Below are 115,343 nucleotides of genomic sequence, written 5' to 3' on the forward strand. Positions count from 1 at the left end.
GCTTACCTCATCCTGAAAATATAATTGAGGTACTTCATCACCTTCCCTTTTACCGGTATTTTTAATCTTGAAACTTACTTTGATTTTTTTCTCCTTCGGATAAGCGTTTACAATATTGAGATCGCTGTATTGAAAGCTGGTATAACTTAGTCCGTAACCAAAGGGATACAGGAAACCGCTTACATTGGCATCTTCTTTACTCTCTGCATCGGCCGAAGGTTTTATAGGGAAAGAAAGCGGAATTTGCCCTACCATTTTAGGAAAAGGCACACTTAATTTTCCGCCCGGATTATATTTACCGAACAATACATCGGCGATGGCTTTCCCGGTATATTCGCCTAAATACCAGGTTTCTACAATTGCCGGAATGGTTTTATGATCGAAGCTAAAAGTTACCGGACGTCCGCCTACCAACAATATTATCATTGGTTTCTTTAGCGCAGCAATTCGTTTTAACAAAAGTTCTTGCCGGCCAGGCAGTTTAAGGGTCAATCGCGATTTAGTTTCGCCGATGGTATTTTCGTTATCACCCAATACCAGAAATACGGTTTCCGATTTTTTAGCGGCTTCAACAGCATTTTCTATTGCGGCATTTTCTTTTTCACTGAGGTCGAAATCCTGTACATCGCTTTCAGGAAAGTGCGGATCGATGTGATCGCAGCCTTTGGCATAATTAATTTTGGTTCCGTTTGGTAAAGCGGCTTTCAGACCATCAAATACAGTGATTACGCTTGCATGTGTTGGTCCATATCTGGAAAGCAAGCTATGGTGTTCTTTTGCATTCGGACCGATGATGGCCATCGAACCTGTTTTTGTGCTGTCGAGCGGTAAGATATTATTGTGGTTTTCTAGCAATACAATACCTTCCCTTGCAGCCTGCAGGGCAAGTGCTTTAGCTTTTATATTATGCACAGTTTTATCGGCAGCACCGGGGTCTTTAACATAAGGCTGATCGAAAAGACCAATCTCAAATTTAACCCTTAATACTTCCGCTACGCGTTGGTTTACTACGGACATGGTTATACTTCCGTTTTTTATCCCCCTTCTCAATCCCCTCAGGTAATCGGCAGGGTTTTTAAATTCAGTACGCACATTCAAACCTGCATTAAGCGCCATACGGGCGGCATCGGCTGTATCTTTAGCGACATGGTGCTTGGCAAAAAGATCTTCGAGTGCATGGCTATCGCTGGTTACATAACCCTTAAAACCAAACTGCTTACGAAGAATATCCGTTAAAAAGTAATGACTTGCAATAACCGGCTGTCCATCGTAATCGTTGTACGAAGCCATTACCCCTTTTGCATGGGCCTCCTGAAAAGCTACCCTAAACGGTTCCAGGTAAAGGTTCCACATTTCCCTTGGTGCCACATGCGGATCGGTACGTACCCCGCCATCGCGTCCGCCAACAGGAATACTATAAACCGCAAAATGTTTAACGGTAGAAATGATGCCATTTTCCTGTATACCCAAAATATTTTCTTTGCCTAACTGACTAACCAGAAAAGGATCGCAACCATAAGTTTCTTCCATTCGTCCCCATCTTGGATCGGAGGAAACATCGAGGATTGGCGAATAAACGTTGGTATAACCCAAAGCTTTAGCTTCGCTTGAAGTAACCCGGCCAATTTCTCTTACTAACTGTTTGTTAAAGCTACTTCCCTGCGCCAGTTGTGCCGGAAAATAAGTGGCTTTCATGTGGTTCAATCCACGGATCCCTTCTGTGGTAAAATCAACAGGGATACCCAATCTTGTTTCTTCAATAAACCAGCGTTGTATTTTATTGATGGCTTCTGCATGGGCAGAATAAGGAAAAGCCAGAACGGTATCTTTCCGCAATCCGGTAAGCTGTTCGTCGATGTTGGCAATACCATCTTTCCATACACTGTCTTTCCATGAGGCGGCTGGTAACCGGTCTTTTAAAAAGGCACCATAACCATAAAGGGTGGTGAGCTGGCAGGTTTTTTCTTCAATGGTCATTCGCTTAAGGAGATCGGCTACCCTAACCTTTACCGGCTGTTTCTTATCCTCGTAAATATCCAGTTTGCCGTTCTTGTTAAAATCTATCCAGGGCTGATTAACAGAAACAGGTTTCTCTTTAAAAGCAAAAACAATAACCATTAACAAAAGACTAAGAACAAGCCATGTCGTTTTTCTAAAGTGCATAAAAAGGGTTCAATATTTAGTTTATTCAGGTTAAATAATTATTTTAAAATCTGTTGATTATAGCATTTAATTATAATGATACTTAAACCATTAAAGACTTGATCCTGCTCCAATCAAAGCTGCTTCTTCACCAAGTACCGATCTTTTTACAGGAAAGCTATAGCCCATCATCTGTGCCAGGTATTTTCGCGTATCATCCAGAAAATATGCTTCGGCCTGTACAATGTTGCCACCAATTACTGCCGCTAATGGCATTTTCTTACGTACAAACTTATAGATAAACTTAGCAAGGTTCATGCTGAATTCAGTAAATATTGACCGGAAATAAGGCGAATTGTGGTGGTTGTCTACCAGGTCTTTTACATCTTTAATTTTCACTTCGGCAAGCTCTTCGAAACGGTTTACAAACCAGCGGGTAGAAATATAATCTTCAGCAATGCCTTTCATGAAGGGCATTTTCCATAAATCGGCATCGTAAGCCTCGCCATTTTTAATGTAAGCGGTACCTAAACCTGTACCAAGCGTAAGTCCGATGGCCTTATCCATACCTTTTAAACTTCCACTAAATATTTCACCCTGAAGAAAGCATACGGCATCGTTACGGAAACTAATGGCATCCGAAGAAAAATCCAACCTTTGCGCAAGTTTTTCTTTGATATTCACATTATACAAAGCACCGTATTTGCCCTGGTCTTTGATCATACAGATACCATTTTTATAATCCATAGGGCCGGGCATAGCGATAGAAATCCATGCCGGACGCCCGGCATGTTTGTTCATCGTATTTTCTATAATCGTTGCCCAGGCATCTATAATTTCTTCAACTGGGGCATTGGTGTTTAAACTTGCCCTGCACCTGGTTTTGGTGATTTCATTTTTTTTATCGAGATCGATTAATGCGGCGGTAATATGCGAACCACCGATATCGGCTCCTAAAACAATTTTTTCCATGCGATAATTTTAGCTTTATAGTACCAACCAGCAGCATTTGTTAAATCGTTTTACCTTTTGGAAGAAAAACCGGTTTTGTACAAAAAGAGAAATTTGGTTAGTGTATGGCTCAAACTTATCGGTAAAGCATTAATAAAACTTTAAAAAAAGATTAACCGGAGGAAATATTTAGAAAATAAGCGCTATTTCTTTGTTTTTTTGAAGAGATTATTCAAAAATGTTTTGTTTGATATGTTAGCGAGTTTTTTTACCATATAAGAATATAAGTGCATTTAAGACACAATTTTATATTGATTTTCGCTAAGCCCATAGTTTAGCAATTGAATATCGGGCTTATATGTATCTTAAATGCCTTATATGGTTAATAATTGATTTGCGTTTAATGCAACTAAATTTTATCTTAATTAGCCTGCAAATAATTTTTCAACATCATCAAGGTTGGCATCTGTCCATGTAAAATAAAGCAATGCTGTATTGGGGTTTAGTTCGTTGGTTGGCAATAAATTGAGTAAGTTATCGTGCAAATAAGCCACCTGATCATTTACATATTCATTTTCGTAATTAAAGTCAGTTTTATAGAAGCTCTTCGCCCATTCGTCGTGTCCTTGTCCTTTATGGATCAGCTCTGAAACCAAACTTTCAATTTTTTCGCTTTTTACGGTCAGTTTTTTCGCCTTATAAAAACATGGTTTCCGGCTTTCATCATGGTTATAAAACTCAATATCTTTTGATTGAATGGTTTTAGATGATGGATGCCCAAAGATATCAACCAATCCGAAATTTTCGGTTTCAGTTACAATTTCAAGCTCTGCGGAACCTGATCCCGAAACAGCCAGTGTCCAGTTTTCAGCAATTGCACTTTCGGTAACCACATAAACATCCCTAAAAGAATAATAAGTTTGCGTGAGTTTCACAATTAACTCCTGTTGAATATCATTCCAGTTGAGTACGCGTATTGATGCCGGATTATTACCATTAAAAATAAAATTTCCCTTTTCGGCAAAGGCAAGAATCTGTTTGCTGAATTCAAATTCGCCGTTTACAGACTCATTCCCGGTTCCCCTACCTGAGTAAGGTTTTGAAACACCTTCGCTAAAGCTCCAGCCCGAAGGGTTAAGTTTATTATTGTAGTCTAGTTGTATTTCTTCCGGTTTCACCAATTGATTACGGAAAATATTGCCGAGTACAACTACCTGACCATTAATGAGCTGAAAGAAATCGCCGGGATAAATGGCCTGAGCTGACGGTAATGTTGGAATAAAACCATTGGTACGCAGGTAAAAGTTTCTGTAAAAATTTTTATAAATATTTTCCATATCTAAATCCCGCTAGCCTCCAATGATTACGTTAAAGGCACCTAATACTATCGATCCGCCATGTGCCGTTTTATCGCCCAATCTGGCTGCCGGCATACCGCCTATCATTACCGTTGATGAGCCGGAAACAATACTATCCGGTGGTCCTACACAAACCAGCATATCGCCTAGCCTTGCGGCCGGTAAACCGGCGATGAGTACAGTAGGTTCGCCCGGTCCTACAATTGGCCCACCCACATGTGGTATGGGCACTGGGCCTGGTGTTATCATCGGGCATTCGTGAAAATCGGTTAATCTTGCTGCTGGTGGCATATTTTTCTACTTAAAATTAATTGATCATTACCATTGCACCCTTAAGGGTCAACTCCATTCCGCCTTCCACTGCTGCCATTTGTGCGCCTTTTGCAGAAAACTGCATATTGGCCTGTTGTTTAATATTGATACCGCTCATGGCCAAATCGCCTCCGCTGGCATTTACTTTAACGCCCTGTACACCCGATACGCTCACGTTCTCACCAGCTTCTAAATTGATATTTTTAGCACTTTTAATGGTAATTCCATCAGGCGACATCGTGATGCTGTTACTATTTTCATCCTGAAGGCTGATTTTCTTCTCCATATCACTCAAAACCACCTTATTGTTACCGGGAGTGGCAATGGTAAGTACTTTATTTTCATCATCAAATTCGATACTGATTTTTGATTTTGAAACGATGGCCTTTAGCGCATTTTTCTCGTTTGGAACCAGCCTTTCGGAAGGTTGTATTTTCGGACTGCTGTACATACTGCCCAATATTACCGGACTGCGCGGATCTTCGTTTAAGAAACCGAGTACCACTTCGTCCCCAACTTCGGGCAGAAAAAATGCACCTGCCCCACTGGTTGAATAAAAATTAGCCAGCCTGGCCCATATTCCGGCACCATTTTGATTAAACATTGGTACCTCTACTAAAATCCGGTATTGCGAATCCGGATCGCCATAAATCTTTTTAACTGTTCCGTTAAATAATCCACGTGCCCCGGGCAGCATGCCTGATGCTGAAGGCGCCATTACATCGGGTTCTTCAGTAATCCATTCAGCAGAAAGCCCGATCGAAACTTCGGTAAACCAGTTACCATCACTGAGATCATGCACTACACCAGAAACAAGGTGATCGCCATTAAACCGATCTCCCAGGCCGGTAAAGGTGATAAATTTACCAGGATCAACCATACTATTGCCCTGAAATTTAGCTTCACCCTGTATTTTCGCATAATTGCTTTTTAGTAACTGTGCATTAGCCCAATTGTTAAGTTCAGCATTTTCCAGCGGAGCAGTTGTTTGCAGTCCGTATGCTGGAATACCAACTGCCCTGGCCAATGTACCGGAAGGTATATTTCCAGGACCTGAATAACTATTTGGCACCACGACGTCTGATAGCGCCTGCTGCTTATAATCCCAGGTACTGGTTTTAATGCTATCCAATTGGGTTAAAGCATTCATATCAGCCCTGAAGGATAATAAATTATCGCCATAACAGATATTCAGTACCGGATCTGGATTAGCTCCGGGCGCTTTTACCGTTACCGTACCATTTAAGGCAGTTACAATGAGGCCATTCATATCTGCCAGCGAAAGTATAAAATCCCAGTCGCTGACGTAAAACTGTACCTGCTCTGGCCAAATGTAATTTGTTGCACTTACATCGGCTTTAAGGGAGCCATAATTACCAATGATGGAAGAAATAACTTCACTATCTGTTTTTTGCGAAAAGCTAAGGCTTTTCCTCCCGGCTGTCATTTTAATCGCTTCATCCCTGCATTCCACTTCGAGGGTGGAACCTACAATTCCGTCAATCCGGAGCGATTGCTGTGTAATAATGCCCTGAAAGATTATATTATTGTTGCCATCGTAACCAGCTTCGATACTGATCTGATTGCCGGGTACAAAAACCGATGAGGAGCTAACATCAAATGTTCCTGTGCTGGCATCGCCATCAAATATGACGATTTTGGCTGTTGATATACGATTTACCTTTTTCTCTACATGGATAGAAAATATATTTAAATTATCTGGAATAACATTTCCTGAAACTTTAATGGTATAAGTGGCTAAACCTTCACTTGTGCTATTGGTTGATGATGACATGATTGATTGAAAGGTTAATTTGTGGTTTAAATAGCTAAAATTATTAGTTTACCGTACATTTTTACTGCTTTTAATATTCTCAGCAATCATTTTTTCACATTTATCTTGCAGTTGCTCTTTCAACTGATCAAGGTGTTTTTTTCCTATTTCGGGATGGGGTTTTTCGCTACCGGTGTTAATCTCTGTTTTAATGGAGATTTCCCTGATTTCTATTGGCATAATGGTGAGTTAAATGGGTTAGAAATTTTATTAATATGGCCATGTCACATAAAGTGGCTTATCCATCCATGGGTATTTTATAACGGAAAATGAAAATGGAGATTTGTTGATCAATAGATCATAAGGCCGCTTTTCAACAACTAATTCCCATTTATCTTCCTTTTCGGTAAGCATACCATCCCTTACCAGCCAGTTACCCCTAAAACCATCCACCAAACTGTTGCCAATGGCCGGCCAGGCATTAATGGCCGCATGCAACAGGCTATCCATCAAATTTTGGTGTTCCGAAGAAATTTCGATGCCTGTTTTTAAAGATTGTGATAAGGAAATACCGCATAAAACTTTATTAAGAGATAAAAACGATTCTTCGGTGTGATTTTGACCCGTTACCAGATATTGAAGGTAATGCACGGCTGCCAATTGATTTTCGCTGTTCAAAAAACGGCGGTCTTCTGTCAGTCCCAAACGTTCGAAAAGTATCAGAACGTAATTGTTTAACAATACTATTCCAGCATTTCTCACCGCTATAGCATCTTTTAATAGATCTTGTTTTATATTATCCTCCATTTGTGATGGTTATTTGTTCGTATGCAATCTCCATGGTTTCTACGGCCACTTCGTTTCCGTCTGATTTAAGGTCGGTACCAGTGATTTTGGTTGGCCAGGCATTATTAAGCTGCCATTGCATGGTAACATTACCTGCTTCATCCAGCAATTTGATCAATATTGTCCTTCTTTTAATCAGGTTCATTTTAATTTCTTCATGCAGGTTCTGCAAAGTATTATCGTTAGTAAAAATCCCCCGTTTCATAGTTATGTTACCGTATTTTACAATTCCGGGCATTTTTTGTATAGAAAAAAGCAGATTGTTGCTTTTGCGGTATTCCACTACCTGGTTTTCGACCTCCATGCCAGATACTTCCTGAAATGCTATACCTTTTAATGTTGTACCAAAATCAACCTCGAACCTGAATTTTGGTAAGGGCCATGTCGCGCCTTGTGTGCTTCCATTATCTGCCATAATATTATCTCTTTAAATTATAATAAATCACCTGTTAATTGGAAACCGCCATTTGCTGCTGAAAGGTGATTACAATAAATTCGGCCGGATGGACAACCGCAACTTTTATGGTTACATTCATATATCCGTTCAGAATATCATCCGCAGTCATGGTTGTTCCCAAACCACAATCAACCGAGTAAGCATCCGCAGCAGAAGCGCCCTGTAAACCGCCCTCTTTCCAGATGGAATTTAAAAAACTGCTGATCATGGCCTTAACAGCTTCCCAGGTATTTTTTTCGTTCGGTTGGAACACATAAGCCCGGGCAGCCAATTTACACGACTGTTCAATCATAATCATGGTTCTCCTTATTGAAATATACCTCCAGTCCTGACTGTTGCCATCCAAAGTTCTGGCACCCCATATCAATATGCCCATGCCATTAAAAAAACGGATCGCATTGATGGATTTACCCGAAAGCGCATCTACATTCAAACCGGCTTGCTGAGTTTCTGATAACCAGATCGGCAAAGAAACAGCACCAATAATAGGAGTATTTGCAGGCGATTGCCATGGCCCGATCTGATTATCGGTAGTGGTGATTACACCGGCCATGCCGCCACTCGGAGGAAGAATATTGGCTATAGCGAGCACCTGATTAATAATGCTGCTATATAATTTGCTGGCAATGAGCAAAGCATTATGGTACTGCGTTACGGTTAGCGGTGCCCCTGCCGGATTTAGAATTTGATTAAGAATTGTTGCGGCGGCCTGATCAGGATTTGATGGCGGGCTTAATAATGGCATCAACTGTTTAACATCCCCGCCGAAAAGATTGGTGTAGTTAATATCAGTGTTCTGCATTATGGTAGTGCCGATAAACGGATAATAAGCGGCTCCGTAGTTTAAACAATTTGCACCGGTATTTTCCCTGAATGTAGCTATATCTTTAGTATAGCCTATCGGATCGGGATTCCGGCCACCAATGACATCAAAAATACTGATGGCTGTTTGCATATTTCCACACTGTTGTAACATTTGCTGCATCAGTGTTCCATTTTCAGCAACGGATAATAAGGTAGCTTCCGGACAGATGTACATGGTAGGCTCCTGCTCGTTTAGCAGTAAGGGCAGTCCGCCTTCCAGATCAGCAAGTTTTACATTTGGGTTAATCAGTTGCTCTCCTAACGCAATTGGTTTACCTGATGTAGTACCATACGACCCTACTGATACAATATAAGCTTCGCCACCACCATTTTCGTAAAACAGTTTAATGCTGTTATAGAGGTAATAAATGGTATTTGGATCAGGCAGAATAGCGTAATATATGCCATCAATAAGCATGTAATCGCCTTCTGTTGGCTGGCCTTTTTGTTTCATAAGATAATATTCCGGGCTGTATTGCACAGCCTGACCTGCGGGCGCTGCCGGGTCGGGAAAACAGTAAAAAGCCTGAAAATCGGCAAAAGAATAAATTTTCTGTGCCACATTGGTAAAAGATTTCCCCTCGTAGTCCGCTCTTGGTGTGTAGCCAATAAACGCCGGAATGGCGGTAGAAACTGGTACTACACTATTGGGAAAGGCATTCAGCTCATTGATGTAAACCCCTGGAGTTTTAATGTTAGATTGAGGCATATATTTTTCTGTTGTTTGGTTTATCAATAAGTAAAACGCAGGTTAAAACCCGGGATGCAAAATGTATCCTGAAATTAACATACGCTATTTTAACATCTTACAGGCATATTTCAGAGCGCCGGATTCTCTCCTCCTCATAGCTGCTGGTTGTACCAAATATCAACAAAAGAATTAGAAATAAAACATTAACCGGGAACGTATTTTCACCCTATTATCAATCATGAAATAGAATTTTTGATGATTCTGATTTTTGCCCGACCCTCCTTCCGAACTGGTTAATATCCGGTAATTTGTGGTTAAAATAAGATTGTTTATAAATACTAAACAATGTTTAATTTTATTTTGTTGTATTTATTATATTACACCGCTATCTACCTGCCGCTTCGAACAGAATTAAATTCTTCATTCACAAACAACACCTTAAAATACTCATAATAAACACTTTAAATCATTTATCAAAACATTAAACAATTAAGAAAAATAAAACAGTCAACCTAATCAATCGTCCTAATCCTAAAAAAATGAATTACATGATTTCAAAAACAATGCTACCGCTTTTATTAGCGGTAGTATTACTTGGTAGTTGTAAAAAAGCACAAAACCTTCAGGAAGAGCAGCTTAAAAAACCAGATGCTCAGGCAATTGCCTCAAACCCGCAATTATTATCCACTATTGGTACCAATGTGCAGGAATTTAACCAGTTAAAAGATGCCGCGCAGGAATCGTCGAGGTTGAAATATACTTTCCACTGGACGGATTTTGATCCCACAGGATTTTACGTACCGGCCAATACCCAGCTTAATATTACGGTTGAACAGGTAACCGGCTCTGCCCTACCCAAACTGCTTATTGGTACTTATTACCGGTACAAAGGGACCCAGAATGAACTACCAGCCATTATCCAGCTAACCGCCGGGGTAAATACCATTACCTCCGACCAATATGGAGGGATGATATGGATCCGTTTTACTACAACCGGAACGCCTGATAGTAAAGTAAAAATTACTTTTAACAGCGGACACCTGCGGGTTCCTGTTTTCATCAAAAACCAAACCACGCAAACCGATTGGTCTAACCAATTAAGTACTTACACCTCTCCTGATGTACTCCTGATCGGAGATCATATTTATCAGGTATACTCCAGAACAAGGGCTATCGGTTACCAGCCGCAGGATAACAATTACGTCATTTCAAAAGCGGATGAAATATGGGCACAGGAAAATATTCTTTCGGGCCTTGACGGCTCTGTTCCGCTCAATGCAAATAATATACACAGCAGATTATTAATGACAGAAACCTCCTATGTTGGGGGATATTATGCCGCGGCCTATTATTATGCTACCTCATACACACCTGATGCCTGCGGAGATGTATTTACGCCAAAGATTACAACAACAGCCGGCTGGACCGCCTGGCACGAACTGGGCCACATGCACCAGCAATCGCCCTGGACCTGGAGTACACTTGGAGAAGTTACGGTTAATATATATTCGCTCCACGCCGAACGCATGCTTGGTGTTACCCCGTCGCGTTTAAAAAGGGATAACCGCTGGCCGGTCGTATTTTCTTATCTGTCGAACACTTCTTCAACCAAAGACTATAATTCTACCCCTGATCAAACCGGCGATGCCCCATGGATCAGGCTGTATCTTTTTCATCAGCTTTGGCTGGCTTTTGGCGATAACTTTTACATCCAGCTGCATAAAAAAACACGCGAACTGACGCAAAATCCTTCAGGCGACGAAAATAAAATGCGTTATTTTATGCTTACATCCTGTACCATATCGGGTAAAAACCTGACTAATTTCTTTAGAAAATGGGGTTTTAAGGTTAATGAAAGTATTTATACGGAAATTGCCAACCTTAACCTGCCCCAGCCTACGGTGGAACCCAGTACTTTAAATGAAGAAGGAACCCCATCTATAGAAAATGGTGCCTATTATAAAATTGTATCTGCTGTAAACAACACCAGTGTACTGGATGTAAACAGCAATAGCCCGGCGAACAGCACCATTGTTTCATTATGGTCGCAGAATAATCCGAGCACCAACAACCAGCTCTGGTTATTCAGACGGTTAAGCGGGGGCTTTTATACACTGAAATCAAAAGCGGATACCACAAAAGTAATGGATGTTTCGGGTGGTGGTTCGGCAAATGGCACACAAATTATCGTTTATCAAAATTCGGGATCCAATAACCAGAAATGGAGCGTAAACGATGTTGGAGGTGGTTATTATACACTTTCTCCGTTATCTGCGCCAAATTCGAATGTAGATGTAAATAGTGGTTCAACATCAAACGGCACTAAAATCCAGATCTGGGGAGCCGGAAGCGGAAATAATCAAAAATTTAAACTGGTAAAGCAATAAAACACCCTAAAATTTAGATCACATTACCAAAAGTCATTGCAATGCGATGGCTTTTGGTATTTTTAAGTATTTTTTTTAAGAAATTTTGGTTAGGGCGAAATAGCAACCGGTATAGAAAGGATTGCAGATTCCCTATCATCCTTTTTCATTTCTAAACCTGTGTTGTGCGCCGGTCCTTTGAAAAAAGCATAGTTTTTCTTTCCGTTTTGACCGATAAAAATGCGCTCTACAGTTATTACCCTATCCGGAATCTTTGCCCCAAACCAATCCGGATCGGCCTTTCCTTTCCATGTTACCAGATAAAGTACCGAACCTGCAGCATAATCTGCTCCATCTTTCAGGCGTTTGGCGGCAGTGCTGTTACCATACAGGGTAGCCATTGTTTGTGCTTCAGGTTGCAGGCTAACGGCCAAAGGTGTCAACTCCAAAGGATTTTCGGGTAATTTGGATATGCTAATTTTTGAAGCTTCTTTATTAATGCGATCAGAAACCGGTGGTTTGCAGCTCACGATTAATAATATAATGAAGGAAAATATTCCTACGGTGAATGATATTTTCATTTTATTTTCGATTTAAATCATTAATGGCAAGTGGTGTGGTAAATACATAATCATTATTTCGTTCGGGCCTGTGGCAGCTAATGCATTCGGTATCAAATTTTACCGTTTTACCATAAGGAAGCAGGTTTTCGCCCTTCCAGCGGGCCCAGCCCCAGCCCTTTGTATGGGCATATTGTTTGGCATTTTTGATCATAAACTCTACCTGTACAAACTGGCCTGCGTAAACACTGCCATCTTTGGCTTTCTGTTGTTTCCAGGCAGTTTTAGCGAAGATGGTTCCATCAGGCCATGGATTTATTTTGCCGGTGCGGATGGCTTCTACCGCTACCGGATTGCCAAAAATGATGCGGATGGTGCCATTATCGAAACGCTCGGTGGTACTTATTGCTTTCCAGTTACGGTAATCTGGCAGGTAAGCGATCCCGTTTGGTGATTTTTTAACTCCCTGAACAGCTTGTTTTTCTGTTGCTTTTTCTGCGTTTTCTACATCAGCGGGTTTGCTTACCGCATTGTTTAACAGATATGTTTTTAACAAATCAATATCTTCAGGATTCAATTTTGCTGCAGGATGTAACGCAGTGTAACTGCTTAAAGGCATTTCTTTGGAGAGGATGCCGTTTAAGGCAAAATATAACATGGCATTACGCTGTGGAGTAGCAAGCGAATCCCAATGCGAAAAATCGAGGGATTTTCTGCCGTCACGGATATGTGATGCCACCAGGAAATTAACCGGCGTTAGGCGATCGAACCAACGCCATTGGGTTTGGTCAGAGTGACAGTCGAAACACGATGTTTCCAATATCTTTGCTATTTTTTGGGGTACACCAGTTAATGCTTTAGCCTGGGGTGTTTTTGCTAAACTTATCTCTTCCGGCCTGATCAGTTGTGCCAGCAAAACCAGGGCAAGGATACAGAGCACGATTTTAAATTTGAGTTTCATGGATTTTCTTTTTGATCAACCAAAATTAGTCATACAGCCTCCTTTAACCTATTATAGTTCTGCGAAAGGGATAAATTTAAGCTTAAAGGCGAATTAAGCGCTTTGAATAATCCGATCTTTTTAAGACCTTGAGCCCGCAACTCCGGTTAAATTCAGTCTGGAGATTTTTTACCACCTCACATGTTAAAAGGGCGATTACATATTCTACTTTTTGTTGCCGTAAGCATCACCGTAATGCTGATCAGTTACTTTTCTTTTCGTTACCTCTATAATAGCGCTGCTGAAAAACTATGGGCCAGCAAAATGGAATCGGGTGCCAGAGAAAGCAGGGAAATTGGCCGCTTACTCGAGCAACAACTGCAGAGTGGCCTTCCGCAGGAAAAGGTAATCCACAACCTGCAGCAAAGCATAGAAAATACCGATACACAGGGCGAGTTTATCTGTATGTATGATAAAAACGGTATAGAACGCTGTCACCCCAACCCGGCTCTGATCGGGCAGAAAATAGCAGCAGGCAATTCGATGCTTCTATCTGGTAATGGATCAATTCCTTTTAACGAAGCCATTGCCCAACAAAAAAGTATTGGCGGTACGAGGAGTTTTCCTAAGGCAAAAAACAGGAGTTCAGAAATCGTGAATATTTAGCCGGTTAAGGGCAGCGATTGGGTGGTGGCGGCACATGCCAATATTGAAGTACTACAAACAGAACTCTCTGGCCTTTATACCCGGTTTGTGGTTTGTTTTTTGGCTACGGCCCTGATTATTATTGGTAGCTGTTTATTGCTGATCAGACAGATTTACGGCAAGTATGAAAAAGCGGTTTCGCTGGAAATCAGCACCTTGAACGAAAAAGTAAATACCCTGGGCAGTTTAAATGAACAACTGGCTAAGCTACAGCAGGAAAATGCGACTGTTAAGTTAAATCCAGACAAAGAAACTGTTCGGAAAAGAATTATCACCTATTTAAAAGATGAGTTGATCCATCTTGAGGTAACTGAAATTGCCTTTTTCTTTTTAGATGGCGCAACTGTAAATATCATAACGTATCACAACAAAAAATATTCGACCACATTAAGCCTGGATGAATTGATGAAACAGCTTGATGACGAACTTTTTTACCGTGCCAACAGGCAGTTTATCATCAGCCTGAACTGCATTAAAACCATTTATGTTTATGGCAAAAATCAGTTAAAGATTGTGGTTTCGCCTGAACCCGAAGAAGCCATATTGATTAGTAAAAACAAGGTATCGGAATTTAAAAAATGGCTCGACCGGTAATTTTTACTCAGAGAGAATCATTGTAAAGCAATTGCTAATACCTGCGCCTTTGAGGAAAGACATTACAACAGATTTTTTACAAAAACTGCGTTGTAGCGGGTAAAATAATTGTATTTCAGTTATAAATTTATATTTTAGGCCATTCAACAACCTAATTAACTTCACATCCCATGCCCATACTTCCGGAAAGCGGTTCAATGGTGAGCACCCCTGAAAATAAGGGTAAGGCTTTCGAACTGGCTTTTGAAAAATATTGGGCACAACTCTACCATCATGCCCTGCGCAAACTGAACGATCAGGACATGGCTGAAGACCTGATACAGGAATGTTTTGTAGTGCTTTGGAACAACGGCGACATGCTGGCAAAGGAAAGCGAATTACAGGCTTATCTTTATGGTGTGCTCCGTCATAAAATTCTCGATGTTTACCGGAAAGATGAAGTGCGTTTGCGTTATGCTGATCGTTTTGCTAAAAAACCTCAAAACTATGCCCTGGCTGCAGATGAGCAAATGATTGCAGGCGAACTTCAAAAAATCATCGATGAGGAACTTGCCCTGATGCCACCACGAATGGTCGAAATTTACCATCTTAAACGCGAACTTAAACTTTCGGTATCACAAATTGCTGAAAAACTGGGCATATCGGAGCAAACTGTCAAAAATCAGAGCCACCGTGCAGCCGAGCGTTTAAAACAACGCATCATGGCTTACGATTCTTCCCTGCTGATGCTCGGAATCTCTATGCTTTTAAGGATAAAATCATAATACTGCCTTATCAATCTTTAATTTCTTTCTATAATTTTCTAATTCAAGGCTAATTCCAGCCGCTTATCCGATATATTTTAAAGTTTTTTTCAGTTTTCTTAAAAAAAATTAAAACCGGATGGTACTTTTTAAAAGTATAAACGATATACCTTAAAACCTATAGAAAATTTAACGTGCAACAAGAACTCATTAAAAAATATCTCGAAGGAACAGCAACTGAAGAAGAACGTACCGAAGTAGAATTCTGGTACGCTTCGGTACAGCTGCCTTTTCAGCAAGGGCGGGATCAGGATGCGGTCCGCTCGCGCATATATGCCAAAACGCAGCAAATGATTGCTGATGAACCAAAAGTAAAGCAATTTTCGTGGCTCAACTGGCGACTACTGAGTACCGCTGCAGCAATACTCCTCGTTGCAGGTATTGTTTTCGTGGTATTTAATAACCAACAGTCTGCAGAACGTAACGCGCTGTTGGGAAATGCCCTGTTCAGAAATGATATTGCACCGGGTGGCGATCAGGCGGTGCTTACCCTTGCAGATGGACGAATAATATCGCTCGATACTGCTGCTGATGGCAAACTGGCTGGATTAACAGGTATAGAGATCAGTAAAAACAAGGGTGTAATTGTGTATTCGCCAGTAAGCGGGAATCTTTCATCAAACCGGTACAATACTTTAAGTACGCCTAAAGGTGCAAAATATGAACTGGTGCTGCCCGATGGATCACATGTATGGCTTAATGCGCTTTCGAGCATCCGTTATCCCGAAGTTTTTAATGCCAGCCAGCGTAATGTTGAAGTAAAGGGAGAAGCTTATTTCGAAGTGGCACACCTGGAAGCGAAAGATAAAAAATCGCGTATTCCGTTTGTTGTACAGGCCGGGAATGAACAGATTGAAGTATTGGGCACACATTTTAATGTGCATTATTATCAGGGCGACGCAATCCAGCTAACCACACTTCTTGAAGGTGCTGTAAAAGTTTCTTCAAAGGGAAAATCGGTGTTGTTATCGCCGGGTGAGGCTGCCGGTACTCAAAACGGAAAACAGGAAATCCAAAAATTCACCAATGTAAATACTGAACTCGCTGTGGCCTGGAAAGAAGGTGAGTTTCAGTTTGAAGATGCTTCAGTACCCGAAATCATGAACCAGATTGCCCGTTGGTACGATGTAGAAGTGATTTATCAGGGCGAAATCCCTCAGGAACACTTTAGTGGCAAGGTTTCAAGAACAGAAAACCTCTCGGAGGTAATCGAAATCCTAAAACGCGGGGGAATCCGCTTTAAAATAAATGAACGTAAAATAATCGTCTATTAGAAAAGAATAATACAAACACGATCCGAAACTGGCCAGGCTGGTAAAGGATTGCCGATTGTTTGACAAAAAAACCGGAATGTGCGTCAACACATTCCGGATAATACAGTCAGGCGTCGTTTTCAAAAATCGACTAATTTCTTATAACCATCAACCCAACCAAACAAAAGTATGCAAATTTCTACTTTGTATCAACCATGGTATGCAGTCACCAGATGCTACCATAAACTATCGAAGATAATGAAGATATTCACACTGATCATGTTCGTTTGCTGTATACAGGTAAGCGCCACGGTATATAGTCAGAACATCAGTATCTCTGAAAAAAACATCAGTATTGAAAATCTCCTGGAGCGGATCGGAAGACAGACCAACCACACTTTCTTCTACAATTCGGGGCTTTTCAAAAATTACCCTTTGATTAAAGTAAGTTTAAAAGACGTTCCTTTAAAAGAGGCTTTAACCCGGATTTTATCGAGTGCCGACCTTGAATTTTCTATGGTAAACAATACCGTTGTGATCAGCAAGGCCGCTCCAAAACTCCTTGTGGAAACCACTGGAATGAAAGCCGCCATCCTGGTTACAGGTAAAATTACAACCAAAGATGGCGGTGCATTGCCCGGCGTAACCATTACCGCAAAAGGTACCGGCGGTAAACAGGTGTGGATTTCGGATATTAAAGGAGCTTACACCGCACTGCTGGCCAATGGAAATACCAGCCTGGTATTCAGTTACCTGGGCTACCTCAGTAAAGAAGTTAAAATTACAGAAAGCCGCAGGCTGGATATTACCCTTGAAGAAAACAACAGTCAGCTCGATCAGGTACAGGTTTTGGCTTATACCACCACCTCTAAAAGATTGAGCACGGGTAATTCCTATACCATTACCAGCGAAGAACTGGCAAAAAGCCCTGTTCCCAATGTACTGCAGATGATCCAGAACAAGGTTCCGGGTTTACAGATTATACAAAATACAGGGCAGGTTGGCGGATCGTTTAATGTAAAAATCCGGGGCATTAACGGCTTCAATAATGTAGATCCTTTATATATTGTTGATGGGGTGCCCTACCCTGCCGGAGGAACCAATTTTAATCCTAACGGAACATCGGGCGGATTGCCTACGTTAAGCAATAACCGTGGTACAGGTACGCTTGCACAACAGGGTGGAAATGCCTTAAATTACCTGAATCCGGAAGATATTGAAAGCATCGACGTATTAAAGGATGCAGATGCAACCGCCATATACGGATCGAGGGGAGCTTATGGCGTAATTTTGATCACCACTAAAAAAGGCAGTTACAATAAAAACGGCGATCCTTCTTTAAATGTTAACCTTGACCGCAGTTTAAGTGTGGTGGGCACTTTTCCCGAATTACTGGGAACAGCAGACTACCTGATGTTACGCCGTGAAGCACTTAAAAATGATGGTTTGGCTGTTGGGCCAGCAGATCTTGATCTTAACGGAACCTACCCACTGGATGCAGAAACCAACTGGTCTAAAGAACTTACCGATTACAAGGCCTGGAGTACCCGTGTAAACCTGCGTTACAGCGGTGGCAGCGAACTAAGCAGCTACTCAATGAGCGGCAGTTTTAATGATCAGGGTAATGTACTCCGATCTAAAGGATACAATCGTGATGGAGGTCTTAAAGTTGACCTTAGTACCAATACAAAAGATAGAAAATTCAATATAACGGTATCTACCCTGTTCAATTCTACAGTAAATACCATGTTGCCTTATGAGTTTTCGGGCGATGCGGCAACTTTGCGTGCACCAAACGGGCCCTCGTATTTTAATCCCGACGGGAGTTTAAACTGGATTTCAAATGCCAATCCATACGCTTACATCAATACCGATTACCGTGGCGTAACCAACAACCTTTTGGGTAATACCACTTTGCTTTACAAACCCGTAAAAGGCCTAACCATTAAAGCCCTTGTAGGTTATAACCTGCTTACGGGTAACGAGCTGCGCCAGGTTCCTACCACGGTATTTGCCCCGAATGATGTTGCTGCAACGGCTAAAGCCAATAGTGCAAGCAATGTTTACAACATCCGCACCTGGTCTTTCGAACCTTATGCCAGTTATACCAGGGCATTGGGAAAACGCGGTAACATTACCGCCATTGCAGGTGCTACCTATCAGGATAAAATGATTTATCAGAACCAGATTACCGGAACAGGTTTTGTGGCCGATGCCCGTTTAAATAACCCATCGGCAGGAACAACGGTAACCACCAACTTCAATAAATCGTTAACCCGTTATATGGGCTATTTTGGAAACCTGAACTATAACTGGGCGAATAAATACATCATTAACTTTAGTACGAGATATGATGGATCTACCAAATTTGCGCCGGAAAACCGTTCTGGCTGGTTTGGATCCGTTGGCGGAAGCTGGATCTTTAGCGAAGAAAAACTGATTAAAGAAAATCTTCCCTTCTTAAGTTTTGGTAAACTTCGTGCAAGTTATGGTACCACCGGAGGCGATGGCATACCAAATTATGCTTACCTGGCTACTTATTCAACCGGGACACCATATTTAAACAATACGGTTTTCACCACCAGCGCTTTAGCCAACAGCACCCTTCATTGGGAATCCAATAAAAAACAGGATTACGGAATTTCGCTCGGCTTTTTAAAAGACCGTATCCTGGTTGATGCCAGTTACTATAAAAATAAAGTTTCAGATCAGCTGATCGGTCAGCCTCTTTCCAATGTTACAGGATTTGCAACTGTTACGCTAAACTCGCCGGTTCTGATACAGAATACCGGACTTGAATTTAGCTTATCAAGTTCCAATATCCGTGGAAAAAACTTCAGCTGGTCTACCAGTGCGGTAATGACATTACCTAAAAGCAAAGTAATTTCGATGCCTGAACAGTATCTTACCCCAAGCTTTAACTATGCATTGGGTAAATCGGTCAGCAACATCAAGGTTTATAATTATGTGGGCGTTAATCCCCAAACAGGTGAATACAACTACCTTAATGCTGCAGGTGTGCAAGGTGCCTATTTAACTGGGTTAACCGTTAACGATAAAACCATTAATATAGATCTTGCACCCCGTTATTTCGGAAGTGTTTCCAACTCGTTCACGTACAAAACTATCTCTTTAGATTTTTCGGTAGCACTGGTCAACAAAATGGGTAGTAATTTTCAGGGACAATTGAGTTACCTGCCTGGCTATTTTGACCGTAATACTACTACATGGGCGCTAGATCGCTGGCAGAAACCTGGTGATGAAACAAACGTACCCAAAGCAACAACAAGTTTTATTAGCAGTGCCTTTGGCACATCTATATTCAGACAGAGTTCCGGTGCTTACGAACGTGTTACCTATGCCCGTTTGCAGAACCTGAGTTTATCTTATTCGTTACCTAAGGAATACCTGAAAAGGCTGCACGTAAACAACCTTCGCGTTACGCTGCAGGGACAAAACCTCTTAACGATTTCAAAATACCGCGATCTGGATCCCGAAAATCTCTCTCTGATTTCCCTTCCGCCTTTAAAAGTATTTAACCTTGGTTTAAACGTTACGCTTTAATTTTCAACGATATGAAAACTATTCAAATCTATATATTCACAGCCCTTGCACTTTTCGGTATACTTTTGAGTGGCTGTAAAAAGTTTTTGGAAATCCCGTTACCTACCGATCGCTTTGCTACAGAAGGTGCTTACCTGAACGATAATTCGACAGGCGCAGTACTTACCGGTATTTTTAGCACCGCGGCCGGAAGTATACTTTATAACGGAGCAAGTACACAATACGAAACGATCGGTTTCCGTACCGGTTTATATGCCGATGATTTAACACAGATACAGGCAGCCAGCGTAAATGCTATTGCGGCTACTACCTCGCAGTTTTACCTCAACGGACTTACTTCAACCAATTCAACACAATGGATTACACTTTATCGTCAGGTTTACAATTGCAACCTTACCATAGAGAATGTTGAATCGCATAAAGGCAATCTTGCCCGTTACAACCAGTGGATGGGTGAAGCATTGTTTATGCGTGCCTTTAGTTATTTTGATCTGGTAAACCTATACGGCGATGTTCCGCTGGCATTAAGTTCAGATTATTCTATAACCAATTTTCTTCCAAGGGCACCAAAGGCACAGGTATATGCACAAATGGCCGCCGACCTTGTAAAAGCCGAAAGTTTATTGGGAGAAACCTATCTTGACGGCCTCAGCGCAACTACCCCCAACCGCACACGCCCCAATAAATTCGCAGCTGCTGCATTACTTGCGCGTGTGTATTTATACATGGAAAATTATGCCGGAGCAGAAGCTGAAGCCACCAAAGTAATTGCCAATAGCGCGCTTTACCAGTTGCCCGCACTTACCAATGTGTTTTTAGCCAACAGCAACGAAACCATCTGGGCCATTGCGCCGGTTACAGGAAGCGTGGTACGCGATTATTACCTGTATACCACTGCTCCTGCTGTAAACGCAACACAGGTTGCATTGGCCAATATCAGTCCGGGTACCATGAGCGCTTCACTATTAAACAGTTTTGAGGCCAATGACCAAAGAATTGCAAATTGGACCGTTTTAAAAACCACCTCCACCGCACCGGTAAACGGTCAGTTTTATTATCCTGCTAAATATAAATCGGTGGTAAACGGAACCGAATTTTTGATCCAGCTCCGTCTTGCAGAACAATATCTCATCCGCGCAGAAGCACGTTTAAAACAAAATAATAATGTAACCGCAGCGGTACAGGATCTTAATTTGATACGCCAAAGGGCCAGACCAGCTACTCCTGCGGGTGCCCTTCCCGATTATCCAGCAACAATTTCGCCTGATGCCTGTATGGATGCCATTTTAAAGGAAAGACGCACAGAACTTTTCAGCGAATCAGGTCACCGTTTTTACGACCTGAAACGCACCGGTAGAATTGATGCAGTGATGACGGCTGCCGCAACCATAAAAGGCAGCACCTGGGCAAGCTGGAAACAAATCTGGCCGATCCCGTTAAACGATATCCAATTAAACCCGAATTTAACCCAGGCACCAAATTACCAGTAACACCTTTCAGGCTGCTGTATTCCGGTAGCCTGATTTAACAAACCTTCATGAAAAAGACCAATTGCCGACTTTATTTTAAAGTCTTTTCGACCCTTATTGCCCTATATTTCTCAATTTCTGCCTCAGCGCAGGTAAAAGACAGCACGGCAAACAGTGCAGGCGCCCGCATGCGTGCCTATAAAGCACTCATTACCAGCAAAGCAAAAACCTATAACAGTTTTGTACGCATGCATCAGGTAGATGATAAATATTACCTCGAAATCCCCGATTCACTTTTAGGCAGGGAAATCCTTACCGTAAACCGTTTGGGCCGGGCTGCGGCCGATTTCCGCTCCGCCGATAATCCTTTCGGTTATTCAGGCGACCTTATCGGCGAAAATCTATTTCACTTTGAAAAAAGTGCTGGCAACAAACTTTTTGTAAAAATGAAAAGTTACAAAGAAAGGGCAACCGACACCACTTTTAATGGTATGAAACGTTCGCTGGAGCGCAACAATTCTGAATCGCTTTTACAGTCTTTCACCATTAAAGCAACTAACGACAGTACCCATACTACAGTAATCGAACTTACCGAATATCTTAACCAGGATAATTTACTTTTTGGTTTTGCGCAGCAGGTTAAAATGATTAGCGGGCTTGGCATGATGCTGAACGACCGCTCCTATATCGAGTCGGTTAAAGGATACCCAGATAACCTGTTTATCCGTATGGTGAGAACCTATAACAAGCCGGTTTCTAAAGGAAGTGCTACCCTCGCTCCTTTTACCTTTGAGATCAACAGTTCGATGATTCTCCTGCCAAAACAGTTAATGGCTACCCGTACCGCTGATAAACGCGTTCCTTTTCAACAGGTTGATTATATTGATTTCGACCAGAATCCACTGGGTGTGGTTAACCTCGGTTACATTTACCGCTGGAGAATGGAACCTTCAAACCCTGCAGACTATAATGGAGGAAAATTAAGCAAACCCAAAACGCCGATCAGGATGTACCTTGATGCGCAGATCCCAAAAAAATGGCTTCCGTATATAGCAGAAGGACTGTTAAGCTGGAATAAGGCATTTGAAAAAGCAGGATATCAAGATGCCATAGAAGTGGTAATGCCTGATGCAGATTCAAGCCAGGTTTATCTTGAAAATGCCCATTTAAGTGGTGTGATTTTCAAACCGGGTACAGGCGAAAGCTGGGGAAATATCGTCCGCGATCCACGTACGGGAGAAATTCTTCAGGCGCAGCTTAATTTTTATCTGCAGGATTTAAATAAACTTTACAATCAATACCTTATACAGGCTGGTGCCCTGGATCCGCAATCACGCCGTCCCACGTTTACTACTGAGCTAATGGGGCGGCTGCTTGCAGCTTACATGAGCCAGCAAATGGCCAATGCACTTGGTTTAAAAGCCAATTCTGGTGCATCTGCAGCAGTCAGAATCTCCGATATCAGAAATAACAACTGGCTAAATAACCATGCATTTAATGGTTCCATTACCGATCAGGCACTGATCAATTATGTTGCACAACCACAGGATGCCATCGATCCGAAAAATTTATTGGCCCGGGTTTCAGAAAGTGACCTCTGGACCATCAACTGGGGTTACCGATTGCTACCGTCTCCCGAAGCAAAGGCATTAAACAAACAGATCATTGATAGAAGCAATAAAGGTCTGCAAATGTATTCGGGAGAAGCCGTTGCAGGTATCAACAGAACTACTCTTGATCCGAGGATCCAAAGTGGCGATTTAAGTAATGATGCCGTCCAGGCAGGGAAATCAGGCATTGCCAACCTTAAAAAAGTAGTACCCAACCTCCTTTCGTGGACCATCACCCCAGGACAGGGTTATCAACCTGCAGGCGATGTTTACAAACAACTGATAGCGCAATACAACCAGTACCTGCGGTATGCAGCCAACCAGATTGGTGGTGTATATATCGATATTAAAAATAGCGATCAAAAAGGCGAAGTTTTCACCTTTACATCCTTAGCTAAGCAGCAGGAGGCATTAAGATTTATCCAGCAGGAAGCTTTTAAAACACCACAATGGCTTAATTCACCTAAACTTTATGCACGTACAGAAACTGATTTCGATCTGGTAGGAAAAGTACAAAAAGAGCTTTTAGGCGATTTATTGGATGCCAAAACCTTATCAAAGCTGGTAACGGCCGAAAGCAGTGGCGAAAAAGGTTATAGTCCTTCGGCTTACCTCAGTGATTTATCAAACGGAATATTTTCCGAACTTGCCCAGCACAGCGCGTTTGATAACAACCGCCGCGAGTTGCAAAAAGTATATGTAAACAAATTGATTGTACTGGTACAGGCTATGGCCAAAAGCGATTCTGATCTATCATCCGTAATGCGTATGCATGCTACATTCCTGATGAAAAGAATCAAAACAGCAAGCGGATCTTACAAGGGCATTGGCGCATCGCATTTAACTGATTTATACGAACGACTTTACATTGGGTTACACAATCCTGCACAACCCGAAAGAAGCAATACTAACCCTTTTTCTACCGTACGATGAGAACCTATTTTTTATCCGCAGCCTTATCGCTCAGCATAATTGCCGTGTGCGCTTTCAATGGATTGGCACAACAACGCAAAAATTTTAAAAAGGCGACACCTACACCTGCCGTAGCACCTCCTGCCCTTCCAAAACCACCGGCAACGCCCGCAAACCAGCCTAAACCTTATAAGGAAGTAATCCCTGATGGCACCAAAACCAGCAAAGGTTTTATGCTTGTTCATCAGGTAGGCGACCGTTATCTTTTCGAAATTCCGGATAGTTTATTTGGGCGTTCTATTTTTACCGTTAACCGAATCACCAAATCTGCTCAGGACTGGCGAAATCCACTTGGCGGCCTCTGCAGCTATGGCAACGACTGGATTGGACAGGCCATGTTCAGTTTCGAAAAATCAGGTCAAGACAAAATAGCATTAAAGTTAATCAGTACGACAGATCGTGTTACGGATAACGACCCTGTGCTTACTAAAGCCATGGCAGGAAATAATTTTGAACCGATTTACGCCATTTTTCCGGTAAAAGCTTATAATAAGGAAGCAAAATCGGCCGTAATCGACCTTACCGACTACCTAAATAGTGATAACCCAATATTTGGTTATTTAAGCGGACTTAAAATGCTGGCCATGCCGGGTGTGTTTGCTCCCGATCGCTCATTTTTAAATTCGGTAAAGGCCTATCCTAAAAATATCGAGGTATTCAGCACCCGCACCTATACTTCCGGTAGTACTGTATTAACCGGCGAGTACAACAGTTCGATTATCCTGCTTTCTAAAACCCCAATGAAAAGCAGATCATTGGATGAACGTGTAGGTTTTTTCGGTGTAAGCCCGGCAGATTACAAAAGTTACGATGCAGACGGACATATCCGCAATCAGGCTAATATCTGGCGCTGGCGCCTGGAACCTAAACCTGAAGACCGTGCCCGTTATTTCAGGGGTGAGCTGGTTGAACCTGCAAAACCTATTGTTTTCTATATCGATCCGGCAACACCAAAAAAATGGGTACCCTACCTTATTAGAGGGGTAAACGACTGGCAGAAAGCATTCGAAAAAGCCGGCTTTAAAAACGCTATTATGGCCAAAGAAGTAGATCCCGCCGACTCTACCTTCGATATTAACGATTCGAGGCACAATGTAATGGTTTACAAGGCTTCGGCCATTGGCAATGCCATGGGGCATTCGCTCCAGGATCCGCGCAGTGGCGAAATTATCGAATCGCACATTCAATGGTACCACTCGGTAATGGAAGTACTCTACAAATGGTATTTTATACAGGCCGGCGCCATTGACACCACCGCACAGAAACCACAGTTTAGCGATGAGTTAATGGGGCAACTGATCCGTTTTGTTTCATCGCACGAGGTTGGTCACGCGGTAGGCTTACGCCACAATTGGGGATCTTCATCAACCACCACCATTGCACAGCTCCGCGACAAGGCCTGGGTAGAAGCACATGGACATACCCCTTCTATTATGGATTATGCCCGTTTTAATTATGTTGCCCAACCCGAAGATCACATCGCCCAAAGCGGAATTTTCCCAAGAATAGGCGATTACGATACCTGGGCGGTTGAATGGGGTTACCGGTTACTACCCGATACCCTAAACGCTGATGCAGAGAAAAAAGCGCTCGATAACTGGGTTACCAATAAAGTTGGTGCCAATAAACGCCTGCGCTTTGGCATTGGTGATGATCCTACGGCAAAATATCCGCAGAACCAGCGCGAAGACCTGAGCAACGACGCCGTAATGGCTGGAACTTACGGCATCAAAAATTTAAAACTAATTAAAAAGAACCTGATGAAATGGACACAGGTTCCAGGTGCTTCCTACGATCGTACTGCCGACATCTATAAAGCTTTGGTTGATCAGTACGATTGGTATATCAAACACGCCACAGCCTATATTGGCGGCATGGAATTTACACCCGGCAGCAATACCAATAATGCAGCGGTTTATGGTTTCGAGCCCCTTAACAAACAAAAACAGGCTGTTGCTTTTTTAAACCACGAACTTTTTACCACGCCAGAGTGGTTACGCGATGAAAAACTTTACCGTTTAAGCAGTGCCGATTTCAGCAGCATCCAGGCCATACAGAAAAGAACATTACAGCAATTGCTGGATGAAAAGCTTTTTAACAAACTTCGTGCAACCGAAAATGCTACTGGCAGTAAAGCCTATGACCTTCGCGCATTTTTGAACGACATCTACAATGGCATTTTTGCCGAAGTGATTAAAGGTGGCCCGATCAGTGCGAACAGAAGATTTTTACAGAAAATATATGTTAATGAGCTGGTTGGTTTAATTCCGGTACTAATCAAATCGGATGGAGATGCTGCATCACTTATAAAAACACAGGCTAAACAATTGCTGGTTACCTGCAAATCCGATTTAAAGAAACCATTGGGTAAAATGGAACGCGCACATCTCGATGATTTGGTGGTGCGTTTAGATGATGCATTATACAGGCCTATGAGGCTTGGCAAATAAAATAAATATGTTGAAGTAGTTAGTTTAATGAGTAAGCGGCATCCTGGATGGGGGCCGCTTTTCTTATGCCTTAAAAAATTATAATTTCTTTTTTTAGTAAAAACTTTTACATTTGCAATCATCTGATGATATGATGATAAAAAGCTATGAACTCATTGATCCAAAAAAAATCTCTTGCCGAAGAAGTAGCTACCAGACTGCAGCAACAGATTTCGGGTGGCGAATATAAGATAGGCGAAAAACTGCCTATCGAACCCGAACTGATGAAAGCATTTGGTGTGGGCCGGTCAACCGTGCGCGAAGCGATCAAAATCCTTTCCAATTCGGGATTACTAAGGGTGCAGCAGGGAGTTGGCACTTTTGTAAACAAGACCAGTAGTGATAACGAACCGATGGATCATCGTTTGAAAAGGGCTAAAATCCAGGATCTTGATGAAATCAGACAGATGCTCGAAATGAAAATTGCCGAAAAAGCTTCACTACAGCGCACTCAGGAAGATATTGGACAGATTAACATACACCTGGCAGAACGCGATCGAATGGGAAAAGCAGGAATGCTGAAAGAATGCATTGAAGCAGATATCAATTTCCACGTGGCCATAGCGCGGGCTTCTAAAAATGATATCCTGTTGGATCTGTATAAAACGGCTTCCTTACACTTAAAAAACTGGTTCGAAGAGATTAATAAAAACACCGATAGTTTTGTAGAAACACAGCAGCTCCACCAGCAATTATTAAATTACATTATAGCGAAAGATCCTAAAAAAGCCCTGAACACCGCTGCGAAAATTTTGAAATACGCTGCAAAATAAAAATTTGAGAAAATTCATCAGATGATCTGATTTTTATTAAGAATGTTTTAATGTTAAAAGGTTTCAATGTTGGAATGTTGTGGACAAGGTTCAGAATATAAAAAGTGTCATTTCCAATGAAGCGAAACGCCAGGTGGGGAAAGAAAAAAATGAAGGAATAGAAAGCTTTGCATTATGCGTTTGGCGCTTTGCGTCTACTAAACCGATTAAACAATGAGCCAGTTGCCAGTCTCGGGACAGATTTCTCGACTGCGTTGCACTTCGCTCGAAATGACGATTGTGAGAATGAAAGCACGAAATGAAAGAATAAAACGACTCGGCGTGATGCGTGAGGCGCCTTGCGTCGACTGACCGATTAAACAATTAACAATTTAACAACACAGCAATTAGACAAGTAGCCAATAACAAATGCACCAAATCTAAATTCATCAGATGATCTGATTATTATATATTATGAAAACTACACTACAACCCACTATCCCGCTGCAACCGGAAGCCGTTGCGCAAAAAACAGTTTATGCCATTCTGTTTACCATTAGTTTTAGCCATCTTCTTAACGACATGCTACAATCTGTTGTGCCCGCTATTTATCCCCTGTTTAAAGAACGTTTTAATTTTTCGTTTACGCAGATTGGATTAATTACCTTCACTTTTCAGTCAACCGCATCTTTATTACAGCCTTTTGTAGGCTTTTATACCGACAGGAAACCGAGACCATTTTCATTATCGATCGGAATGTGTTTTGCCCTGATGGGATTAATCATGCTTTCGGTAGCCTCGAGTTTTACTTTAATTCTTTGCGCAGTAAGTTTAATGGGCATCGGCTCTTCTATTTTCCACCCTGAATCATCGAGGGTGGCTTATCTCGCATCTGGTGGTAAAAAAGGTTTGGCACAATCGATATTCCAGTTGGGTGGAAACGCCGGCTCAGCCATCGGGCCACTTTTAGCTGCACTGATTGTTATTCCCTACGGACAGTTTTATATTATCTGGTTTAGTTTAGCGGCTATACTGGCGATTCTGGTTTTGATCCAGATCGGCAAATGGTACAAAGGCCATTTACACCTCAAAATGAAAAATCCTGTGGCCACTCAGGCAGAGAAAGGTCCGGGATTATCTAAGAAAAGGGTCATTATTTCTTTATCAATCCTCCTGGTACTCATATTTTCCAAATACTTTTACATGGCCAGTATGACGAGTTATTTCACTTTCTTCCTGATCAATAAATTCCATGTTTCAGTACAACAATCGCAACTTTATCTCTTTGGCTTTTTAGCTGCTGTTGCCGCCGGAACAGTTATTGGCGGTCCGTTGGGCGATCGCTTTGGAAGAAAATACATCATCTGGATATCCATTCTTGGTGTAGCACCTTTTACCCTTTTATTACCTTATGTAGGTTTAATGTGGACCGTTATTCTGGCAATAATAATTGGTGTAATTATTTCATCTGCCTTTTCTGCAATATTGGTTTATGCCACAGATCTGGTACCCGGAAAAGTAGGCATGATTGCCGGATTGTTCTTTGGTTTTGCCTTTGGTATGGGTGGGGTTGGTTCTGCCCTATTAGGTTGGCTGGCCGATAAAACAAGTATCGGATATGTGTTTCAAATTTGTGCATTTTTACCGCTTATTGGTATTATTACCGGTTTTCTGCCCAATATTGAACATAAAAAATAGTATTTATAACAAGAACACATTCTGATTTGGTTTGTGTTCTTGCTTTTTACCATTTGGTAAATCTCCCTTAATTGTACCTCCCTAATTTTGCATCTGTAAACACGAAATTTATGATAGCAATAACAGGAATTACCGGTCATGTTGGCCGCGTAACAGCAACATTATTATTAGAACAAAAGCAAGACATAAAAGCAATTGTACGCAACACGGCTAAAGGTACCGAATGGAAAGATAAAGGTGCTGACGTAGCCATAGCCGATTTATTCGATGCAGAATCGTTGACCAAAGCTTTTGAAGGTGCAGAAAGTATTTTTGTTATGACGCCCCCAGCCCTGGATCTTGAAAACCCGATTGAGCAACACCTGCAAATGCTGGAAGCCATTACAACTGCAATAAAGAAAAGTAATCCAAAAAAATTAGTTTACCTCTCTTCTATTGGAGCACATTTAGCGGAAGGAACTGGAGCAATCAGGAAGTTATATGATATGGAACAGGCACTCACACAACTTGATATTCCAACTGCCGGAATAAGGGCGGGTTGGTTTATGGAAAATTTTACCGGATCGCTCTCAGGTGCAATTGCTACAGGTAATTTACACAGTTTTTTAAATCCAACCGACTTAAAAGTACCCATGGTCGCTGTAGCTGATATTGGTAAAACGGCTGCTGCATTGTTACTTCAGGATTGGGAGGGGCACCGAATTATCGAGCTGGAAGGTCCGCAAGCCTACTCCGCTAATGATGTTGCGGCTGTAATTGGCAACTTAACGGGTGAAACTATTATAGCATCTCCTATTTTACGCGAAGATTACGAAAGCACTTATTCATCTTTTGGTTTTACACCCAATGCATCGAATTTGATGTCAAAAATGAATGATGGTTTTAATAACCAGTGGATTGTTTTTGAAAAGAAAAATACAGAACATGTTTGCGGCGAAACATCGCTGGAAGAAATGTTGGGGAAAGTTCTTCAGGTATAACAATGAAATAGGTTGTAACAAAAAACTGATCCTTTTATGTTTTGTCACATTGAGCTTATCGAAATATCTCTTAAAACAATGTTAACCAGGCTCTTCGATAAGTCCACAATAACAAATATAAATCACTGAAAATCATAAGTATATTTTTTTCAATAACCATATAAGGCATAGAAGGGACATATAAGCTACATGTTCTTATATGGTTAAATAAACGCTCAATTCGAAAAACGACTGTATGAACAGCTTAGATGTTCTCAGGTGACTTAAGAGGTAAATTATAAACAGTGTAATCTTTATTTTTTACCACCACCTTAGGCACCTAAGTTTTACAGGTGGAAAAAATTAAACTTAATTTAACCACCGTATAAGTACGTCATTCTGTTTTTATAGCCCCCCTTATGGTTTAGCCGGAATGACAATTCAATACTTTTATACATCTTTTTTATTATATTTATAAGGATAACTGGAAATCAATAGTCGCTGGTTCCCATATTATTATACAATCGCTTTGTGATTTTTATTAAAAAATGTGAAAAACTTTGTATATCTCATTTTTGGTTCTATTTTTGTACTTAACTTATAAGTTAACTTGATTGCAACACTCTCAAAAGTTCTACAATTTGACAAAGTAGCCTATTATACTTTCCATTTGGAAGGGAGGGCTAAAAATGAATTCAGGGACTTTATCGACAGGGCAAAAATTAGCGACAACAACCAATTAGCGGAATTAAGTAGATTTATACAGAACATTGGACAAAAATATGGTGCAGAAGAAGCGCATTTCAAAAAAGAAGATAATGCAGATAGACTCCCGCCGCCATATTATCACCATATTTCAACAAAGGGATTAAAGGATTATGGGTTAAGGTTATATTGTATCCGGTTAACTACAAAAATTGTGATCCTTTTAAATGGAGATCATAAAAAAGCACAAAAAGTACAAGACTGTCCAAATTGTAAAAAACATTTCATGATGGCTAAAAAAATTGCAAAAGTGATTGATACAGCCATCAGGGATAAAAATATTGAATTAGTAGGATTCGACATACTGCTCGAAGACGACTTTGAAATAGAACTATGAAAAAGCCAGCAGACCAAACAGCATTGTTTCAGGATTTTGAAGAAATTATAGGTTCGGCAAAAAAGGAGAGTATCCATTTTGTTGATAAAACCATGGACATTTCCCATTACATCTTAACGCTTTTAGAAAAGAAGGGACTGAAACAAAAAGATCTGGCCAGGCTCTTAAATAAAAAGGAGGCTGAAATAAGTAAATGGATGGGCGGACTTCACAATTTCACACTCCGTACGATATCGGCAATAGAAGTGGCACTTAATGAACAGATTGTGCTGATCCCCAACACCACCCATATCTATTCAAATGTTAACATGGTTAATAATAAATCAGTAGTTTTCTTTGGAAGTAAGCATGCCCCTTTGCCCAAAAATGAATGGACAACTATACGAAAGGTTACTGCTAAAAAAGATTCCACTGTACCAGCTTATGCATTAGTTTCTTAATATGGCAAATATTAACCCTGATAGGATCAAAATGATTAGCATAAGAACCTTAAAAGGAAACATTAATTCCGACGAGGCTGATGCTGATCTTGATCCAAAAAATTATGAGATCGAATGTACTCCCGAAATTGCCACCAATTTAAAGGAGTTGCTTGTAAGGATTATTTTCAAAATCGATATCCATATTCTTAACAAGGAAGGCAAAAAATCGGGAACCTCTGGTTCATATACCAATGAATTTATATTTGAAATAGAGGGAATAGAAGATTTTATAAAATCACGTAACAGTGGCGAAGTAGATATCCATCCGGAACTCGGTACTGCCTTATTAAGTTTGGCTTTCTCAACATCAAGAGGGATGATTTACACCCGTACCCAGGGAACAATACTGGATGGGATTATACTTCCGGTAATTGATGCCTCTGATCTGCAAAAGGCTTTTGCCTCACCGCAGGTTCAATAACTTTTTAGCAGTAAAAACAGTTACCTCATTACTTTTTGGTAATCAGGTATATTTTATCTCTTACGGGCGAATAAAAAGAATAACCATAAGCTGAATGGTAAAACGCCGGCCTGAAATTATCTGCCGAAGAGTTTCTTTCGCTAACGGTATAAAGCCTCAGCTTATAATTGTCGAACCGCTCTTTTTCTGTAGCCAGTTTATCTACACGAAAATCTAATTTTTTTCCTGCAACATGCGTGCGGAAAAAACCTTTTCCCCTCCAGTTGTAAACTTTGAACCCTCCCTGCCCGCCACCGATGATATGCGCATAGTTCATTTTTTCTTCAGGATAATAATAAAGCAGTTCTACATTATCCGGCAGGTAAGGATCACTCTCTCCGCTGCTGAATACTATTTTACGATAGCGCCCGGCGCTCAACTCGTCCGGAACATCATCATAGGCCGATACTTTTTGATATAAAACCCTCCACTTTTCATCTTTATACCAGAAAAACTTACGGATATAGGTTCCTTGCACCACATAAAATTTATAGAAATAATATCGGCTATCGCTGATTGCCTCTGAAATCAACTCATTCATTTCTTTTTCAGAAAGATGGAAATCAGCATTAACAGCATGGATTATTTTTTTGGTTATATCTCCATTTGATGGCCAGGTAGTATAATACTCGCCCTCCTCTTTGGTATACATGATAAAATCATCGATAAATTCGGCCCAGTAACCATCGTATTTAATATAAAGCGAATCTGCAACTATTCCTTTTTCGTTAAATTTATAATACTGGTAATCGGCTTTGGTATCCTCGTCTTTTTGTGCATCGCAATATACAATGAGCTGATGATTGACCGACGGAAAAATGCGGATGGGATTTGGGGAGGCTGCCCCCGAAACCTGGACTGTATAAAGTAAACTCACCTTAAAATCCGGAGAAGCATATTGCTCATCAATCGGCTGGATAGCTGCATATTCTTTGGGCAGAGGCTCTTTGTTCCTTTCGATAAAAAATTCCTTAAACGGCTTGAAGATGATAATCAATATCACTATAACAACCAACGGGATGATCCAGAGCAGCATTTTTTTCATTTATTTTTCTGTACCATAATTTAGCCGATAAAAGGCAATATTTCATTATATGGTTTTTGTGTTATGGACCCGTATAGTGCAACAAAAAACAGTATTATAACAATTAACAGAACCAAAGGTTTATACCTGAAAGCAATTCCCTTTTTTACAGTATAACGGTAATGGATGTAAGTTCCTAAAAGAAATAAACCTGTAAATAGCAATATAAAATATGTAACCTGCATAATCATTTATTTTTTTTCTGTTGCAACCCTAAAAGCAACGTAAGCGCCAATTAATATCACCAATATTCCTGTGCCAATCTGCGTAAGATATTCGGCAACCCAACCTACCAGTATAGCTACCAGATTGACTTTACCATTTGCATCGGGCATAAACAATTTGCCGGTGAAAATATAAACTGCAAAGGCTACGAAAACCGAAAACCACACCAAGGCATAAACATAATGGAGAGGATTTGTACTGAATTGGATTTTTTTATTCATAAGAGATGATTTAGAATTTAATGCGATAAATATACAATAAATCACATTGACGAGAAAAATATTTTTAAAGGCATTATTTATTCTGAAATTCCTTTCAGGTCCAATTTTCAAAAAAAAGCAGATTACAGGAGCCTGATTATGAAATTATTAAGCTTTTTTTAATACGCGAAGCTATTTTAGTTAATCTTAACAGGCATAATTTACCCCTGTTGAGACTAACCAGATATGATTAACCTACCCAACAATTACCGGGGCTTGCTTATGCCTGCGGCCATATTGTATACGTGCGTCATCTACGCTCGCCAACCTTTTTTACTGGGTTTTAAATCCATCGGAGCAACATTAACCTAAATCTTTATATTATGAAAAAAACAACTGTCTATTTGCTTACAGCATCGCTGTTATGGGTCGGATGTACGAAGGAAAACCTTCAGCAGGAATCTGCCCTTTCACCCGAAAAATTTGAAAATGCAAAAGCCATTGCCGCTTTTCAAACCATTGGTGTGGTAGGAAAAGTGTATACTGGTTACCAGGGCTGGTTTAGTGCGCCAGGCGATGGTTCACCGCTTAATGCCTGGATCCATTGGGGTGGCAATCCACCTGCGCCGGGTTCATTAACTTTTGAAGCTTACCCAGATATGAGTGAGTATGCCTCAACCAGTCTTTTCCAGTCGGGTTTTGCCAATCTGGGCAACGGAGCTCCGGCAAAACTTTTTTCTTCTTACAAGCCGGATGTGGTAAACAAACATTTCCAATGGATGCAACAGGCGGGCATTGACGGTGCTGCCGTGCAGCGTTTCCTGAACACCAACAGCACCATTATGACGCATCGCAATGCTATTGCTGTAAATGCCAAAAATGCTGCAGAAGCCTACGACAGAAGTTTTTACATCATGTACGACCTTAATTCGGCCGATCAACAGGTAAAAGACGACTGGCTGAATGTAATCAATACCCAACTTAACCTTACGGCCTCGCCAAATTATGCCCGCGAAGGGGGAAAACCGGTAGTTTGTATCTGGGGTTATGGTTTTACCTCGAGGGTACCCACTGCAGCACAGGCCTTGGATATCATTAACTGGTTTAAAGCACAGGGATGTTATGTAATTGGTGGTGTACCGCGAGATTGGCGCACATCAACCGGTGGCTCGAAACCCGGCTTTGAGAATGTTTACAAAGCTTATGATATGATTTCGCCATGGGCAGTAGGTAGTTCGGATCCCGATGGCTATAATACCAATTATACCCTTCCGGATAAAGCCTATTGTGCCACTAATGGCATGGATTACCAGCCAGTAATGTATGTAGGTTTTGCGTGGTCGAACTGGAATGGCGGTGCTGTAAACCAGATTCCAAGGAATAAAGGCCAGTTTTTCTGGAAATGGGCCTATAATTTTCGTAATGCATCAATTCCATCGGCTTATATCGCCATGTTTGATGAATTTGATGAGGCAACCAACATTGCCAAAACTGCCGATAGTTATCTGAATATCCCTACGAACCAGTATTTTTTAACCACAAGTGCAGACGGCACCTATCTTTCGAGCGATTTTTACCTACGGCTTTCCGGAAAGGCAATCCGTATGATCAAAGGTTTGGATCCTTTAACCAATATTGTTCCGATCCCCAACTCTGCCGGACCGCGCTGGCTGGCCACCAGTTTTCAGTCGGGATATGATGGAATGCCCACCTGGACCGATTCGCCTAACCAAACAGCTATAAATACCATCGGTTTTGGCGCAACCGGTAATCCGGTGTGCGGAGTGGTAACCAACGAAACCAATCACCTCGGAAATGCTGCTATCCGGGTGGCAGGCCGCGATAATGCTTCAACCGGATCGAATGTTTATTTCAAAGTTTTTGATGTTGATATACCGGTTACAGCCAGTACCAAATTAAAATTCTGGAAATTCCCGACCAATACAATTTCGAGATATGTAACAGTGGATCTGGTGATGACGGATGGCACTACACTCCGCGATTCGGGCGCTCAGGATCAGAATGGGGCGTCGATGCACCCCGGCACAGCAAAAGGTACCGTTAATACCTGGGGGCAAACTACCTGCACCATTGGAAACTGGTTAAGCGGCAAAACCATCGATAAGATTCTCATCGCTTACGATCATGCAGCAGATACAGGCGATTTTAAAGCTTATATTGATGATCTTATAATCGAAAATTAGATTTGTTTACCATTACTGTGCCTTTAGGTCCAGTAATGGTAATTTTTTTTAAGTGTTTTCGATTTGATAATGCACAGAAACTAAACCAGTTTCGTAAATTTTGCTTTCTAAAAGTTTTAGTTTAGTACGTTGCTCGCTGCCATTAAATAACTGTTTACCACTACCTAAAAGTATGGGATGTATGGAAAGCCAGAGTTCGTCAACAAGCCCGGCTTTCATCAGGCTATCGGATAGCGATGCACCACCGAACAGCCAGATATCTTTTCCCGGTTGATTTTTTATTTTACGAGCTTCAGCAGTACTGTCGCCCGAAATAAGTTCGGCACCTTCTTTAACGGATGTTAATGTTTTAGAAAATACATATTCTTTTAACGCTGGCATTCCCGGCACTGGTTCTCCATGGTGCTGCTGCATCATTTTGTAACTTTTACGACCGATGAAACTTGCATCAATACGCTTAAAAAATTCGTTTAATCCGTAATCCTGATCGGTAAAACACCAGTCGTACTCGCCCTTTGGCCCTTCAATGTAGCCATCCAGTGTAATGGCCAATCCCAAAATTAGTTTTCGCATAGTTTTAATTTTATAACACAAAAATGCGGCAACTCCATCGTGGTTAATTGTACAAAATGGACATCAATATAAAATATGCTCATTTTGCAGCACCTGCCCGGGCGTACAACCGGTATAAACCTTATAATCGCGGATAAAATGCGCCTGATCGTAATACCCGCTTTGATAAGCGATTTCGGTAAGTGAATATGCAGGATATTTTTTAAGGTAATTTAAAGAAAATACAAACCTCGAAACACGCAGGTACTCTTTGGGTGATAAACCAACATACTCCTGGAATTTACGCGAAAGATGCCGCTGACTAAAACCTGTATCATTTACAAGCTGATTTACCGAAACCGAAGCCCCCGATAGCTGTATTTGCTTTAAACAGCGGAGGATAGCTTGACTTTCTTTACCGTTAGCCAGCTGCTTTAACAGGTAATTTTGAACCAGATTTACCCGCATGTCGTTATGATGGGCTGCTGATAACTGTTCTTCAATATCTAAGACCATGTTCCCCCACAAATCGCTTAGTGCTACTGTAGCATCAGATAACGAATCCATCGGGATTTTAATAAACTGATAGGCCATTCCAGGTTGAAAGCATACTGCCATAACACCTGTGCCTTTTCGCATTTGCACATCCATTGGCCTGCTCATGCGTGAAGTTACAATACTCCTTTTATGTAATTTATTACCGATAACCGCTACGGGCGTGCTGGTATAATTAAAAAACAACTCTACGCAGGTGTCGGGCAGTACACGGATGTTACTGATGTCGGTATCTCCATCAGTTTCCATGGTACATATCAGTTTAATGTACGGTTGTAAGGGTTGAATAACTGGATACGATTGTATGCGCATACCTAAAGGTACACATTAATTAAAAACCTATGGCAAAGGTAAACAGCGCCTTATAAAACCATGTAATTTCCGGTAGAAGACCATCTTCCCAGCCAACATTTGCGGGTCGTATTAGCAAATTCACCACTATCAGTAAATGGCACTAAATTATCTTTGTTATCGAAAAAATCTTGAATCTTGGCTGTGGTTTCTTTTTGCCGGGTTCCTAAACGATATAGCTGTATCTGCTCTTTATCAGATAAAGTTAATAAAATTGATCAAGGTTGATTTAAAATCAGAAGTGGATAAAATCCCGGAACAAAATCAGCGCCATAAGCAACGCGCTTAATACAAGGATAAAAAATACCATTGTTTTCGGAAACCGATCTCCATCATCCGCCATACTGTTCTGTTCTAAAGCCTTCATAATTTATTAGGTATGTTGCTTTGACAATCATCAGGTGAAAAGGATTAATCGGGAATAAAATTAAAATAAGATTTACCTGCATTAAACAAAAAACATTTTCTGCAGCTGCTGGTTTGAAATACATATCCGGTCATCATATCACCAGCTGAAGCCTTTTATTCATGAAAAAGTTATTCTTTCTTATCAGTCTCTCTTTATTTTTTATACACAGCGTTAAAGCGCAATTCAATTTCGAGCAATTAATCAAAGCTGGTCCGGCCGATGTTGAAAAACTGGTTGATGCATATTCAAGGCCACTTCTTTACGGCTTCGGACTTGGCATGAACAGTGGATGGGCCAATTCTGCCCACACCATTAAGCCATTGCATTTCGATCTGAGGATAATGGCAACGGGATCGCTGATTCCTACCTCAAAACAAACATTTGATGTTACAGCCATAGGCCTGTCGAGCAATCTCCGTCCCTCCGATCCAAATAAAATATATTCACCAACTTTTACCGGCAACAGGTATACTAACGGTCCTTATATGGATCTTTTTGATGGAAATGGAAATAAGCTGATTTCCTTCGAACTCCCCAGTGCAGTTATCGAAAACATTGTTCCTACGCCACAGGTTCAGCTTACAGTAGGTTTTGCTGCAAATACCGAACTGATGATCAGGGCTGCACCGAGAATAAAACTCGGGGAACGTTTTGGATCCGTTTCACTGTTTGGCTTCGGCATCAAACATAATATTGTGAGAGATTTTGTAGCAAAAGAGGTAGAGAAAACACCCTTTGATTTTTCGCTATTGATAGGCTTTAACCGGTTAAATTACAACAGAGGACTAAATGTCAGGCCGCTGGGTGGCATGATTCCTGAAAATGCTGAACAGGCCACTGATTTTTCGGGCCAGAAGATATATGGCAAATTTGACAACTACCTTTTACAGGCCACCATTTCGAAAGAGATCCATTTTTTCAGTCCGTTTCTATCGCTGGGTTACAGCATTTCATCCGCTACATTGGGACTAAAAGGAAATTTCCCCATTCCTAACAGTATACGCAATGATCAGGTTGCTTATATTACCTATCAGGATCCTTTTGAACTCAAAAGAACCTATCTTAAAACCTTTCGCGGGGATGTAGGCTTTCAACTCAAGTTTCCCGTTGTCAGGGTTTATGGATCCTATGGATTCTCCGGAGGATATGGCATGCTGAGTGCAGGTATCGGGCTGGGCTTTTAAGGATGTGCGGTTTCAGGGCAAATTTCCCTTTAAATCAGCCTGTTTTTTTAATGCTTTATTCTTCTTGCCCCAGGCACTCAGTTGGCAAAAAATCGGAAGAAACTCCAAGGCCATTGGTGTTAGTTCATATTCGACTCTTGGCGGAATCTCGGCGTAAACCGTTCTTTTAACCAGTTCATCCTGCTCCAGCGCACGCAACTGTAGTGTAAGCATCCGCTCTGTGATATATGGAAATTCCTTTTTCAGCTCACCAAATCTTAATTTCCGGTTTCCCAGTTTATCCAATATCACAATTTTCCACCTCCCCCCGATTTTGTTGGCCGCGTAGGTAAGGTCGCATTCTGTTATAAATTTTTCGTTCAGGCTATAGGTCGAATTTTCTTTTCGTGCAGTCATTACTTACAAATTTGTCTGTACCACACAAGTGGCTGTAAATCCAATAAAAATACGTGCTATGGGTTATTATTGCAAGGTAATTTTAATAGAGAAAAAAATATGGATTTATATTTAAAAGGAAAAACCGCACTGGTAACCGGTGCATCCAAAGGTATTGGCAGGGCAATTGCCATAGCGCTGGCTGCAGAAGGCGTAAAAGTTTTCGCAACAGGTCGCAACCTCAATTCACTAAACAATCTTGCCAATGAGATCATCGCAAATGGCGGCCCTGCCCCTGTTTTTTTTGCACAGGATTTGCTGGCACCTGATGCGCCTTCCAACATTGCCACAGCGGCATTATCTGCAATGGGGCATGTCGATATTCTCATCAACAATGCAGGGCAAAGCCAGCCAGTAAGTCCTGCAGGATCAGAAGAACCCTGGAATAAATCAATGACTTTGGATTTTGAGCGCCCAAGGCAGCTTACTGAGGCCTTGATACCATATTTTATAGCCCGTAAACAGGGTGTTATACTTAATTTAACCAGTACTTACGAATTACGTTCGTTAAATGTTTCTGCTGTTGCAAAAGCAGCTTTGGCCGTATGGTCTAAGCAACTTTCGTCTGAGTTGGGCAAATACGGCATCAGGGTGAATTGTTTGCAACCCGGACTTATTGATACAGATAACATCCGTCCTTATTTCCCGGGCAATGAACGTCAGAAATTTGCAGAAAGTGAAATACCCCTACAGGATTTTGGTGAGGTACAGGATATGGCAGATATGGCCGTTTTTCTCGTTTCTCCCCGGGCAAAATATATTACCGGTACGGTTTCCATAGTGGATGGCGGAGGCAGACGTTCACCATTCTGACGGTAAGGTCTAAGCAGCCTCATTTTACCAGGCTTGCCTGGTATGCTCGGCTACCATGCTCTTCCATAGGATATAGCCCAGTCTGCTACAGCTTTCGGCCACCAGGAATTCTACATCGGAAGGTACATCGTTCATAATCCGGTAACGGATTTTGTATTTTTGGTTGTAACTAAGTTGTACGGTGAGGTAGTGCGCTGAAGATCTTCTGACTGAAAGGCCTGCAAAATGAAAGTCTTGTAATTCTTTTGCAGCCCGCTGTAACCTGTTGTTCATAATTTTGGCCAGCGCCTGCTCCTGCTTAAATTCCGTTTCTAAAATAGCGACTACCGTAACCTTCATATGCCGAAATTACCATCTTTTAAATCATTTACAAAGCCCGTTTTGGTAACTATCTGTAAACGAGAAACAATTTATTTTCTAACAAAAAAACGGCATAACAACACCAAAATTGCATATTTTTAACATTCATACCGTAAAGACAACAGCCTCAGATGGCTACCTGAAAACGCCTTCATACTTTCGCTGATTTTGTGTTTTTGTTGTGAAGAAATAAGTGATTAAAATTTCCATTCTCGTAAACGCATACAACCCTTAGCTATAACTTTTTTTTAAACAATTTCAATGTTTTTCGCTTTCGTCATAAAAAAGTAATATATTGTATTCGCTAAACTAAACCACACTATATGTTTGAAACGATCAACGTAAGTATCGGACTATTTTCGGTACTAACCAGCCTAGGTATCCTGATATTCCTTTGCAAACCAAGTCGCCGCGAAGAAGACTAAAAAAGAGCCGGATATCATTTATCCGGCTTTTTTATTGTCATTTCCATATCAAATCAATCCTTCTCATAAACAATTTTTACCGCGACCTCAATACAGCTATAATCCGCTTCAAACCAATTAAATAACATCAATCACAGCTGAAATTTCAATCGGATATTATTGATCCTTAACCTATTTATTTCAAAAAAACACAAACCATTGGCTTAGGGCAGGTGTTGTAATTACATACATTAAATCTATTTATCATGAATTACAATCAGATCACCTATAGCAATCTTCTAGAATTATCTCATAGCGATTATACCCTTACCTCAGGCGAAGCAAACATTAAAGGCTGGCCGGTAAAAACAGGCGAAAACCGGATTGGTAAAGTGGCTGACCTTCTTTTTGACCCTGAAGCAGATACTGTACGCTATGTTATAGTTTTGCTTGATGAAGGCACTACAACTGTAGAAGAAAAAAAAATATTGGTACCTATCGGCCTTATCGATCTTGATACCAATGAAAAAGCGGTTTTGGCACCTGATTTTCATCAGGATCAACTGGAAGCCATGCCAAGGTACATTATGGACGAGGTAACTCCTGAAATGGAAAACCAAATCCGCCAGGTTATTGGTAGCCCCGCAGCATTAGTTATGGAAGATGAAGCAGTTGAAATAGACAGGCAAAATTTTTATCGTCACCATCATTTCGACAAGAATATCTTTCCGCAAGGGCGTGAAAACAACTAATATAATGCGAAAACATCCGTTTTCTAAGAAAATTTGTCACATTGAGCTTGTCGAAATGCCATCAATAATGTTATTGCTGATCTTTCGACAAGCTACCATGTATGTCATTTAGTAATCCACTGATAGTAAACACCTTACTAACTACATTCATTTCCGACTGGCCAGGCCAAAGCACTATCTCCCTTTTCTCTTTAATTCCGGCCTAACAAATTTTTCGGGATAAACTGATCAAGCCAACCTAGTGGCTTTAAAAGAAAAATTTTCAGCCGGCGTTTTATTAATAAGCTGTTTATCTTTTTTATTTGCATTAATGAGCTCGGCAAGCCTCGGTTTTGGTTCTTTTTGACGCTAAAAAGAAGGAGCCCATCGGCAGCGGCGGACCTGTACCGACTTTTCATCTGTCGCCGCGGTAAGATTGCGCAGTAGGGCAAAAATGTTGTGAGTAATCCTTCGACTACTCCCAGGATGACACTCAATTTATAATGCATTCTTATCTTTAAACTCCGAGCATTTCTGCCTGATCATCCATGTTTTTTAAACTTTTGTCTATTTGGATTTCTAATTAATAAGTTTACTTTAGCATACTATCACATTAACCTACTCAACATGAAAAATTTCAGATTAACACTCTTAACTGCCTGTCTGATTTGCAGTTTAAACTTTGCAGCAAAGGCCATCATCGTTCAGGATACACTACACGTGGTGCGCGATGATCAGTTTTTAAACTATCCACTAGGAACATTTAATAGTTTCGAATCATTTAAAAATACCAACACCAAACTCATTCCATCTAAAAGCATTAGTGTCAGGCCATATAAAAACGGAAGAACTGAGCCTGCAACAATGTTTGCTTTGCAGAAAAGCTATGCTCGGTTTTACCTTAATAAAGAAACTAAAAAGCTTGAATTGATTGGTTCGATAATACTCGGCAACGAAATGCCTCTGCAAAACGGAATCGTAGTTGGTATGGAACGTACAACATTCTTTAAAAAGATGAATATTGTGGATGAAAATACATCGGCTAACACTGTAGAAATTACTTCTAAAACAGCAGGTATACGCCATTTTTATCAGTTCAAGGATAATAAACTCGCCAGTATCATGATTTTTTCCAACCTTTTTTATCAAAAAGATTAGATCTGTTGTTGTGTTTTAAATAAACACTTCATTTTTGTGGGGGAAATTGTGTTCAATCGCCATCAACCCACAAAAACAGAGAAAAATCTTCTAAAGGTAATTCATAGCCAAACAAATTTTCTTTCCTGTTGTTTGAAAAATTATAATCTGATTATACACTCACATGGTAGAAAAATACACTCCTGCAGGTCATGCCTCGGCATCCAGCGTCATCACTACATTAGTTATAGGTATCGTTGCCTCGCTCCTTTTACCCCTATTTTATATTATTCTTTCTCAGTTGATCCCCAACATCTGGTTTATTGCCATTTGTGCATTTTTATTAGGCATGGCATTGGGATTGATGATCAATCTGGGTATTAAAATTGGTAAGATCCGAAACTTTAGGATTGCAGTTGTGATCGCGATTGTATGCAGTTTACTGGCATTCTATGTACAATGGGTTTTCTTTGATGCGGTAATGTATAGCCGTCGTGGTTTTACATTTAATCAAAGCTCGACAGATCTTAAACAACTCATACTGGATATGGGCTTTCTGTTTGTTCATCCGGGCATCCTTTTTAAAGAAATTGTGGCACTGAACGAGGTTGGTACCTTCCGCATACAGGGAAGCAGTAATATATCCGGTATACTTTTATGGGTAATATGGCTGGGCGAATTCCTGGTGATTATTGGAGGTACGGTGTTCGTTGTTGGCAACGGCCAGGTTAAATTACCTTATTCGGAGCTGAACGATCAGTGGATGAAGCCACGCAAGCCAAGCTCAGTTATACCATTTGTTGAGGATAAAGAGCATTTAATAAACCAGCTAAATAACAGGAATTTTGATATTTTAAAAAACAATCCCGAGGTATTAAGAGAAGCCGAATATGGTGAGGTAGTGATTTATGAAGCCATGGGTGATCCTACAAAATATATCTCCGTGATGAATGTTACTGCACCATCAGGCAAGAACAAACAAGCCAGAAAAAAAAAAGTGCTGTCGCATTATCCGATTCAAAACAATCCCTCAATCTGATTTTTTTTAAAGCCTTTATGATGTCCCGACAGAGAATTGGATACTTATTTTGGCTTTTTATTAAATTTTAAAAGATTTTTAAAGTAATTTTTGTTTTCCGCCGTCTTATCTATTGTAATAGTCCTTCTAACCGGCACCAGCAGGAAGGTATAACAATATTGAATAAAAAATGCAGTTTTGATAACTGCATAATAACCTGAATAATGGCAAGAAAACAATTTAACAGTGGTAATGCACCCGGCATTGAATTATCAAAAGCGAAGATAAACAGAGAAACATTAAGCCATGTTGCACGATTGCTCACCTACTTAAAACCATACCGTAATCAATTTATCGCGGCTTTGTTTTTTCTTTTCTTGTCGAGTTTGGTTGGGCTTGCTTTCCCTACATTTATTGGTGCATTAATAGATACCGCACAGGGTAAACACACCAATGGTTTTCTCCCGGCAAGTATCCAGGGAATTTTGTTGCTGGCATTTATTGTGCTGGCATTGCAGGCAGTAGTATCGTATTTCAGGATACTGTGGTTTGTAAATGTAGCAGAACGTTCACTGGCCGACATCAGGCGCGATACCTATTTCAAGTTAATTACCCTTCCGATGAACTTCTTCTCCAACCGCAGGGTTGGCGAACTCAACAGCAGGATATCGGCAGATCTTTCGCAGGTTCAGGATACGCTTACCACCACTATCGCCGAAATGTTAAGGCAGGCCATTTTACTGGTAGGTGGTATTGTTTTTATGGCGGTGATTTCGAAAAAACTCATTTTTGCCTTGTTACTGGTATTGCCTGTAATGATAGTATTTGCCGTACTATTTGGTAAGTTTATCAAAAAAATCTCACGCCAGGCGCAGGATAAAATGGCCGAATCCAATACCATTGTAGAAGAAACCCTAATGGGCATCGGTAATGTAAAAGCTTTTGTAAACGAATGGTATGAGGCCAGCCGCTACCGCAATACCATCCGCGAGGTGGCCAATATCGCCATCAAAGGAGCAAAATACAGGGGTATGTTTGTTTCTTTTATTGTATTATGTGTATTTGGTGGCATTTTAGCAGTGGTAGGTTATGGCTGTGTGCTGGTAAGTCAGCATGAAATTACTTTTGGCGAACTGTTAAAATTCTCGCTTTATGCCATGTTTCTCGGGAGTTCGCTCGGCAGTTTCCCCGAACTGTTCGCCAACCTGCAAAAAGCAATTGGTGCCAGCGAAAGGGTACTCGAAATATTAGCTGAAAAGGGTGAAGCGGTATCTATAAACAGAAATGATAATCAGGTTGAACAGAAAATAGAAGGAAACCTGAGTTTTAACCATGTTAATTTCTCTTATCCTTCCCGTCCGGAGGTACAAGTGCTTCATGATATGTCTTTTGAAGCCAAAGCCGGACAAAAAGTAGCCATTGTAGGGCCAAGTGGCTCAGGAAAGTCGACAACTGCAGGATTGATTCTTCAATTTTATCATCCTCAAACCGGAGGCATATTTTTTGACGGTAAACCTGCAGCAGATTATTCACTTGCCGATATCAGGAACCAGGTGGCCATTGTGCCGCAGGATGTAATGTTATTTGGAGGAACCATACTCGAAAATATTGCTTATGGCAGGTTAAATGCAAGTAAGGCTGAAATTATAGAGGCGGCCAAACGGGCAAATGCACACGATTTTATCAGCTCTTTTCCAGAGGCTTACGATACAGTTGTGGGCGAGCGCGGTGTAAAGCTCTCCGGCGGACAACGTCAGCGGATTGCCATTGCCAGGGCATTGCTTAAAAATCCATCTATATTGATTTTGGACGAGGCTACTTCATCACTGGATTCCGAATCGGAACGTTTGGTGCAGGAAGCGCTCGAAGAACTGATGAAGGGCCGTACCTCAATCATCATTGCCCACCGCTTATCCACCATTCGCGAAGCTGATAAAATTATTGTAGTAGAGGGCGGAAAGATTATTGAATCAGGTACGCACCGCGAATTGATTGATAATGAAGCGGGTTTATACCGGTATTTGAGCGGGTTACAGTTTGAGGTTGGAGCGTAATAAGGTTTTAAAAAAATGCGTAACATGATAATATCAGGACAGGCCTTTTTAAGGCGTAATGCTAACTTGCTTTGAAAACTAACAGGTTTTACCGAAGAACCCCCGTCAATCCCAAGTGCGGGCAAATCAAAAAAACAGTAGCAAAACAGAATAATTGGCACTACCAAACCTAAAACGCAGTGGTTTTGTGCAGCTCTTGCAAAAATTTTAACTTCATGGATATTTACTGCACAAAACAAAGTGCCTCTGTTTTTTTGATGTGAGATGGGCTTGTGTGAAAGCACATTGCTGGATTGACGAAGCGCTTTGGGTACTTTGGCGCTCCAAAGTACCATGCCCCCGCGGCATAGGAGCGGAAAAAATCCTTATATTTTATCAATATTAATATAGTACAGTATTTTTTAATGCTACAGTTTTTTAAACCTGCCACTTTTTTAAAGGACTATGGCGCATTTCCTGCTTGCGGCCGCTGGTTTCGAACCTAAAATCGCTGCTGAAATCGCTGTTATAAATCCTGAAGGAGATCTGCCATTCATCTTTCAGCATATCCGGAACAAACTGAAAGAAAACACGTTCGAACAACTCAAAATTAATCTCTGGCATGCAAATCACCATGTATTCATGGTCGGAGTTTGCAATAACCTCATGAACAAGCTTTGGCCATCGGGAGATGATTTCAGAAGGCAACTTCAGAAAATGTTGTTTCTCGATCAGCTTTACGGCATCACTAAGGATTGTGTTAGAAATTACGCCCTCCAGAACAGTCCACTGCCCGTTCTCGTTTAAAATGCTGCACAAAAGTTCGTCGCCATCAAGTACCGACCACGGACCGGCAGACGAAAATTGGATCAGCTTAAATTGCTGGTCTTCTCCATTGTTGTTTGTAAAAAAATAATCAAGTTCAGTCATGATATCAATCCACTTATTGCCCGATAATTTTCCGAAAGGTTAAATTTAACCTCGCGCCCATTGTTTTTGAAGATTTAGCTATGCGGTGATCCCATTTTGCCTGTAAATCGCCTTTCATTAACAGTAATGAGCCATGCTCGAGCTTTATCGTATATTTTTCGCTGTGATCGGCTTTTTTCCTGATATCAAACGGACGAACCTGACCGAGCGAAAGCGATGCAATAACGGGATGCGAACCCATTACTGTTTCATTATCGCTATGCCAGGTAACAGAATCCTGTCCATCGCGGTAATAGTTTAATAGTACACTGTTAAAACTTATCCCGGCAACAGGTTCAATCAGTTTTTTTAAACGTAAAAGTTCATTAGTCCATGTTAAAGGAGTTGATTTTCCGAGCGCATTATAATCCAATCCTTCCGGATCGCCGTACCAGGCCGAAAGCCTCGGTGTGATCACTTCCTTATCGTACATTTTAACTATTTTCTGCGTCCATGGTGTATGTTCGATCATGCCCGAAAGCATATTGTAACCTTCGGGTGCTGAAATAAATCCCGGCAGGTATTCCAGCACTTCGCCGGGCAGGCCGGGTGTTTGACCTGCTTCGCTAAAAAAACTCAACTGCTCCATCCTCTGCAAAGATGCGAAACATTTTTAAAATACTAAAATTATTAGTATTATTTCGACAAAAGCGCCTGTTACCGATATCGTAAATGAAGATAACCTGGGGAAACTCTTCCCCAGGACTATCATGTTGTGCACTCCCCGGCCGTATGAGATCGGCCGGCGCTAACCAAACGTGGCACAATTTAAGTTTGTTGTTCTGCAACATCCAGCATATCCACTACTTTTAAATGATGATTGGAAAACAAGATCATCCGTGTTTATCCGTGTACATCTGTGGTTATAGAGAATTAACTACATGATATTGGTGGCAGGTTTTATTTTTCCAGCAAGGCAAATGTGCACCAGAGGTATGGAGATTGACCATGCGAATCGCCAACATTGCGTGGGCGGTCGTAATAGTATTGTTTATCATTTTTCTTATTTGTGCCTACACAAACTTCGGCTACATCGCCTTTATCATTGATATAAGGCACCAAGGCCAGCCATGCCTTACGGGCAACCGGTGCATATTCCTGCTTATCCAGCCAGCCTTGTTTTACCCCCGAAATGAGCGCATAGGTAAACATCGCCGATCCTGATGTTTCGGCCCAGCAATCAGGTTCATCAATCAACTGGTTCCATATACCGCCTGGTCTCTGATAATCTTTTAAACTCTTCATCATGGTTTGATAACCCTGCAAAATACGTGCACGGTCTTTATTATCTTTAGGCAAAAGGCGCAAAAGCTCTGTCATGCCCGCAGCCATCCAGCCATTGCCTCGGCCCCAGTAGAAAGGTACATCAGGCGCATGGTAAAAAAGACCGTTCGGGCGCTGTAATTTATCCAGGTACATCACCATTTCGCTGGCTGCCCTGTTGATATATTTCTGATCGCCGGTAGCTTTAAATGCCTGTGCCTGAACGATGGTAATCATATACATATCATCAATCCATAAACGGGTTTGCCACGAATAACCTTTGCTGTCCCATTCTTTTTGTTCGGCATTTGCACGCGCTGGCAGGGTCCACTGTGTATCGGCATAAGGCAGGCCCTGCTCCAGGTATTTTTTATCTTTGGTGGCCTGATAGAATGCTAAGGGCAGACTGCCGAACATATTCAGGTCAACATGGTTCATAATTGGCAATAACTGTTTCTCTTCCGAATTGAGCTTCTCGAACCGATCCTGCAGTAATGAAAAGAGCTTTTTATCTTTGGTTTGTTCTGCATATTTTAAGGCTCCGGTCCAGTTAAAGGTTTCGGGATAACTGATCCATTTTCCGGCATGCAGCATGTGTTTTCTGTCCAGAAAACGGTAAGCAAGCCTTTTACCCACCTCTTTAGGGCCAAATCCTTCAGGAAAGTCTTTTAACAGGTTGCCCTGGGCAAATAACAACTGGCAGGGAAGCAACAGCACCAGTAAGGTTAATAATTTTTTACGCATAGATTTATAATTTGGTTTAAAATAATCGGGATGATGGCTGATTATCGGATTAACCGGAATTAACTAGCCATTACCTATTCAAGCTCCTGACAGAAAAATTTTTCTTTCAGGAAAATATAATCCGAAACCACGTTTAGCATGGTTTGATAGTAAACGTTTTTACTTAATCCCTCACCACTAAAGCATACTGCATGGCCCTTACCCTGGCCTATTTCAGAAAAAATCAATTTAAAATCAGTTGAGTAAAGCCAGCTATGCCGTAACTGATCGCTTTGATCGATATGGCATTCGATGCTGCAAACACGTGGCAAAACACCGGTAAAACCCAGGCTGTAATCTACAGCCAGTTTTACCACCCCATAACCTAAAAGATCTACCAGTACTTCTACTGTTTTCACCTCTTTCTTGATGTTTTCTCCCATGGCATTATTGAACGGTTGTTAAAAGCGTTTTCGTTTGATCAGACTTAACAGATAAAATTAATACCCTGGATTTTGTGCCAGCCTTGCGCCATTATTCCGTTCTATTTCGGAAGCTGGTATTGGCCATAGGTTATAGGTTGGTAAAATATCGTTGTAATAAGGATTGCACTTTTTCACTCTATCGTAAACAAGCCCCAAGCGCATTAAGGTAATTCTTCTTTTTTCTTCCGAACCCAGCTCGCGCATACGCTCATCCAGGATATAATCGATATTTACGCTTGCCGGTAATACAGGCGAGGCATTGGCCCTGCTGCGTACCACATTGATATCTGCAGCTGCCTTATCGAGCTGACTTAAACCCAAATAAGCTTCGGCCCTTAACAGATAGGTTTCTGCCAGCCTAAACATATACTGATCAGCATAAGTACCGCCGGCACTGGCTTTAAGCAAAAGCTGCGATTTATCCTGGAACATCCCATCAGGGTGATCGCCCGGCGTGGTAACTTTTGATTGGAATGCATAAAAATCCCTGCGGGGCACGGTGATGCCGGCTGGAGGATTGATGGTTGATATGGTTTGGCCAAAACTCGGATGGGCAGGATTGGTAACCTTAAATTCGCGCACAAAGTTGAATGGTGCGTTCCTGAGGTCGTTATTAAAATCGCTCTGCCAGATCGCATCCGAAAAATATTTTGTGGGTATTGCCCAGCCGATGCCACGGCCACCGGTATAATCGCTTATCGGGTATAAAAAAGGCTGAACACTACTGCCAGCAAGTCTGAAAGTGAGAAACTGCGGAGCAAAATGCCTTTCCATCTGGTATGAGCCACCAATACCTGTGGATACTGTTCCGCCGCCGGGAACATCGGTTTCGAACTGAATTACCCACAAAGCTTCCCTGTTGGTCCCGTTTTTACGGTTCTGGTTGCCCCTTTGAAAAAGATCCCAGTACACATTTTTAGTGGCATCTGTTGATTTTACCCCAAACCTGATTGTCATTAAACCTACATTCGGGTTACTGATTACGCTTGTTGCAGCATCTGCAGCATTTTGAAACTGCCCTACGGCCAGGTAAACTTCTGATAAAAGATGATAAGCAGCCAGGTTATTTACTTCTCCATCCTGCACCAGGTTAATGGCCGGAAGATTAGTGGCTGCAAATTTAAGGTCGCTGATGGCCTGCTCAAGAACAGCTGTTTTTGTGGCCCTTACATAATCTGTTTTTGGATTAACAGCCTCTGTAATACTCAAGGGTACTCCACCATATAAATAAGCCAGTGTACGGTAGGCCATACCCCTGAAAAATTTTGCACGCGCTTCCATCAGTATTTTTTCGGTAGCATTTAGTTGAGAGCCGGGAATACGATCGATAATGGTGTTCGACTCTGCTACGATTTTGTATAGGGAAGTCCAGTGGATTAACGGAATTTCTGTACTTAAGGGAGAATATGCAGCAACCATATTGGTATGTCTGGTGGTAGCCGGCTGACCATCAAAAACCAGATCGCAGCCAAATACATAATCGAAAGGGCGTTGTTCGCCACTGTTGTAAAATTCGCTTCTTACACGGTTATACTGGTTATTTATGGCTGCTTCGTAATCCTTTGCGGTGGTATAAGCATTATCTGTAATTAAGAAATCGAGTGGTTTTTCGTTCAGGAAATCCCTTTTACACGAAACAAACGAAATGGCAATAGCCGCTATAATGAAGGTAACTTTTTTCATCGGTTTTTAATTTAAAATGTAACATTTAAGCCCACGGCATAACCTTTAAATACAGGCCGTCCGTCGTTTGTAAGGCCCTGGTTGGTCTCCGGATCCCAGCCTTCCCAATTGGTCCAGGTGGCCAGGTTACGTCCGCTTACAAAAAGGTTCAGGTTTTGCAGCTTCATCTTTTCGATCAGTTTTCCGCTGAATTTATAAGAGAGCGAAACATCCTGCAAACGCACAAAACTGCGGTTCTGGAAAAGTGGCGGATTTAACGTAGCTGATACAAATGACCGGGGGTATTTTCCGTTCGGATTATCGGGCGACCAAAAGTCTATACCGCTCAGGTAATTGTTCCTGATGGCATTATCATCCCTGATTACCCTTGGGGTATTGCCGGCGAGGTAAGATTTTGAACCGCCCTGTATCGCATTAAAGAAAACACTCAACGTAAAGTTTTTATACTGAAAGTTGTTTAACAGGCTCAAACGGTATGCAGGTGCAGACGATCCTAAAATGGCCCGGTCGCTGGCATTGATTACCCCGTCGCCATTCTGATCAACAATGCGGTAGGTGCCTGGCGAATAGCCCGTTGGTATCTTTTCGCCGATCTGGTAAATCCCGTTTACCTGATAATCATAAATTACCGCGGTTGGCTGCCCGATAAAAAGTCCGCTCTGCGGCAGGTCGTCTTCTATACCATCGCCGTTAAGATCGCCCAAAAGTTTAACTATTTTATTGGTGTTACGCGAAAAACTCAATGTAGAATTCCATTGAAAGCCACCACTATTGATATTTTTGGAGTTTAAAGAAATTTCGACACCCTTGTTGTTCAGCTGCCCTATATTGGTTAGGATGTTATTGAAACCTGTTATTACCGGAATATTGACCGAATAAAGCAGGTCGGTAGTTTTTGTATTATAATACTCCACTACGCCTGATAACCTGTTTTTTAGGATACTAAATTCGAGACCAAGGTTAGCACCGGTGGTACGTTCCCATCTTAAATCGGGATTAGGCAACGAATTAACCTGCTGCCCCAGCTGGGTTGAACCGCCGTCGCCAAAAACATACGATGCCCCTACGCCAACTGCGGCCAGTGATGAGTAACGCGAAGTCTGGTTACCGGCCACGCCATAACCCACCCTCAGCTTAAGGTTATCAACCCAGTTTACTTTAAAAAACGATTCTTTTGAAATATCCCAGCCTACCGACAGTGATGGAAAAACGCCATATTTATTGTTCTCTGCAAAGCCAGAAAAACCGTCTCTCCTGATGGTACCCGTAAAGAGGTATTTACTCTCGTAATTGTAGTTTAAACGGATCATCTGGTAATTTAATGCCTCTTTCCAGGCATTGGAAATGGCAAACCTGTTGGTGCCCTGCTGCAAATTATCGTAACCCAGTGTTAACCTCGAAAAACCTGTAGAATAAGCCCTGGTATAACTGCTCTCGCGCTCACTGGCACCGTAAAGCAATGTTGCGGTGAAACTGTGTTTGCCTATGGTTTTGTTATACGTTAAAAGGTTATCGAAGGTATAATCATAATAAGTTGTATTTTCTTTCGAAGCCTGTCCGGTAAGGTTGGCATCGTACATATTAGAAATGTTTTTCAGATCAAGGCGGTAATTGTTACCGAAACTGATTTTGTAGCTGAGGCCTTTAACCGGTAGCTGTACATTGGCATAAACATTAGCAAAGAAATAGTTGTGCCGGTCGTAATCATTTGCCTGATAGTTTAGAAAAGGGTTAACCAGATTAGTGGCAAAAGGATTGATTTTATAGTTCCCGTTATTGTCCCAGGGTAAAATCAATGGCGACATCAGGTTGATATCTGCAAAGTTAGGTTCTACACCATCCTCGTTGGTAAAGGTGCCGAATGATTGCAAGCCAATGGTTAGCCAGTTAGTTGCCTTAGATTCGATATTCGCCCTGATAGTTTTTCTTTTAAAAAGATCGTTTTTGATAAAACCCGAATTTTTGGTCAGGCTTCCTGATAAAAGATAGGTAACCTTTTCGCTTCCCCCCGAAACACTCAGCTGATTATCAATAATAGATCCGGTTCTTGTTGCTTCATCAAACCAGCTAAAATCGTTTGGCAAAAGGTTACCCTGTGCATCTTTCATGGAGGCATCTACCTTCGAAACCAGGTCGAATGCCGGGTTTGGCCGGGTAAAATCGGGTGCCAGAAAAGCCTGATCATAATATAGATATTTCACATGGTCCAGGTATTCATCCCTAGCCATTGGCTTTAAATCAATATTGGGTTTTTGCGTGGCAAACTGTGTTGAAAAGGATATTTTGGTTTGCCCAATTGAGCCCTTTTTACTGGTAATCAAAATCACCCCATTTGCGGCCTGTGCACCATATACCGCGGTTGCGCTCGCATCCTTTAATACATCGATAGAGGCAATATCATCAGGATTGATAGAAGTTAACGAACCAAGGTATTGTACGCCATCCAGAATAATCAGTGCATTCTGGTTACCCCCCAAAGTATTCTGGCCGCGTATACTGATGGAAGGTGTGGCACCTGCCCTGTTTACCTGGCCAACATTTAAACCGGGAACCGTTCCCTGCAAAAGGTTGGCTACATTGGTTGTGGGAGCGTTTCTGAAATCGTCTAAATTTGCCCGCACTACCGACCCCGTTACATCGGCTTTCTTTTGTGTACCATAACCCACCACCACAACTTCATCCAGGTCGGATTGGGAGGATTTTAAAACAATGTTGATGTTTTTAAGGCTGCCAACCGCTTTTTCCTGTACATCGTAACCGATATAAGAAAAGGAAAGAACGGCCTGTTCATTCGGGACGGCAATTTTATAAACCCCGTTTTCGTCGGTTACCGTAACCACCTGGCTATCTTTTAATTTAACAGAAACGCCTGGAATGGGCGATTTGGTTTTTTCATCGGTTACTTTACCGGTAATGATGATATCGGCATTGTTAGCAATGGTAAACCATAATCTGCTATCCGGTTCTGCCTTTGGCTTGCTGCTGTTTCCGGCATAGGCCATAAACGAAAAGGCCAGCAAAAAAACGATCGTAATTATTCTTTTTGGTAGAACTTTGTATTTCATATTTGGTTAGGTTATTAAATTAAATCGGCATAAAGCCTCAAAACGCTATTTCTAACGGGGTGATGCAGCGGGGATATCTGGTTACTTAATGTCAAAGTAAAAGAATGTGGCCTGTAAAATCTGTTCATTCTTTTGTCGTTTTATATCAAATTAGAAGTATCAGCGCCTTAACCGGTGTATCTAAGGGCCAAAATGTTCAACTTTTTGTCGATTTGTCTCAAAAACATATTAAAAACAAAAGGAACAAAGCACACAAACCACTGTAAATCAGAAACTAAACAATCAAAAACATCAAAAAGCATTTTTCAAGGATTAAATGGCGACAGCTAAACATTTCGATTTATATATATTTGATATAACTTAAAGTATGCGTGGCCAAATATTCTTCCTTTTAATCAGTTTTCTTGCTGTTTCACTATGCAGGGGGCAATCGCATTATTTTAAGCAGTACCAGGCTGACGATGGTTTAGCCCATAATTCGGTGAATATGGTTATACAGGACAAACAGGGTATGATCTGGATTGGTACACGTGGCGGGCTGAACCGTTTTGATGGCTATACTTTTAAAAGCTTCAAAAACCCGAAAAGCATGTTCGGGAATATCGGCAACAACATTATAGTAAGCCTTGCCGAAGACAAAAAAGGCATGTTATGGGTAGGAACCGGCCGTGGTATTGTTAAATACGATCCGCTTAAAGAGATTTTTACCCCGCTCGAACCTATTGCACAGAAATACATCAACTATATTCTGGTTGACAAAGCAAACGACCTGTTTTTTCTGGCCAACCGCGAGCTGCATAAATATACCCAGAAGGATAACAAGGTGGTAAACCTGAAAATAAATGCAGCCTGCATAGCACTCGATCACCAGGGCAATATTGTAATCGGAAATGACGACGGGCAACTGGTTACCTACAACCCCAAAAATGGCTCCAGTACCCGTGTGCGAATAATAGATCAGCATATTCCCCTTAACCGCCGCTCGATTAGTAAGGTATTTCCGGTTGGCAACAACAGCATACTGGTGGGGTGTTTTAAACAGGGCTTAAAGAGTTACGATACCGAAACCGGTGTTATTAGTTCTTTGATCCTTAAAAACAGCGACAATACGGATATGTACGTGCGCGACATTACCGCTGGTGAAAACGGCGAGTACTGGCTTGCTACCGAATCGGGCATTTACATCTACAACATCAATACCCGCCAGGTACAGGTGCTTAGGAAAAGAGCCGGCGATCCTTATTCAATGCCTGATAATGCTGTTTATACAGTTTGCAGAGATAAGGAAGGCGGCATGTGGGCAGGCACTTATTTCGGCGGCTTAGCTTACTTTTCTAAAAATAATTCAAGGTTCGAAAAATACTATCCGCTTTTGGGCATCAACTCCATCTCGGGCAATGCAGTAAGGGAAATCTGTCCGGACAACCAGGGGCATTTGTGGATCGGTACCGAAGATGCCGGGGTAAATAAATTCGATCCGAAAACCGGATTATTTACCAATTATACGGCCAATGGCAAAACGGGAAACCTATCTTATCCCAATATCCACGGTTTGCTCGCCCTGGGGAACCAGTTGTTTGTAGGCCCGTTTTTGCACGGACTGGAAATAATGGACATCAAAAAGGGTACGGTAAGAGACCGTTTCAAAACCATTGGGGAAGAAAATGAGGAAACAAGCGATTTTGTACTCTCTATCTACCTTTCTAAAGACAGTACGATATATGTGGGCACCGGATACAATATGGGATCGGGACTTTTTATTTTCAATCCAAAAAAGAGGACTTTTAAAAGGGTAAAGGAAATTCCGGTAAACTCTTATGTTTACGACATCCACGAAGATAAACTGGGCAATATCTGGACAGGCAGCGTATCGCGTGGGGCTTTTTATTATCATCCCAAAACAGGCGTGTATGGAAATATCACCTTTGGCAACAAACCCAGGAATAAAACCGTGCACGAATTTCCGGTATGCGGCATTATGGAAGACAGTAACAATGCGTTATGGTTTACTACCGAGGGCGGTGGCCTGATCAGGTTAAGCCCTGACAGGAAAGTGATCAAAAAATTTACCACCGAAAACGGCCTGCCTACCAATATCCTTTTCAGGGCATTGGAAGACAGTTCAAAACACTTGTGGATCAGTTCGCTTAAAGGCCTGATCTGTTTTGATATGCAAAGCGAAAAATTTACGGTTTACACCAAATCAAACGGACTGATTACGGATCAGTTTAATTTCAGTTCGGCCTATAAGGACCGCAGCGGGCGAATGTATTTCGGATCGGTAAGGGGGATGATTTCTTTTGACCCCAACGATTTTGATAAAAAGGATGTTGCGCCACCAACCTTTATTACCGGTTTCCAGATCAACAATGAAGAGGTTTTCCCCAACGGTAAAAATAGTCCGCTAAGCAGGTCTATTTCCTATACCGATACCATTATACTTTCGCACAACCAGAATAACTTCAGCATCGAGTTTGCCGCACTTAATTATTCCTCGCCTGAAGTAACCCGTTACGAATATGTGATGAAAGGTGTAGACCAGGCCGTAACTTATCTTAATAATAACCGAAAGGCCTATTTTACCGATTTATCACCCGGGAACTATACATTTTTGGTGAGGGCAAAAAGCAATGTAGATAGCTGGACGGGTAAAGAACGTCGCCTTTTTATTAAAATCCAACCGCCATTCTGGAAAAGCATTACCGCCTACATCTGTTACCTGTTACTGGTTGCCACCGGGCTTTTTCTGGCCATACGCTACTATCACCTTTATATAGAACGCAAAAACCTGAATAAACTCCGGCTGTTCGAACACGAAAAGGATAAAGAAATCTATCAGGCAAAAATTGAATTTTTTACCAATATTGCGCACGAGATCCAAACTCCGCTTACGTTGATTTTAGGCCCGGTAGAAATGATGATGGAGCAGGCCCAGGAACAGCCTTTCAGAAGCAGTTTGCTTATGGTAGAAAAGAATGCCAACCGCCTGGCCAAACTCACCAATCAGCTGCTCGATTTCCGTAAAACAGAAATGCACCAGTTCGGGCTCAATTTTGTAAATACCGATATCAGCAGGTTACTGAAAGAGCAGGTTGATACTTTTGAGCCAGAGGCCCGCAAAAGTAACATCGCGCTAAAGCTCGATTTGCCCAAAAGCCAGGTTATTGCATTTGCCGACCGTGAAGCTTTGATCAAAATTTTTAACAACCTGATCTCTAATGCTATCAAATACTGCAGCAGCGAAGTGCTAATTAACCTGCATCCGGTTGATAAAAAGGATAAACAGCTTAGCATTACTTTTAGCAATGATGGCAGGGGCATCCCGCAGCAATACCGTGAGCAGATATTTGAACCTTTTTTCAGGCTGTACGGCAAAGATAAACCGGGTACGGGCATAGGTCTTTCATTAGCAAAATCGTTAACAGAACTGCATAACGGAGAATTGAAATTATTGGAAAGTGATATTAACAGGGTGGTTTTTGAATTAATTTTACCTATACACCAGAAATTTGAATTTAAGCTGGGCAGCTGGAAAAAAATAAAATAAAGATGAGTGACAGTATTTTAATTATTGATGATAATGAAGATATCCTGGAGTTTCTTACCCAGGTGTTCGGCAATACCTATAAATTGCACCTGGCCCTTAACGGTGAGCTTGCACAGGAAATTTTAAACGTAGAGATTATCGATCTTATTATTTCGGATGTGATGATGCCGGGGATTGATGGTTTTGAGCTTTGCGAACTGATTAAATCAAATGTAGAGTACTGCCACATCCCGATTATCCTCCTCACTTCTAAAAACACCTATAAAGCACATATCGAAGGTTTGGAAGTTGGGGCAGATCTTTACATTAAAAAGCCATTTTCGCCACAGCTTTTACGCCTGCAGGTAGCCAACCTGCTCCAGAACCGCGTAAAAATAAAAACCCATTTTGCCAATGCTCCTTTCGAAGATGTACGCGTTATTGCAAACTCCAAAACGGAAGAAGCCTTTCTGAAACGGCTTGATGAATACATCCGTAAAAATATCCAGGATCCTTATCTGGATATCGATCAGCTTGCCGACCACATGCACATGAGCCGCCCAACGCTTTACCGTAAGATTAAAGCCATCTCGGCCCTATCGCCCAAAGAACTGATTGATGTAACCCGGCTAAAAAAAGCGACCAAACTGATTGCGCAAAACGAATTCACTTTTTTCGAAATCGCGAAAATGGTGGGTTACAGCTCACAAAGCCTGTTCAATAAAAATTTCCTCCGGTATTTTAAGGTTCCGCCGCAGGAATATATGAATTCATTAAGCAAGGACACAGAATAAGGAGTTTAGGTATATCAGATTTTAATGTCGCTATAATTTAAAGAGAAGGTCTGTGCAGACACAGACCTTGGTACTCAGGTGAGTTTAGGTGGCTAAGGTGGTCATTAAGAAAAATGCTGGTTGATGCAAAAGACCTATAAATACGTGGGCATTGGTATTTCACCATATAAGAAATATAAGAACATGTTAGCTTATATGCCCCTTAAATGTCTTATTTGGTAAAAAATAAAAGCAAATAGTAAAAAAAGTTCTGTGCGGACACAGACCTTCGCCTCAGCTAAATCCCCCCGATACGTCATCTCGAGCGAAGTGCAACGTAGCGGAGAGATCTATCTCGAGATAGATCTCTCCGCTCCACTGCGTTTCGGTCGAGATGACGGCCATTTTTATTAAAGTTTATCAATGGTAGCTTGTCAAATGACCTTACATAACACTATATAAAGCGTTTAGCAACCTGTTACGATTTTTCATCGGGACGCTCAACGTGACAAACCTTTGGAGAAGCTAATTTTATGATACAACCTCTTAATCATTTATCTAAATCTACACTAAATCAGTTGATATAAATAAATGCAAAAAATGCCCGGAATAATCCCGGGCACTTAATTGTTTGAGATTGTTAATATTTAAATACTTTACCCTCTACCATTACTTCTTTGCGGTTGGCATCAAAGGTGGCTTTCCCACCCGTACGCACGGCTGCGTTAGTCATGATGTTTGCAATAGAGTGCTGGTAACCTGCTTCAACAGGAGCATTAGGTTCTTTTCTACTGCGGATACACTCCAGCCAGTTGCGCATGTGGTTTGAGCTGAGCACATCGGCACCCGTATTGGCCGAAGCTGCAGCAGCAGAAGGTGCTGCAAGTTTGATATCAGGCAATAAATTTGCTTTCATTTTCATGGCTGCAGCCGCCCTTTCGGTAAGGCCTCCATGCGGCGATATGGTATTCGTAATCAGGTTCAGTTCTCCGCCGTTCGAATAATAAATTTCGGCCGGTCTTTCATCACCATTATGCATCCTGGAGGTAAATACAACCTGGAAGCCTTTTGTCAAATCATCCAGCGGACCATAATCAAACACAGCCGTTGTGGTATCCCAGTTCCGCCGGCCATCTTTCCATTGGTAAATACCACCATTAGCCGTCACACTGCGCGGGTGGGATAAACCGGTAAACCAGTGTACGGTATCTATCTGGTGACTCATCCATTGTCCGGGCATGCCCGATGAATACGGCCAGAACAAGCGGTATTCGAGGTATATCCTGGGATCAAATGCTTCGTAAGGGCGATTCAGCAGAAATCTTTTCCAGTCTGTATCCTGCTCTTTCAGTTTGGCCACCAGATCCGGACGACGCCAACGCCCCGGCTGGTTTACATTCCAGCTCAGCTCCACCATGGTAATATCGCCAAATTTACCGGCTTTGATAAAATCGGCTGCTGCCTGGTAATTCTGTCCGCTACGGCGCTGCGAACCGATCTGCAAAATCTGTTTCGATGACCTTACTGCTTTTAATGCGGCATTGGCATCATCCATAGTTTCGGCAAAAGGCTTTTCGCAATAAACATCTTTTTTATGGTTAACTGCTTCGATGGCATGTTGTGCATGGGCAAAATCAGGCGTGCTGATGATTACCGCATCAAGATCTTTTAATGCGTAAAGTTCATCGTTGTTTTTACAGGAGGTAATGCCATGACCGATTTTCTTACTGATATAATCGGCACCTAAATTTCGCCGGTAATTCCACAGATCGGAAAGTGCAACAATGTCGAAATTCAGTTCTTTGTTATGGTTTAAAAAGCAGGGAAACAGTGTATCCTTAAACCTGTCGGAAAAACCGACTACGCCTACCCTTACCCTATCGTTGGCACCAATGATACTGGCATAACTTTTTGCCGACATGCCCATGGTACCTACATAAGTTCCGGCAGCGGCAATAGCGGCCTTTTTTATAAAATCTCTTCTCGAATTTTCCATAACCTATTTAAGTACTTTTATTTTAATGTTTTTATACGAAACCTGGTTGCCATGATCCTGCAAAAGGATATGCCCCTTAGGTGCTTCGCCAAAGTTTTTCCATACTTTATATTTACTTCCGGCTACCAGTTTTTTGAAAGCATCCGATCCACGTTCGTATTCTACCACTTTTACACCGTTTAACCAATGCTCTACGTGGTTGTTGGGATAAACCCTTACTTCGCCGCTGTTCCATTCGCCTATCGGCCTGATTACCGATGCCGGTTTATTGGCCGGAATAAGATCATATAACGAACCAAGTTTACGGTTTCCGTTTTTGCCCAGTTTGGCATCAGGATGTTTTTCATCATCAAGCACCTGAAACTCGAGGCCAATGCCCGACATGTTGGTCTTTTCTTCTTCCGTTACAAAATATTTTACGCCACTGTTGGCACCTTCGCTAAGTTTAAAATCGAATTTCAATATAAATGCCGAGTATTGCTCTCTGGTAACAATATCGCCACCTGATCCCTGCTCCTGTCCGTTTGAAGCCTTAACGGTTAGGATACCATCCTTAGCTTCCCATCCTTTTGCAGGGAACTGTTCTTTAAATATTGCACGCCAGCCCGTACCATCCTTACCATTCCAGAGCAGTTTAAAACCTTCCTTTTTTTCTGCCTTGCTGAGTATATTCTGAGCAGAAGCAAAATTTATGGCGAAAAAGCCCAATAATAGCGTGTAAATTAACCTGTAGTTTTTCATTCAATTTAATTTTATAGTGATTGTTTATGTGTTTGAAGATTCGTTTGTATCTATTTGTTTAGCAAATGGCCAAAGCATTTAAAGCTGAGGGATTAATCAGGGTTTGATTAATACTGATCTGCCCGGCGCCACGGCATTTCCAATATGAGTGCATGTTTATAATTGGTTATCATGCCAAAGTAAGCCAATGGGCTTTGTAAAATATGTTCAATTTATTGTTGATTTGTCTCATTTTACCCAGACAAAAACCGGAAAAGAATTGCATCATCAGATAAAAAAAAGCTAAAAAAAACACAGCGGTGCGGCTGCAGCAAACAAACAAACTATTAAAAATCAATATTTTACAAGATTTCAAACAATTAAGCAGCAGGAAATCATCGTCGTGCAGCCCTTGCCAAAACCATCCTTCTGGGCACGTACTTCAGTTGCTGTGCCAGTTCCTGCATCTATATAATTGTTTATTTTCGGAGAAATAACCAAATATCTAAAACACCATTTACCTCTATACATACATGATCAGTTTCCGATTATCTCCAGGATATTTAGCATCACATCAGCCAGGTTTAAGCTTTTTACATCCATTAAGCACCTGGGTAATCTGTTTGTTATTCAGCCTTTGCCTCATTTCGTGTGGAATCAAAAAAACACAACCTGCAAATCATACCACCGAAATTACGGGCAGTGCGCTGGTAAACCCTGCCCTTCCGGGCGATAATCCAGATCCTTCCATTATCAGGGTGGGTAATGTATATTATGCCACATCTACCACAAACGAATGGGCACCCTATTTTACCATCTATAAATCAACCGATCTTAAAAACTGGAAACTGATTAACCATGTTTTCCCGGAGGGACTTAAGGACATGAAAAACCAATGGGGTGAGAATAATTTCTGGGCTTCGGAGCTGGTTTATGATGCAAAACAAAACCGTATTTATGCCTATTATACGGCGCATAACAGGGAAACTAAAGGAAACCCGGGTTTACAATGCGGCATTGCCTGGATTGATGCCAATAAAATTGAAAGCGGGAAATTTACCGACAATGGGCCGGTAATTATCGAAGACGAATGCGGGGCAATAGATGCCTTTGAATTACAGTTTAAGGGTAAAATTTATGCTTTCTGGAAAAACGACGGTAACGGCTGTGGTAAAGAAAGCTGGATATGGAAACAGGAAATAAACGAAAGCCGGACCAAACTACTCGGACAAAAAAGCAAGGTATTTACCAACGATCAGCCATGGGAAACCGGACTGGTTGAGGGTGCCTGTTTTTTTAGCCAGGGTGAATATATTTACAGTCTGTACTCTGTTGGTGGCTGCTGCGATGCTAAATGCAATTATAAAACGGGGATTGCACGCACCAAAGATCTTTCTACAGGTGTTTGGGAGAAATACAATAATAACCCGGTTATGGTAAGTACCGATAAATGGAACTGTCCGGGGCATGGCACGGTGGTAAAATCAGCCGACGACCGTTTGTTTATGTTATACCACGCTTTTAATAAGGATTACGACGTTTTTGTAGGCAGAGAGGGCGTGATAGAAGAACTGAAAACCGGTACCGACGGCTGGCCTATGCTGCACAATGCCACGGTACCAAACCGGCCTAAAGCCGAACTCGATTTTGCCGATAACTTTGAAAATGATAAAAAACTAAATCTTGTATGGCAATGGCCATCAAAATCGCAAAGGCCGGCCATGTCTTTTTCAAAAGGGCTTAAACTGGTCGCTTCTGATGATAACCACGCATTGGGTACTTTTTTAGGGCAATACATTAAAACGGTAAACTTCGATATCACCGCAAAAATAGATCCCGGCAATGTAAACACCGGAATATGTTTAGGCGGAGCGATTTTTAAAAGCAAATGGCCGGGAGAACTTGGTGGAATAGGCATCAGCGCATCGAAAGAAGGTTTCATAATTTTCGACAATTTTGAAGGCAGTTATACCGTATTAAAAGAAACCAGGGTAAGTTTAAATGCACCGGTAGAATTAAAAATGCAGATCAGCGATAATGGCAAACAGATTGATTTTCTTTATAAAAAAGATGGAGAAGATTGGTTTAACCTCTACCATACTTCTTTTTCGGCGGCCAAATATGTGCCCTGGGGCATGGGGTACAGGGCAGGCATTGTAGTAAAAGGCAGTCCATCGCAAACAGGCTCTTTCAGGAGTTTTGAGATTAAAAATAACTGATGTTGATGTACCATGCGTTGCGGTTTACCTTCAGGTCCAGAGCAGTCAAGTTTTTAAAACTTGACTGCTCTTATATAACCGAAAGATCCTTCGACTACGCTCAGGATGACAGCTCCCAATAGAAAACGTCATCTCGACCGAAGCATCGCGGAGTGGAGAGATCTATCTCGGGATAGATTTAGCCTCGCTGAGCACTGCGTGGTTCTCGGCTTCGTTACCCATGTAAAATTGGGACAAGTTACGTTCCGCTCGAATGAAAGTGTTTTTTGAGCGTACGTATTAACCTCTCTTTCACTCAAATCTGGTTTTATCCGATAATTTATTCCTCAGGAAGACAATTCCAATTCGATCCTGTTTCTCGCTCCAGAGAAGTCAAGTTTTTAAAACTTGACTTCTCTTATATAATCGAAAGAGCCTTCGACTACGCTCAGGATGACAACTCCCAACAAAAAACGTCATCTCGACCGAAGCATCGCGGAGTGGAGAGATCTATCTCGGGATAGATTTAACTTCGCTGAGCACTGCGTGGTTCCCGGCTTCTCTTCAGCCGATAGCTATCGCGTCCGCCCGAAATGCGCTCACCTAAACCGTTAACAATCAAATTCTTTTTTTCACCATATAAGACATTTAAGGGCATATAAGCTTACATGGTTCTTATATTACATTCATGGTTAATCAGAATACAAGCTTACAAAAACGGATGTATAATAGCTTAGGTGTTCTCAGGTGACTTAGGTGGTAGATTAAATTTAAGCTGTTTATTTTTTAACGACTACCTTAAACATCTTAACTCACCTAAGTTTAACAAACTGCCAAATATTATTGGAACAAAAGGTGTTCACGAAGTACTAATCCGAACTCCCGAAGTAAAAAAGCTACTGTTGAAACAGAAAAAAGTACTCGGAAAGTAGAAAAAGGTACTCCAGAAGTACTAAGCTGAAGTACAAAAAGCTACTCCCAGAGAACAATTAAATAGCTTCGGAAGTAGAAAAAGGTACTCCGGAAGTACTAAGCCGAACTACTGAAGTACTAAAAGCTACTGCCGGAATACAATTAAAGAGCTTTGGAAGTAGAAAAAGGTACTCCGGAAGTACTAAGCCGAACTGCTGAAGTACTAAAAGCTACTCCCGGAGAACAATTAAAGTGCTTCGGTAGTACAAAAAGGTACTCCGGAAGTACTAAGCCGAACTATTGAAGTACTAAAAGCTACTCCCGGAGAACAATTAAATAGCTTAGGTAGTACAAAAAGGTACTCCGGAAGTACTAAGCCGAACTGCCGAAGTGCATTTATCAAGGTCTGTTCAATACACAGTGTAATTGATTAAACCTATCCACAAAAAAAGGGCTGCACAGAAATTGCCGGCAGCCCTGAACCAAATGTTACAGGCAGATTTTTATTTTACCATTGGATCTGCTGATCCTCGTCGGGTATCAATGTATTCAGATCGCGCTGCATTGATAATGTACCTTCCACTTTGTATTTCAGCCGCTGCCCCGGTACGGTGGTATAATCCTCAAACTCGTAAGAAAGAAAAAGTGTGGTATACACATGTTTCAGGTAGGGCAGTTTTGCATCTTTGGCTTCATCCCTGGTGTAATAAGACTGCGCTGTACCCAGCTTAAATTTATTCTCGGGATTATCGCTCCATATTTCCAGTTTTTTCTTCTGGATATCGATATTATCATTCGTAAACCTGATAAATACCTTATATTTTTTGCGGTCGAGGTAGTCGATGTCCCTGATTCCGGCATAGAGGAATATGGTTTTATCATCTACCACAAAGGTACGGTGTGTATTAAGGGTTAAAGGTTCGGTATCTCCATCCAGAAAAATCTTGTACAGGGTGCCACCATATTCGCCCGAATAATCATTAAACGGCGTAATGCGTAACATTGTTCTCCGGTAATATTTATTCGGGTTGGCCTGGTAATCATAAGCAGGATCGCTTAAAATCTGCAGGGGCAATACCCATTTATCAGCCTGATCGAGGTCTCCAAGCTTAAAATCAATGGGCACCGTTACCGTGCTCACCCCTGCCGGCACATCAGCCGTTTGGGGCATGGTATAATAATTATCGGTGAGCTGTTTAAAATACAGTTCCTGGCGGTGGCCATATTGTTCCTGGTTTAAACGGGCCAGTGTATCAGGATCCAGACCAATGTGTATGGTGCGGTTTTTAGCATTAGGTGTTGAGCCGCTGATGATAATGGGCAGGTTAAAGCGTACCTTGCCCTGGGCATTATAACGGACATAACACCAGGTTACGCCCTGGGCAGTAGGGTTCGACTTAAACGATGCCATCTGTACGAACTGTTCGTCTTTCCATTCATCATTACATGAAACAAAGCATGCTGCTGTTGTTATCAGTAAAAGTAGTATATATAAGTTCCTTTTCATTGCTGCAGATTAAATTCGGTTATTCGGGATTTGTCCAGCCCGGGTTTTGTGTGAGGTATTTGTTCCTTCTCAGTTCATCATAATTAATTGGCCAAAACCACATTTTAAGGGTAAATATGGAAGGCAGCGAAGGTGTTTCAACCGGAATATGAAAGAGATCTGCCTGCGCTTTGGTGGCATAAGCATTATAACCGTAAACCGGGGCCGATTCCTCTCCCTGCGCATCCGTCCACCGGCGTAAATCGAAATAACGCTGCCCTTCGGCAAATAATTCGATCTGGCGCTCCCTTTTTAATTTGATGCGGAACTTGTTCGGATCAGAATAAACGTCGGCAGCATAATCAGGTAATCCCGCGCGGATGCGGATGGGCTGTATCCCGGTTTTCATTTCCGAAATATTCCTCGCAACCACGTGCGTTTTACTGCCATTCCATGACGGGATATTGTAAGATCCGTTTATCTCATTAAGAGCTTCGGCATAAATAAGTAGCACTTCGGCATAACGGATGGCCGGATCAACCTTTGGTTTCATCCTGGTCTGATCATAAGCGGTAATGGATACGTTGCTGATATCATCCGGATGTACATACTTTTTAATGCCCACACCGGTGCGCGGCCAATAGCTGGTGTTTTTATAACCGTTCGGGTCGCCCCTGTAATAAAATATCTGTACGTTGCTCTTTTCATCTCTTGTAGCTTCTGCATTGAGCAGGTTCCAGGTAGCGCCGTTGTAAGATACAGAGGCATAAAAGCGAGGCTCGCGACGGGCAAACTGTTTGTTTACCCCAACTCCTAATGGCCCCAGTTCGGGATATGCACTCAGTTCTTCCTGTTTTACATAACCGGTTGTACGGGGCTGGCTGTTGTAGCGGCCTTCGTAACCCTGCCTGCCGGCGTACATATTGTTCATACCGGGAATATCGTTGCCATCATTCATGTAATAAGCGTCAACCTGCTTTTGGGTCATGCCATGCGAGTTATAGCCCTTACCTTCTAAACGCGGCAATTGGTGTACTACCAGCACATTTATCCCCTCACCGCCCTGGTTCTGTCCGTGGGTAAAAATCAGTTCGGGATTCTGATAAGCCGGCACTGTTCCGTTAAATAAAGAGCGGTACGATTCAAAAGGGTCAATATCTGCCCAGCCTGCAGGCCAGTTACTGGTCGAAAAATTATTGTCGCGCGGAGGTGTAACTGTTGCCGGATAAGCAGCATCACCGGTTGCTTTTTTGTAGGCCACATATAAACGGTACTGCCCGAGGTCGATCACATCTTTTGCCGCAGCCGCAGCCCTTGCCCATTTAGATTCATCGTAAGTGCGCGAAAGCAGCGGTTTTCCATCTTTGGTAACCATTGCTGCAGCTACCTCAGCCGGGGCTTTCCCATTGGCCAGAGGACTTGCTGCGTATAAAAGTACCCTGGCCCTTAAGGCCAGTGCCGCCCCACGTGTTGGACGGGCGATCTGCTGTATGCCCTGCTGCAGCGGAAGTCCTTTGGCTGCTTCTGCAAGCTCTTCAGAAAGGTAAACGGCACATTCTTCGTAACTGTTACGGGGCTGTGCAATTTCATCATACTCTTTGGTATAATCGATTCCCTCGTTGGGGATAATGGGTACCGGCCCATAGGTACGTAACAATACCCAGTAAAAATAGGCCCTCAGAAAGCGTGCCTGTCCTTTTAGATCGGCAATTTCCTTTGCAGTAAACTTTTTGTTGATGTCGATATTGTTTAAAAAGATCGAAGCCTGCCGTATTCCCTTGTAGGCTGTGTTCCATATTTCCCTGCTTTCGCCGTTGAGACCATTTTCGGTATACTGACCATTTTTCCAGCGCCTGTAACCATCACTTTCATCACCGTAATACATATCGTCGGCAAAATTAAAAGGGACTGATTTTTTGCTGCTTACATCCTGCATATAATTGCTTCCCAAAAACGAATAAGCCTGCGCCAGCCACCGGTTTGCGTAATCGGGATTGGTAAATACCTGTTCAGTGGTCATCCGTTCATCAAAAAGGTAATCGGAATCGAGGTATTTTTTACATCCGCCAATGGCAATGGCAGCGGTGATAAAGCTTAAAACTGTAAATATTTTTTTCATGTTCTTCATAGCCTATAAATTAACTGATACACCTACGGATAGCGTTTTGCTGAGCGGATAAACCTTTCCGGTTGAGCTTCCCAGTTCAGGATCCCATAGTTTAAAATTGCTGAAGGTAAAGAGGTTGGTACCGATAAAAAAGAAGCGTACATTGTTTAAGTGCGCCCGGTTAACCAGGGTTTTAGGAAGCGAATAGCCGATATCCAAAGTTTTTAAGCGCAGGTACGAGCCATCCCTTAACCAAAAAGTAGAAGCCCGGTAATTATTAGGGTTCGGACCATAAGTTAAACGCGGATAGGCTGCATTCGGATCTTCATTTTCGCCCAGTTTCCAGCGGTTACTGTTGGCCATATCACTCAGGATATTACCCCAGTTTTCGCCAAGGCTGAACATATAAACCGATGATCCGTTAATAAAATAGGTTGATTTACCGATGCCCTGAAAGTGTACATTGATATCCAGACCTTTCCAGCTGGCCGAAAGTCCGAAGCCATAAGTTAGATTCGGCCTAGTGGTGGCACCAATGGCTACAATATCATTATCGTCGATAACACCATCGCCGTTAACATCCTTGTATTTTATATCGCCCGGCATTACCTCGCCAAACGATTGCCGCGGACTATTGCGGATATCATCATAATCTTTAAAAAGGCCTAAATCAATTAATCCCCTGGCCTGGTTTACCCTGTGGCCCTCCTGTAACTTGTAGGTATAAATGGTATTTTCTTCATCCCTTTCGATAATTTCGTTTTTGCTATAGGTAAAGTTGCCCCTGAGCGTAAAATCTACATTATATACCTTTTGTTTAAAGGTTAAATTGCCATCAAAACCGGCAGCCTTAACCTCGCCCACATTGGCAGATGGAGTGGTTTCTAAACCTACAAAACCGGGAAGGGAGTTACGGCTCATGTAAATCCCCGTACGGCGTTCGCGGAAATAATCTACCGCCCCGTTTAATTTATCCTGGAACAGGGAATAATCGAGTCCGAGATCCTGTTTGGTTGCAATTTCCCAGGTAACATTAGGCGAGGCAACGGTAGAATAACGCATTCCTGTCCAGGGGTTTGAAGAATCGTAATCGCCAAAATTGTATCCTCCGCCAGTTTGTTCAATCGTATACAGGTAAGGGAAACGGATATCGCCCAAATTATCGTTACCGGTTTTACCATACGAATAACGCACTTTAAACATGTTTACCCAGCCCAATTTTTTAATAATTTCTTCCTCTCCGATATTCCATGCACCCGAAATGGCCGGAAAAAACCCGAAGCGGTAATCTTTATGGAAATTCTCCGAACCGGTATAACCAAAGTTGAAATCTACATAATAACGCGATTTCCAGTTGTAATTCGCACGTCCGGCAAAGCCCTGGTTACGGCGGGCAATACCATTTTTAAGATCGGTTCCGATATTCTGCGTAAAAACTTTTGATTGCTGGGTGTATTTGATAACCGCACCGAAATTATGCATACCGATATTGTTGTTATAATGTGTTTCCCATTCGAAAAACTCCCTTTTTTCGCCATCCGATCCTGAGGTTTGGGTCATTTTCTGCTCTTCCCTGATCCTTTTGAATACCAGTTCGCCGGCGGTATCGCGGTAGCGGTTGGCGCTCCAGAGTTCGGGAAATTTATAACGTTTAATCCAGTTGTTGTTATAGGTATCGTAACCGAAGCGGCCAATAAAGCGAAGGCCTTTCGTAATAAAGTCGAGCTTTTGGTCGAGGTTTAAGGTGGTTTGGATATTGTTGCTCCAGTTTTCATTATAACCCGTCATGGTGCCCTGTACCCAGGGATTAAAACGGTCCTGATCATTATCCGGGTTGCCATCACGGTCATCGCTGGCCGGAATTTTCCCGTCCGAATATCTTAAAGGTGCCGTAATCGCATTATAACCCATCAGGGAGGTCCAGATGGCATCACTTCCCACCCCGGGATCGTTCTGTTTTCGCAGCGAACCCGAAACCCCGGCGGTAAGCAAAGTAGATTTGGTAATGTCCATATCCACACTTAAACGATAGGTATATTTGTTAAAATTTGCGTTGGTATTGTAGTTTTTCAGGGCATCATCAACCTTATACATTCCCTCCTGGTTCTGGTAACTGCCCGAAATATAGTAACGGGCCGTTTTGCCACCCCCACTAAGGTTGATCATGCTGCGCTGGCTTTTTGCGCCGTCGCGCAGAATCACATCCATCCAGTCTACATCGGGAAAAAGATCGGGATCTAAACCCAGGCGGAGTATTTCGAGTTCCGTACGCGAAAAAAGCGGTTCCTGGTTCCTTACAATTTTGGCTTCATTGGCCATCGAAGCATAGGTATAACCATCAACAAAATCAGGCAGTTTGGTAAGCTGATTATAAAAACCCTCTACTTTGGCGTTAATATTTACTTTACCCTCCTTGCCCCTTTTGGTTTTGATGAGGATTACACCATTGGCACCCCTGCTGCCATACATGGCTGTTGCAGAGGCATCTTTGAGTATCGAAAATGATTCAACATCTTCCACATTGATTTCGTTCATATCGCGTTCAAATCCATCAATCAATACCAGGGCAGAGTTGCTGGCACCAAAGGTGGATATACTCCGTACCCAGAATTCGGAAATGCTGCCAGGCCGGCCTGAGGTTTGCATGGCCTGGATACCGGGTACAACCCCGGCAAGGGCATCGGCCATGGAGGTAGATGGGTTCGATTTTAACTGATCGATATTCACCGTGGTAACTGCGCCAGTAATGGCTATCTTTTTTTCGCCACCGGTAGCGGTAACTACTACCTCGTTTAAAACGCTGGCATCTGATTCTTTCATAGTGATGTTAACCACCCGCTGCTCTTTTACCAGTACTTCCTGTTTTTCGTAACCTACATAAGTAAATACCAGGGTTTGGTAAGGGGGCATCTTTACGCTGAAATTTCCATCACCATCGGTAATGGCACCCAGGCCCGGCAGGTTGGCAACAGAAATGCTCACCCCCGGAATCGGCTGTTTGGTTATATCGGTAACCTTTCCTTTAACGGTAACCTCCTGGGCGTGCAGGCTAAAGGAAATCCCAAGCAGTATGATGCATATTAGTAAAATAAATCTCATAATTATCTGGTGTATATTTATTGGTTATTCTTCTTTTGCTATTTTTCGGATGAGCCAGTTACCGGTATCGCCGATGTAAAAACATTTTCTGGTTTCATCGTAGGTAATGGCCTGGGGGTTATTAAAACGGGCTTCGGTACGCAGATCGCCATCGGCATATCCGCTGGTACCGTTATTGCCACGTCCGGCAAAAGTGCTTACCCTGCCCTGGGGCGTTAATGTGCGGATGGCATGGTTCACCTTATCACAGAAATAGAAATCGTACTGGTCTCCGCCAGTAGCTTCATAATCCGGATTTTTAACAAATACACCCTGCACCGGACTGTTTAAACGGGCATTTGTACCAATACCATCAGCATAACCAGCCGTACCCGCAGCCCCACAGATGGTATAAGGGGTTTTAAAGGTTTTCTTCTCCCGGTCGTAATCCGTACGCATGATATAGTGTTTCTCAAATTCGAGCAGATAAGCATAATCGCCCGAAGGATGCATCACCATATATACGGCCACTGCACTGAAAGGATTGGAAAATACCAGTTTATCTTCTTTGGTGTTAAAATCGTACCTGCGGATATCCCCGGCCCGGTATCGTGAGTAATAAAGTTCTCCGTTCTGCGGGTGGATCATGGTACCGTTTACCCCCCTTGCGTACACCTCAATGGCTTTCTTCTGTAAAAAATTGGATTCGCGGGTAAATATATAGTTGCCGTTTTTGGTATCGCTGGAGTGGTTGTGTGATACGATCATATCCTGGTTGCCATCAATCCGCCAGTTCATGATGGATACACGGTCTAAATCGGTCCTGAAATAGCTTACATATTTTTTCTCAAAATCGATCAGCCTGCAGCTGTTTACATCGGCTGTAAAATAGAGGTGGTTGGGATCTTTTGGATCCATAGTAAGCCAGGTGATTCCTTTAAATGCGCCGCAATCGTTAAAAGGGCCTTCTTTTTCTTCAAAATTACTGGCTACCTGGTAATATTTACCCAAAAAGGTAGAAACGAGCAGTTTCCGGGTATACGAAAAAGCTTCTTTTGATACGGCAAGCGCGAGTTGCTGGCTGCCATCCAGTATCTTTACCTTAATATCGCCATCGTAGGCTTTCTCCGGAACAATGCAATAGATGGCATTACCCTGTACGCCTACAACTTTAGCTGGTTTGCCACCAATGGTTACACTGATTTTCGAAACATCGTTTCCGAAATTGGAACCATAGATAACCAGGTTGTTGCCCACCCCGCCTTCTTTGGGATAGAAATCTGTAATTAATACTTCTTTAGAGGGATCGTAAATGTTTTCCTCCTGAAGGTCTTCCCGTTTGCAATGCGTTAAGGAAAGTACAATCAGTCCGAGTACGATCCAATGGAACTTCCAGGGCCTGGTTCTAACACTGTTTTTTGTTTTCATAATACCTATCTGTTGTTTTTTCCGGCAAAGCCGGCTTATTCGGAATTTGGTTATTTCAATCCCAGCGGACATAGCGCTGCCATACGGTATTTTAATCATACCGTACAAGGCCTGGATAAATGAACGTTACGTTCTTTAACCCAGAACCATATCCCAAAGGGTATTTTTAAGTTTTTTTGATTTGAAAAGGCCTGATCGCTAAATACGGATGATTATGACCAGCCTTGTTCGGGTACAGATCAGTTGTGCCGGAAAAGATACAGCACTGATAAAGATTTATTGAGCATAAGGTAACTTAGTTTTAGTTTCGGTTATTTTGGTTGGTTTTTCAGGTAAATTACTGATGCTTATCCGTCTGGAATAAATCGTTTTACGCTCATAAAGAAAAAAAATTAAAACCGCAAAACACAGTATTGCCTGTTGGGGGAATTTGCAGTTAGGTTTACTATTTGGTTAATTGAAATCAAAGTAAAGCAATACCGCTATTACTATCTGTTCAATTTTTTGTCGATTTGTCTCAAATTTTAGCGCCTGATTATATGATGAACTGGTGGAGAAGCACTTATAAAAGGAATATTACCGATTGAGGGGGCCACTTCCCTGAACCAATTTTTTTCCCCTTCAGCCAGGTTTACAGCTGATAACTTTATTGGTTCCTGAAGATCGAATTTTCCTATCTCGGGGCAAACTGTATTACTTATTAGATGACAAATATCGTATTTCTTGATAAAGATCAAGAATAAAGCAACGCAATTGCCCTGCATGCAGGAGAGATAGGCACTTGCTTTGTATTATTTTTGTCGGTCTATCTCACAAACTATGCCCTCATCATCGTCTAGCCTTAATGGTACAGAATTGCTTATTGAATACTTTGAATCTTTCAACCAAATTCATCCCGACATGAAACAGGTTATGGAACGCGATTGTTCTGTTATCATTTTTAAAAAAAACAAACATATTTCAAGTCCGCTCGATCTTAAGCCCAGTCTGTATTTTATTCTAAAAGGTAGCGTAAGGGGATTTGTACGCGATGAAGGTGAGGAAATAACAACCTGGCTGGCAACAGAACGAAATATTGTTGGTTTAACGCTTTTCGACAAACAGTATAATATACAACGCCAGCAATTTATTCAGGCATTAGAAACCACCCATGCCATTGTGATTCCGCATACGCTCATCATGGAACTTTTTACTTTCCCTCAGATGCACAAACTTGCACGAAACCTGCTATGGTACCATTACCATGAAGCTGATGAGCGTAATTTCCTGATCCGGATCCCCACTGCAGAAAAGCGTATTCAACGACTGATCGAAACCCATCCCCACCTCTACCAGCGGATCCCGTCTAAACATCTTGCAGGCTTTTTAGGCATCAGGGAAGAAACCCTGAGCCGCTTAAAAGCAAAAATCAACAGGACGAGGAGTGCTTCTTACTCTCCTTATCCCGGTAATCACTGATTAAAGAGACGGAACGTTGTAAACTGTTCGCACCTCCGCTATTTCGTTAGGTAGATGAATATGATCATCCCTTACCCTGCACAACGAGGCCTCGTTATGCAAAAACGGATCAACAGTTTACCGGAACAAATCTTTACACAAACGTTTGTGTTTACTCAAAAAAAACATAAAAAAAACCTTCAACTTCCTACTAATCAAATAGTTTAAAAACACCTTCCAAACAACATAACGTTTTATAACAGATTTCTACTACATACAAATACAAGCTGCATCAAATTTGCAAGCTTTAAAAAAAATATCATTTTCCAGCTCCATAACAAGTCATAAACGGACAAACGTTTGCGCTAAGAATCTTAATTTTTTATCAATAGTTAGTGATTAACTTCAGTTTCAGGTTAGTGCGCTATCCCTTTATAATAACCGCACTAACATCTTTAGATCGGATCAGTGGCAATTATGGCAATGTATACCTCCGGGGCAACCCGCAGTTGAAATGGGGCTGGGTTAAGCAGAATATAACGCGTACAAAAAGCGCGGTGTAACAGTTTGCAAATAATTATTAACAACCAAATACTAACCAAAATCAAAAAAATGAAAAAAACAACTTCATTTGCCGCAGGCATACTATTATTGCTAAGCTTGTATTCGTGTAAAAAAACTGAAAACCCCGCAGAAACAGAAAGCGCTAAAATTAAAAGCGCCATTGCAACTACAGAAAGTTTGGGCGGTTCATCGTTAAATGTGGGTTTGGGTGGCAACGCCTATACTGCCGGTACGGGTGGCCTGATTAACGATACCGGCCTCCACAACTGGACTTCGGCAAGTACCATTACCAGCGTGTGGTTTCGTTTAGGCTTAACCGGCAGCTTAACCGTAGCATTAAAAGGTACTGTACCCTCTGGAAGCAGCAATATTAAAGTAACCATAAATGGCACCGTATTTAATAAAACCATTACGGGTACAAGCCCTACCACAACCACAATTGGTACGGTAAATATTACAGCTGCAGGTTATGTACGGGTTGACATACAGGGAGTAAGTAAAACAGGCAGTTATTTTGGTGATATTTCTGATCTGGTAATCAGCGGCCCTACCGTAGCTTCTAATGTACAATATGCCAATACTGTTGCCGATTATTACTGGTCGAGAAGAGGCCCGTCGTGTCATTTAAATTACACAGTACCATCAGGCACCGAATGGTTTTACAGCGAGCTGAATGTACCGAGCGGGCAGGATAAAACTGGTTCGTATTTTATGGCCGATGGATTTAGCGGCGGATATTTTGGTATGCAGGTAAATTCGGCAACCGAAAGAAGGGTTCTGTTTTCGGTGTGGGATCCGTCAACCGGAAGTACTACCTTGGTAAGAAAAGGGAGCGACATCACTTCTAATGGTTTTGGCGGTGAGGGTACCGGCGGACAATCCTATTTATTGTTTAACTGGGTAGCAGGTACCACTTACAAATTCTTGTTACGTGGCAAACCCGATGGTGCCGGCGGTTCGGATTATACAGCCTGGTTTTATGCACCTGAAAATGGCGTCTGGAAAATCATTGCACAATGGAAACGTCCAAATACAACGGCTTATTTAACTGGCATGTATTCATTTATTGAAAACTTTAACCCCGATCAGGGTTACCTGCAAAGAAGCTGCAATTATGGCAACCAATGGTACAAAACCAGTAGCGGTAGCTGGACAGAGGTTACCAATGCGAGTTTCAGTTACGATTCTACAGCATCTGCCGAGCAACGAATGGATTACCAGGGCGGCGTAACCGGCAATAGTTTCTACCTGAAAAACGGTGGTTTCTTTGCTACCTATACCACTTATGGCACAGCATTGAGCAGAACGGCTACCGGCACTGCCCCAAGCGTTAATTTAACCACACTACCGTAAAAAATAGTGAGGTGTTGGTCTTGCTCAATGCCATTGAGTTAAAGTTTTTAACCACAGATGCACACAGCTAAACACGGATTTTTATCTGTGTGCATCTCCCTGAACGGCCTCGTACGTTTTTTATCTGTTATTAAATTATCTGCCCATTGCTAATGACTTAACTTAAACACTTTACGTTTGTGTGGCCCGGGATCATATTCTGCTGTTCAAAAACAGATACCACCCGATACTCCGGTTGATTTTATATTTATATTTACCTTATGAATAAAAAGCCGGCGCATATTCCTGTTTACAGCCTGGGCAATGTGAAGCAATCCGACATCCATTTGCGCCCTTTACAGGATTATGTAACACCACGCCCAGCTTTTGAAACTTCACACAGCGACAGTTATTACATTTTTATTTTTCAGCAAACCGGTGAAAGCAAATTAATCGTAGATTTTGAAACAGTAACACTAAGCGGTTCCAGTGTTTACCTCATTGCTCCGGGCCAGGTGCATTATTTTATCTCGTCGAACCATACCAGCGGCTGGATTCTGGCGGCCGAGCCACAAAGCATCGATCAAACCTACATCGATGTATTGGAAAGGGAATATGGCCAGCAAAAACCAACCGCAATAGATGAACCAAGCGGTAACATGCTGGGGAGCTGCCTCAAATCCTTATCAGATTTACTTTCCGGATACCTTGATGCTTATCTGCAACATTCGATGTTATCCAACATGGTTTCGGTATGTGCCGGACTTTTCACCTCGTTTATGTCTTATACTGGCTACGATCAGCATCCCTCCCGTCAACTTTACCTTTACCAGCAGTTCCGGATCCTGCTCAGAAAACATTTTAAAAATCAGAAAAGTCCGGCAGCCTATGCTGAGCTACTCTGTGTTTCGCCCGGCTACCTCAGCGAGTGTGTGAAAGCGATATCCGGCAGGCCGGTGAGCTACTGGATACAGCAACAAACCGTACTCGAAGCAAAAAGATTACTCGCTTACAGTAAACTGGGCGTAAAGCAAATTGCGTATCAGCTGGGATACCCGGATGACACCTATTTTATCCGCGTGTTTAAAAAGTCTGCAGCAGTTTCGCCTTCGGCATTCCGTAAACATACCGCAAATTGTACAGCTTTTACCTGATCCTGGCCCTGTTTTAAATAATCCTTACGGCCTTACTTTGTATCCTAAATCATAAAAAAATGAACAGCTACAAAGAATTAATCAGAAAAGCCTTTAAGGCCGTGGTAGAAAGCCCAACTTACGATCAAACCCTTATAGAACAGTATTTCAGCCCTGAATACCGCCAGTATGTAGATGGGGAGGAACTTGATTTCGATGGTTTCTGCAATCACATGAAAGCACAAAAACTAGCAGTTAAACACGCGATAATTAATTTTCAAACCATTGTTGAAGAGGGTGAAATTGTATTTACCAACCATTCTGTCGAAGTACTCACCAATGAAGACCGCCATGCCCTTATCCATGTAATTGCTGAATTCCGCGTGAAGCATAACAGGATTATTTACTGTAACGAATTAACCCGTTTAGTAAGCGGCGATGAGCGGGAAAGGGATCTGGGATCGCGGTTATAACGGGGCATCAGAGGTAATTATTGGGCAAAAGATCTGTTTGGTCTTTTGCTCATCAGTCCGGATACACTACCAGGTGTTTTAGACCATGTAAGCCGCATAGCGTAACATGCCGAAAATTAAGATTAAATCTTTTTTAAAGAAAAAGCACAGTAAAGAGCAACATGACAAACATTGCGGTTAATGTATTCAAAAAATTAACCGTATCATTTCCCATCATTCCCTTGCGCTCAAACAAAGCACCCAGTATAGAATCGGTAAGATTACCCATTGTTCCTGCAATAATGATAAAGAAAAAACTGCTATTCAATCCCCAGCCCAGCGCATAAATACCGGCTATTACTCCGCTCCCTAAAATGCCGGCCAGGGTTCCTTCCAGACTGATTACCCCGTCCATTCCGCGGCTGTCGGGTTTAAACGAAATAATATTAAAAAACCGTTTCCCGTAAACCATTCCCAGCTCTGACGACAGGGTATCTGCTGTAGCCGAAGCAAAAGCTGCTGCCATGGCCGGCAACATTAAACCGTGCAGCTCCGGATAACAGATAATGACCACACCAGAAATAGCTGCAGCCCCGGCGTTGGCCAGTACCTGCAAGGCATTGCGGCCTTTTTTTTCTTCTTCCATTACAACAAAAGCCTGCTTTTTATGCCTCTGCCATGAGGTAGCAGAAGAACCCAGGATAAAAAATGTAGTCATCATCATTAAGCCTGTATAACCTGCAGCGATAAAAATTAGGAGTGCAATTATTGCACCTGTAAAAGCGGCCATAATCGTCAGCTTTTTTGCCAGGATGCCATAAGCCATACCCGAAATAATGATGATTGGCAAAAAAATGCCGCTATTGAACATATTACAAATATATCTGAATTATATTTTTTCAGAAATATAGATGAAACATTCAACTTTTAAGCAGCATTACAATCAATTATCGATGGGCATCTAAAAACAGCTTATTATAATTGATATAAATCAACTACATTTCTTGTGATAAATCAATGGTGGGCTTATTGAGAGGTGCCATATTTGTACAGTTAAAATAACGCACCTAATTTAAAATAAGAAATGAAAACCGCTAAAGAATTATTACTGGATTATTTGGAAAACATAGGAAACCCTGATTTCCAGATAGAACTTTTTGCTGATGATGCCGTTTTTGAGCTACCTTATCTTGCCAGTATTGGCATACCAGCTCGCTGGGAAGGTCGCGAAACCATATATCAATTTTTAACCAACCTACCAAAAACATTCCAGGGATTCAAATTCAAAAATATAAAGATCCATATTGATACGCCGGACCAGGCATTTGGCGAATATGAAGCTACTGCTGTTATTGCTTCGAACGGCAAAGAATATGCCCAGCACTATATGGGCCGTGTGGTAGCTGAGCAGGGCAAGATAAAACTGATACGCGAAGCTTTGAACATGTTGCCGGTTATCCGTGATATAAAAGGCATCACTGTTGATTAATCACAGGGTAGACTGATACATGGCTGCCTCTAAAAAAAGAAGTAGCCACTTTTTACAATACGGTTTCTGCATGTGGGTGTACATCAGATAAACGAATTGATCCTATTTGTTGTCATTAGGGTCGAACTCTACAATCCATTCAATGCCATACTTGTCCCTGAACATTCCGGCATAGGTTCCCCATGGACTGTCGCCAATAGGGCCTTCCACCTCTCCACCTGCTGATAAACCATTAAATATTCGTTCCGCTTCTTCACGGCTTTCGGTATTGACATATATTTTAGACCGGTTTTCATTTTCGCTTACCTTTCCCATAAAACCAGGAACATCGTTGGCTATTAACACGTTGTTTTTGCCTAACGGCAAGCCAATATACATGATTTTATCTGCTTCGTCTCCGGCTACCTGAAATTCAGGACCTGACAAATCTTTAAAACGTATAACTTTTGTAAATTCGCCGCCAAAAACCGACTTATAAAAATTAAATGCTTCTTCGGCATTTCCATTGAAATTGATCCAGGGATTAATTGCTTTCATGATTATATCTTTAATTTATTTTATGTTATTGGTTCGGAAATGAAGCATCGAAAAGGCCGTTCTGATTTTCAGTTTTTGATCAGAGGTTATCTTTTGCAATTACACTCCAGTCATCGCTGCCATGCCCTTTTGTTATCCAGTTATCCATCAATGCTGCCACGGCTGGTAAAACCGTTAAGTTTACACCGTTTTGCTGCGCAGCTGCTAACATCAAACCGGCATCTTTACGTGCCATATCCAGTTCCCATGATGGCTGGCTGAAATCACCCGCCCTAATTTTATCGAATCTCACCGGAACACCTGCCCCTGGGTTCCATGAGCCAAACAGCGAAGCAACTTCTGCAGAATCAATTTTCAGTGCTTTGGCTAGTCCAAGTGCATCCGAAAGCCCTGCAGTAAGTGAGATCAGGAATAAATTACCGATCAGTTTTATTCCCGCTGCCTTTCCTTCTTCAGTGCCAAAATTGATGAGTTTACCGGTCATTTTTGCAAGTTCCGGTCCAAGCTTATCTATCAATGCCTGATCGCCCGAAACCAACATGTTACCACTCCCATCCAGTGCATTTGCCGGCCCCATAAATACCGGGGCATGCAGATAATTAAAACCTTTACTTTTCCAGAAGCTAGTCCGCTCGATAGCCCCTTCAACCGAGGTGGTGGTGTGGTCAATAATGGCGGTACCCGGAGCAAAACCGTTGCTGGCGGCTTCAAGTACCTCATTTACTGTAGCATCGTCTTTAAGCGTGAGATGAATTACATTTGCTCCCTTTACGGCATCTACGATATTTTCGAATGCCTTTGCACCATCCCGTTCGAGTAACTGCGCTTTTGATGCGGTTCTGTTCCACACCTGTACTTCTTCGCCCCTGCGGAGCATAGCCTTAACAAAATTTGACCCTAAAAGGCCGGTTCCCAAAAATGCTTTCATAGAATGTTTTATCAATCTGATAAAGATAACGAACACCGGGCATTTCCAATAAGGAAAAAAAACATACTGATCGAGCAGAAGAAAACCCAAGGGTCAAAAAACATGATGTATGTTACATATTATCCATTAATATCATATTGAACTTATGCCCATCGGGGTCGGCAAAGGCGAAACCATAGTAATTGGCCTCATCTCTTCTTACAGACTTTAAAATTTTGCCACCAGCCTGTTCTACTTTAGCCGCAAATTCATTCACCTCATGTTCCGTTTCTGCAGAAAGTGTGAAAATAATTTCACTGCCGTTGCGTGCTCCGGGTTCCAGAAATTCGTCTATCTGAGATCCGGCCTCGAAAAAATGAATCACAAAGTTACCTTCACCGAAGAGGAAACTGGCCAGTTTAAGCTCTTTATTTATCCCAAATGGCGTAAAACCGAGATCTGTATAAAATTTACCGGCAATATCAGCGTCTTTTACACTAAAGTTGGCCCAGATTTTTTGTTTCGAATTCATAGCTAGGTGATTATTTAAAAATGTTTTCTCAAAACTATGATTTCAAACAGATAAGCTTAAGGTATAATAGGGACATTTAACAGGGTCGTTTGTGACAATTAAATCATCTTTATTTTACACCATATAAGATTTAAGGGCATATGAGCTTATATGGTTCTTCTATTACTTATAGGGTCAACAGGATATAGCCCTGAAAAAGGGATTTTTAGCAGCTTAGATGTTCTCAGGTGCCCCAGATGGTAGATTAAATTTGAGTTGCTTATTTTTTAGGACCACCTTAGACATCTTAGCCCACCTGAGTTTTACTCTGCACCAAGTTGCAAATCTGATCAACAGAACGTTATTCTATTTTTTTCAAAACTATGGTTCCAAACAGATCAGTTTTTAAATCATCTTTATTTTATACCATATAAGACATTTAAGTACATATGAGCTTATATGGTTCTTCTATTACTTATATGGTCAACAGAATATATCTCTGCAAAAGGGATTTTTAGCAGCTTAAACGTTCGCTTGTATTTTAGGTGGTGGATTAAATTTGACGTGCAATTTAATAGATCCGATTATTTTAGACAGTTTATCCAATGCTTTCTGATTATTCCGGATAATAAATTAATCATCGGACAACGAATTTTGGTATAATAAGCTCAAAAATTCCACAACATTTGATATCCGGCACAATAATCGACCAATTCAGTAGATTATATCATACTAAAAATTAAAGATTCGAAGAAATCTTGTACATTAGCAACGTTTCATGATGTTTGTAATGGTGTTTCATGAAACCTGGGCGAAAAATGGGTACAACAATCAATAAACTGGCAAATGAAACCGAACTTTTTGCAAATCTGGCCAAAGGCGATGAGCACGCTTTTGAAACCATTTACAGGCATTTTTCTAAGCGACTTTTCCCTTATGTGCTAAAATTGGTAAAGATACCCGAACTTGCCGAAGAACTGATCCAGGATATATTTGTAAACATCTGGATTAACCGGCAAACATTTTCCGAAGTCAGCCATCCCAGTTCCTACCTCTTTAGTATCGCCAACAGGCAATCGTTAAAATACCTGAAAAAGGTAGCTAACGATGCCAGAATTTTAAATAGTATTACGGGTTACCACGAAACATTAACTAACGAAACCGAAGAGCGTATTATCTTCAGGGAAAGTGTAGCAGCAGTTAAAACTGCCGTAGAACAATTACCGGCCCAGCGCCGGCTGATATGGGAACTGAGCAGGAACGAAGGGCTTAGCCATGACCAGATTGCCGAACAATTGCAGATTTCAAAGAATACGGTTAAAAACCAGATGGTGCACGCAACCAAATATATCCGCAATTTTCTGGATGGCAAAGCCGGATTATTGACCGGATTGATCATTATGCTGCTCTATTCGAAAAAAATATAAATTTATTTTTAGTCCGGATAGTCCTACCCGTTGCTTTATGGTACTTATCATTTATACAGCCGGATAACATCCTCCGGCATTTATATTAAATACAATGCCAACAAACCCATCCATCCACGAACTATTCGCAAAATATGTTAAAGGCGAAAGCTCCATTGAGGAAACAGGCAGTCTTTTTGCACACATTGCAGAAAAGGAAAACGATACAGAACTGAGCACCCTGCTGGATGCCGAACTTGAGGATACATCTTTTGCAGATGAATACGATCAGGCATGGGAAATTACACTTGATAAAATCAAATCGCAAATTTCGGAAACACCTGTTGTTTCCATCAGAAAAAACACTACCGCTTTATGGTTGCGCATGGCAGGTGCCGCTGCAATAATTATGGTTGTATTCGGGATATATTTCTTTACCCTGCGCCAAAACACCCCAAATTTTGAGCACCTTACTGCAAACGATATCCCACCGGGAAAAATGGGTGCAACACTTACGCTGGCTGATGGAAAAAAAATCAGCTTGGGCGGAGCAGCTAACGGTGAGCTGGTAAAAGCGCCGGGTTTATCAATTTCGAAAACGGCCGACGGGCAGATTGTTTACCGGATTGAACGCGGGCAGGGCAATTCTAACGATACCAATACACTCACTACAGCAATCGGACAAACCTATATGCTGTTGCTTCCAGATCAGACCAGGGTATGGTTAAATGCGGCATCGAGCTTAACCTATAATACAGCAGGCATAACCAATGGCAAACGCAGGGTTAAACTCACCGGTGAAGGTTACTTCGAAGTGGCCAAAGATAAAGCGCACCCCTTTATTGTAGAGAGCGGTAGCCAAACCGTAGAGGTATTGGGAACACATTTTAATGTAAATGCCTACCCGGATGAAGCGGCGTTCCGCACTACCCTACTCGAAGGTAGTGTAAAAATCGACGATAATGGCCAGTCAAAAATATTAAAACCCGGAAACCAGGCCTCCAATACTGCCGGCAATATCAATTTGGCGCCGGTGGATACAGAATTTGCCATTGCCTGGAAAAGCAACAATTTTGTTTTTGACCGGTTGGATATTAAAGAAATTATGAAAATGATTTCACGCTGGTACAACGTGGAAATTATTTATGAAGAGGAAATTCCTGCCGGTACCTTTTGGGGATCGGTTTCCAGATTCGATAACATTTCTAAAGTATTGATTCCGCTTGAAGCAACAGGCGACGTACATTTTAAAATTGAAGGGCGAAAAATTTACGTACGGCGCTGATCATTATAAAAACAATCACTAACTAAACCATCCCATAATGCAGAGAAAACTACAATAGAACCAAACCATCCACCAACAAGAACCAATATTAAAACCATACCCTGATTGGACTCAGGATATGGTATGTATGGCCTTGATCAAAATTATCAACTGAACCGCAGATGCCCGAAGTTTGGCGACACCGGCATGCTGCAATTAACCAGACAAACAAACTTAAACAATAATGCGCACTGTAGCAATATTGACGGCATTACACTGTGCCTTTAAGTTTTTGTCGTAAACCTGACAAAGTGTTAAATAAACCGAAAACTAACCAGGGTATATGGAAGTATGCCCACAAACTATGGCTGATTATGCGATTAACTACCGTGATATTAATAGCCGCGATCATGCAAGTTAGCGCTGCTGGCTTCGCACAGAAAATTAGCCTTAACCAGGCTAACGTCCCGCTGGAAGATATTATCAAAAACCTCCGAATACAAAGTGGTTACAACTTTGTTGTGCCCGCAGCCCTGCTCGACAAGGCCAGACCGGTGAGTATACGTGTTAAAGAAGTTGAGCTGAACAAGGTACTCGACGAAATTTTCGAAAAGCAACCGATCGAATACGAAATCCACAACAATACCGTAACCTTAAAATCGAAACCGAAGTTTTTTTTAACGGAAATACTCGATAAGGTTTTAGGTATCAACGTTACCGGCAAAGTGGTTGATTCGCTAACGGGCACGCCATTGGTGGGTGCAACTGTTACAGTGAAAGGACAAAAAGCATTCACCAGAACCCTCTCTGACGGAACTTTTTCGCTGGGCAATGTTGAAGAAAGTTCCATACTGGTCATCAGTTATGTGGGGTATAGTCGTCGTGAGGTTAAATCAGCAAAAGATCTGGGCACCATCCGCATGTCTATCGATATCAGCAACCTCCAGGATGTGGCTGTAACGGTAAATACGGGCTATCAGCGGATCAAGCCCGAGCAAAGTACCGGTGCGGTTTCGCAGATCGGCACCAAAGAATATGAATCGCGCGTAAGCAGCGATTTTCTTGACGGATTGGTAAACCGTTTACCGGGATTGATGATCAATAATACGGTGATGTTTAACAGTACCGATCCAAACGGGAATACTTCTTCAAGGCCATTATTCAATATCCGGGGTATTTCTACCATGTCTGCAAACCAGAGCCCGCTGATTGTTGTAGATGGTTATCCAACAGAATTAACCCTCGATATGATCGACCCGAATGAAATTAAGTCGGTTACCATACTCAAAGATGCCGCCTCTGCTACCGTATATGGCGTTAGGGCATCTAACGGTGTAATTATTATCGAACGGAAACAGGCCAATCCGGGAGCCGCCCAATTCAATTTCAGAAGCACTTTGGGTTTAAAACCAGCGGAAGATTACAGCCGATACCGCTGGGATCCGGATGCATCGGGCATTAATGCCAGGTATACACGCGAAAGGCAGATACTGAATATCACACCATCAACATGGTCTACCCTGTACAACCCCGGGGTGGGCAGTATACGCAGAACGCTTCCTTTTTATATCCAATCGCAGCTTGCCGCCGGTATCATTTCGCCTGCGCAGGCCGAAAGCTCTTTTGCCGATCTGGCCAGTTATGATAACCTTAATGATTATAACCGCCTGTTCCAGCGTACTGCAGCTACACAAACACATACGCTTAATGTTTCGGGCGGGGTACCGAATGCGCTGTATTATATTACGGCCAATTATACGGGCAACCGCGATAATGCCGTAATGAATGATAACAACAGGTTTTTACTTACGGGCCGCACCACGCTTAAGCTGGCGAAACGCCTGAGCCTGGAGCTTACTACCGAATATCAGGAACAGCGCTTTAATGATGCTCCGATACCGGGCGCTGCACAGTTTGCCGGTTACGAACATTATGAAGATGTAAACGGGAATCCCAATGCAATCTTTTCGATGAGTTATGTTCCCATTTACAATAACTTTCTGATGTCGCAGGGACTTCTGGATCAAAATTACTATCCATTGGTTGATCTTAACAAGATCAGCGATAAAACGCAAACGGTAAACAGTAAAACCATTGCCAATTTTACCTACAATATTGGCAAGGGTTTTAACCTTTTATTTGGCGGTGTATACGAAACTTCGCGTTCGGAGAACAGACATTTGGCTGCACAGGGATCATCAGAAGTGAATGCCTGGGTAAACAATTACACCGTTACAGCTGGCGGAACCTTTAAAAGGAACATTCCCGATGGCGATTTTCTCCGTCAACAGAATACAAGCTCTACCGGTTATACTGCGCGGGCCCAGCTCAATTACAATAAACGGTTTGGCAACCACTCCATTAATGCCATTGCGGGAGGAGAAATGCGCAGCATACTGAATAAAAGCAGCTTAGCATCTTATTTTGGCTATAACGACCGAAGTCTGCTGCAACAACCGGTTGATTATGCTTCGATATTTAACGGCCTGGCAGCAGTAAGGGGTACACTGGTAACCGGTAATACCCTCGGATCTTTAACCAGCTTTTTTAACCAGACCTATAATGAAGACCGCTTCCTATCGGGTTTTTCGAACATAGTATACTCTTTTAAAGATACTTATTCCCTATCGGCAAGTATCCGTATCGATCAATCGAACCTTTTTGGCAGCGATCCGAGGTACAAATACAAACCGCTATGGTCTGTAGGAGCTGCATGGAATATCCATAAAGAACAATTTATGGGTGATTTAAGCTGGTTAACTCAGTTGAAACTACGCAGTGCCTTCGGATTTAACGGAAACGTAGCCAAACTTTCATTGCCACAGGTTATCGCCCAGGCCCAGATTAATAATCAAAATACACCAAGCCTTAACTCACTTGTGCTGGCATCGAATGCCAATAGCGGATTACGCTGGGAACAGACCGAAAATTTTAACCTAGGATTTGATTTCGGTATCCTCAAAAACATCAGTGGCAGCTTTGATTATTATACCAAAAAAACAACCGATGTGATGGGTAATGCAACCATCGATCCTACTTTGGGTGCTGCTTCTGCCCTGATCAATTATGCCACCATCAGGAACAATGGTTTGGAGTTTAACCTGAAGGCAGACTGGATATCGACTAAAAACTTTAACTGGAATACAGGTATCGTAATCGCCAAAAATGGCAGTAAAGTGCTTGATGTTTACCGAAGCGGCCGTTATGATCCACCTACGCTTGATGCATTGGGTTACGTAAGCGGTTATCCGGTTGGCGCCATGTTTTCGTACAATACTACCGGCCTAAATAATGAAGGACATCCAATCATCGTTGATCAGAATGGGAAATCGTATGTGGTGAACACCAGTTCTACTACCAATCCACTGGTTATGGCCATGTCGAACAAAGATTCGGGGCTGGTACAATATTCAGGAACAACACTTCCGAGCATCAGCGCTGGTTTAAGTAACCGTGTTGATGTGGGCAGTTTTTACTTCTTCGCCATGATTAATTATTACGGTGGATTTAAGGTAAGGGTACCAAGGCCAAGTCCGGCAGATAACAGGCCTTTACAGGGCGCCGAGAACTACTGGCGTACTGCCGGTGATGAACTGAAGACCGATATCCCGAACCTGGTTGACCTTAACAGTGCAAATCCATCATGGGCCTACCGCTACAACAGCAATTATGTGGTTCATGGCGATTACATCACACTGGGCGATTTAACAGCATCATACCGTTTAAATAATATTTCATTTATAAAAAAGGCTGGCTTTAAAAATTTCGAGATCAAGGCCCAGGTTTCTAATCTCTACACCGTAGGTTTTAACCGCTATAATTTTAGCATGGGTACCGGAAGTTATGCCAAATCGTATGTAACCCCTACTTACACCATGGGTTTATTCACCAACTTTTAAATTTTATAAAGATGAAAAAAATAATATATATAGCTGCACAAATGTTCATTTGCTGTATGGTATTGAGTGGTTGCGACAAATATCTCGATGTAGAACCCAAAGGGAAACAGCTGCTGAAAACCACCAATGATTATGATTTATGGCTGAACAGCCAGGTACTTACCACAGAAACAACGTCTGACAATATCATGAACTACATGACAGACAATATTGATCTGCAAAATGTAAATACCCCGCCTACTACCCTTTCGGAATTGATTTACACCTGGGCGCCCCAATTTACCACCGATGTAAATACCCCCACTTATTTATGGGGCGAACACTACAGACGCATTAGTTTGTTCAATACCGTGCTGTTGGGCATCGATGCTGCCCAGGGCGGTACCGCATCGCAGAAAAGCAGTATCAAGGCCGAAGCCTTATTGGGCCGCGCACATTCTTATTTCTACCTCGTAAACGAATATGCAAAGCCATATAATGCAGCAAGCGCAACAACCGACCTGGCCGTACCTTACATCACATCCGACGATGTAAGCCAAAAAACACCGGCCAGAAGTACCGCTGCCGAAATTTATCAGCATATTATCGAAGATATTAATACGGCCATTCCCAACCTTCCGGCCGATAACTCCAATGCCAGGTTCCGTGGTTCAAAAGCAGCGGCATACAGTATCCTTGCACGTGTATACCTTTACAGGAGAGAGTATGCCGAGGCGCAGCGTTATGCCGAGCTAGCGCTGGCCAATACGCGCGCAACCATGATCGATTATACTAATTCGGCTAGTTTTCCTACCACAACCAATGTGGTATCGCACCCTGATGTAATTTACGGAAGAGCCTCTGTAGCTGTTGGATTGCCGCTAACTGCCGAGTTAAAAAACATGTTTGCCACCAACGATGCCCGCAGAACTGTGCTTTATTATAACTGGGCAGGCACCGCCAGGGGTGCAACCCTGTTTTATGCCGCAGCTGTAACCCCTGCATTTCAGTTAACCAACTCAGGCACCACTGTGCAGGAAATGCACCTGATTGCCGCCGAAGGTGCCGCACGCAGCAGCAACCTCAGCGTAGCGCTCGCACACCTTAACGAGGTACGCCGCAACCGCTATACCGGAACAAACCGGGATTATAATTCTACTGATCCGGATGCAGTATTTACTGAAATACTTGCCGAACGCAGACGCGAATTACCATTCCATGGCCTGCGCTGGTTTGATATGCGCCGTTTCGATACCGAAAACAGGATGCCCACAGTTACCCGCACCAATGCACAGAATGTGGTAATAGCAACACTTGAGCCGCACAGCAGTAAATACACGCTGCAGGTGCCCATTCAGGTACTGGCTTTTAATCCGGATATGATACAGAATCCATAATTGATAATATTTAAGAGATGAAGACCTATAAATTAAATATACTGGCCCTTTTTACATCAGTGATGCTGCTTATGGCCTGTAAAAAAAATAATGCCGACCGCGAAACCCTGGCAGAAGGACGTGTAACCTTTGATCTGCCTGCGGCCAGCGATGTTGTGACCAGATCGCTCGACATTAAGAATATCACATTACTCAGCCTCGAAATGAAAGCTTCGCTGGTGGGCAATACGTCTGATGATGTACATTATGTTACTTTCGCTGCAGATACAACAAAAATTGCCGATTACAGAACAAAATACGGAAATGCGGCCCTTTTGTTGCCTACCCAAAGTTATCTTTATTACAAACCTACAGTAGCCATAGCTGCCGGAAACACAATTTCGGAAGCAGCAGTACTTAACCTCAGTTTTCAAACCACACTAAAAGCACGGAGCACTTATGTGCTTCCACTGGTTATTGCATCGGTTGACGGACAGGTGCAGGATCCCAAAACCCGCAGGGTGGTGTATTATGTATTTAATACCGGCGATGCGCTATATGTAGACCATACGGGTTACACGCTCACGGCCACTGCTTCTTCTACAGCAGGTACAAATGTTGCAGGGAGGGCTGTTGATGCCGCTACGGGCACCACCTATTGGGCCAGCGCAACCACGGTTGCATTGCCACAATGGGTAAGTATCGATTTCGGAAGGGAAGTAAACTTTTCAGGCCTTGATTATTTCTTCCCTACTGCGGTAACACCTGCCATGGGTGGTTATACCACTTCGGCCAGGGTAGAAACCAGCTCGAACAATACCACCTGGACTGACAGGGGCACCTATACCGTTGATGTAAACAATACCTTAAAAAAGCAAACCATCAACCTGCCCGGTTTAACCACTGCCCGTTATTTGCGTTTCACCATTTTAACCTCCACCCCATATATATCAGGCACACTTACCTACAGTATAGGTTTTGTGGGTGGTATCCTACTAAGAAACTAACCTATCATTTATAAATATCAGAAAATGAAGAAATCATTGATTTTAATGCTGGCGCTGTTACCCTTTGTGGTAACCGCTCAGAAAAGCTATACCCTTTACGGTAAACTCAGTACCTTAAAAGTACCGGCCAAAGCTTATTTGGTTACGCTACAGGGCAACAGGTTCAAAGAAACAGACTCAACGGTAATCAAAAACGGGGAATTCCGTTTTACCGGAAAAGTAAACGAGCCGCAAAGTGCGATGATTGCAGTTAAAACTACCGCGGGGAAGCAGGCCGATAACCTGAGTTTTTATCTCGAAAATTCGAAGATTACTTTTACAGGTAAAGATTCGATCAGAACGGCAATTGTTTCGGGTTCCGTTTCCGACCGTGAAGACCGGGAACTCAACGCCAAAATCAGACCTATGACCAATAAGATTATGAAAATCCAGCGCGAATTTTCAAAAGATCATGGTGTTGCAGCCAATAAAACACTCGAAGAGCGCAGCGCGGCACAGGATAGCCTGAACAGCTATGTGGCCCAGATCAAAAACATCAGACTGCGATTTGTAGAAACACACCTCAATTCGTATATGGGGCTTTCGGTGTTTAACACTTCCATTCTCGATAGTCATTTCGATTCTTCACTGGTAAAGCCGTTATTCGATAAATTTTCGCCACAACTCCGGTCTTCACCATTGGGTGAACTGGCTGCCGACAGGATTTTGGCAAACGGAAAGCGCGCGGTGGGTGTAAAGATATTTGATTTTACACAAACCGACATCAACGGAAAACCGTTCGAGATCAAATCGTTACGCGGAAAATATGTATTCCTCGATTTTTGGGCCAGCTGGTGTTATTGGTGCCGTAAAGAAAACCCGAATGTGTTAAAAGCTTACGAAGAACTTAAAAACCGGAACCTCGAAATTGTGAGCATTTCATTCGATGAAAGCAGAGCATCGTGGGAAAATGCGGTAAAACAGGATAAACTGCCCTGGTTACAGGTTTCAGACCTGAAAGGGATGAACGCAAAAGAAGGACTGGCCGCCAAACTGGATATTAAAGCAATCCCTCAAAACTTACTCATCAGTCCGGAAGGCGTAATCATTGCCACCAACCTGCGCGGCGAAGATCTTCCAGCCAAATTATCTGCCTTAATTAAATAATCCCTAACATCATAACCATGAATATCAAACCCATTATCATAACCTTATTATTATTGCCAGCAAGCTTTTGCATGGCCCAGGATAAATTTGAAATAACAGGTAAACTGCCCAAATCAGCCAACGGCCAAACCGTTTTACTCAGCTATGTAAACAGCGAAGGGAAATCGGTTAAGGACAGTACCAAAACCGCAAATGGCAAATTTGTCTTAAGCGGTACAACAAAATTCGGCAATGCAGCCTACCTGGAACTTAAACCCCTTGAAAAAGCCAGCAGCCGGACAAGATCTGATTTCCAGGAATTCTACCTGGAGAAAGGCAATACGATGGTAACCGGAACCGACAGTATTGCAACCTCGCTTATTACCGGAACAAAAGTACAGCGTGAATATGGCGAATATAATGCGCAAATGAATCCTCTACAGGCACAGTACAAACAAATAGTTGCCCGTTATTACAAAGCGAAGGCGGCAAAAGACTCGCTCGAGCTAAAGCAGATTGCTGTAGATGCAAAACCTGTAATGGCTAAAATGGAATCGACCCTCGATCAGTTTATTTTAAGTCACCCCGATTCTTATTTTACTGCTAATCTGATCATTGGAAACAAAATGGCTGTAATCGATGTAGATAAATTCGATCCCATTTATAAATCATTGAGCAAAGGTGTGCTGGCCAGTTTTACCGGTCAGAAAATAACAGAGAAATACAATAAGGCCAAACAATTTGCTGTTGGCAAAACAATCGATTTTACCCTTCCCGATGCAAAGGGAAATGAGTTTAAATTATCATCATTAAAAGGCAAATATGTACTGGTTGATTTTTGGGCAAGCTGGTGCGTACCCTGCCGTGCCGAAAACCCATTCTTGTTAAAAGCCTATAAAGAACTGAAAGAAAAGAACTTCGAAATCGTAGGTGTTTCTTTGGACGATAAAAGAGAAAGCTGGCTAAATGCGGTGGCAACTGATAACCTGCCCTGGACACAGGTTAGCGATGTAAAAGGCTTTAAAACCGAAGTTGCGGTAAGGTTTGGTATCAGTGCCATCCCACAAAATGTATTACTCGATCCACAGGGAAGAGTAGTTGCAAAAGACCTTAGGGGCGAAGACGTAAATAAAAAAATAGCAAGCTACATCAAGTAACCACATCGTTTCATGAAAAAAATTATGTTAGCTGCCCTGATGGGCATGGCATCGCCTTGCCTCATTAATGCACAGAACAGGCCGGCAAGCCTGCCAGCCACACCAGCCGATACGGCTAAAAAAACGGCCGGGATAGCGCTTCCGGGAGCTGCGAAATCGGCACCTAAGCCCTATAACCAGGTAATTACCGATAAAGCCATCAGCCGGAAGGGAATGATTACCACGCACAAGCTGGAAGATAAGTATTTCTTTGAGATAGCCGATTCTGTATTAGGCCGCGATATACTCGTGGTAAGCCGAATTTCGAAGGCTGGTGCTGAAGTACGTTCGGCATCAGGCTATTCGGGAGATCAGATTGGAAGCACTGTGATCCGCTTTGAAAAAGGCCCGTCCAACCGGATTTTTATGCGCAAACTTTCTTTCCGCACTTATGGCCCCGATAGTACTACCGCAATGTACCAGAACCTGCAGCGCTCCAATGTACAGGCCATTGCTGCAGCATTCAATATTGCAGCTTTTTCGCCCGACAAAAAAGGAAGTGTGATCGACATGACCGATTACATTAACAGCGATAACGATATTTTTTATTTTGGTACACCAGCAGTTAAAACAGGTTTGCGCCTGGGTATGCAACAGGCAGACAGAAGTTACATTTTAGGCGTTAAAAGCTTCCCTACCAATGTTGAGATCAATGTGGTTAAAACCTATCTGCTTACCCCCGCACCACCTTCGGTTACCTATATTCTTTCGGCGGCTCCCGGCGGAACTGTCCCTTCGGGCTCAGCAACGGTTGAGTTAAATGCTTCGCTTGTAATTTTACCCAAAGTACCCATGAAACCGCGTTACTTTGATCCGAGGATTGGTTATTTTACCACCGGATATACCGATTTCGACTCCAACCCACAGGGCATCAGGGAAATTGATATGATAAAGCGCTGGAGACTGGAACCAAGGGCCGCCGACATGGCCAGGTATAAAAAGGGTGAACTGGTTGAGCCCCTGAAGCCGATCGTTTTTTATATCGACCCGGCCACACCGAAAGAATGGGTGCCCTACCTTATTGCGGGCGTTAACGACTGGCAGAAAGCTTTCGAAAAGGCGGGCTTTAAAAATGCAGTAATGGCTAAAATGGCACCTACCGCAAAAGAAGATTCTACCTGGAGTTTGGATGATGCACGCCATTCGGCCATTGTTTACAAACCTTCCGAAATCCCGAATGCCAGCGGCCCAAGTATCGCTGATCCCCGCAGCGGGGAAATTATGGAAAGCCATATCAACTGGTACCATAATGTGATGAAACTGGTGCACGATTGGTATATGATCCAGGCAGGCGCCATTGATCCAAGGGCACAAAAAATGAATTTCAGTAAAGAATTAATGGGCGATTTGATCCGTTTTGTATCCTCGCACGAGGTTGGCCATACCCTTGGTTTGCGCCATAACTTTGGTTCGAGCGCTACCGTACCTTCAGAAAAACTGCGCGACAAAACATTTGTTGAGGCGAATGGTCATACCCCATCTATTATGGATTATGCACGTTTTAACTATGTGGCACAGCCTGAGGATAACATTAAACCAAAAGGGATTTATCCGCGGATAGGTGATTACGATCTTTGGGCAATTGAATGGGGATATAAACTATTGGATGCTAAAACCGCAGCTGCCGAAGTTCCGGTATTAAATAAACTCACCATTGGAAAGCTGAAGAATAATCGTTTATGGTTCGGAACCGAATCAAATGGCGATGATCCGCGATCACAGAGCGAAGACCTGGGTGATGACGCCATGATATCAGGCAACTATGGCATTAAAAATTTAAAACGCATCCTGGTTAAACTCCCCGAATGGACGAAAGAAAATAATGAGGGTTATGATAACCTGAAAAACATGTACGGACAGTTGGTTGGCCAACTGGGAAGGTATATGGGGCATGTAGCCAAAAATATAGGTGGTGTTCTGGAAACGCCCAAAACCGTTGAACAGGCTGGTACGGTATATCAACGGAACCCGGCGGCAAAACAACGTGAGGCAATCGCTTTTTTTGATCAGCAGCTTTTTACCACCCCTACCTGGTTGCTTGATAAAAATATTCTTGATAATACAGGCCGCGATCCCATTTATGTGGTTACCCTGTTACAGGTGCCGATTATCAATCAGATTTTAAGCAATGCAACGCTTAACAAACTGATTACAGCTGAAGCCATTGACGGAGACGATGCCTATAAGATCACCGATTTAATGGCAGATTTAAATGCATCGATCTTTGCTGAACTTAAAACGGGTACAGCCATAGATGTTTACCGCCGCAACCTGCAAAAAAATTACCTGGCCAGGCTAATTGCCATTGTAAATGGACCTAATGCCAATGCATCCAATAATGATGTAAGCTCGGTTGTTAAAGGTGAGTTAAAAATGCTTGGAGTCTCGATCAAAAAAGCGGCAATCAATACCAAGGGACAAACAAAAGCCCATTTGGATGATCTTGCCGACCGTATTGATGCGGCATTAAAAGGGAAAGAATAAGTTTGTGATCAGCTAAAATACGCTGCACACGAAAATTCTACATATAAAGTTAAGCCTTTAAATCTTTCGATTTAAAGGCTTTTTTGTGTTTAAACTACAGCGCCATAAACTTAGGCTAGCAGTAAAGCGCTTTTACGATGCCCGAAGGCATCGGCCAGGTTTTACAGATCAGGCTTTACGCTTAAACAGCTTTAGGATCTTTTTGACTGCCATTGCAAAGGCAACTGCCAGTAATCCGGCAACTAAACCGGCACCAAATTCTTTTATTATTGAAGGAATACCCGGTAAAAGGTGATGCATGAAATCAATATTGTGTACAAAAATGCCACCCGAAACAAGGATCAATGCTATTGTTCCTACCACACTTAAAACTTTTATTACGATGGGTAGCGACCAAACCAGTAATTTACCCAGTACTGAAAGCGCTCCTTTTCCGTTCGAACGTTTAATTAACCGGTATCCTGCATCATCCATCCTAACAATTATAGCCACAATGCCATAAACCCCGATTGTAGCCAGAAGCGCTATAATCGAAACAGTTACAATCTGTAAGGTAATGCTTTCTTCCAGTACGCTGCCCAGCGCGATGATTACAATTTCGATAGAGAGGATAAAATCTGTAGTGATGGCAGATCTAACTTTTATCTTTTCCGCATCCTTATCTTCCTGTAAAACCTCTGTTGTTTCCTGATGGTGATCTGCAGAGCGATGAAAAAGATATTCTACAATCTTTTCAACGCCTTCATACGCGAGGTATATCCCTCCCAGTACCAAAATTATTTTTATGGCCACCGGAAAAAACACATTCAGTAATAGTGCTATCGGAACAATAATAAGTTTGTTGACCAATGAGCCCTTGGTAATCGCCCATAATACCGGAAGTTCTCTTGAAGAAAGAAAACCGGTTGATTTTTCGGCATTAACGGCAAGATCATCGCCCAATATTCCGGCTGTTTTTTTTGCAGCAAGTTTTGCGCTTACCGCAACATCATCCATTAAAGCACCTATATCGTCTAAAACTGCAAAAAAACCTGAAGCCATATCCTTATCTAATTGGGCATGCAAAATACCAAATCAATCTTAATCTGAAAGAAAAACATCAAAAGATTCACTAAAAACCCATACCGCCCCTACTTTATAGAAAAATAAGTACAGGAATTCAAATTCAGGAAGACAAAAAGAAATTAAACATATTCGGTTTAATAAATCGTTTTACTAACTTGCTTTTTAAATTAGATATCCCACAGGTAGAGATAAGCGGATTTAAAACTTGTGGGTTTATGGAAAAAATATGAAAAAACTCTTTTACACATTATTAAACTGCATTTTACCGTTCGCGTTTTTAGCCGGTACGGCCGATGCCCAGACCAAAAAACAACCTGTCGATTACGTAAATCCCTATATCGGGAACATCAGCCATTTGCTTGTTCCCACCTATCCCACCGTCCATTTACCCAATAGTTTGTTGAGGGTTTATCCCGAACGGGATAATTTCACCGCCAATACAATACATGGTTTGCCGCTGGTTATTACCAGCCACCGGGGTAGTTCGGCCTTTAACCTGAGCCCTTTCCAGGGCGACCTGAAAAACACCAGCCCCACCATAGCTTATGGTTATGATAACGAAATCATCAAACCTTATTATTATGAGGTTGATCTTGACGACTATGGCATCAATGTACGGTTTGCCCCCGCTCACCAATCAGGCATATACGATATCAGCTTTTCAAAATCCGGTCCTGCATATCTGATCATGAACACCAGAAATGGCGAACTATCGGTTAAAGAAAATGTGGTAAGCGGATTTCAGAAACTGGGTAATAACACCAGGGTTTATATTTATTTCCAAACCGATTTATCCCCTCTTGAGGCCGGAAAACAAAAGAATGGTCAAATTGATTCAAAAGATCAGTCCACATCGGGGCAGAATGCTTACCTGACATTAAAATACCCGGCCGGCACAAAAAAGATCAGGGCTCGTTACGGCATATCATTTATCAGCGTAGAACAGGCAAAGCGGAACCTTAACAGGGAAATAAGGGATTATGAGCTGGATAAAGTGGCTCAAAACGGCAGAAATATATGGAACCAAACCCTTGGAAAAATTGCTGTTGAGGGAACAGATGAAACGGCCAAAATTATTTTTTACACCTCACTTTACCGCACTTATGAGCGCATGATCAGTTTATCAGAAGATGGTCAGTATTTTAGTGCTTTTGATGGCAAGGTTCACAATGATAACGGCACTCCTTTTTTTACAGATGACTGGATTTGGGATACCTATAGGGCAACACATCCGCTACGTGTAATTATTGAGCCAAAAATGGAAGGCGATATGATTAACTCTTATCTCCGGATGGCCCAGCAGATGAACGACCACTGGATGCCCACTTTCCCGGAAGTTACCGGCGATAGCCGCAGGATGAACAGTAACCACGGCGTGGCCACTATAATTGATGCTTATAACAAAGGCCTCCGGAGCTTTAATCTCGAAGAAGCATATCAATATTGTAAAGCCGGGATCACCGAAAAAACACTGTCACCATGGTCGTCAAAAAAAGCAGGTGTTTTAGATCAGTTTTTTAAAGATAAGGGATACTTTCCGGCATTACCTCCCGGAGAAAAGGAAACTGCGCCCGAAGTTCATGGTTTCGAAAAGCGCCAACCCATAGCGGTAACTTTGGGTACGGTTTACGATGAGTGGTGCCTGGGCAACATTGCCGGGCAACTTGGCAAAACCGATGAAGCAAAATATTTTTTAGAGAAAAGCAAAAGCTATCACACCGTGTTTAATCCCGATACCAAATTCTTTCATCCGAAAGATATTGATGGCAAATTTATCCAACCTTTGGATTATCGCTTTTCGGGTGGATTAGGGGCAAGGGAAACCTACGATGAAAACAACGGCTGGCTTTACCGCTGGGATGTGCTACACAACATAGGCGACCTGGTTGATATGATCGGTGGAAAACAGGCTTTTGTTGATGAGCTGGAAAAAATGTATGATACACCGCTGGGAAAAAGCAGGTTTGATTTTTATTCGCAACTGCCAGACCATACGGGTAATGTTGGACAGTTTTCTATGGGTAACGAACCGGCCATGCATATCCCCTATCTTTACAACTATGCAGGCCAACCGTGGCGTACCCAGAAACGTGTACGCAGCTTACTTACCCAATGGTTCCGTAACGACCTGATGGGTATCCCGGGCGATGAAGATGGCGGTGGTTTAACCTCTTTTGTAGTTTTTTCGCAAATGGGTTTTTATCCAATTACCCCGGGTATACCTATGTATGTTATTGGTAGTCCTACATTTTCTAATGTAAAACTGGATATCGGGAATGGTAAAAAATTCGAAGTAACCTGTTTGAATTATGCACCCGAAAATAAATACATACAATCTGCAAAGTTAAACGGGCAGGTTTGGAATAAATCGTGGTTCTCGCACGAGGATTTAATGAAAGGTGGAAAACTGGAACTAACTATGGGTAAACGCCCGAACAAATTATGGGCATCGGAGGAAAGTTCTATTCCCCCTTCTTTTAAAATGCCTGCAAAATAATATCCATGCCAAAACCGCATGGATTTTGGCATCAACTTCTTGTCGCATACCTTGCTATAAATGCATGGTATGCGGCAGGTAAATGCAGTCGCACAGCTCTAATCCTCTACTTCCACCAGGTTTTAACTAAAAATTCTCACTATTTAGCATCTTTGTTTCCAGGCATATATCTATTTGTGATTCCATACGATTAAAAATCTCCAATCGCTTAAAAACTTTTAATGAAGTTGATCAGTTAGGTTGGTATGGATATCAAAAAAAGCAACAACCTTTTCCGAACGGCAACTTCTATTGTGTTGTACGTTGCCGGGCTGATCATTTTACTCTGGTTTTTATATAAAATACTCAGTGTGCTGTTACTGGGGATTTTTGCAGTTGTACTGGGCATTATCATCAATGCCCCGGTTAGCCGACTGGAAAGAAAAGGGCTGAAACGCTGGTTGGCTTCCCTGATTGTTTTTGTGCTGATTTTTGCTACAATGGGCTTACTCGGCTGGATGGTTGTGCCGCATTTAAGCGATCAGTTGGATGTGCTGATCGGGAATATCCCTAAATATTACGCATCTGTTAGTGGTTACCTTGATAGGGTATTGGCTAAATTTCCTGAATTGCAAAAGGAGATCAAAGACGGCGGCATGTCGGTATCTTCAGCTATTCCTTCCATTGGCAATACGGTTATGGGGATTGGTAATTTTTCTTTTTCAGTGCTTGGAAATCTATTTGTGTTTATTGTTTTCATCTGCATGGTGGTATTTTTTGTAGGTAGCCCCAGGCCTATTGTGGAGCTGTATATCACGGTTTTCCCAATCCATCAGCGCCAAAAAGCTGAAGATGCGCTTAAACACACTTCGGTAATGTTAATCGGCTGGATGAAATCGAACCTGATTGGTGGCGCTATTGAAGCGGTTGTGGTATATGGCTTTCTCACACTCATGAACGTACCCGGGGCTTTGGTTTGGGCTGCACTCGCGTTTTTTTCGGAACTAATCCCTAAAATCGGTTTTTACATTATGGCTATTCCGCCTACCTTGGTTGCACTCTCGGTGAGCCCTGCTACGGCGTTTTGGTGCCTGGTGTTTTTTCTATTGCTTAACGAGCTGGTTTCGGATTTTCTGATGCCGAAACTCCGGTCATCCACAATGAATATCCATCCGATGTCTTCCCTGTTCCTGTTACTTGCGATGGGTATGGCTTTTGGTTTAACCGGTGCCTTACTCGCAACACCAATGGCGGCTGTGATAAAAGCTTATTATGAAGAATTTTACACCAACTGCAGGTTAAAGGACGAATTGGTAGAAGACCGTATTGATGCGGTTGTCTACCCTTAAAACCCAGAAGCTTTTTAAATGAAAGAGCCTGTATCATAAATAAAATGATCAGGCTCAATGTGTTTTACGGATGGCCACTTCCACCGGCAGCACCATAAATCTGCCCTGTTGCATAACTACCTGAATTATCGGCCAGCTGCACATAAATAGAGGCCAGTTCAGCAGGCTGTCCCGGTCTTCCTAAAGGTGTTGCCTTCCCAAATTCTTCGATGGCATTCTGCGGCTGTCCACCACTGGTTTGAAGCGGGGTCCATACCGGCCCCGGAGCTACGCCATTTACCCTGATGCCTTTCGGGCCCAGTTGTTTGGCAAGCGATTTTACAAAAGCAACGTTTGCCGCCTTGGTTTGAGCATAATCGAAAAGATTTTCTGAAGGATCATAGGGCTGTACCGAACTGGTTGAAATAATTACGGAACCAGGCTCAAGGTGAGGCAGCGCTGCTTTGGTGATCCAGAAGGGGGCATAAATATTGGTTTTTATAGTCATATCAAATCCCTCCGAGCTGATATCCGCAAGTGAATCAACTGCCTGCTGGTGTCCGGCATTATTCACCAGGATGTCTATCCCACCCAGCTTTTTTACTGCGCCAGCTACCAGCTCCACACAGAAGCTTTCAGAAGTAATATCACCGGATATTCCAAATCCATTCCTCCCTGCCTCTTCTATCAGCGCCAGTACTTCATCAGCATCAGACTGCTCCTGTGGCAGATAGCCGATCACTACATCTGCGCCTTCCCTTGCATAGGCAATAGCTGCCGCCCGGCCAATCCCCGAATCGCCTCCGGTAATCAACGCCCTTCTTCCTGTAAGTCTTCCGGTTCCTTTATAGGTTTTTTCACCGTGATCCGGAACCGGGTCCATTTTTGATGCCAGCCCCGGAACGGCCTGCGGCTGTTTAACAAATGGAGGCTGTGGATATTTTGTTCTTGGATCCTCTAAGGATTGTATTTTCTTTTCAGTCATTTCCATTGATGATTTTCTTCGGGCCTTAAACATACTGCCCATACACCCTGGCCGTGGATAATGGGCGGGCCTTTAAAAACTAAAGGTTATCCAATAAATCCAACACCGTAAATCTGTTAATTGTTCTCGGGAAAATAAAAGCATTGGATAGGGAAAGTTGAATACAGCCAACATTACCTTGTTGTAGTTCATTTAAGTGTCTACAGAAATTATAGTATCTCTTTCCGTACATAAATTAGTCTCACAATAGGGAAATAATAATAAAATGATTATTTTTGCTCTGCAAAACGGGAATTACCGGACCATCCCTTTGAAAGATTGATCACATTTATCACTTAAGAACAGAAAACATGAAAAAATTATCTATTGCATTGATTTGTATGTTTTTCGCATTTGCCACCATGGCTGGCGATGTAAACACCGGAAAAACATCGGGGAACCCAATCAGGGTTGAGTTAGACCTCAACAATAGTTCAAGGAATAGCAATACCGCGAGTGCATTCCGTATTCAAAAGCCTTTCACTTTTCACGATTCCTGCGGACAAACCATCACCGTATATGTGAGCGCTCCAAATGGAACGTACTGGGCGGACATGGGTGTTGTTGCAGGCCATTACATGCTCGACCACATGAACAGCTCAGGATGTTACATCCCATAGGTTAGCTGGATTTTTAAGGTATACGGAACAGATTACCAGAAACCATATACCCAACACCCGTTTCGAATTGATACTAAGGGATGGTCCCCATTAAACATCAGTCTGTATCCAAAAAATTATCACCTTTCTCAAGGTAGGTTTTCAATATCTTGGTGGATTCCTCCACAAGTAGAGAATGTAAACGATCCATAATAAATGATTTTGGTGCTAGCACTACATTCCCTGTTCCTGAAAACATCTAAAATACTAAGCACTAAGACTATAGACAGCTACCACTGTGAGTCCATCAGCTGTTTACCCTTAAATAATCTGATTGAAATCTAAGTTATTAATGATGATGCTCCCTTAGGGGCAAGCCATTAGAATAATAAAAAAGATAATGATTCAACTGCTGGACCTAGTCGAAACCGATGAAAAAAATATATTCAAAAATTCCCAGCTCAATGCTAAAAACCCTTCCCAGTTTGTTTTATCAGAAGCCTTGCGTAAATTGCATACTTTATCCAATCGCATGATGTCCAATTTTGAAGCGCTTTTTACTTACATCCACGAAACAGCTGGCAAATCCCTGTCAGCGCAGGACAAACAGTTGTTGATGGTGCACTTCAAACCTAAAAAACTGCGCAAACGGCAATACTTCCTGCAGGAAGGCGACGTATGCAGGTATATTGGATTTATCACCAAAGGATCCGCGAGAACCTTCACGGTAGATGAAAAAGGGAATGAACATATCCTGAAACTCTCGCTTGAAAACTGGTGGCTGGCCGATTTTGAAAGTTTCTATAAATTAACGCCCAGCCGTTTCAATATAGAAGCACTCGAGGAACTGGAAGTTTTACAAACCACAAATGCTGAAATTGAGGACGTACTTAAACAGATCCCCGCATTTTTGGAGATGTCTAGCGTTATCAATCAAAATTACACCATTGCTAACCAAAAAAGGATCGAAGCTGCCATGACCTATACCGCTGAAGAGCGTTACGGGGATCTGGTGCGTAACTATCCACAATTTCTAAAACGGTTCCCGCAAAACATGATCGCCTCTTACCTGGGCCTCTCCAGGGAAACTTTAAGCAGGCTCAGGAAAAATGCGCTCAAATAACCGTCCTGATTTTTCCGCTCCCCTGCGCGCGCTATTTCCCCAATCAAACAAAAACACCTATCAAACAAACAGTTAACTGTAGTCAGGTGATTTAAGTCACGCTTGCCTATTGCCTTAAATCACAGGTACTTTATGATCCAGCTCACGCGCCAGTTTATAAGAGCTTTGCATCTTTGAATGTGCTCCAGAAGCCAAAATAGAACTGGAGAAATTAAACATGTTAACATTTAAAATCATGAAAAATTTAGAAAATAAAGTAGCTGTAGTTACCGGTGCATCAAAAGGGATAGGTGCATCGATTGCAAAACACTTTGCTGCAGCAGGCGCAAAGGTAGTGGTGAATTATGCATCAAGTAAGGAAGGTGCGGACCGGGTGGTTAAAGAGATTACCGAAAACGGAGGCCTGGCCATTGCAGTGCAGGCAGACATATCGGATGAAGCAGATGTGATCAGGTTGTTCCAGGAAACAGATAAAGCTTTCGGCGCGTTGGATATCCTTGTCAATAACGCGGTTTACCAGGGATATTTACCCATTGAACAAGTTTCGGCAGACGCTTTTCATAAGCATTTCAATGTAAATGTTTTAGGTCCTATATTAACTATCCAGGCATCTCTGAAAGCCTTTGGCAATAAGGGTGGCAATGTGATCAACATCAGTTCGGGAGCAAGTAAATACCCCCTTCCAGGCGCATCCTTGTATTCTGCTACCAAGGCGGCATTAGATGCCATTACAATTGCGCTATCCAAAGAACTGGGCGCAAAAAACATACGCATCAATTCCATCTTACCTGGCGCCACCGATACCGAAGGAGCCAATAGCGCAGGCGTTACGCCTGGCAGTGAATACGAAAAAATGTTTGTTTCCAAAACACCGCTTGGTCGCAGGGGTTTACCGGAGGATATAGCCAAAGCGGCTGTGTTCCTTGCCTCAGATGACGCAGCCTGGATTACAGGCGAGCAGATCGGCGTTTCGGGTGGTATGTACGGTTTTTAACCCCACATTAATGGAAAAACAACCAAACCGGCCAAAATCAAAAGATCCCTCTTCTAAAAGAAGCAGGGATTTTTTGTTTTCCCAAATTGCTGTAATCGCTTGCTTATTTGAAAATTGCGCTTCCCACATACAGCACAGTCCTGCTATTGATACATCATCCGCTCAAGAGGATATAGGCAAGAAAATGCACCTTGGGGCAGAGATGATAGGACGTAAATGTTTAAAGATGAACCATGCCCCTAAAAGAAAAAAACAGCCAATTGAAAGAATCAATGTAGCCAACTCTAAACAACAAAACTCTAAACTTCATGATTAGCCTCTATACCAGACCACAGTAAATCAACGTACTTTACTGAAAACAAACGATCTGGCACCCTGACTGAATAGCATCTGACCACCCTCCGGCTTAAAAACGATCTTGATCCCTGCAGTATCAAACCTGAAGGTATTGTCGGAGACAGCCTGCAAGGGAAAGCCTGACTGCCCTGTTGCCTGGGCCTGGAGCTGTCCATTGCTTTGCGAAATGGTGATTTTGACTGGCAATCCTGCACTGGAATATTCCCCTGTATAGCTTTTGAGCAGTTCAGCAGAGAGTTTGATTTCCCGGAAAGAGGGCAAATCAAAAGGCATATTGTTAGCCATGGAGAGCATGGCGATGGTAATTTCGTTCAGGCTGTACTGCTGGCCATTGATGGACATGGCCAAACTGATCCCGCTTTTGGGGAAGCTAGCAAGCATACTGAATGACCCAAAGGTCGCCCCATTGTGCCCGAAACCGCTCTGGCTATAAAAAGGTACCATCATCAACCCCATTCCAAATAACTGCTCACGGTCAAAGCTGCACATCTGGGCAAAGCTTTTTTCGCTGACCAGTTTGCCTGAGGATAATGCACTTAGGAATTTCAGCATATCTACAGGGGTCGAAAGCACATCACCCACGCCTATTACGTTGGGGAAATACATATCGGTGATCTGAGTCCAGTAGTCTCTCCTACCATAAGCGCTGGCCTCTAAAGTTCCTTGGTTGTTAGGCACACCCGATAAAGTATGCTTTAGGCCTACCCTTTTAGCAATGCGGCTATCCAATGCTTCCGGATAGGATTTACCGGTAATCTTTTCAATGATGCCGGCCAGGATCAGGTAACCGGAGTTGCAATACAACTGTTTGGATCCCGGCGCAAAATGCGGTGCTTTTTTAGCGATACTGTCCAATATCTGCTCCCGGGAATGTTTGCCCGCTATCCATCGTTTATCAGTAAGGTCATTTACAAAATCCATCAGGCCGCTCCGGTGGGAAAGCAACTGCCCGATGGTAATTTCACTGGCACCGGGCATTTTGGGATAAAATCGGGCAAGCCGGGTATCAAGGGATAGTTTACCTTCCTCGATAAGCTGGAAGATCATGGTTGCAGTAAAAACCTTGGTGATTGAGCCGATACGGTACCTGGTCAGGGAATCCGACAAAAGCGTATCTTTCTCTACTGCTCGGAATCCCAGGCTGCGCGCATAAACCTGCTTGCCATCTTTACGGATGACAAAAGTGCCCATGGCTTTGTGATTTGAATCCAGTATATTGAAAAAACTGTCCAGTTTAGCAGTATTAACCTGCTGCCCCTGCGCACGGCATAAAATCGTGGCCAGTAAGAGCATAATAATGTATTTCATTGGTGTTGGCGTTAATCGGAGGTGAATATAGGAAATAACCTGCATTTCGGGCAAAGCAGCCTCTAAACAATGCGGCCGCAGGCAAAAGTCCACACGCCGTCAATCGCTGCTAAAACAGGGCTAAAAACTCTGGGACTAACTCCGATCCCATTTAACGGAAAGATTCTAAAACGCTATTTTTTCCAGTATAGGGTCAACCTGATCCGCTGCGTTCCAGCAGAAAAAATAAGGTTCAGATCCGCATGCACCTCCTGAGTCTCCCAAAGTGTATTCTGGTTAAGGTATTTTTGTCCCTCATCATCAACTGTTTTTGGCTTTTCATCAGCCTGGGCAGGCTTGCCGAATGTTTTGATAAGCTGCACCCTGATCCGCTCATATTCACCCGTATAGACTTCCAGTTTCCCGCCCTGTTCCTTCCGGCTCTCCAGTATATCTTTCAGGTCCCCGTAACGCCCCTTCTCCCAGTCGTAAGAAACCAGGCGAAGCAATGAATCCTTTGGCGTAAAAAAATATTCCGCATAAAGGGGAAGCGCACTAAGGGCCTTGCGTTGCACAATGACCGGGTTTACCGTCTGATAGCGGTCAGCTAAAGGATAGTAATCCTTGGAAAGCGATACATTCTGGGAAAGAAATTTTGCATCTGGATCAAGTTTCCTTTCAAAAGCGATCACCTCGGAAATTTTACTCTGTTTGGTCCAGACACTTTCCTGGGAAAAGCTTACCCCACCGCACAAAAGCAATGAGAGGGTTAAAAAGATTATTTTCATGGCCTGAAGTTACAACATTGCGAGAAAAAAATGTTAATGACATATCGTAATTCAAAACCACACGTTTCGTGCAGAGCGCAGATATCCTATATTTTTCTAAATGTCCACGCCCTTTTTTCAGCACCTTCGTTTTTCCCACATCCACCCTGTACAGAAACAAAACAGGCCATACAGTAAACGTTAATAAAAATAATCGAATTAGCCACCATGGCGCAATTTATCGAACGCTACGTGAGCGTATGCAGGGGCATCCTTTTGGAACAAAAGATACAGCGGAAGACGCAACCCTTTAGGGGCAAACCCAAACAATCAAGATAAAAATCTTACAGCATTTCTAATCTTTAGTAAATGATTATCTTCGCATATGAAAACCAAACGCCCTCTACTTTATTTTTTCTGTGTGCTGATCGGTTCAGCTCTGATCTTACCAGCCTGTGCACAGCAACACGAAAAAAATACTCAGGAACAGGAAAGCCCAAAATCCATGGACAGTACCCAAACCTCCCCAAAAGCTGCTGCAAAGCCCGCAGAAAAGAACCTTGATAAGATGCTTAGCGGGTTAAAAGAATCAATGATCTCCTATCTGAAAAGCGCGGAGCCTCCATACACGATGGATGACATCGATAGCTGTGAAAAGATACTTAAGGCTTACATCGTCGCTATCAATGCTTCCAAAAGCAAAGAACAGGGCATGGAAATAGTTAAGACGACTGTACTTAATCTCAATAAGTTAAACGGCAAAACGGAAGAAAGCCTGATCGAAACAAGCGAACGTGAACAGATAGCGGAAATCATCGTTCTGGCTGCTAGCCGCAAAGGCTACAATACCGTGGATGAGGACATCACCGAAGAATGGCGGGAATGGTAAAAACCATTATCCTTGCAACATATCTTTAGCCAAATGAAAAACAGACCCGTTTTTATACTGATACTGATCTGCCTGCTGGCAGGTTTGTCTTCTTGTTGCGATCAAATAACCATGAAAATAAAGTATCAACAGACAGTCTGGTCAAAGCGACAGAAAATATCGCCATTGGCAAGGCCCGGTTCAGGACCTCAGAAAAAGAATTTAATCTCCTCTTCCCTGATTCCCTTGTTGACCTGGACGGCAAGAAATATATCTTAAGTGCTTATTTTGATAAAACCGGAGGGCTTAACAAAGTATACATGATCGATAAAGCGACTTTTGATAACCAAAATTCGATAACAACCTATTTGAAAGGATGGATTTGATCAAGCGGCATTTCACCAGTACCTATGGGGAGCCAAAGGAGGATCTGGGTTACCCTACTCAGGAAAAAATGTTAAACGGGAAGCTATTTGAATCCTGCACATGGGAGGTTGGCAGAAAAAGAATTTTGATCGGAATTGCCCTTGAAAAAACAAATCGATCTTGCTGATAGTTTTTGTGCGGTGCCTATATGGTCATTCGGCTTGCATATTATCCATATTCTGCGCAATAAGAGATTTGTTCTTAAATCGATGTTCTTAAGAGCATTAAAAGGAATGGCTGAAACAGCCATTCCTTTTTAGCCAGTTACCCTTAGTGACTGTATTAATCCATCAGAAATTTCTAAATGATAGTTCAATACAATCGGACTTCCGTCAAAGTTCCCCTCAACCTTAACTTTAAGTTTGCTTTGCAAACCATTTTCTTCAAAGTCAAGGGGCTCCATTGTAGCGCTGTATTTTTCGTTGGCATCTGTAATCCATTCTTCTATTTCTTTCTTTCCCTTATGGGTTTTGCCATCATCATGGACAATTGCAGTTTGGGAAAAACAATTTGCATAATCAACACTATCGAAATTGTTTTGCGTCCTTACAAGTTCTGATACGATCTCTGGTAATTTCATTTTTATTATGTTTTTGAGGTTATGAGATAGTAGGTACAGTTCCACCGTCGATTATATAATTTGTTCCTGTAAGATAATTTGCTCTTGGTGAAACCAAAAAGCCAACCAATTCCGCAACTTCCGAAGGCTCCGCGGGTCTTCCATACGGAATTCCTCCCAAAGCATCCATTACACCTTTTTGAGCCTCGTCAACAGAAATTTTTGAGTTTCTGGCAATTTCACCCAACCAGGCTACCGATGCTGAGGTATTTATCCATCCCGGCGAAACAGCCAGTACGCGTATACCTTTTGGCGTAACTTCATTCGACAGACTTTTGCTGTAATTAAGCAATGCTGCTTTTGAAGCTGCATACGGCAAAGTAGAATCGTAAAGTGGCAGTTTGCCCTGGATTGAAGCGATATGAATGATAACACCATCTTTACGATCGATCATTTGAGGTAAAAATCCCCTGTCCAAACGAACCGGGGCAAGTAAGTTTGCCTGTAGTGTTGATTCCCAATCCCCATCACTTAGTGCATTAAACCCACCTGCCGGGGTTGTCGATGAACCCAGGTTATTAATCAAAATATCAAGCCGACCGTAAGCCGAAAGCACCTTACCTACCAATTTATTTGCCCCTTCTGCCGTACTTAAATATGCGGCAATGAAATGTAGTTCGCTATTCTCCGTTTCCGCTGCATTTCTTGCAGAAATAATTACCGTTGCGCCAGCCTGTACAAGTCTTTCTGCTATAGCTTTTCCGGCACCTTTTGTACCTCCTGTTACCAGGGCGATTTTGCCCGATAACTCATTATTGAAATTAAAAGTTTGTTCCATTTGAACCTCCTGTTTTCAAGGCATTTTCGCCTGTTAAATAATTGTTAAAGTTGAATTTCTGTTCCATCATCTTTTATTGTGGTACAAATCTAGAAAGTATGCAACCTTTTGACAATGAGGGAAAATCGAATTGCATAGGGATAATTTTATCCCCTATTGTGCAATTTGGAACATTGGATTAGATTTGCTGAATGTACGAGAGAAAAATACCTTTGAACCTGAATTGTGGACTTGACCTTATTGGCGAAGTCCTGTATGGAAAATGGAAAATCCGTTTGTTATGGTTTATAAATGAGGGGCATAAACGTCCCAGCGAATTGCAACGTAAAATTTCGGACGCCTCAAGAAGAGTTTTGAATATGCAATTAAAGGAACTGGAGCAGCACGAATTGATTACAAAAGTTATCTATGCAGTTGTTCCTCCAAAGGTTGAATATAGTCTTACTGATTTTGGAAAAACGCTGATACCCATAATTGCTGCACTGGGTCAGTGGGGCGATGACAATGAAACACGATTACGATCTCTTATACTAAAAGAAAATGTGTAAGCTATCCAATGTAAATTCAACCTCACTGGAATGAGCCGGCGTTCCAAGCGCGCTGATTTTCTGATTAACTGAGACCATTTTTTTTAACAGAGTAGATCAAACTAATCCCTGTTCAAAGATCTACAAACAAATCCTTAACAGATAATCCATATAAACAGAAAAAGCTTAGGTAGCATCAACAGAGGATACCTAAGCAGAGCACTCCAATTAGACCACCTTCCTAACACCCGTTTCGAATTAAACACTAAGAGATGGTCCCCATTAATCATCAGTGTGGATTTACTCAATGAACCCCGCTAATCTACTCCTGAAAATCTTTATGAGACTGGGCAAAAAGCTTTTTCACCTAATCAGAGATTAGGCGATTGTGCACCAAATTGATATAAAACACAAAAAAGCCTTCAAATCTTTCGGTTTGAAGGCTTTTTGCTAGTGTCGGGATGGCAGGACGAACCCTCCGTATCCAATATATTGATTATCAGTATTTTATACACATATTTTTTAGTGGTGCTAGAATAAGGGATTGCCTTTTTTAGCCGATAAAACCACATTTCTAACCCGGTATTTTTACCAAGTCTAAAACTGTTTAAACTGATGTAAAAGTAATCAAAATCATGGTAATTATTGCAAAAAATAAAACTTTAACGAACTGTAATGTATAAGCTCAATGCATTATCGTCCAATCGCTTTTTCACCGGCTAAGGTCATAATTGTACTAGTAGCTATTGCTGCCATTTTACCATCACCGCGTGTAATTTCACAGATATAATGGCTGATACTTTTTCCGTTTTGCAGCGGACGGACTTTTGCCCTCAGCACGTCATTAAATACGGGACGATAAAAATTAATTTTAAGTTCTATACTTGTAAAAGATTCATCTTCCAATATAAGGGTGGAATGTGCAGTGCCCATTGCCGCGTCCGCCAATTCGGTAATTAAACCACCATGTATTGTACCTTGCTGGTTGCCATGTAATTCTGTTGATGTCTCAATCTCTATTATTGCAGTACCCATACCTATTTCCTTTATATCCATTCCGAGTGTCAACGAAATGGGAGTTGGATATCGCATAGAGGTTTGCATTCCTTGTTTTAGTGTTTTATTAACCAGTCGGTTCAGGTAGTCGATTATTGATAGTTTCATTAGTCTTTTTTAATCCCTATAGTTTTACCAAGTTGTTCTGTTTTTTAATAAGTAAAGCAATATGTTGATCGCAAAAATCACTAAGCTGCCTGATTTTTATATCAGCTATATTAAATCTGCTATCATGGAAATTTCCCTTTTCAGGAACTGCCACTACACTCATGCCAGCGGCAAGGGCAGCCTGAATGCCACGTGCCGAATCCTCAAATACAATACATCTCGATGGTGGGGTGCTAAGCTCAGATGCCGCTTTTATATAAATGTCGGGGCTAGGCTTACCTTTGTCTACAAAATCTGAAGACACGGTAATATCAAAACAATGCTCTATTTGCAGCTTACGAAGCACTATGGGTATAAGACACTGTGGCGAATTTGTGGCCAGTCCTATTTTGTAGCCCGATTGCTTAAAATAGTGCAGTAATGCTATACTGCCAGGCATCATTACCCCGTTATTACCGATAAGTTCACCAACCTTTTGTATTACAGTTTGTTCTACATCTTCTAAGCTCTTTTGCGCCCAGGGTTTATGGCTGAACCAATGGGCGGTTACCTCCCTGGTGGTCATCCGGCTGGTTTTGATGGACAATTCTTCCGTTACCTCAATGCCCAGGCTCCCAAATACTTCTTTTTCGGCGGTTCTCCAAAAGGGTTCAGAATCAATCAACAAACCGTCCATATCAAAAATTGCTGCTTGAAACATATTGATCTTATAGTTTGTTTGAATTCAATGGTTGTTTACTGATGTGATTCATGTTGATAAACCAAATACGTAGCTGGTAAATTCAATTCATCGTGTTGGGATGTCCCTGGTTGTCTTTGAAATCCATTGCTTTCAAAAAAAGAAATAACTGGGTTATCAAGATATTCATTCACCCAGACCGCTTCAACACGCTTGCAAACTGACAGGCATTTCTCTAAAAGTGTTTTTTTCACTTCTTCTTCCGGGTATTTTTCTAATATTGCAAAATCTGCAATCCGAAGTGAACGTTTATTTTCCAATAACAGGGGATGTTTGCCTTTTGATGTAATTTTAGCATAGCCCGCAATATTATCGTCAACATACACCGTAAGCCACTGGTTAGACATACTGTTCATCTCACTAACAAGGTATTTTGGATTGAATTGTTCTTCGATGTATGATTCAATGGTTCTCTGATCAAGAATTGAAGAAAATTTTTCATAGGCTAAATCTTTTGTTAGTTTCAAAAGCATTTTTGTACCACCCTCTGTTGCGATTGTAAATTTTGTAGTTACATTCATATCAATAAAATTTTAACAAATGTAGCTAGCCTTTGAAAACGATACACGATACACACTATGCAATAAAGAGCAGTACAGATGGTCCTTTAGTATGTTATCAATGAAAACCTCTGGTAACTATCGGAATAGAGGATTATTACTTAAAAAAGCCAATTATTCTGAGCATAAGTTAAGCCCGATTATGGAGATAATAAGGGTCAGCAAGAAGAACACCCTTCCAAAACTAACCGGCTCTTTAAATACGATAATCCCGGCCAAAACCGCTCCGGCAGTCCCAATACCGGTCCAAACGGCATAAGAACTACCAATGGGCAGTTGTTGAACAGCCCTGGATAACAGTAATAAACTAATTACCAGGCTAAGCATAAACCCACCTAACCAGCAGTAGAAAGCCATTCCTTCGGACACCCTCAATTTGCCAAGGCAAAATGCGAATAATACTTCAAAAAGACCCGCAGTTATCAAAAATATCCAATTCCAGTTCATGAAAACACCCATTATATAAAGTCATGGTTAGTACCATTGCTTAACAAAAATATTCCATTCAACTGTCAAATAACTGGTACAGACCATGAAATACCGAAGGGTACAGATGCTATCGTAATCGCTGGCCGACAAGCCGAATGGCCTCAATCCGTTTTGGAGAAAAGGTGTCAGCAATGACAACCCTGAAATACTTGTTAAAAGTATCCATAAAAGAGAAGGTGTATCCAGGTGTGAACCTTACTCCGATTTTTTCACACTGATCATAGAAATAGCCCATATCGACTTTGTCTGGCATTTTTACCCACACATTATAACCACCACAAGGCGTTACAATACAAGTGTTTTCAGGAAAATGTGTAGCAATTAAATTAATTGCGAAATAAGCATTTTTGGCTAACTGCATCCTGAAAGCCCTCACATGCCGGTCATAGGTACTACCAGTAACCAGTCGATTGACAGTTTCCTGATAAAGCGGAGATACCGTACTTCCTAAAGTGAATTTTATCTGCTCTGCACGTTCCACAAACTTTCCTGCATTAAGCCATCCAAGCCTTATTCCCGGGGCAAGTGTTTTTGCGTATGATGCATAAGTCAAAACCAGTCCGCTGTCATCGAAGCTTTTAATGGTGGTTGGCCTGTGTCCCTGAAAATGCAGGTCGCCATAGATATCGTTCTCGATAACTGCCACATTGTGGAGTCTTGCAATTGCCAACAGCGTTATCTTTTGATCGTCCGTCAATATTATTCCCGTAGGGTTATGGAAGTTTGGTGTTACAATAACTGCTTTAACAGCATTTTTTTCACAGGCTTTCCTAAATAAGTCTGTATCAAAACCGTTATCCGGGTCGACAGGAATCTCAATTACCTTTAGCTTTAAAACCCTTATAACTTCCAATATTGAAAATACACAAGGGCTTTCTACCGCTACAACGTCCCCCGTATCACAAATTGCCGTTAATGCAATATATAATGCCTGCAATGCACCATCTGTGATCACCAATTCATCCGGATGAAAGCTTGTTTGATAACCAGCAGCCCGCCTAACAATATTATCTTTTAGTGCAGGTAAACCGTTCGAAGGATAATAGCGTAATAATCCGGCCCCCTGCTCCCTAATTACTTGTTGCATGGTACGCAGCAACAACTTTTGCGGTATCAATAAATCGCCGGGAGCTGCCACATTAAACTCAGAGATTTTCCGTCCGATTCTCAGCGAGGTTGTAAGCGCTAGATGATCTTTAAATATGGCATCCCTGACTATTGGAAGATGTTTGGACTTTACGATCCCAGTTTCTTTATATGCCCTGTTGCTGACATAATATCCGGATTTTGGCACGCTCTCCACTAACCCGTTTATTATAAGATACTCGTAGCCATCCTGCACGGTACTGATACTAATATGGTACCGCTCTTTTATTTCCCGTACAGATGGCAACTTATGTCCTGGCTTGAAAAGCCCGTCTTTGATGTTTTTTTCAATAACGGTAGTGAATACCTCGAACCTATATGCCTTCATCTGTATTGGTTTTTTTTATATGTACTGTATCTGTACCGCAAATTTAATACTTTTAATTTTGGGAAAAATAATGAAATGGCCCTAAGTTATAATATTGATACACCCCAGGAGTTAAGAACCCTGCCCATATCTTCGTTAGCGGATTTTTGTGAAGAACTGCGTTTTTCCCTGATTGACAATATTTCATTAAACGGAGGCCATTTTAGTTCAAACCTGGGTGTTGTTGAGCTTACCGTAGCATTGCATTACGTATTCAATACACCAGAGGACAAACTTGTTTGGGATGTTGGGCATCAGGCGTATCCGCATAAACTTTTAACAGGGAGGAAAAGCCTCTTCCACACTAACAGACGACAGGGAGGAATCAGTGGTTTTCCTTGCATGGAAGAAAGCGAGTTTGATGCTTTTGGCACCGGACATTCTTCAACATCAATTTCGGCCATTTTGGGTATGGCTTGTGCAGCGAGGTACCGGAATGAACTAAACCGGCAACACATCGCTGTAATAGGCGACGGAGCATTGACTGCAGGATTGGCATTTGAAGGGTTGAACAATGCTGGGTTTGAAAAAGCCAATATGCTCATTGTCCTAAACGACAATAATATGTCGATTGATCCCAATACAGGGGCACTACAAAGTTACCTTACGGAATTGACCGCCGGCAAACAGTATAATGCGCTGAAATCACGCATTAAAAGATTATTGTTACTTATCGGCCAGGATAACAATTGGCCTCTTGCGAAAATCAGGCAGCTTGAAAAAATTATTAAAGCTGGTATTTTAGATTATAGTAATTTCTTTGAAGCTTTGGATATTCGGTATTTCGGGCCTGTAGATGGACACGATATTCAAAAGCTAATTAGCATCCTCGAAAAGCTGAAGGATATACCAGGCCCAAAAATACTGCATTGCGTAACGGTCAAAGGTAAAGGATATCTGCCAGCGGTCACAGATAAGGCGAACTGGCACGCCACGGGTAAGTTTAACAGGCAATCAGGTGTGAGATTACAAGATGAAAAACAACATGGTATTAAAACTTTCCAGGAAGTGTTCGGTGACACATTGTTAAAACTTGCCCGAAAAAACAAACGTATTATTGCCATCACCCCCGCTATGTTATCAGGAAGTGCCCTGACAACAATGAAGAAGGAAATGCCGGACCGTGTTTTTGATGTAGGGATCACAGAGCAACATGCCGTTACCTTTTCTGCTGGCCTGGCAGCAGACGGATTGATACCATTTTGTACGATATACTCTACTTTTTTACAGCGAGCCTATGATCAGGTTATCCACGACGCTGCGCTCCAAAAGTTAAATATCGTTTTCTGCATCGACCGGGCAGGAGTAGTTGGTCCTGACGGACCAACACATCATGGTGCTTTTGATATATCTTTTCTGCGATGTGTGCCCAATATTATCGGTGCCTCCCCAATTGACCTGGAAGATTTCAAAAATCTTCTTTACACTGCGCAAGATAAAAAGGAACATGGCCCTTTTGCTATCCGTTACCCTAAAGGCATTGGAATAGCCCAGGATACCAATTCTGCATTTATGAAACTGGAAATAGGAAAAGGCAGAAAGATCAGGGATGGTGAACACATTGCTATACTTTCCCTTGGTCCGGTTGGGCAATATGCAATAGAAGCATGTAAGGAGCTGGCGTTGGAGCAAATAGAAGTAGCACACTACGATCTGCGGTTCTTCAAACCGCTTGATGAAAAGATTTTGCACCAGGTATTCCAAAAATTTTCAGTCGTCGTCACCATCGAAGACGGCAGTATTACCGGAGGTGTGGGTAGCGGCGTAATGGAATTTATGGTAGAGCACGGATATTCACCAGTCCTAAAACGCCTGGGATTACCAGACACATTTGCCTCCCAAGGCACACAGCAGCAAATACATGAACAGTATGGGTATGACAAAAAATCGATCATTGGGCTAATCAAAAAACTGCACCATAACTTTTCAATTATCAACAGTAAGAAATAAGTTCAATCACTCTTTTAACTAATTATTATGAAAACAGTGCTCATTAGTGGGGGTAACAGGGGCATTGGCCTGGAAACCGCCAAAAAATTTTCAAAACATGGCTACATTGTGTTTTTAGGAGTCCGTAGTCATGAAAATGGGCTTATCGCCAGTCATGAACTGGAAAGGTTAGGCTTTAAAAATATCATTCCGCTCTTGCTTGACATTACCATCGAAAAATCCGTGAAGGAGGCCTGCAAATTTATTGGGCAACATACTTTCTGTTTAGATGTCCTGATCAATAATGCCGGTATCCGTGGTCAGCAGCCTCAA

General features: G+C 42.1%; 92 protein-coding genes (2 of these 92 only partly in view). 48 read left to right on the top strand and 44 right to left on the bottom strand.

Annotation, left to right across the window (positions count from 1 at the left end):
- From DRW42_RS02715 to DRW42_RS02750, 9 genes are all read right to left on the bottom strand, one after another.
- Positions 1 to 2,118: the 5' portion of a glycoside hydrolase family 3 N-terminal domain-containing protein gene (locus DRW42_RS02715; RefSeq protein ID WP_113947309.1), read on the bottom strand. The gene continues 213 nt to the left of window position 1, outside the view; 2,118 of the gene's 2,331 nt are visible here — the first part of the coding sequence; it begins with the start codon at positions 2,116 to 2,118; the stop codon falls past the left edge of the window.
- A 135-nt stretch (positions 2,119 to 2,253) separates the two neighbouring features.
- Complete coding sequence (locus tag DRW42_RS02720; RefSeq protein ID WP_113947310.1) at positions 2,254 to 3,114, bottom strand: ROK family protein; 861 nt, start codon at positions 3,112 to 3,114, stop codon at positions 2,254 to 2,256.
- A 404-nt stretch (positions 3,115 to 3,518) separates the two neighbouring features.
- Positions 3,519 to 4,430: a hypothetical protein gene (locus DRW42_RS02725; RefSeq protein ID WP_113947311.1), complete on the bottom strand. Its 912-nt coding sequence runs from the start codon at positions 4,428 to 4,430 to the stop codon at positions 3,519 to 3,521.
- Positions 4,431 to 4,442: 12 nt separating this feature from the next.
- Entirely contained in the window at positions 4,443 to 4,742 is a 300-nt protein-coding gene (locus DRW42_RS02730) for a PAAR domain-containing protein (RefSeq protein ID WP_113947312.1), read from the bottom strand.
- Between the two features lie 16 nt (positions 4,743 to 4,758).
- Complete coding sequence (gene vgrG / locus DRW42_RS02735) at positions 4,759 to 6,558, bottom strand: type VI secretion system tip protein VgrG (RefSeq protein WP_113947313.1); 1,800 nt, start codon at positions 6,556 to 6,558, stop codon at positions 4,759 to 4,761.
- Between the two features lie 48 nt (positions 6,559 to 6,606).
- Positions 6,607 to 6,777: a DUF5908 family protein gene (locus DRW42_RS28655; RefSeq protein WP_158544260.1), complete on the bottom strand. Its 171-nt coding sequence runs from the start codon at positions 6,775 to 6,777 to the stop codon at positions 6,607 to 6,609.
- A 30-nt stretch (positions 6,778 to 6,807) separates the two neighbouring features.
- Positions 6,808 to 7,344 (bottom strand): contractile injection system tape measure protein, encoded by a 537-nt coding sequence (locus DRW42_RS02740; RefSeq protein ID WP_113947314.1) that lies wholly within the window; start codon positions 7,342 to 7,344, stop codon positions 6,808 to 6,810.
- A complete protein-coding gene (locus tag DRW42_RS02745; protein ID WP_113947315.1) occupies positions 7,334 to 7,798 on the bottom strand; it encodes a phage tail protein in 465 nt (154 codons plus the stop codon). Before DRW42_RS02745 ends, DRW42_RS02740 begins: the two co-directional genes overlap by 11 nt.
- Before the next feature lie 34 nt (positions 7,799 to 7,832).
- The gene (locus tag DRW42_RS02750; protein ID WP_113947316.1) at positions 7,833 to 9,413 is read right to left on the bottom strand and encodes a phage tail sheath family protein; all 1,581 of its coding nucleotides are present in this window, start codon (positions 9,411 to 9,413) and stop codon (positions 7,833 to 7,835) included.
- A gap of 530 nt (positions 9,414 to 9,943) precedes the next feature.
- Here DRW42_RS02750 and DRW42_RS02755 point away from each other — a divergent pair.
- Positions 9,944 to 11,782 (top strand): M60 family metallopeptidase, encoded by a 1,839-nt coding sequence (locus tag DRW42_RS02755; RefSeq protein ID WP_158544261.1) that lies wholly within the window; start codon positions 9,944 to 9,946, stop codon positions 11,780 to 11,782.
- A gap of 89 nt (positions 11,783 to 11,871) precedes the next feature.
- Here the strand turns inward: DRW42_RS02755 and DRW42_RS02760 are convergent, their stop codons facing one another.
- Positions 11,872 to 12,342: a hypothetical protein gene (locus DRW42_RS02760; protein ID WP_113947318.1), complete on the bottom strand. Its 471-nt coding sequence runs from the start codon at positions 12,340 to 12,342 to the stop codon at positions 11,872 to 11,874.
- A 1-nt stretch (position 12,343) separates the two neighbouring features.
- A complete protein-coding gene (locus tag DRW42_RS02765) occupies positions 12,344 to 13,282 on the bottom strand; it encodes a cytochrome P460 family protein (protein WP_113947319.1) in 939 nt (312 codons plus the stop codon).
- Positions 13,283 to 13,462: 180 nt separating this feature from the next.
- Between DRW42_RS02765 and DRW42_RS29040 the strand changes: the two genes are divergently transcribed.
- The 14 genes from DRW42_RS29040 (at position 13,463) to DRW42_RS02830 (ending at position 32,134) form a co-directional block, all read left to right on the top strand.
- Positions 13,463 to 13,927 (top strand): hypothetical protein, encoded by a 465-nt coding sequence (locus DRW42_RS29040; protein WP_208643481.1) that lies wholly within the window; start codon positions 13,463 to 13,465, stop codon positions 13,925 to 13,927.
- Positions 13,928 to 13,951: 24 nt separating this feature from the next.
- Positions 13,952 to 14,560, top strand: coding sequence for a LytR/AlgR family response regulator transcription factor (locus DRW42_RS29045; RefSeq protein WP_208643482.1), 609 nt, complete (start codon positions 13,952 to 13,954; stop codon positions 14,558 to 14,560).
- A 170-nt stretch (positions 14,561 to 14,730) separates the two neighbouring features.
- Entirely contained in the window at positions 14,731 to 15,324 is a 594-nt protein-coding gene (locus tag DRW42_RS02775) for an RNA polymerase sigma factor (RefSeq protein ID WP_113947320.1), read from the top strand.
- Between the two features lie 173 nt (positions 15,325 to 15,497).
- On the top strand, positions 15,498 to 16,637 hold the full coding sequence (locus tag DRW42_RS02780; protein WP_113947321.1) for a FecR family protein: 1,140 nt from the start codon (positions 15,498 to 15,500) through the stop codon (positions 16,635 to 16,637).
- 237 nt (positions 16,638 to 16,874) lie between these two features.
- Positions 16,875 to 20,180 carry a SusC/RagA family TonB-linked outer membrane protein gene (locus tag DRW42_RS02785; RefSeq protein ID WP_158544262.1) on the top strand — a complete coding sequence of 1,102 codons (3,306 nt, stop codon included), beginning with the start codon at positions 16,875 to 16,877 and terminating at the stop codon, positions 20,178 to 20,180.
- A gap of 11 nt (positions 20,181 to 20,191) precedes the next feature.
- Positions 20,192 to 21,670, top strand: coding sequence for a RagB/SusD family nutrient uptake outer membrane protein (locus DRW42_RS02790; protein WP_113947323.1), 1,479 nt, complete (start codon positions 20,192 to 20,194; stop codon positions 21,668 to 21,670).
- A gap of 47 nt (positions 21,671 to 21,717) precedes the next feature.
- Positions 21,718 to 24,192 (top strand): zinc-dependent metalloprotease, encoded by a 2,475-nt coding sequence (locus DRW42_RS02795; RefSeq protein ID WP_113947324.1) that lies wholly within the window; start codon positions 21,718 to 21,720, stop codon positions 24,190 to 24,192.
- Complete coding sequence (locus DRW42_RS02800; protein ID WP_113947325.1) at positions 24,189 to 26,681, top strand: zinc-dependent metalloprotease; 2,493 nt, start codon at positions 24,189 to 24,191, stop codon at positions 26,679 to 26,681. The genes DRW42_RS02795 and DRW42_RS02800 overlap by 4 nt, the downstream gene beginning before the upstream one ends.
- A 146-nt stretch (positions 26,682 to 26,827) precedes the next feature.
- Positions 26,828 to 27,493 (top strand): FadR/GntR family transcriptional regulator, encoded by a 666-nt coding sequence (locus DRW42_RS02805; protein WP_113947326.1) that lies wholly within the window; start codon positions 26,828 to 26,830, stop codon positions 27,491 to 27,493.
- Positions 27,494 to 27,946: 453 nt separating this feature from the next.
- Positions 27,947 to 29,170, top strand: coding sequence for an MFS transporter (locus tag DRW42_RS02810; RefSeq protein ID WP_113947327.1), 1,224 nt, complete (start codon positions 27,947 to 27,949; stop codon positions 29,168 to 29,170).
- A gap of 110 nt (positions 29,171 to 29,280) precedes the next feature.
- Complete coding sequence (locus tag DRW42_RS02815; protein WP_113947328.1) at positions 29,281 to 30,150, top strand: NmrA family NAD(P)-binding protein; 870 nt, start codon at positions 29,281 to 29,283, stop codon at positions 30,148 to 30,150.
- A 589-nt stretch (positions 30,151 to 30,739) separates the two neighbouring features.
- Positions 30,740 to 31,231, top strand: a complete 492-nt coding sequence (locus DRW42_RS02820) for a hypothetical protein (protein ID WP_113947329.1) — start codon at positions 30,740 to 30,742, stop codon at positions 31,229 to 31,231.
- Positions 31,228 to 31,671, top strand: a complete 444-nt coding sequence (locus tag DRW42_RS02825) for a helix-turn-helix domain-containing protein (RefSeq protein WP_208643483.1) — start codon at positions 31,228 to 31,230, stop codon at positions 31,669 to 31,671. The genes DRW42_RS02820 and DRW42_RS02825 overlap by 4 nt, the downstream gene beginning before the upstream one ends.
- 31 nt (positions 31,672 to 31,702) lie before the next feature.
- Complete coding sequence (locus DRW42_RS02830) at positions 31,703 to 32,134, top strand: hypothetical protein (protein WP_147243653.1); 432 nt, start codon at positions 31,703 to 31,705, stop codon at positions 32,132 to 32,134.
- Between the two features lie 28 nt (positions 32,135 to 32,162).
- Here the strand turns inward: DRW42_RS02830 and DRW42_RS02835 are convergent, their stop codons facing one another.
- Both DRW42_RS02835 and DRW42_RS02845 read right to left on the bottom strand, forming a co-directional pair.
- Positions 32,163 to 33,218, bottom strand: coding sequence for a hypothetical protein (locus DRW42_RS02835; RefSeq protein WP_113947331.1), 1,056 nt, complete (start codon positions 33,216 to 33,218; stop codon positions 32,163 to 32,165).
- Between the two features lie 230 nt (positions 33,219 to 33,448).
- Positions 33,449 to 33,703, bottom strand: a complete 255-nt coding sequence (locus tag DRW42_RS02845; protein ID WP_113947332.1) for a hypothetical protein — start codon at positions 33,701 to 33,703, stop codon at positions 33,449 to 33,451.
- A gap of 362 nt (positions 33,704 to 34,065) precedes the next feature.
- On the opposite strand from DRW42_RS02845, the gene DRW42_RS02850 reads away from it, so the two are divergent.
- Positions 34,066 to 35,886: a glycoside hydrolase family 99 protein gene (locus DRW42_RS02850; RefSeq protein WP_208643484.1), complete on the top strand. Its 1,821-nt coding sequence runs from the start codon at positions 34,066 to 34,068 to the stop codon at positions 35,884 to 35,886.
- A 48-nt stretch (positions 35,887 to 35,934) separates the two neighbouring features.
- Here the strand turns inward: DRW42_RS02850 and DRW42_RS02855 are convergent, their stop codons facing one another.
- Positions 35,935 to 36,459, bottom strand: coding sequence for a dihydrofolate reductase family protein (locus DRW42_RS02855; RefSeq protein ID WP_113947333.1), 525 nt, complete (start codon positions 36,457 to 36,459; stop codon positions 35,935 to 35,937).
- A 63-nt stretch (positions 36,460 to 36,522) separates the two neighbouring features.
- On the bottom strand, positions 36,523 to 37,305 hold the full coding sequence (locus DRW42_RS02860; RefSeq protein ID WP_113947334.1) for a helix-turn-helix domain-containing protein: 783 nt from the start codon (positions 37,303 to 37,305) through the stop codon (positions 36,523 to 36,525).
- 567 nt (positions 37,306 to 37,872) lie between these two features.
- On the opposite strand from DRW42_RS02860, the gene DRW42_RS02870 reads away from it, so the two are divergent.
- Positions 37,873 to 38,937, top strand: a complete 1,065-nt coding sequence (locus DRW42_RS02870) for a DUF6588 family protein (RefSeq protein WP_113947336.1) — start codon at positions 37,873 to 37,875, stop codon at positions 38,935 to 38,937.
- Positions 38,938 to 38,949: 12 nt separating this feature from the next.
- On the opposite strand, the gene DRW42_RS02875 is transcribed toward DRW42_RS02870, so the two are convergent.
- Complete coding sequence (locus tag DRW42_RS02875) at positions 38,950 to 39,333, bottom strand: winged helix-turn-helix transcriptional regulator (protein ID WP_113947337.1); 384 nt, start codon at positions 39,331 to 39,333, stop codon at positions 38,950 to 38,952.
- Between the two features lie 99 nt (positions 39,334 to 39,432).
- Between DRW42_RS02875 and DRW42_RS02880 the strand changes: the two genes are divergently transcribed.
- Positions 39,433 to 40,185 carry an SDR family NAD(P)-dependent oxidoreductase gene (locus DRW42_RS02880; protein ID WP_113947338.1) on the top strand — a complete coding sequence of 251 codons (753 nt, stop codon included), beginning with the start codon at positions 39,433 to 39,435 and terminating at the stop codon, positions 40,183 to 40,185.
- A 24-nt stretch (positions 40,186 to 40,209) separates the two neighbouring features.
- Here DRW42_RS02880 and DRW42_RS02885 read toward each other — a convergent pair whose 3' ends face one another.
- Positions 40,210 to 40,524: a hypothetical protein gene (locus tag DRW42_RS02885; RefSeq protein ID WP_113947339.1), complete on the bottom strand. Its 315-nt coding sequence runs from the start codon at positions 40,522 to 40,524 to the stop codon at positions 40,210 to 40,212.
- A gap of 691 nt (positions 40,525 to 41,215) precedes the next feature.
- Between DRW42_RS02885 and DRW42_RS02890 the strand changes: the two genes are divergently transcribed.
- From DRW42_RS02890 to DRW42_RS02905, 4 genes are all read left to right on the top strand, one after another.
- Positions 41,216 to 41,701 (top strand): PRC-barrel domain-containing protein, encoded by a 486-nt coding sequence (locus DRW42_RS02890; protein WP_113947340.1) that lies wholly within the window; start codon positions 41,216 to 41,218, stop codon positions 41,699 to 41,701.
- A 606-nt stretch (positions 41,702 to 42,307) separates the two neighbouring features.
- Positions 42,308 to 42,838, top strand: coding sequence for a hypothetical protein (locus DRW42_RS02895; protein WP_113947341.1), 531 nt, complete (start codon positions 42,308 to 42,310; stop codon positions 42,836 to 42,838).
- A gap of 163 nt (positions 42,839 to 43,001) precedes the next feature.
- Positions 43,002 to 43,856 (top strand): hypothetical protein, encoded by an 855-nt coding sequence (locus tag DRW42_RS02900; RefSeq protein ID WP_113947342.1) that lies wholly within the window; start codon positions 43,002 to 43,004, stop codon positions 43,854 to 43,856.
- Positions 43,857 to 44,059: 203 nt separating this feature from the next.
- Positions 44,060 to 45,889, top strand: coding sequence for an ABC transporter ATP-binding protein (locus DRW42_RS02905; protein ID WP_113947343.1), 1,830 nt, complete (start codon positions 44,060 to 44,062; stop codon positions 45,887 to 45,889).
- A 417-nt stretch (positions 45,890 to 46,306) separates the two neighbouring features.
- Here the strand turns inward: DRW42_RS02905 and DRW42_RS02910 are convergent, their stop codons facing one another.
- The 6 genes from DRW42_RS02910 to DRW42_RS02940 form a co-directional block, all read right to left on the bottom strand.
- Entirely contained in the window at positions 46,307 to 46,798 is a 492-nt protein-coding gene (locus DRW42_RS02910; RefSeq protein ID WP_113947344.1) for a hypothetical protein, read from the bottom strand.
- 13 nt (positions 46,799 to 46,811) lie between these two features.
- Positions 46,812 to 47,426, bottom strand: a complete 615-nt coding sequence (locus tag DRW42_RS02915; protein ID WP_113947345.1) for an alpha-ketoglutarate-dependent dioxygenase AlkB family protein — start codon at positions 47,424 to 47,426, stop codon at positions 46,812 to 46,814.
- Positions 47,427 to 47,737: 311 nt separating this feature from the next.
- Complete coding sequence (locus tag DRW42_RS02925; protein WP_113947347.1) at positions 47,738 to 48,844, bottom strand: glycoside hydrolase family 88/105 protein; 1,107 nt, start codon at positions 48,842 to 48,844, stop codon at positions 47,738 to 47,740.
- Between the two features lie 74 nt (positions 48,845 to 48,918).
- A complete protein-coding gene (locus DRW42_RS02930) occupies positions 48,919 to 49,266 on the bottom strand; it encodes a hypothetical protein (protein WP_113947348.1) in 348 nt (115 codons plus the stop codon).
- A 57-nt stretch (positions 49,267 to 49,323) separates the two neighbouring features.
- Entirely contained in the window at positions 49,324 to 50,991 is a 1,668-nt protein-coding gene (locus DRW42_RS02935; protein ID WP_113947349.1) for a RagB/SusD family nutrient uptake outer membrane protein, read from the bottom strand.
- An 11-nt stretch (positions 50,992 to 51,002) separates the two neighbouring features.
- Positions 51,003 to 54,056 carry a SusC/RagA family TonB-linked outer membrane protein gene (locus DRW42_RS02940; protein ID WP_113947350.1) on the bottom strand — a complete coding sequence of 1,018 codons (3,054 nt, stop codon included), beginning with the start codon at positions 54,054 to 54,056 and terminating at the stop codon, positions 51,003 to 51,005.
- Between the two features lie 367 nt (positions 54,057 to 54,423).
- Here DRW42_RS02940 and DRW42_RS02945 point away from each other — a divergent pair, with 367 nt between their 5' ends.
- Positions 54,424 to 57,603: a ligand-binding sensor domain-containing protein gene (locus tag DRW42_RS02945; protein ID WP_113947351.1), complete on the top strand. Its 3,180-nt coding sequence runs from the start codon at positions 54,424 to 54,426 to the stop codon at positions 57,601 to 57,603.
- 2 nt (positions 57,604 to 57,605) lie between these two features.
- Positions 57,606 to 58,376 carry a response regulator transcription factor gene (locus DRW42_RS02950; protein WP_113947352.1) on the top strand — a complete coding sequence of 257 codons (771 nt, stop codon included), beginning with the start codon at positions 57,606 to 57,608 and terminating at the stop codon, positions 58,374 to 58,376.
- Between the two features lie 619 nt (positions 58,377 to 58,995).
- On the opposite strand, the gene DRW42_RS02955 is transcribed toward DRW42_RS02950, so the two are convergent.
- Positions 58,996 to 60,351, bottom strand: a complete 1,356-nt coding sequence (locus DRW42_RS02955; RefSeq protein ID WP_113947353.1) for a Gfo/Idh/MocA family protein — start codon at positions 60,349 to 60,351, stop codon at positions 58,996 to 58,998.
- Positions 60,352 to 60,354: 3 nt separating this feature from the next.
- A complete protein-coding gene (locus DRW42_RS02960) occupies positions 60,355 to 61,092 on the bottom strand; it encodes a 3-keto-disaccharide hydrolase (protein ID WP_113947354.1) in 738 nt (245 codons plus the stop codon).
- A gap of 512 nt (positions 61,093 to 61,604) precedes the next feature.
- Here DRW42_RS02960 and DRW42_RS02965 point away from each other — a divergent pair.
- The gene (locus tag DRW42_RS02965) at positions 61,605 to 63,290 is read left to right on the top strand and encodes a family 43 glycosylhydrolase (RefSeq protein WP_113947355.1); all 1,686 of its coding nucleotides are present in this window, start codon (positions 61,605 to 61,607) and stop codon (positions 63,288 to 63,290) included.
- Positions 63,291 to 64,689: 1,399 nt separating this feature from the next.
- Here DRW42_RS02965 and DRW42_RS02970 read toward each other — a convergent pair.
- The 4 genes from DRW42_RS02970 to DRW42_RS02985 are packed head-to-tail and all read right to left on the bottom strand — an operon-like array spanning position 64,690 to position 72,280.
- Positions 64,690 to 65,688, bottom strand: coding sequence for a DUF4973 domain-containing protein (locus tag DRW42_RS02970; RefSeq protein ID WP_113947356.1), 999 nt, complete (start codon positions 65,686 to 65,688; stop codon positions 64,690 to 64,692).
- 19 nt (positions 65,689 to 65,707) lie between these two features.
- The gene (locus tag DRW42_RS02975; protein ID WP_113947357.1) at positions 65,708 to 67,786 is read right to left on the bottom strand and encodes a RagB/SusD family nutrient uptake outer membrane protein; all 2,079 of its coding nucleotides are present in this window, start codon (positions 67,784 to 67,786) and stop codon (positions 65,708 to 65,710) included.
- 12 nt (positions 67,787 to 67,798) lie between these two features.
- Positions 67,799 to 70,873, bottom strand: a complete 3,075-nt coding sequence (locus tag DRW42_RS02980; RefSeq protein WP_113947358.1) for a SusC/RagA family TonB-linked outer membrane protein — start codon at positions 70,871 to 70,873, stop codon at positions 67,799 to 67,801.
- Between the two features lie 24 nt (positions 70,874 to 70,897).
- Positions 70,898 to 72,280: an IPT/TIG domain-containing protein gene (locus DRW42_RS02985; RefSeq protein WP_113947359.1), complete on the bottom strand. Its 1,383-nt coding sequence runs from the start codon at positions 72,278 to 72,280 to the stop codon at positions 70,898 to 70,900.
- A gap of 900 nt (positions 72,281 to 73,180) precedes the next feature.
- Between DRW42_RS02985 and DRW42_RS02990 the strand changes: the two genes are divergently transcribed.
- The 4 genes from DRW42_RS02990 (at position 73,181) to DRW42_RS03010 (ending at position 77,219) form a co-directional block, all read left to right on the top strand.
- Positions 73,181 to 73,738 (top strand): Crp/Fnr family transcriptional regulator, encoded by a 558-nt coding sequence (locus tag DRW42_RS02990; protein ID WP_147243654.1) that lies wholly within the window; start codon positions 73,181 to 73,183, stop codon positions 73,736 to 73,738.
- 591 nt (positions 73,739 to 74,329) lie between these two features.
- Entirely contained in the window at positions 74,330 to 75,634 is a 1,305-nt protein-coding gene (locus DRW42_RS03000) for a DUF3472 domain-containing protein (RefSeq protein WP_113947362.1), read from the top strand.
- Between the two features lie 260 nt (positions 75,635 to 75,894).
- Positions 75,895 to 76,767: a helix-turn-helix domain-containing protein gene (locus DRW42_RS03005; RefSeq protein WP_113947363.1), complete on the top strand. Its 873-nt coding sequence runs from the start codon at positions 75,895 to 75,897 to the stop codon at positions 76,765 to 76,767.
- Positions 76,768 to 76,826: 59 nt separating this feature from the next.
- Positions 76,827 to 77,219, top strand: a complete 393-nt coding sequence (locus DRW42_RS03010; RefSeq protein ID WP_113947364.1) for a nuclear transport factor 2 family protein — start codon at positions 76,827 to 76,829, stop codon at positions 77,217 to 77,219.
- A gap of 133 nt (positions 77,220 to 77,352) precedes the next feature.
- On the opposite strand, the gene DRW42_RS03015 is transcribed toward DRW42_RS03010, so the two are convergent.
- Complete coding sequence (locus DRW42_RS03015; protein WP_113947365.1) at positions 77,353 to 78,069, bottom strand: DUF92 domain-containing protein; 717 nt, start codon at positions 78,067 to 78,069, stop codon at positions 77,353 to 77,355.
- 213 nt (positions 78,070 to 78,282) lie between these two features.
- Here DRW42_RS03015 and DRW42_RS03020 point away from each other — a divergent pair, with 213 nt between their 5' ends.
- The gene (locus tag DRW42_RS03020) at positions 78,283 to 78,687 is read left to right on the top strand and encodes a nuclear transport factor 2 family protein (protein WP_113947366.1); all 405 of its coding nucleotides are present in this window, start codon (positions 78,283 to 78,285) and stop codon (positions 78,685 to 78,687) included.
- Between the two features lie 102 nt (positions 78,688 to 78,789).
- On the opposite strand, the gene DRW42_RS03025 is transcribed toward DRW42_RS03020, so the two are convergent.
- The 3 genes from DRW42_RS03025 to DRW42_RS03035 form a co-directional block, all read right to left on the bottom strand.
- Complete coding sequence (locus tag DRW42_RS03025; RefSeq protein WP_113947367.1) at positions 78,790 to 79,224, bottom strand: VOC family protein; 435 nt, start codon at positions 79,222 to 79,224, stop codon at positions 78,790 to 78,792.
- A 79-nt stretch (positions 79,225 to 79,303) separates the two neighbouring features.
- Entirely contained in the window at positions 79,304 to 80,152 is an 849-nt protein-coding gene (locus tag DRW42_RS03030; protein WP_113947368.1) for an NAD(P)-dependent oxidoreductase, read from the bottom strand.
- A 112-nt stretch (positions 80,153 to 80,264) separates the two neighbouring features.
- Complete coding sequence (locus DRW42_RS03035) at positions 80,265 to 80,663, bottom strand: VOC family protein (RefSeq protein WP_113947369.1); 399 nt, start codon at positions 80,661 to 80,663, stop codon at positions 80,265 to 80,267.
- A 797-nt stretch (positions 80,664 to 81,460) separates the two neighbouring features.
- Here DRW42_RS03035 and DRW42_RS03040 point away from each other — a divergent pair.
- From DRW42_RS03040 to DRW42_RS03075, 8 genes are all read left to right on the top strand, one after another.
- Positions 81,461 to 82,069 (top strand): RNA polymerase sigma factor, encoded by a 609-nt coding sequence (locus DRW42_RS03040; RefSeq protein ID WP_113947370.1) that lies wholly within the window; start codon positions 81,461 to 81,463, stop codon positions 82,067 to 82,069.
- A gap of 94 nt (positions 82,070 to 82,163) precedes the next feature.
- A complete protein-coding gene (locus DRW42_RS03045; RefSeq protein WP_113947371.1) occupies positions 82,164 to 83,333 on the top strand; it encodes a FecR family protein in 1,170 nt (389 codons plus the stop codon).
- 389 nt (positions 83,334 to 83,722) lie between these two features.
- Positions 83,723 to 87,211, top strand: coding sequence for a SusC/RagA family TonB-linked outer membrane protein (locus DRW42_RS03050; RefSeq protein WP_244215173.1), 3,489 nt, complete (start codon positions 83,723 to 83,725; stop codon positions 87,209 to 87,211).
- Between the two features lie 11 nt (positions 87,212 to 87,222).
- Complete coding sequence (locus tag DRW42_RS03055) at positions 87,223 to 88,587, top strand: RagB/SusD family nutrient uptake outer membrane protein (RefSeq protein WP_113947372.1); 1,365 nt, start codon at positions 87,223 to 87,225, stop codon at positions 88,585 to 88,587.
- 17 nt (positions 88,588 to 88,604) lie between these two features.
- The gene (locus tag DRW42_RS03060; protein ID WP_113947373.1) at positions 88,605 to 89,573 is read left to right on the top strand and encodes a discoidin domain-containing protein; all 969 of its coding nucleotides are present in this window, start codon (positions 88,605 to 88,607) and stop codon (positions 89,571 to 89,573) included.
- Between the two features lie 24 nt (positions 89,574 to 89,597).
- Positions 89,598 to 90,719 (top strand): TlpA disulfide reductase family protein, encoded by a 1,122-nt coding sequence (locus tag DRW42_RS03065; protein WP_113947374.1) that lies wholly within the window; start codon positions 89,598 to 89,600, stop codon positions 90,717 to 90,719.
- Between the two features lie 17 nt (positions 90,720 to 90,736).
- Complete coding sequence (locus DRW42_RS03070) at positions 90,737 to 91,855, top strand: TlpA disulfide reductase family protein (protein ID WP_113947375.1); 1,119 nt, start codon at positions 90,737 to 90,739, stop codon at positions 91,853 to 91,855.
- Between the two features lie 12 nt (positions 91,856 to 91,867).
- Entirely contained in the window at positions 91,868 to 94,378 is a 2,511-nt protein-coding gene (locus tag DRW42_RS03075) for a zinc-dependent metalloprotease (protein ID WP_113947376.1), read from the top strand.
- 168 nt (positions 94,379 to 94,546) lie between these two features.
- On the opposite strand, the gene DRW42_RS03080 is transcribed toward DRW42_RS03075, so the two are convergent.
- Positions 94,547 to 95,419, bottom strand: a complete 873-nt coding sequence (locus tag DRW42_RS03080) for a DUF808 domain-containing protein (RefSeq protein ID WP_113947377.1) — start codon at positions 95,417 to 95,419, stop codon at positions 94,547 to 94,549.
- A 250-nt stretch (positions 95,420 to 95,669) separates the two neighbouring features.
- Between DRW42_RS03080 and DRW42_RS03085 the strand changes: the two genes are divergently transcribed.
- Together DRW42_RS03085 and DRW42_RS03090 are read left to right on the top strand one after the other, a co-directional pair.
- Positions 95,670 to 97,940 (top strand): GH92 family glycosyl hydrolase, encoded by a 2,271-nt coding sequence (locus tag DRW42_RS03085; RefSeq protein WP_113947378.1) that lies wholly within the window; start codon positions 95,670 to 95,672, stop codon positions 97,938 to 97,940.
- Positions 97,941 to 98,185: 245 nt separating this feature from the next.
- Entirely contained in the window at positions 98,186 to 99,268 is a 1,083-nt protein-coding gene (locus DRW42_RS03090) for an AI-2E family transporter (protein WP_113947379.1), read from the top strand.
- 64 nt (positions 99,269 to 99,332) lie between these two features.
- On the opposite strand, the gene DRW42_RS03095 is transcribed toward DRW42_RS03090, so the two are convergent.
- Positions 99,333 to 100,232: an SDR family oxidoreductase gene (locus DRW42_RS03095; RefSeq protein ID WP_147243655.1), complete on the bottom strand. Its 900-nt coding sequence runs from the start codon at positions 100,230 to 100,232 to the stop codon at positions 99,333 to 99,335.
- A 350-nt stretch (positions 100,233 to 100,582) separates the two neighbouring features.
- Between DRW42_RS03095 and DRW42_RS03100 the strand changes: the two genes are divergently transcribed.
- The 4 genes from DRW42_RS03100 to DRW42_RS03115 all read left to right on the top strand — a co-directional run bounded on the left by DRW42_RS03100 (position 100,583) and on the right by DRW42_RS03115 (position 103,303).
- Positions 100,583 to 100,891 (top strand): hypothetical protein, encoded by a 309-nt coding sequence (locus DRW42_RS03100; RefSeq protein ID WP_113947381.1) that lies wholly within the window; start codon positions 100,583 to 100,585, stop codon positions 100,889 to 100,891.
- Between the two features lie 379 nt (positions 100,892 to 101,270).
- Positions 101,271 to 101,993: a Crp/Fnr family transcriptional regulator gene (locus DRW42_RS03105; protein WP_244215174.1), complete on the top strand. Its 723-nt coding sequence runs from the start codon at positions 101,271 to 101,273 to the stop codon at positions 101,991 to 101,993.
- A 235-nt stretch (positions 101,994 to 102,228) separates the two neighbouring features.
- On the top strand, positions 102,229 to 102,987 hold the full coding sequence (locus DRW42_RS03110) for an SDR family NAD(P)-dependent oxidoreductase (RefSeq protein ID WP_113947382.1): 759 nt from the start codon (positions 102,229 to 102,231) through the stop codon (positions 102,985 to 102,987).
- A 10-nt stretch (positions 102,988 to 102,997) separates the two neighbouring features.
- Positions 102,998 to 103,303, top strand: a complete 306-nt coding sequence (locus DRW42_RS03115) for a hypothetical protein (RefSeq protein WP_113947383.1) — start codon at positions 102,998 to 103,000, stop codon at positions 103,301 to 103,303.
- Positions 103,304 to 103,326: 23 nt separating this feature from the next.
- On the opposite strand, the gene DRW42_RS03120 is transcribed toward DRW42_RS03115, so the two are convergent.
- Together DRW42_RS03120 and DRW42_RS03125 are read right to left on the bottom strand one after the other, a co-directional pair.
- Positions 103,327 to 104,652 (bottom strand): serine hydrolase domain-containing protein, encoded by a 1,326-nt coding sequence (locus DRW42_RS03120; RefSeq protein ID WP_158544263.1) that lies wholly within the window; start codon positions 104,650 to 104,652, stop codon positions 103,327 to 103,329.
- Between the two features lie 173 nt (positions 104,653 to 104,825).
- Positions 104,826 to 105,419: a hypothetical protein gene (locus tag DRW42_RS03125; RefSeq protein ID WP_113947385.1), complete on the bottom strand. Its 594-nt coding sequence runs from the start codon at positions 105,417 to 105,419 to the stop codon at positions 104,826 to 104,828.
- Positions 105,420 to 105,783: 364 nt separating this feature from the next.
- Between DRW42_RS03125 and DRW42_RS03130 the strand changes: the two genes are divergently transcribed.
- A complete protein-coding gene (locus DRW42_RS03130) occupies positions 105,784 to 106,287 on the top strand; it encodes a hypothetical protein (RefSeq protein ID WP_113947386.1) in 504 nt (167 codons plus the stop codon).
- A 661-nt stretch (positions 106,288 to 106,948) separates the two neighbouring features.
- Here DRW42_RS03130 and DRW42_RS03140 read toward each other — a convergent pair.
- A complete protein-coding gene (locus tag DRW42_RS03140; RefSeq protein WP_113947388.1) occupies positions 106,949 to 107,272 on the bottom strand; it encodes a nuclear transport factor 2 family protein in 324 nt (107 codons plus the stop codon).
- 19 nt (positions 107,273 to 107,291) lie between these two features.
- Complete coding sequence (locus tag DRW42_RS03145; protein WP_113947389.1) at positions 107,292 to 108,089, bottom strand: SDR family oxidoreductase; 798 nt, start codon at positions 108,087 to 108,089, stop codon at positions 107,292 to 107,294.
- Between the two features lie 191 nt (positions 108,090 to 108,280).
- Here DRW42_RS03145 and DRW42_RS03150 point away from each other — a divergent pair, with 191 nt between their 5' ends.
- A complete protein-coding gene (locus DRW42_RS03150) occupies positions 108,281 to 108,637 on the top strand; it encodes a winged helix-turn-helix transcriptional regulator (RefSeq protein ID WP_113947390.1) in 357 nt (118 codons plus the stop codon).
- A 672-nt stretch (positions 108,638 to 109,309) separates the two neighbouring features.
- Here DRW42_RS03150 and DRW42_RS03155 read toward each other — a convergent pair.
- The 5 genes from DRW42_RS03155 to DRW42_RS03175 all read right to left on the bottom strand — a co-directional run bounded on the left by DRW42_RS03155 (position 109,310) and on the right by DRW42_RS03175 (position 113,042).
- Positions 109,310 to 109,780 (bottom strand): PaaI family thioesterase, encoded by a 471-nt coding sequence (locus DRW42_RS03155; RefSeq protein WP_113947391.1) that lies wholly within the window; start codon positions 109,778 to 109,780, stop codon positions 109,310 to 109,312.
- A 16-nt stretch (positions 109,781 to 109,796) separates the two neighbouring features.
- Positions 109,797 to 110,480, bottom strand: a complete 684-nt coding sequence (gene hxpB / locus DRW42_RS03160) for a hexitol phosphatase HxpB (RefSeq protein ID WP_113947392.1) — start codon at positions 110,478 to 110,480, stop codon at positions 109,797 to 109,799.
- A gap of 35 nt (positions 110,481 to 110,515) precedes the next feature.
- Positions 110,516 to 111,040, bottom strand: a complete 525-nt coding sequence (locus DRW42_RS03165; RefSeq protein WP_113947393.1) for a GNAT family N-acetyltransferase — start codon at positions 111,038 to 111,040, stop codon at positions 110,516 to 110,518.
- Positions 111,041 to 111,193: 153 nt separating this feature from the next.
- Entirely contained in the window at positions 111,194 to 111,526 is a 333-nt protein-coding gene (locus DRW42_RS03170) for a DMT family transporter (protein WP_113947500.1), read from the bottom strand.
- A 109-nt stretch (positions 111,527 to 111,635) separates the two neighbouring features.
- Positions 111,636 to 113,042 (bottom strand): aminotransferase-like domain-containing protein, encoded by a 1,407-nt coding sequence (locus DRW42_RS03175; RefSeq protein ID WP_208643485.1) that lies wholly within the window; start codon positions 113,040 to 113,042, stop codon positions 111,636 to 111,638.
- A gap of 75 nt (positions 113,043 to 113,117) precedes the next feature.
- Between DRW42_RS03175 and dxs the strand changes: the two genes are divergently transcribed.
- Positions 113,118 to 115,031, top strand: coding sequence for a 1-deoxy-D-xylulose-5-phosphate synthase (dxs, locus tag DRW42_RS03180; protein ID WP_113947395.1), 1,914 nt, complete (start codon positions 113,118 to 113,120; stop codon positions 115,029 to 115,031).
- 27 nt (positions 115,032 to 115,058) lie between these two features.
- Positions 115,059 to 115,343: the 5' portion of an SDR family NAD(P)-dependent oxidoreductase gene (locus DRW42_RS03185; protein ID WP_113947396.1), read on the top strand. The gene runs 438 nt beyond the window's last position; 285 of the gene's 723 nt are visible here — the first part of the coding sequence; the start codon lies at positions 115,059 to 115,061; its stop codon lies beyond the right edge, outside the window.

Origin of the sequence: Pedobacter miscanthi (assembly GCF_003315595.1) — a bacterium.
Lineage (GTDB): Bacteria > Bacteroidota > Bacteroidia > Sphingobacteriales > Sphingobacteriaceae > Pedobacter > Pedobacter miscanthi.

Excerpts from the sequence above, each read along its gene's own strand:
- DRW42_RS02720 (WP_113947310.1), bottom strand. The coding sequence starts at position 3,114 with ATGGAAAAAATTGTTTTAGGAGCCGATATCGGTGGTTCGCATATTACC.
- DRW42_RS02725 (WP_113947311.1), bottom strand. The coding sequence starts at position 4,430 with ATGGAAAATATTTATAAAAATTTTTACAGAAACTTTTACCTGCGTACC.
- DRW42_RS02730 (WP_113947312.1), bottom strand. The coding sequence starts at position 4,742 with ATGCCACCAGCAGCAAGATTAACCGATTTTCACGAATGCCCGATGATA.
- vgrG (WP_113947313.1), bottom strand. The coding sequence starts at position 6,558 with ATGTCATCATCAACCAATAGCACAAGTGAAGGTTTAGCCACTTATACC.
- DRW42_RS28655 (WP_158544260.1), bottom strand. The coding sequence starts at position 6,777 with ATGCCAATAGAAATCAGGGAAATCTCCATTAAAACAGAGATTAACACC.
- DRW42_RS02740 (WP_113947314.1), bottom strand. The coding sequence starts at position 7,344 with ATGGAGGATAATATAAAACAAGATCTATTAAAAGATGCTATAGCGGTG.
- DRW42_RS02745 (WP_113947315.1), bottom strand. The coding sequence starts at position 7,798 with ATGGCAGATAATGGAAGCACACAAGGCGCGACATGGCCCTTACCAAAA.
- DRW42_RS02750 (WP_113947316.1), bottom strand. The coding sequence starts at position 9,413 with ATGCCTCAATCTAACATTAAAACTCCAGGGGTTTACATCAATGAGCTG.
- DRW42_RS02755 (WP_158544261.1), top strand. The coding sequence starts at position 9,944 with ATGATTTCAAAAACAATGCTACCGCTTTTATTAGCGGTAGTATTACTT.
- DRW42_RS02760 (WP_113947318.1), bottom strand. The coding sequence starts at position 12,342 with ATGAAAATATCATTCACCGTAGGAATATTTTCCTTCATTATATTATTA.
- DRW42_RS02765 (WP_113947319.1), bottom strand. The coding sequence starts at position 13,282 with ATGAAACTCAAATTTAAAATCGTGCTCTGTATCCTTGCCCTGGTTTTG.
- DRW42_RS29040 (WP_208643481.1), top strand. The coding sequence starts at position 13,463 with ATGTTAAAAGGGCGATTACATATTCTACTTTTTGTTGCCGTAAGCATC.
- DRW42_RS02775 (WP_113947320.1), top strand. The coding sequence starts at position 14,731 with ATGCCCATACTTCCGGAAAGCGGTTCAATGGTGAGCACCCCTGAAAAT.
- DRW42_RS02785 (WP_158544262.1), top strand. The coding sequence starts at position 16,875 with ATGAAGATATTCACACTGATCATGTTCGTTTGCTGTATACAGGTAAGC.
- DRW42_RS02790 (WP_113947323.1), top strand. The coding sequence starts at position 20,192 with ATGAAAACTATTCAAATCTATATATTCACAGCCCTTGCACTTTTCGGT.
- DRW42_RS02795 (WP_113947324.1), top strand. The coding sequence starts at position 21,718 with ATGAAAAAGACCAATTGCCGACTTTATTTTAAAGTCTTTTCGACCCTT.
- DRW42_RS02800 (WP_113947325.1), top strand. The coding sequence starts at position 24,189 with ATGAGAACCTATTTTTTATCCGCAGCCTTATCGCTCAGCATAATTGCC.
- DRW42_RS02805 (WP_113947326.1), top strand. The coding sequence starts at position 26,828 with ATGAACTCATTGATCCAAAAAAAATCTCTTGCCGAAGAAGTAGCTACC.
- DRW42_RS02810 (WP_113947327.1), top strand. The coding sequence starts at position 27,947 with ATGAAAACTACACTACAACCCACTATCCCGCTGCAACCGGAAGCCGTT.
- DRW42_RS02815 (WP_113947328.1), top strand. The coding sequence starts at position 29,281 with ATGATAGCAATAACAGGAATTACCGGTCATGTTGGCCGCGTAACAGCA.
- DRW42_RS02825 (WP_208643483.1), top strand. The coding sequence starts at position 31,228 with ATGAAAAAGCCAGCAGACCAAACAGCATTGTTTCAGGATTTTGAAGAA.
- DRW42_RS02830 (WP_147243653.1), top strand. The coding sequence starts at position 31,703 with ATGATTAGCATAAGAACCTTAAAAGGAAACATTAATTCCGACGAGGCT.
- DRW42_RS02835 (WP_113947331.1), bottom strand. The coding sequence starts at position 33,218 with ATGAAAAAAATGCTGCTCTGGATCATCCCGTTGGTTGTTATAGTGATA.
- DRW42_RS02845 (WP_113947332.1), bottom strand. The coding sequence starts at position 33,703 with ATGAATAAAAAAATCCAATTCAGTACAAATCCTCTCCATTATGTTTAT.
- DRW42_RS02850 (WP_208643484.1), top strand. The coding sequence starts at position 34,066 with ATGAAAAAAACAACTGTCTATTTGCTTACAGCATCGCTGTTATGGGTC.
- DRW42_RS02855 (WP_113947333.1), bottom strand. The coding sequence starts at position 36,459 with ATGCGAAAACTAATTTTGGGATTGGCCATTACACTGGATGGCTACATT.
- DRW42_RS02860 (WP_113947334.1), bottom strand. The coding sequence starts at position 37,305 with ATGCGCATACAATCGTATCCAGTTATTCAACCCTTACAACCGTACATT.
- DRW42_RS02870 (WP_113947336.1), top strand. The coding sequence starts at position 37,873 with ATGAAAAAGTTATTCTTTCTTATCAGTCTCTCTTTATTTTTTATACAC.
- DRW42_RS02875 (WP_113947337.1), bottom strand. The coding sequence starts at position 39,333 with ATGACTGCACGAAAAGAAAATTCGACCTATAGCCTGAACGAAAAATTT.
- DRW42_RS02880 (WP_113947338.1), top strand. The coding sequence starts at position 39,433 with ATGGATTTATATTTAAAAGGAAAAACCGCACTGGTAACCGGTGCATCC.
- DRW42_RS02885 (WP_113947339.1), bottom strand. The coding sequence starts at position 40,524 with ATGAAGGTTACGGTAGTCGCTATTTTAGAAACGGAATTTAAGCAGGAG.
- DRW42_RS02890 (WP_113947340.1), top strand. The coding sequence starts at position 41,216 with ATGAATTACAATCAGATCACCTATAGCAATCTTCTAGAATTATCTCAT.
- DRW42_RS02895 (WP_113947341.1), top strand. The coding sequence starts at position 42,308 with ATGAAAAATTTCAGATTAACACTCTTAACTGCCTGTCTGATTTGCAGT.
- DRW42_RS02900 (WP_113947342.1), top strand. The coding sequence starts at position 43,002 with ATGGTAGAAAAATACACTCCTGCAGGTCATGCCTCGGCATCCAGCGTC.
- DRW42_RS02905 (WP_113947343.1), top strand. The coding sequence starts at position 44,060 with ATGGCAAGAAAACAATTTAACAGTGGTAATGCACCCGGCATTGAATTA.
- DRW42_RS02910 (WP_113947344.1), bottom strand. The coding sequence starts at position 46,798 with ATGACTGAACTTGATTATTTTTTTACAAACAACAATGGAGAAGACCAG.
- DRW42_RS02915 (WP_113947345.1), bottom strand. The coding sequence starts at position 47,426 with ATGGAGCAGTTGAGTTTTTTTAGCGAAGCAGGTCAAACACCCGGCCTG.
- DRW42_RS02925 (WP_113947347.1), bottom strand. The coding sequence starts at position 48,844 with ATGCGTAAAAAATTATTAACCTTACTGGTGCTGTTGCTTCCCTGCCAG.
- DRW42_RS02930 (WP_113947348.1), bottom strand. The coding sequence starts at position 49,266 with ATGGGAGAAAACATCAAGAAAGAGGTGAAAACAGTAGAAGTACTGGTA.
- DRW42_RS02935 (WP_113947349.1), bottom strand. The coding sequence starts at position 50,991 with ATGAAAAAAGTTACCTTCATTATAGCGGCTATTGCCATTTCGTTTGTT.
- DRW42_RS02940 (WP_113947350.1), bottom strand. The coding sequence starts at position 54,056 with ATGAAATACAAAGTTCTACCAAAAAGAATAATTACGATCGTTTTTTTG.
- DRW42_RS02945 (WP_113947351.1), top strand. The coding sequence starts at position 54,424 with ATGCGTGGCCAAATATTCTTCCTTTTAATCAGTTTTCTTGCTGTTTCA.
- DRW42_RS02950 (WP_113947352.1), top strand. The coding sequence starts at position 57,606 with ATGAGTGACAGTATTTTAATTATTGATGATAATGAAGATATCCTGGAG.
- DRW42_RS02955 (WP_113947353.1), bottom strand. The coding sequence starts at position 60,351 with ATGGAAAATTCGAGAAGAGATTTTATAAAAAAGGCCGCTATTGCCGCT.
- DRW42_RS02960 (WP_113947354.1), bottom strand. The coding sequence starts at position 61,092 with ATGAAAAACTACAGGTTAATTTACACGCTATTATTGGGCTTTTTCGCC.
- DRW42_RS02965 (WP_113947355.1), top strand. The coding sequence starts at position 61,605 with ATGATCAGTTTCCGATTATCTCCAGGATATTTAGCATCACATCAGCCA.
- DRW42_RS02970 (WP_113947356.1), bottom strand. The coding sequence starts at position 65,688 with ATGAAAAGGAACTTATATATACTACTTTTACTGATAACAACAGCAGCA.
- DRW42_RS02975 (WP_113947357.1), bottom strand. The coding sequence starts at position 67,786 with ATGAAAAAAATATTTACAGTTTTAAGCTTTATCACCGCTGCCATTGCC.
- DRW42_RS02980 (WP_113947358.1), bottom strand. The coding sequence starts at position 70,873 with ATGAGATTTATTTTACTAATATGCATCATACTGCTTGGGATTTCCTTT.
- DRW42_RS02985 (WP_113947359.1), bottom strand. The coding sequence starts at position 72,280 with ATGAAAACAAAAAACAGTGTTAGAACCAGGCCCTGGAAGTTCCATTGG.
- DRW42_RS02990 (WP_147243654.1), top strand. The coding sequence starts at position 73,181 with ATGAAACAGGTTATGGAACGCGATTGTTCTGTTATCATTTTTAAAAAA.
- DRW42_RS03000 (WP_113947362.1), top strand. The coding sequence starts at position 74,330 with ATGAAAAAAACAACTTCATTTGCCGCAGGCATACTATTATTGCTAAGC.
- DRW42_RS03005 (WP_113947363.1), top strand. The coding sequence starts at position 75,895 with ATGAATAAAAAGCCGGCGCATATTCCTGTTTACAGCCTGGGCAATGTG.
- DRW42_RS03010 (WP_113947364.1), top strand. The coding sequence starts at position 76,827 with ATGAACAGCTACAAAGAATTAATCAGAAAAGCCTTTAAGGCCGTGGTA.
- DRW42_RS03015 (WP_113947365.1), bottom strand. The coding sequence starts at position 78,069 with ATGTTCAATAGCGGCATTTTTTTGCCAATCATCATTATTTCGGGTATG.
- DRW42_RS03020 (WP_113947366.1), top strand. The coding sequence starts at position 78,283 with ATGAAAACCGCTAAAGAATTATTACTGGATTATTTGGAAAACATAGGA.
- DRW42_RS03025 (WP_113947367.1), bottom strand. The coding sequence starts at position 79,224 with ATGAAAGCAATTAATCCCTGGATCAATTTCAATGGAAATGCCGAAGAA.
- DRW42_RS03030 (WP_113947368.1), bottom strand. The coding sequence starts at position 80,152 with ATGAAAGCATTTTTGGGAACCGGCCTTTTAGGGTCAAATTTTGTTAAG.
- DRW42_RS03035 (WP_113947369.1), bottom strand. The coding sequence starts at position 80,663 with ATGAATTCGAAACAAAAAATCTGGGCCAACTTTAGTGTAAAAGACGCT.
- DRW42_RS03040 (WP_113947370.1), top strand. The coding sequence starts at position 81,461 with ATGGGTACAACAATCAATAAACTGGCAAATGAAACCGAACTTTTTGCA.
- DRW42_RS03045 (WP_113947371.1), top strand. The coding sequence starts at position 82,164 with ATGCCAACAAACCCATCCATCCACGAACTATTCGCAAAATATGTTAAA.
- DRW42_RS03050 (WP_244215173.1), top strand. The coding sequence starts at position 83,723 with ATGCAAGTTAGCGCTGCTGGCTTCGCACAGAAAATTAGCCTTAACCAG.
- DRW42_RS03055 (WP_113947372.1), top strand. The coding sequence starts at position 87,223 with ATGAAAAAAATAATATATATAGCTGCACAAATGTTCATTTGCTGTATG.
- DRW42_RS03060 (WP_113947373.1), top strand. The coding sequence starts at position 88,605 with ATGAAGACCTATAAATTAAATATACTGGCCCTTTTTACATCAGTGATG.
- DRW42_RS03065 (WP_113947374.1), top strand. The coding sequence starts at position 89,598 with ATGAAGAAATCATTGATTTTAATGCTGGCGCTGTTACCCTTTGTGGTA.
- DRW42_RS03070 (WP_113947375.1), top strand. The coding sequence starts at position 90,737 with ATGAATATCAAACCCATTATCATAACCTTATTATTATTGCCAGCAAGC.
- DRW42_RS03075 (WP_113947376.1), top strand. The coding sequence starts at position 91,868 with ATGAAAAAAATTATGTTAGCTGCCCTGATGGGCATGGCATCGCCTTGC.
- DRW42_RS03080 (WP_113947377.1), bottom strand. The coding sequence starts at position 95,419 with ATGGCTTCAGGTTTTTTTGCAGTTTTAGACGATATAGGTGCTTTAATG.
- DRW42_RS03085 (WP_113947378.1), top strand. The coding sequence starts at position 95,670 with ATGAAAAAACTCTTTTACACATTATTAAACTGCATTTTACCGTTCGCG.
- DRW42_RS03090 (WP_113947379.1), top strand. The coding sequence starts at position 98,186 with ATGGATATCAAAAAAAGCAACAACCTTTTCCGAACGGCAACTTCTATT.
- DRW42_RS03095 (WP_147243655.1), bottom strand. The coding sequence starts at position 100,232 with ATGACTGAAAAGAAAATACAATCCTTAGAGGATCCAAGAACAAAATAT.
- DRW42_RS03100 (WP_113947381.1), top strand. The coding sequence starts at position 100,583 with ATGAAAAAATTATCTATTGCATTGATTTGTATGTTTTTCGCATTTGCC.
- DRW42_RS03105 (WP_244215174.1), top strand. The coding sequence starts at position 101,271 with ATGATTCAACTGCTGGACCTAGTCGAAACCGATGAAAAAAATATATTC.
- DRW42_RS03110 (WP_113947382.1), top strand. The coding sequence starts at position 102,229 with ATGAAAAATTTAGAAAATAAAGTAGCTGTAGTTACCGGTGCATCAAAA.
- DRW42_RS03115 (WP_113947383.1), top strand. The coding sequence starts at position 102,998 with ATGGAAAAACAACCAAACCGGCCAAAATCAAAAGATCCCTCTTCTAAA.
- DRW42_RS03120 (WP_158544263.1), bottom strand. The coding sequence starts at position 104,652 with ATGAAATACATTATTATGCTCTTACTGGCCACGATTTTATGCCGTGCG.
- DRW42_RS03125 (WP_113947385.1), bottom strand. The coding sequence starts at position 105,419 with ATGAAAATAATCTTTTTAACCCTCTCATTGCTTTTGTGCGGTGGGGTA.
- DRW42_RS03130 (WP_113947386.1), top strand. The coding sequence starts at position 105,784 with ATGAAAACCAAACGCCCTCTACTTTATTTTTTCTGTGTGCTGATCGGT.
- DRW42_RS03140 (WP_113947388.1), bottom strand. The coding sequence starts at position 107,272 with ATGAAATTACCAGAGATCGTATCAGAACTTGTAAGGACGCAAAACAAT.
- DRW42_RS03145 (WP_113947389.1), bottom strand. The coding sequence starts at position 108,089 with ATGGAACAAACTTTTAATTTCAATAATGAGTTATCGGGCAAAATCGCC.
- DRW42_RS03150 (WP_113947390.1), top strand. The coding sequence starts at position 108,281 with ATGTACGAGAGAAAAATACCTTTGAACCTGAATTGTGGACTTGACCTT.
- DRW42_RS03155 (WP_113947391.1), bottom strand. The coding sequence starts at position 109,780 with ATGAAACTATCAATAATCGACTACCTGAACCGACTGGTTAATAAAACA.
- hxpB (WP_113947392.1), bottom strand. The coding sequence starts at position 110,480 with ATGTTTCAAGCAGCAATTTTTGATATGGACGGTTTGTTGATTGATTCT.
- DRW42_RS03165 (WP_113947393.1), bottom strand. The coding sequence starts at position 111,040 with ATGAATGTAACTACAAAATTTACAATCGCAACAGAGGGTGGTACAAAA.
- DRW42_RS03170 (WP_113947500.1), bottom strand. The coding sequence starts at position 111,526 with ATGAACTGGAATTGGATATTTTTGATAACTGCGGGTCTTTTTGAAGTA.
- DRW42_RS03175 (WP_208643485.1), bottom strand. The coding sequence starts at position 113,042 with ATGAAGGCATATAGGTTCGAGGTATTCACTACCGTTATTGAAAAAAAC.
- dxs (WP_113947395.1), top strand. The coding sequence starts at position 113,118 with ATGGCCCTAAGTTATAATATTGATACACCCCAGGAGTTAAGAACCCTG.